The sequence below is a fragment of the Bdellovibrio sp. MYbb2 genome, assembly GCF_056175685.1.
The window spans coordinates 56080-171422 of sequence record NZ_JBJKJI010000001.1; the positions used below are offsets into that span (position 1 = coordinate 56080).

A 115343-nucleotide genomic window follows, 5' to 3' on the forward strand; every position below is an offset into this window, starting at 1 on the left:
GTTCAATCTCAAAGCCATCGACTTTGACCTTCGCGTTCTGCGCTTTGCGCGACTCTTCGAAGTACATGTCCTGATCCCCGTCCAAAAGATAAATTTTTGGAAAGGTCACCTGGCTGTCGTTACCCGTGGAAAGACCCGACACAAGAAGCTTGAACGGATTTTCCTGGTCCTTGCGGTCTTCCAGCACCTGGGCTTTCAAGCCCACGTTGGCAGCGTTGATTTGTTTCATCACGCCATCCAAAGTGGAGTTGGATCCGTTGATGTACACCTCTTTCGTCCCCTCGGGGGTTTGGAATTTGATGTAACCAACACCGATCTGAGTCTGATCCTTGTCCGGGAAACCGTTGGACATGGCCGCTGGCTTTTGCGCCAACTGCACCACTTCCAGCGAGTATTCCCCGGGAATGGCCATTTGCGGGTCGACTTGGCCTTCCACTACATTGGGATCGCCACTAAGAAACTTTTTGTCGACAAAACCGCTGGTGGAAGTCATCTCACCCAGATTCTTGGTGATATCATTCACCTTGGATTCCAGATCCTGCACCAGCTTGAGCTTGTCTTCCTGCTTGGCGCGACCGACTTCCATTTGTTTCACGGGAATTCGCTCAGCTTCCATCAGCTGCTCAACGATATTTGGTGGTAGCCCAGAGGCCATGCCGGTTATACGAATCCCTGCCATGAATTCATTGTGTCAAAATGATTCAATGACCGTGAGTCAATTAAATGTCTCTAGGAAAGGCCAGTGGAGAGGCTTTCAGGGCTCTAATGAAAATAAACCCACAGGGATTTTGACAGGGTCCTGATTTGCTGGACCTCCTGCCGGGAATCTTATGCACTTTTGAAATTAAAACTTATGCGGAACGCTTAAGCAGCTGTCCTCGAGGAGAGTTATCAGATGGCAAAGTCCATAATTCCAGTTCAGGAATTCGGCGGATAATCGTGCCCAGATTGTCTTTCACGACAACAAAGCGTCCATCGCCTTCGTCTTCAAGCTCTACGGTCCACTTGTGTTCTTTCATTGCTGGCAGACTGCGCAGGTGATCCATGGCTTTTTCAAGCTGCTCTTCAGTCATCGGCTCGCGCTGTTGCTGCTGATTCTGATATTGCTCTTGCCCGTTGGCATCACGATCGTGTGCAGAATCGGACTGAATCGTCTTTCCGATCGAATCAACATGGCGAACTTCATTGTTCGGTAGAATGTTGGAAATCAGTCCCTTGATATTCATGCCCAACATATCGGCACATTCCCCCCTCCCCAAAAGGTGCCTGGTTGTTTTTTCTGGCAATAGCGCATCATTCCCAGACAGAAGTCGTCCCAATATACGACTTCCCTCGACGAAGGAAAGAGGCCTAAACTATCCCTACGGACAGGAGTGGCCATGCAAAAACAGCTTGCGAAGGAACTGACATCACTTGTGAACTGGGCCGTAACAGAACTTGGGCACGTCATCGAGGCCGAGCTGGGGACCCGTGCCTTTCAGCGCATTGAAAACATCCGCCTCCATGTAAAATCCAAAGCCACGCGCGATATCAACGGACTGCTGAAACTTAAAACTGACATGGAGAAGCTTTCCAATCAGGAGCGCTTCGAGATCGCCCATTCCTTTGCTCTGATGCTGGAGCTTATCAATGCCTGCGAATCGGCGTACCGCACCCACCGGCTTCGTGAGGAAAGCAGCCTTGTTGTCAGTGAAGAAAAACATTCCTATGGACGCGTGATCCATGTCCTGACCGCGCACCCGACTGAATCGCGCAACAGCGACATGCTGGTTTATCTGCGCATGATTCACGAACTGCTTTTACAGCGCCTGCAATCCAGCCACAGCACACAAACGGCCCGGCTGCATTCCCTGATTCGCATGGCCTGGCACCTGCCCATGTCAAAGCAGCGAAAACCCACAGTGATGGACGAGGCTGAATATATCTATTCCCTGGTTTTGCAGGACAACGTCATTGATATTTATCTGCAGCAGCGGCAGGAGAAAAATCCGTTCTATATCCGCACGTGGGTTGGTGGCGACAAGGACGGACACCCGGGGGTGGATGAAAAGACCATGCTGGGAAGTCTGAACATGTCCTGTCAGCGTCTGCATCACTGGGTGGCGCGACAGTTTTCCGAATACATGACAGAGCTTGCCCCATTGGTGCGCTCGGGGCTTGACCAAAGAAAACCAACACAGAAGCTGCAGCAGCACGCCCGCGCCGTGAAAGCAAACCTGATCAAAATTCGCCGCATTTCTGCCGGTGATGCCGCCCGGGTGGATCGCCTGACCAAATCCCTGCAGAATCTTTCCCACGAACAGGGGCGGATCTTCGGGACCGAATCCGAAAAACTGAACCGCATCCGCTTTCTGCTGAAGATCTTCCCCGGTCTGGTGGTCCCACTGGAGCTTCGTGAAGATAGCACGTTGGTGCATGAGGCTTTGGCAAATCCTTCCAAGCCTCCGAACATCACACGCATGCTGATGGCTTTGTCACGCCTCTGCCCTGATCACAATCCCCGCGATTACGTCCGGGGATTTGTCCTAAGTCAGTGCGAGTCGGCGAAAGATATCACTGCTGGAGTTCGACTAAGTTCACTACACTTGAAGGGGCCCCGTCTGCCCGTGGTGCCGCTATTTGAAAGTTCACATTCCCTTAAGAGCTCTAAACAGATCATCTCTGAATTCCTTGGCACCCAGAAACATGTGCAATTGATAAAAAAGCACTGGTCCGGGCAACTGGAGGTCATGCTGGGGTATTCGGATTCCGCCAAAGAAAACGGATCCTTCCCATCGCGCTATATGATCCAATCCGCCATTGGCACTCTGGAAAAAGCCATTGAAGGCCGAGGCCTGACCCCGATCTTCTTCCATGGGTCCGGCGGCAGCATAGAACGCGGTGGAGGCTCCATCCAGGAACAGACCGAGTGGTGGCCTCTTTCTGCTTTGAAGACCGTCAAGATGACCGTGCAGGGCGAAATGATTTATCGCAACTACAATTCACCGGACATTCTGCAAAGACAGCTGAATCTGCTGGTGGAAAACCGTGATGTCCGAAAACAGAAACCCGCCTCGCGCGGCTCTGTCACCACGGAAAAAACCTTGAGCACTCTGGCCGGGGCCATTCAATCCAGCTATCAAAACATTCTGAAGCAGGAAGATTTCCTGGAGCTGATTGAAAAAGCCACGCCTTATTCTTTTATGAAAGACCTGCGCATGGGGTCCCGGCCGTCGAAACGCCAGGGACCTGTGCAGCTAAAAAGTCTGCGCGCAATACCCTGGGTGTTGTGCTGGACTCAGACCCGTGCGCTGTTCCCGACATGGTGGGGGCTGGGTTCTTTCTGGACAGGCCTGTCGGCGGCAGACAAAAACAAATACCGTCGGGCATTTAAGGAATCCTCGATGTTTAGAACCTACATCAAGGCCGTGGGCTTTACTTTGGAAAAGATCGAACTGGATGTGTTCTTTATGTATCTGCGATCCTCGAAGCTTTCACAAAGCACTGTCGCCAAATACGAAAAAAGCTTCCGCACGGAATATGCGAAAGCCGTCAAATGCATTCGGGAAATCACAGGTGAAAAAAGCCTGCTGTGGTACCGCCCGTGGCTTGAAACCAGCATCGGCCTGCGCTCGCCGCTGATTCATCCTTTGAATGTCCTGCAGCTTGTGGCCCTTGAAACCAAGGACATCAAGCTGCTCAGGGAAACAGTCACCGGCGTTGCCAGTGGAATGCTGACTACCGGTTAGTAATGGTGTCGCGAAGCCTGGTGACGTCGACCGCCTTCATAGCAAGGTCCATGGCTTCGGCATCAAGCTTGGCGGAGTTTTCCATCAAACCTTCTTTGACGACAACAAGCTCTTCAGGGGTCAGACCGAGCTGGTCGAATTTCCCTGCGGCAAGGGCTTCTTTGGCAAGCTTCTGGAAGAATTCAGGATCGGTGGCCGTAGGACTCAAGGTTTTCAGGTATGCCGTCAAGCCACCCATTTCCTTCAACTGCTCGTTGATTTCGGCGTCCCCGGTCGTGCTGCCATTGTTAAAGTCCTTCCCACTGTAACCCCAACGCATGTACGGAGAAATAAAGTCCTCCACCACATCGGCAATTGTCAGAAGAGGATTTTTCTTGTCGCTCTTATACAGGGACTCGGCAATTTCCAAAGACGGGCTGAAGGTGACTTGCACAAAGGCTTTGTGCTCGATCTTGTACCCGGCTTTTTTCATGTACTCCAGGGAATAGATAGTGCTGTTCAACGCATCTTTTGCGGCCCTTAGAACCTTTTCGCGTTCTGCAAAGAAGACATTGCGGTACATATCCTGACGATCACAGCCAATGATATTTCTTCCACCGGATCCTGCCTCCAGAATATGTTCATCCGAGCAATACATGCTTTTGCTTTTCGCGGACTCGATGCCTTTATAGGCCCAGTCGATGGCTTTCTGGTCATAAGGCATCACCTTGTCTTTAATGAAGGCGCCCGAAGCCAAGGAAGCAGCATTGTCCGTATAATCCATCACGGTGGTAACAACAGCCTTTTCAACGGCAAGATTTCCCCTCGCTCGCTGTTCGATCGTTTCTTTAATCTCTTTATCCGTGTATTCGGTGGAAGAACTGCCCGCAAAGTTATGACGAAGTCCCAGAACGTGACCCATTTCATGAGCGATCACAGCGCGCACATTGTCTTCCTGGTCCGGCTGGTTCATGTCGACTCTCATCCCGCACAGATCACCGTGCTTGAACGAAAACACATCGTTCTGTCCACCGGATGTCATGTCTTCCTTCTTGATGAAAGAGGACGTCATATAGACGAAGCCTCGGAAGGCTTCGCCCGTCAGGGGGTCCACCTGGGCATTGGCGTAAGCACCAAACCCGTTGTCCCAGTGAATCCAGCGAATCACAATTGACCGGTCCGTTTGCGGATCCGAATCCTTGTAACCAGTTTCAATTTTCAGAACGTCACGGCCCAGAACGCGGTTCCAGTAAGTCACACCCTCTTTCACTGCCGCTTCCATTTTTGCCGGAACATTGGCATCGATCAACACGCGAATGTCACCGGCTTTTTCGTCGGTGTTCCAGCGGATGATCTGGGTTTTCATGTTGTCTTCACCTTTTTTAAAGGTGTTGTTGATGAAGAATCCAAAACGGCTCTGCGCATCCATGGGTTTGGACTTGAATTCATCGTTCTGCACGTAAGGTTTGATTTCAAAAAACAGAGTTTTGCTGGTTTCAAACTTTTCAGGCTTTTTCATCCCGATCTGCTTCAGCTTTTCTTCAGCTTCTTTGTTGGCCTCGCCGGTTTCACGGGCTTTTTCCACGACACGGATCACCTGCTTCATGAAGATCGAGTTGTTACGCAGGGACAAAGAGCTGACATAGGAATCCTTGATATCCAGATGGGATTCCAACTTTCGTTCGCCCCGCTCAATCACGTCGGAATACGTATAGGGCAAAACGATATCCATGGAGTCCTGCAGATTCATAGACAGGAAGCCCTGGCCCATGTCGAACACCACCTGATCGGCGGTCTCATCGACGATGGCAAAACTTTGAATCAACTGATCGGCGGTGACCGTCTCGACCACGTCTTTGACAGTCTGATTGAAGATCGCGATGCGATCCCCGTTTCTTTCAAAAGACACCAACTGCGGGCGGAAGAAACTGGGCGCAGCTGAACGGGACGACTCGATAACGGTCGGCACCAGCATGAACAGCTTTCCTAATGAGGACTTTTCGAAGGTCACATGATTTTTACTGACCTTGGCGGAAGCTTCGATTTTTTCAGGAGGCAGAGAGTCTTTGACGATGACTTTTTCGGTCTCTTTACTACAGGCAACCAGCAGGGACGAGCAAAGAAGCATGGCAAATGTAGAACGGCTCCAGGACAGCATACGTACTCCCAAATCGATTTAAACCCCTTGCCGCCGTCTAAAAACGAGACAGCGAACCCAAAATTGGGTCTAAGCCGGACACCATATCCAACTTAACAGGCTTAAACTTTCAGGAATTACAGCAAAGCAAGAACTGCTCCACTGACAGGGATAATCAAACCAAACGCAAAAAACCCCGTGAACCGAGGCAACCGTATGATCCTAATTATGTTGCGAGGAATCCCAACCCCTTAAGTACCCCAGGAAGACCCATGTCTTCCTGGGTAGGTTGGTACCGAGAGGAAACGGAGGTATCCTCTCAGGTCAAATCCTTATAAAAAAATTCTAATATTAACCAATCAGTCTTAGTGCAGAGTTTGGCATTGCGTTGGCTTGAGACAACACAGATGTATTCGCCTGCAAAAGTACCTGGTTACGAGTCGTCTCTGCAGTTGCTGCTGCTACGTCTGTATCGCGGATACGAGAGTTAGCTGCGGAGATGTTCTCATGTTGCACACCCAAGTTATCAACTGTGGACTGCAATCTGTTCTGAAGGGCACCCAGATTTGCGCGGTAACCATTCACTTGAGATTGTGCAGAGTCCACTGCTGCCAGTGCCTCTTGTGCACCTTCTTTGGAAGAGAAGTCAAAGCTGTCAATTCCCAAAGAGGACGTGGATGCATTTGTTTCACCGGCGTTGAAGGAGATTCTATCTGCTTCAGGGTCATTGTTGATACCTACCTGGAAGTCGAACTTGTCGCCGGAACCATCCAGAAGTTTTGTTGTACCGAATCTGGTAGTCTGAGTGATACGTTGTGCCTCAGATTTAAGTTGCTGAACCTCTTTATCAAGGAAGCCGCGCTCTGTATCACCGATAGTGTCAGAAGAGGCTTGTACACCCAGTTCTCTCATACGAGTCAGGATGTTGGAGATCTCTGACAAACCACCCTCTGCAGTTTGAACCATGGAGATACCATCGTTCGCATTTCGGGAAGCCTGGCCCAGAGAGCGAATTTGCGATTTCAAGTTTTCACTGATCGCCAAACCTGCTGCGTCGTCCGCCGCTTTATTGATGCGGGAGCCGGATGCAAGTTGTGACATTGATTTACCGATTTCACGCTGAGAGTTAACCATTGTTCTCTGTGCGTTGATTGCGGATACGTTCGTAGAAATTCTCATTCCCATTTGGGACCTCCATTAAATCGGCCGCCTTATACCTACTTAGGCTAGCCAGTTTGTACACGTTGTTGACCCAAACTTTTGTCTGGCTCTCTCAAGCGAATCTTCGTAAGGCAATCACTCCTTGCGGGTTCCTCGAGAGCTTCGACTTGGTTTGCGTCGTTGCTTCTGACATACCTTTCGGCGAGGTCTTGAAAGGCTTTAGTCGCGTCCAGCACTTCTGGACCATGATCCAGTAAAAGCTGGACTAAGATCCTGAAAAACAGACCAAAACCCTGCACTTTTCAATACCAAGGTCCAGTCCCACCCAACGTCTACCCCGACTAAGAAAAGGTGCCTGGTTGTTTTTTCTGGCTACAAAGCAGTAAAATTCGACTGCCGGACCTAAGAACTAATAAGAAGAAGCGCAAACAGGGCGAAGATCTTGCTCTTCACTCTCTGATCTGCGCATTCATAACTTCGTATTGATGAGCAATCACTTTCACATGATAGTCCGATCACCACAGGCAAACTTAAGTGAAGCCATGCAGTACTTCATGCGCGCAACGGGTGATGATCTGCGGGAAATCAGCGGAAGAATAAATCAGACTTATGGCGGTCGCTTTCACCGTAGTTTGATCGCTCATCCACGGCATTACGATCACGCCTATAAATATGTATATAGAAATCCGGTGGAAGCAGGGCTCTGCGAAAGAGTTCAGGACTATCCGTATTCAACGATACAAGCATTGTTGGGAAGAAAGATGGTAGAGGTTCCCGTACTGGAAGACCCTCGTTGGAGCACCTGGGACAGCCGGGTGCAGACATTACGGTGGCTGAACGCCAAACCTAATGAGGAAAGTTGGGACTTGGTAAGAAGAGCACTTCGCAAGGGAGTGTTTGCCTTACCCAAATTAGACAGTCGTCTTTCTCCCCTCGAAAATTGTGCGTTGTAGCCAGAAAAAACAACCAGGCACCTTTTCGAAAATCCCCGGGGACGGGTGTCCCCGGGGTGGGCTTAAGACGAGGAGTATATGTGGGCGACCCCTCTTCCCGAGAGAAGCCTTATCCCAGAACAGGCTTCTCCCGACATTCCGTAATCGCGAATGTGAATCTTAAATATTTTACGCTGATATAATTAGACCAACTTCATTGCAACTTGAGGCAACTGGTTGGCTTGAGCCAGAACCGACACCGCTGTATTTTGCAGAATACTTGCAGATGTCATTTCGGCCGTTTCTTTCGCCACGTCGGTGTCGCGGATTCGAGAATTCGCCGCTGACAAGTTCTCATAGGACACGTCAAGGTTACTCACCGCGGACTCCATTCGCGATTGCATCGCACCGAAGTTCGCTCGCATACCCGAGACTTTTTCAATCGCCTGATCGACCTGCTCCAGAGACGCTCGCGCATCCCCTCTTTCCGCCATGGCAATCGAATCGATTCCCAGAGCCGAGGCCGTCGAGTCGGCATCAAATTCAAATTTAATAACGTTGTTCTCATCCGAGTAAGCACCCACCTGGAACTCCATGGCTCCGGCAGTACCATCCAGCATTTTCTTCGTACCGAAGACCGTGGTCTTGGCAATACGATCCGCCTCTTGGATAAGTTGTTGGGTTTCTTTATTTAGGAACTCCCTCTCTGTGTCACTCACAGTATCGGAAGCGGCCTGTACGCCCAGCTCTCGCAGACGCACCAGAATGTTGGAGACCTCATTCAAGCCCCCCTCACTGACCTGAACAAATGAGATGGCATTGTTGGCGTTGTTTCGCGCCTGACCGATACCTTTCAATTGTCCTTTGAAGTTCTCAGAAATCGCCAAGCCTGCGGCGTCGTCGGCCGCATTTACGATACGGCTACCAGAAGCCAGTGCCTGAGCGGCATGCTCTGCGCGTTTCTGTTGTTTGGATAGCACACGTTGTGCTGCGATAGATGCGGTGTTTGTTGCGATTCTTAAGCCCATAGAACCCCCCTTGGGATTAGAGATCCGGAGCCGCTGGTTTTTGATGGAATCTAAAATGAACTAAGGTAGCACCACTTACCTTTTGAACACCCGAAATCCGCCTACGTCCCGTGATCTGATTTTGTTTTTAGTAACTCTTAACTTTTAAAAAATTTATTTAAGGTTGGAGCCGCCCCTCTGAAGAAACGGTGATTGGACGTTTCTTGAGAGGAGCTTGAGCTTCGAGAGGAGGTATCCTGATTTGATCTGGAGATCCTTTTTAGCTTGCCCAACGTGTACAACAAACTCTTCGGACCTAGGTCCAGAAAACTTTAGCCCAAGGTCTAGGATTTTTTTTGGCGGATTTGCTAGTGCTTGATTTTACTGGATATTAAGGACTCAAAAATTTTTGACCAAGGTCCAGGCAAGGCTCGACCAAGGGCTAAAAAACGATGTTTTATCGAAGACTTATGTTACACGCAAAAAACTCTACGGTGTTTTACGAACTGCCAGGATGTTGATTCCAGCCGTCGTCGGCGAAGCCATCATCACGCGCTCCACATAGCCGTACAGAGACTCTTTCTTCACACGTTTATCGTCGTCACTGCCGTCACGAGATGCCCCGTTGCTGGCGTGAACCATGTAAAGCACACCCTTTTCACGAATCAAAAAGCCCATGTGTGAAACATCCAGGCGAGTCCCGATGGCTTTGCGCAAGTCCCAGTTCGGGCGCACCACATGGAAGATAGTCCCCGAGGGAATTTTATCCATCAGCTCGGGGTTTTTCAGCAAGTCCTCTTTGGCAATGTAAGGCAGCTGACCCAGTTCCGGTTTGAAATCACGGCTCATGCCCACGAAGGCCTCGCCCTTTTTTGCAAACCACAGATCTTTTTCAATCCATGTCTGGGACCACTTCGTTTTAGACCCGGCGATAGAACCGGTAATGTCTTTCACAAATCCGTTTGCAATATTATTGGGAATCCAATCCACACTGGGGAAATGATTGCGCGTCTCGTATGACACCACCGCTTTTTCATAGCGGATCTGATTCATGCGCTCACGGAACTGTTCCGGAGTCGACGACAGCGACAACGCCAGCACTGTTTCCACAAACGTTGTGCAGTCAAAACCATCAAAGCGATAAAGCGGTCCATGACTGATGTCACCTTGAGGGCCTTCACCCAGCGGATCCACAATGTACGGGCTTTTTTCAGAAAGAAACTGCAAAGCAAACATCGACACACGGTCTTTGCCCTGCCCCTGCTTCAATTGCGCTGTTGAGGTGTAAAGGTTTTGCAGGCGCTGGTCGGCCCCCGTTACTTCAGCCAACGCATAAACCGGCGCCATCCCCATAATCATGGAGGAAACAAGCAGTGATTGGAGCAAAGAACGTTTCATAGTCACCTCATGAAAATCCAGCATTCCCATACAAAGCAAAACGGGGGCTCAAAGAGCCCCCGTTTTATTCATTCTCACTGTAAAAAACTGTGTATCACTTTGACACAGCGACATTTAAAGCCGCTATTTCACAGCCTCGGTCATCCAGGCCTCCAGCGCCGAAGCCCCCTGCCATTGGGCCTTGCGCACATCCTGAGCCTTGCGCACCACCATGAAAGACACCGTCGCAGACACAGGCTCCTGCGCCAGCAACCCAATCGCCGCCGCATACACTGACGGAGATTCCGACGGCAGCACATGCCCTGCATTCGCCACCACAATCACACGGACCGGCTTGCCTGAGCGCAAATAATTTTTCAAAGCCTGAATCTGATTCTTCAGACGTTCGGAATTTTCTTCCCCCGCCAGAATAAAATCGCGAGTCACAGCGTCTGCTTTGTAATCCACCTTGGTCAGATCAAAGTCCTCGGCCGCGCGGGCGATCGTCACGTATCCGGTCTTGATATCTGCCGTGCGCGGCTTTGCGCCGTAGAATTCAGGATCACTGGCAAGATTCGCATCAACAGTCACCCCCCAGTGCTTGGTGTAAGCCTGATCACGGAACTGACGAATCCAGTACGGCGCCATTAGCGGATTCATGCCCAGCCAGCCTTCCCACAGCTCGGCGTTCTTGGCCGCTTCAGGATTTGTTTCGGTGGGGATACCCAGCGGAACTGTTTCAATCACATGCGGGAAAATTTTAGGATTTAAGAAAGCCCCTACGGTCGACGTGTAAGACAACGTCACCGGAACAGCGTCTTTGATTTTCAAAGCCGCAACCAGCTTTTCAATGTCAGAAGAAAAGTCCGCAGAACGAATTGTCGAGTCATACAGAAAGTACGGCGTTTCAGTGGCAGAAAGACCTTCAATGGAAAGAGGATGCGCCGGCAAGGAAGGCAGCAAAAGATTCCACCCTTGTTCTGCCAGCAGTTGCACGGAGCGATCCTCGGCGCCGAGGGCGCGATTCACCCCGGGAAGTAAAATCAATGTCGAAGAGGCTTTGTTGGTCTGGATGTATTCATAGGCAATCACTTTGCCGGATCCCAAACGAAGATACTGAACCTTTGCCGCGGCTGTCAGTGATACCAGAAGAACTGAAATGAACAGAGCGATTGTTTTCATGCAGCTGGAAGTAACAAAGGCTCTGGGCCTTGGCAACAGCTAAAAAATAGAGCTTTTATGCTAGTCTTGCTGTTCTTCCAGAATGGATTTTTTAAGTCCCGGGAATCCCCGGCGGTCTCGCGCACTGGCGGCTTCTTCGCCGCGGACCACACGATATTCAATGCGATTCTTGGGATCCCCAAAACCGAGGCGCGCCATGGTGTTTTTCTTATTACGATGATCCATGTAGCCTGTGAAGAAATCAAAACGACCAGCACCCTTGACTCCGCCGCCCGCATCGCGAATGACGATGTACCCATCATGAACTTCGCCATTTGGCATCTTCGCGCCCACCAAGCGTGGAATGTAAAGCACATCACCCAGCTTATAGATTTTCAAATCTGCGGCTGCCGAGAAATAAGGATCCAGACATGCGTTGCTGACACCATAACCGAAAGGGCAAACCTTGGTGTCCGTCACAATAAAACGAGCCACGCCGTCTTTGGTAGAATGATAATTGTAAGAGGTCGACACGCCGTCGTCCTCAATCAGGCAGGACCCCTGAAGCAAGCACTGAGCATAATCCGAATCACAAAGTGTCGTCAGCACGCGGCCCTCGGGCGAAAGCAGATCACGCAGTGATGCGGAAGAACACTTGTTCTTATCCAGTTGAATTGTGGGCTTAAAATAGATGGTGGGAATTAATCCGGAACCATCGCTGGACTTGGAAGCCGCGCAGGCGTTCAGCAACACCACCGCCGCAAGAAGAGCCAGAGTCTGACTGAAGATTTTCATAGTTTGGCCCTCCTTTGTTACTGCTATTTATAGCAAATTTCAGAGGGATTTTGCGGCCTTGCTGGAAAAATACAGACAGCGCGTGTAAGGCTTACACTGATGACCAAAGTTTAATCAAGGCGCAGAAGGTACTTCAGCAAATAGTCATCCACGATGCGCTGATAGTTGACCTTCTCCAGGGCTTTTTTAAGCTTAGCCGCCTTATCACGATTATGGGTGTTAAAGGCGAAATACAGCTCTTTATCTTCCAGGATCCTCTGATTGACAGAAACCTTGCCGGCATATTCGGGATGAGTTTTTGAAATCAGATACCGGGCGTTGTTGATATCCATCAGAGCACCATCAATCTGCCCCTGGGCCACCCGTCGCACGTTGGTGTCGTCGCTTATCACTGCTTCGACCGTCAGCACTCTATCCTTAACCAGGCGATTGAATTCAGTGGTGTTACTGTAGCCCTCGGTGATGCCCAGCTTTTTTCCTTTCAGATCCGGCAGTTTGGCCCAGACCAGAGGCTTGCTTCGTTGCTGAATAAAACCCAGTGGAGACTTAAACAATGATTCGGAACGTGTAAAACCGGGCAACACATCTTTCCATGAAGGAAAATAACCAACCACATCAGGCTGTTCAGCCTTTTTCTGAGTTTGAGTCCAAGGGTAAAACACAAATTCGACACTGATGCCGGCTTTGTTGAGAGTGTCTTTCAACGCCTTTGCCGCTGCTCCGTTTTCAGGACAGCGCGAACAGGTGAATGGAGGCCACTCCAGTGTCATCACCACCCAGCGTTCCGCATAGGACCGCGAGCTTGTGAGCAGCAGCACTGCCGTCAGAAAGAACGCCTTGATTACATTCATTTAACTCTACTCCCAAGCCTAGTTTCGCACTTGTATTTCACTCGCTGATTGAACTAGGAACACGTATACGATATCACTAAAAATGCATAGGCTAATCAATAAGCATGACATTACGTTTAAGAATTTTCTTATTCAATTTAATCTCCGTCTTTCTTGCGACGTTTGTCGTCGCGCTTATTGGCCTCAAGATTGTTGAATCCACCGTTATCGACAGCACCTATGAACGTCTGACTCAAATCCGTATCAGCAAGACCAGCTCCATCGAAAATTATTTCCGTGATCTGCAAACGGCGATCAATCTGATCTCTTCTCACGAACTGACGGACGATCTGCTGCATGAAAAGAAAGTCGACAGCCTGCCCGAGTTCCGCCGCCTGCTGGATAACTATGTCCTGGACTTCAATATCTACGACATGGCGCTGATCAACAATCAGGGCGTTGTGGTCTACACGACCCGCAAAGACATCGAAGACGGTTCATCCGTCTCTGTAGGTTCGATTCCGGGATCAAAGCTCAAGGACATCTACACTTGGGGCGTGAAGGCCCAAGAAGGCTCGACTCTGTTTCTGGACTTTGACAAGGACAGTTTGAATCCCAATTCAGCCACCGGCTTTGTTGCCTCCCCGATTTATCGCAACCTGCGCCCGGTCGGCGTTCTGGTTCTGAAAATTTCCATCTCGGAAATTGATCGCATCACCAGTGATAACTTTGCATGGCCGACCCACGGCATGGGCCAAACGGGCGAGACGCTGATTTACGGCGAAGACTGGAGTCTGCGTAACACCGGAAGATTCCGCGTTGAAGCCAGCCAAGCTGCTCAGGGAAGCCTTGAAGCCGAAGTCCTTTCATCCAACCGCGGCGATGAAGACATCAAAAAAATTGAGAACCTGAGCGAAGTGCGCGAGCTGGGCACTGACTATCGCGGGCAGAAAGTCATCCGCTCGATCGGAAAAATCTATCTGCCCAACGGTGAGCTTTGGTACATCCAGACCAAGATTGACGAAAGCGAAGCCTTTGCCGTCCTGGACCGTATCGCGATTGCCTCCAGTGCCGCGGCGGTTTTGATCTTTATCCTGTTCTTCTTTGCGACCTTTGCCGCCACCGGAAAAGTCGTGGAACCCATCCAGCTTCTGACCGACCGCCTGGAAAAACTGGGTACCAGCAACCTGACCCAGAAGATCAACTATAATTCCAAGGACGAAATCGGTTTGCTGGTGAGCAAGTACAATCAGCTGGCCGACCGTTTGGAAACCACCACCGTTTCCAAAGAGTTCCTGGACAGTGTCATTCAATCTATCAAGGCCTTCCTGTTCATCGTCAAAGTGAGCCATCACGACGACTGGAGACAGGCATCGTACATGATCTCACAGGCCAATGAATCCGCGCTGAAGTTCCTGGGTTATTCCACGAATCAGATTTCCCATGTGGACCTGAAACAACTGATCAGCACGCAGGAAGAATTCAACAACTACACCTGGCTGCTACAAACCCGTCACAGCATCGAGGCCGAGATCACAGCCCAGGACGGACGTCGTCTGCCGGTGCTGATGAACTGGGCGGCCCTTCCAAACCGCACCAGCAAAGACCTGACCTTCGTATTCGTCTGCACCGACATCACCGACCGTATCACCGCTGAAACCGCCCTGATCGAAGCGCGTGAACAGGCCGTAAAAGCATCCCAGGCGAAATCCGAATTCCTGGCTCGTATGAGCCACGAGATCCGCACCCCGTTAAATGCCATCATCGGTATCACCGACATTCTGGCGGAATCTGATCTGAAACCGGAACAATCCCAGCTGGTGCGCGTGTGCGCCAATGCCGGTGAAAATCTGCTGGCGCTGATCAATGATATTCTGGATATTTCCAAAATCGAAGCCCGCGAAGTGCGTCTGGAAAAAATCGCGTTTGATCTGGAATCCACGACCACGAATATCTGCGATATCCTGAAACAAAAAGCGTCTGAAAAAGATCTGAAGTTCTCGTTAAGTGTGAATTTACCAAAGAACCGTGCGCCGTTGGTCATCGGGGACCCGACCCGTCTGCGCCAGATCCTGTTCAACCTGATCGGAAACGCCATCAAATTCACTCAAGAAGGCGAAATCGCCGTGTCCCTGGACTTTGACGGGACTTCGCAAAAGTTTGTACGTTTCACAATCCGTGACACCGGTACCGGGATCCCTAAAGACAAACAGCACCTGCTGTTCCAGAGCTTTGTTCAGGCCGACAGTTCCATCACCCGCAAATTCGGCGGCAGTGGTTTGGGTCTGACGATTTCAAAAAATCTGGTTGAGCTGATGGGTGGACGCATCTGGTTCCAGAGCGAAGAAGGCACCGGAAGCTCGTTCTATTTTACAGTTCCTTACATTCCGACGGAAGCTCCGCGCGAACTGGTGGCACCTGAAAAAGCCCCGGTTGCCAATGCGACTCCACGTCCGCCAATGAATGAACTGACGGTCACCCGTTCGGCACGCATTCTGGTGGTGGATGACACTGAAGACAATCGCTTCCTGCTTTTGACTTATCTGAAAAAACTGCCATTTGAAGTTGTGCAGGCCGAAAACGGCAAAGAGGCCGTTGAAAAAGTTCTGGCTGAACCATTTGATTTGATTCTGATGGACATTCAGATGCCGGTGATGGATGGCTATGCGGCCACCCGCAAGATCCGTCAGTGGGAAAAAGATCAAGGCACCGAACCAATTCCAATCATCGCTGTCAGCGCCAACGCCATGGCTGAAGACATGCAAAAATCACTGGATGTCGGCTGCACTGAACACGTCACCAAGCCCATCAAAAAGTCAGCCCTGCTAGAAATGATTCAAAGATATCTAGGCTGAAAACCCCGCCAGAACTACAAAACTTCCTTCTAACGAGTTTAAAGGCTGGTCAAAAAGGGTCAGCCGCAAGGCGGAGTAGGCCCTCGCAGCGCAGGCGTGCTCCAAGCACGTCGAAGCGAGAAGGCCGCCCGACACAAAAATAGCAGGATGCTATTTTTGCGCGTCAGCCCGAAGGGTGGAGGGCAGGAGCCCTCCACACGCAGTCGGATGGCCCTTTTTCACCAGCCGACTAAGCAAGGCGGCCGTTGCGGATGGTGGTGACCTTGTTCCCAAGGATCTCCACGTCGCGCTGGTCGTGGGTTACAAGCAGGGTTGGAATTTTCTCGGTCTCAATCACACTTTTCACCAGTTTACGGCTTTCATCGCGCAGTTCCTGATCCAAAGCGGAAAAAGGTTCATCCAGCAAAAGCAAACGAGGCTCGCCCATCAAGGCGCGCGCAATGGCGACACGCTGCTTTTCCCCGCCCGACAGCACCGCCGCTGGCCTTTGCAGGAAAGACTCCATTTTCAGGATTGAAGAAAGTTCTTTCAAACGCGCACTGGATTTCGCTGGATTCACTTTGCGGGCGCGGGCTGCGAACATCATGTTTTCTTCAGCACTCAGGTGCGGGAAAAGATCCAAAGTCTGAAACACCACGCCCAAGTTTCGGTCCGGAGTTTTCAGCTTAGCCAGATCGGTCCCCTGATAAGTCCACTTGAATCCCGGGCAGCTTTCAAGGCCCAGCAAAATGCGAAACACCGATGTTTTCCCAGAGCCCGACGGGCCCCACAATACAGTGACGCCTTCATCGAGGATTTCCCAGGAATCGATATCTAATTTGAAGTCTCCGTAATCACGGTGCAAATTTTCGACCAAGGACACGGCTGCCTCCCACACACAAAGCAAAACAAATCAAACCGGCGACAATAATCAAACTGCTAAGAACAATGGCCTGATTCAAGCGATAACCCGACATCAAGGTTTCCGTCATCATCGCGATGCTCAGATCCCGGTGCGCCAGAATCCGCGATACGGCAAAGTCACCCGCTGCCCAGATCGACGCTATCCCCGCCAGTAATCCCGCACGACCAGAAAGCTGCGGGAACAGAATTTCTTTAAAAATCTGCGCTTTGGAAGCCCCCATGGAGTAAGCCACGGTCATCTGATTTTGCAAAGCGTGCAGTTCGCTGTCCCAACCCATACGGAACAGGCTGTTCAGACTGAGCAGCGTCAGCGCCACCGGAATTTTGATAAACGGATAAAAGCCTTCGTTCGGGCTTAAGATCAAAAGGCAAAAGCACGCCAGTGAAGTGGACGGCGCCACATAACCATTCAGGAATTTTTCAAACCACGTCTTCGGCCAACAGTAGGCAATCAGCATCAGCCCGGCATAGGACAAAATACCAACACTCATTCCCAAAGTCAGACTGCCAATAAAGTTCCAGATTAGCGCTGACTGCAATTCATAAAACGTGGAAATCTGCGAAAGCCCGGACAGGAACCCCTGCACGTACCCAAACAGATACAAGAAGGACAATCCTGCGATAACGAAAATGCCCGTCGGCGTTTTCAGCAGGCTCAAATTTGCAGAGCGGGTGCTGTGCACAGCTTTTCCGCGGCTGGCGACAAAGGACAGCGCAAAGATAAACACTGATTGCAGGAATGCCAGTAAAACTGCGTCCCCCCAGTTACTTGAAAGACGGATCTTTTCATAAATCAACACTTCCACCGTGGTGCCACGCCCGCCGCCGACAATCAGCGGAACCGCGAAGCTGCCAAAACAGATCACAAAGATGAATAACCCCAGCAGCCAGAAATCTTTTTTCAGCATCGGGAACAACCCGCGCATCAGGAACTGCCAGCGGCCCGCCCCTTCCACATAAGCAAGCTCGATCATGCCACCCAGTTTGTTTTCAATGGTCGACGCCAAAAGAACCGCCACCAGGCCAAAGTTCATCAAAGTGTGCACGATCACAATCCCGGGAATTCCCATCGGAAACGGATCAATGACGTTGAGTGTGGAAAGCAGGATAAAGATCGGCGGCATAAAATTGGGAAGCAGGCACAGAATCTCAAGGCCCCAGCGCACCTTGCGCCCGCGGGCCGAGTGCAGGGTCAACAAACCCAGCGCCACCCAAAAACCCATGATCAATGAAAAGACAGAAGAAAAGAAAGCCTGCAGGAAACTGTTCTTAAAGGCCCAGACCAGCTCGCCCATGTCGGGCCAGCCGGAAAAACCAAACTGAGTCAGCAGAAACAGAAATGGAAAAATCAGAAACAGCACCAGGCCAATTCTGAGGCACTGGCGCAGGTTCAATTGAGATCGCCCCGGCGGATCTCAGTCCAACGGCGAAGCAGGCGATCCACTTCGGTGGAAGAAAGGATCTCAACCTGTTGCATGGTTTTGACATTCATCAAAGGAGCAAAGGAAGTGTTTTCCATCACGCCCTTCATCACGGGGAACATATAGTTCTTTTCCATGATGATCTTCTGGCCTTCGTTGGAAAGCATCAGATTCACGAATTGCTCAGCCAGATCACAGTGGCGGCAGAATTCCGGGATGCCCACAAATTCAAACTGCACTGGCAGGGCTTCGTTGAACGGCAAAGCCACATAGTCTTTCTTTTTTTCTTCGATTTCATGATACAGCGGTGACGTCACATAGGAATAAACCAGCTTCGTCTGCTTGTTGGTGAAAAGACCATAAGCCGTGGACCATGTCGGGGAAAAGCTGTGAACCTGAGTCATCAGTTTTTGCAGATAACGGAAGCCCTCTTCCTCGCCCTTGGAACGAATCACCCAGTACAGGAACTGCATCCCCGGGGAACTGGTGCGCGGGTCTTGCAAGGCGATTTTCTTGACCAGCTCTGGCGCCAGTAAATCATCCAAAGACGATGGCATGCGCATCAATTCATTTTTGCGGGCCACGAAAGTCAAAGCCCCCCAGTCGTAAGGAACAAAGAAGCTGTTGGCCAAGGCTGGTTTCACGGCATCATAGACATCCAGCTGACCCAGGCTTAGTTTTCTCCAGCTTTGCTCAGACACCGCTTTGGAAAGATCAAACTGATCCAGGCCCACCACAACATCTGCACCCAGGCTTTCACCTTCGATTTTCAGACGTTGCAGCAAAATTCCAGAATCACTGCCTTCGATGAACTCCACTTTACACTTGCAGCTTTTTTCAAACAGGTCTTTCAATGCCGGTCCCGGTCCCCAGCGACCAGTGAAAGACGCATAACCAAAAACACGCACCGTGGGAAGTGAGCTGTTCGGTGCCGCCGTGTCCGTGCGGTTTAGGACCGCCAAGAACAGACCCAAAAATACAACAGTCAGGAAAAGAACAAAGTGCTTCACGCTCTACCACCAAAGTCCGCGACGGCGCTTGAAGAAATAATAGTCAAAGCCCAGACAGCGTCCCGCACCCACCCAAGCCAGGATCAGGTGAATCGCCAGGAAGGTTTTATACAAATCCTCCATCGCCGGACCCGAGATAAAGAGCATGGTCACGCACAACAGCACCCCAAGGAATGCCACAGGACGAACCACGTATCCGATGATGTAGGAAATAGCGACGGCAAATTCCAGGCCCAGAATAATAAAGGCCACGGTCTGCCAGTTGGGAATCATCGTGGAGCTGGCGAAGATTTTAAACCAGTTCGGAGCATGACTGGCCGGAAGCCATTCAGCCATTTGATCCGCAATGCGCGGACGGGTCAGGAAATCGCCACGATATTTCATCAGGGCATGTTCCAGATAATAGTAACCCAGGAAGATTCTTAAAAAAGAGATCGGAAGAAGATGACCTACGTATTTAACGCTCTCAAAGAATGAAACTAACATGAAGCCATTGTGAACTAGACACCCTTCTTAGGGCAAGTCTCCTCGAGAAAGCAATGACTGCACGCAGGTTTTCTCGCCTTACAGACAGCTCGACCATGAGAAATCAGCCAATGCGGCAACATGATCCAATCTTCAACGGGGACGAACTTTGACAGTTGACGCTCAATCATCACCGCGTTGTCGGTTTTCACCCATCCAAAACGGTTGGACAAGCGGGTCACGTGGGTGTCCACGACGATCCCACTGGGAATATTGAAGGCATTTCCCAGCACCACATTGGCGGTCTTGCGCCCCACGCCTCCCAGCTCGACCAAAGCCTCGAGATTTTGCGGGACTTCGCCACCGTGTTTTTCCACCAAAGTGGTCGCACAGGCTTTCAGATTTTTGGCTTTGTTTTTATAGAACCCGGTCGAACGGATCAGTTCTTCCAAGGATTCGACCGGAGCTTTCGCCATGGCCTTCGGAGTTGGGTATTTCTTAAACAACGCCGGGGTCACCATGTTGACTCTTTCATCCGTACACTGGGCTGAAAGAACGGTGGCCACCAGAAGCTCAAAAGGATTGGTGTAATTCAGGGCGCAATAAGCGTCAGGATAATATCTCTTGAGAAGTTCAATAGTTGCGAGAGCCGCCGCCTGTTTGGCAGTGGGCTTTTTACTGGTCGCCATCGTTTCCGATAGCTTCAACCGGGCAGCCTTCCATCGCCTCTTTGCACAGAGCTTCCTCTTCCGGAGTTTCCGGCTGTCTGGCTACGAACGCGTGACCGTCTTCCTCGTGCATGGAGAAGTTCTTAGGCGCCGTCAGCACACAGGCATCACAAGCAATGCAAGATTGATCCACGAACATCTTGCCGGGCTTATTATCTTTCCAAGACTGACTTTTCTCTGCCATTACGAATCTCCTTAGGGGGGCCAAGCCGCCTTAATATAAGGCTTTTGCCCTTGATGTCAAACCCCCTTCCCGACTTGGGTCGCATTTTTCAAGACCTCTCCTGTCCCCACTGGGTCCTCCCCCCGTCCCTCGTATAGTATCTATATATGAGCCCCAGAGGGCCTTTAGGAACAAACCGCAAGTTCCGCAGCAGTAGGTCCCGAAAGGGACCACGTCCGCGAGGATGTGTCCGAAGCGGTTTGGTCCTAAAGACCCTCTGGGGCGCTCTATGTAGATATAAGGAGAGTTCATGGAAGGACCTCGTTCCCCCCTGGAAGCTGAGCTTCCTCAGGTTTTGGATTTCCTCAATAAAAAGCTTCGCAATGATGCCGCTTGGTCCATTGCTGCGGAATATCCAACGGCCTTTTCCTCTAACAACTTGCATAATATGCGTATCATCGCCGATGAGGGTTCCGTACTATCGCACGCGGTTATGAAACCTCTTATCATTAAAAGCCCCCATGTGATCTTTAAGGTGGGAGCGATTGGTTCTGTCGTCACCGACGATCAGCACCAGGGTCAGGGTTACAGCACCCAGATCATCAACGACTGCCTGAAATCCGCGACCGAGCAATCCTGTGACATCGCGATTCTTTGGACGGACCTATTTGATTTCTACCGCCGCATGGGCTTTGAACTGGCGGGATCTGAAGTCAGCTTTGTGATCGAGGAAAACTTTGATGTTCCGCCGATCAACCTGCGCTTCTCTACCGACAACAAAGTGTCACCGGATGCGATTTACCGCCTTTATGCGGCTCATTCAGTAAATTCTGTGCGCACGATTGAGGAAACCAGAAAGTTCCTCTCAATCCCGCAAACAAAAGTATACACCGCCTGGGAACCGAACGGTCAGCTGGCAGCTTATGCGATCGAAGGCAAGGGTGCGGATCTGGGTGGCTATATCCATGAATGGGGCGGCTCGGTTTCAAAACTGATGGCGCTGTTTGCATTCATCCGTGCGCAAAAAGATCAGCCTTACACAATCATCTGCCCGCGCCACGCAACGAACCTGATCCAGGCTTTGCAAACCAAAGACGTGACAATGAATCACGGCTATCTGGGCATGATCAAGCTGGTGAACTTTGACCAGCTGGCCGCCAAGATCAAACGTGCGTTCCGCGCTGAAGGCATTGCCGACATCGTTCTGGAAAAACATCCGAATCACTTTGTCTTTGGAGTGGGTCAGGATCTTTACACGATCAACAACGAAACAGACATGGTGCGCCTGCTGTTTGGCCCGGTGGACTTCCGTGGCTTGGGCATCTTTAAAGAAGAAACCGCGATCAAACTTGAAAAAATTCTGCCACTGAATCTGTGGATCTGGGGATGGGACTCTATATGAACCGATTTTTAAAACCCCTGTTGCCGCTGCTTCTGGCGGCGACGGCCGTGTCATGTATTAAAACCCCGGAACTGGAAGAAGAAGAAAACCCGTCATCATTGGCGCAGGTTCAGGACTCTTTGTCTGAAGCCTGGGGTTCTGCGGACCCGATGACCATGACTCCGAACGATTTCCTGCTGCAGCAGACCTTCCGAAAAATTGAAACTGGCGAAGACCGCATGCTTTTGCAGGAAGGCATCACCATTTCCAAAAAAGAAGAGCGCACCAATGACTGGCTGTACACGTATCTGTACCAGACCGAGTCTTTGACCTCTGACGGCAACACCCAGCAGTCCACCCGCGAAGACCACCGCTCAGTCACCAAAGCTGAACCGGCGATGGAAGTCTTCGCCCGTGGTCCGAAACTGAAAGGTGAAATCTCTGCCAAAGCCGACGACCTGCAAATGTCCCTGGGTTTTGAGCGCCTGATTGGCTTGGCTTATGCCTGCCAGCTGACAAGTGACCAGATGAAAATCTGCACGGAAACTCTTGGCTATGACAGCTGCGAGGTGAAGTGTTCCAACCTGCAGGTGACGGAAGAAATGCGTCCGGCTCCGGATCTGATGAAAACTCAGGCCAACTGCGGTGGACTTGCCAACTGCACCATGAAAGTGAAAACCGTTTCATTTGACTGGGCTGCTTACTATAAAAAAGGTGAAACCACAGAGAAGCAGAAGGTCAATTACAGCATCTCCATTACTCCGGACCTGCCATTCTTTTCCCGTGTGACTGACTACTGCTATCGTGCGCTGGCGCAAGCCGGATCACAAAAAGCTCTCGTGACCGTCTGCACTCGATTGAAAAATTATAAACCGGGCGGCACCTAGTCCGCCCCGCGATTCGTTGCCAACACCTGGTGAATCTTGTAGGCTAAAACCTCCTGTGGAGGTTTTATGAAAAAAATTGCCGTTGTACTTTCCGGCTGCGGTCACCGCGACGGAAGTGAAATCACTGAATCCGTCAGTTTGTTGATCGGCCTTCACCAGGCTGGTGCCGAAGTTCACTGCTTCGCACCTGACATTCAGATTCCCATCACCAATCACATCAATGGCGAAGCCCAAAACGAAAAACGCAGTCTGCTGACTGAAGCGGCCCGCATCGCTCGCGGTGACATCCAAAGCCTGGATAAACTTCACGCCAAAGACTTTGATGCGGTTGTGTTCCCCGGTGGCTATGGCGCTGCGAAGAATCTGAGCAACTGGGCTGAAAAAGGCGCTCAGTGTGACGTGAATCCGGATGTAAAACGTGTGATTCTGGAGTTCCATTCGGCCAGCAAACCAATCGGAGCTCTTTGTATTGCTCCGGTTCTGGTGGCCAAAGTTCTGGGCGACAAAAAGGTCACTGTGACCATTGGTGATGACGCTGCCACCGCGGCAGAAATTCAGAAAACCGGTGCCATTCACGAAGAATGCCCGGTGAATGATTATATCACCGACCGCGAAAGCAAAGTTGTAACGACTCCGGCTTATATGTACGGAGATGCAAAACCAAATGAAGTCTTTGCCGGCATCTTTGGTTTGGCCCACGAAATCGTGGAATGGGCTTAGTGGATATTAGATATTGGGAATTGGCGTAGGAAACAGGTCGTAGGACGTTAGAGGATTTTGAGTATGAAAAAAATTGTGGCTTTGATTTTTGGTGGTAAATCTGCGGAGCATGAAGTTTCTTTGCGTTCAGCGAAGAATGTGGCTGATGCTTTGGATAAGGATCAGTTTACGCCCGTATTGATTGGCATCAGCAAAGAAGGCAGCTGGTATCGTTTCCCGGATATGGGTGTTTTCACTGAGGCGACCAAGATTGTTGACAGTGCCCTTCCATCCAAAGCAGAATCGGTGGCTTTGATGTCCTTGCAAGGCAAGCCGGTTCTTTATTCTTTGAAAGATCAGTCTAAAACGGCAGTGGATGTGGCGTTCCCTATTCTGCATGGAACCATGGGCGAAGACGGCACGATCCAGGGTCTGTTTAAGATGGTTCAGCTTCCATTTGTGGGTTGTGGCGTGTGGTCTTCAGCGGCCGGCATGGACAAAGAGATCATGAAGCGTCTTTTGGCGGTGGCAAAAATCCCGAATGCCCGCTATCTGCTGCTGACTCCGCATCAGAAAAATGATTACAACGAAATCGTGAAACAGCTGGGCTCCCCGTTCTTTATCAAACCGGCCAATGCGGGCTCTTCTGTCGGTGTTCATAAGATCAAAACGGCTGAAGACTTTGTGGTGAAACTGAAAGACGCCTTCCAGTTCGACACCAAAGTTCTGGCTGAAGAATTCATCCAGGGCCGCGAAGTGGAATGTTCCGTCATGGGTCACAACCATGCGCCGAAAGCCTCTTTGCCGGGTGAGGTGATCCCGCAGCACGAATTCTATTCTTATGAAGCCAAGTACATCGATGACAACGGAGCCCTGCTGAAAATCCCGGCCGAGCTTTCACCGGAAACCACCAAAGCCGTGCAGAAAATGGCAGAACAAACCTATCAGGCCATGGGCTGTGATGGTTTGACCCGTGTGGACTTCTTCATTCGCCCGAATGGGGATTTGTACATCAACGAAATCAACACCATTCCTGGTTTTACCAAGATTTCAATGTATCCAAAAATGTGGGAAGCGACGGGTTTGAGTTATAAAGATTTGATCTCTCAGCTAATCCAATTGGGCTTTGAAAAGTTCGAAGGCGAGCAAAGCCTCAAAACCAGCTACTTGGATTAACTTTCTGCAATGATCACGTTAAAGACCCTGAAATTTATCGGGGTCTTCCTTCTTATGTCCTGAAGCGCCGTCAAAAATTATTTTTGTTTATTTCATCGCCCATTTAGTCGATACACTACTCGCATGGGTATCAGACGTTTCTGGAAATATCTTTCGGTCGCAAAAAAGCTGTATATCGTTATCGGCGTCATGGCACTTCTTATTGCCCTGGAGCTTTTCACTTTGTATTTCGCCATGAATTCTTTGTCTTCCGTGCGCGCCTTCGTGGCCGGCGAAAGCATGTGGTCGAAGGGTCAAAAAGACGCCGTCATCACTTTACACAAATATGCGCGCACGCGTGATCCGAATTTCTACACCATCTTCCAGGAAAATGTGCGCGTGCCTTTGGGTGACAGCAAAGCCCGCAACGCTTTGGAACAAGTTCCACCCGACACCGCAAAAGCCAAAGAGGGTCTGCTGGAAGGAAAAGTCCATCCCGATGACATCCCCGGCGTCATTTCCCTGGTTTTAAGATTCCATAATTTCAAACACGTGAAAAAAGCCCTAGAGATCTGGCGCGAAGGTGACCAGATGACTCAAGAGCTGATTGTCATGGGTAAAAATCTGCACACCCTGATTCAAAGAAACGCGCCCGAATCTGAAATCTTCAAGGCTCTGAACAGTGTGGATGATCTGAATGATCGTCTCACAATTCTGGAAGCGTCCTTTTCTTACACTCTGGGGGAAGGCTCGCGCTGGCTGGAAAACATGCTGATGGTCACGCTGATCTTTGCCGTGCTGATTGTGGAAGGCACCGGTCTTTTCCTGACGATCAGCTTCAGCCGCAATCTTTCCAAAGGCCTTTCCGAACTGAACAATGCGGCCCACGAAGTCGGTGAAGGACGCTTTGATGTTCATGTACCGGTTCGTTCCGGTGATGAGCTGGGACAACTGGCCGAGTCCATCAATCTGATGGCCCACCATCTGAGCAGCAGTATCGGCGAACGACAGCAAGCCGAACAAGCCAGTCAGCTGAAAAGTCTGTTCCTGGCCAACATGTCCCACGAGATCCGCACACCTCTGGCGGCGATCATTGGTTTTTCAGATCTGCTGAAAGAATCCCACCTGGATGAAAGCGAACGCCTGCAGTACGTGAACATCATTCACCGCACCGGGGAACACCTGACCCGCATCATCAACGACATTCTGGATCTTTCGAAAGTGGAAGCCGGACATCTGGAAATGCAAAGCCACCCGGTGAATCTGAATTCCCTGCTGGAAGACCTGCATATTCTGATGGTGGCCCGCGTGGGCGACAAGCCTGTGCACGTTGAATTCAACCGCCGTGGGATCGTGCCGGACATGATCCGCACCGACCCTTTGCGCCTGCGCCAGATTCTGACTAACATCATCGGCAACGCCATCAAGTTCACCGAGCAGGGTTATGTGCGCATGACCTATGAAATCTCTGGCAGCAACCTGCTTTTCACCATCAAAGACACCGGTGTGGGGATTTCGCCGTCGCAAAGATCCAATCTGTTCCAGGCTTTTTCGCAGATCGACAACTCGGTTTCGCGCAAATACGAAGGCACCGGACTGGGGCTGGTGCTATCGCGCCGTCTGGCGCAGATGATGGGTGGCGATGTGGTTCTGGAAGAATCTGAGCCCGGCAAGGGCTGCACCTTCAGTGTTAAGATCGCTCTGGATATTCCAAAGATTCACACGGTGAAAGTCGCTCCACCCCCGCCCAAAGAAATTCACCTTGGAAAGCAGCTGTCTGCCACCTCGATCCTTTTGGTGGATGACGTTGAAGACAACCGTTTGTTAATTCAAAGAATGCTGGCGAAACGTGGAGCGAATCTGACCTTGGCCACCAACGGTCAGGAAGGTCTGACCAAAGCGCTTGAGAAAGAATTTGATATCATCCTGATGGACATTCAGATGCCCGTGATGGATGGCTATACGGCCACCCGAAAACTGCGTCAGGCCGGTTACTCCAAACCAATTATCGCCCTGACGGCGCATGCGATGAAAGACGATCGTGACCGCTGCCTTGAGGCGGGCTGCACGGACTATCTGACGAAACCCGTGCAGGTTGAGGCACTGATTCAGACCATTTTAAATTATTCAATGGAAACCATTTAGATACATTCGATGACCTGCTGACGGGTGATGCAGAGGGATTGCTCAGCGCCAGGATTGCCCGGCAGCCCGCTCGCACCCACACTGCCATCCAGGCCTTGCTTTCCTTCGCGAGCTTTGAATGCACAGGGCATAAATGTACCATCCGCCCCTCTCACCATGCCCATCGCCTTGCCGCCAGCGCCGCCAAGACCGCCTTTGCCCCCTGCCCCACCAGTACCACCAAGGCCTGCGCTGCGAAAGTGATTCAATTGAAACTCTTTGCCCGATTGAATCGTCACTTCCAAAGTGCCACTGTCACCACCTGAAGAACCATTACTGCCGGATTTCCCCTGATGGCCTTTACTGCCATCTTTTCCGCTAGCCCTTTCAAAGTGTTCGCCGGAATTCGCGCACAGACTGAATTTTCCATTTTCTCCAGCAAGTCCGCGCATGGATTCATCAGGTGCTGCGCCGGCTTTACCGGCGCCACCGTCCTGACCCAGCATTTGAATTCGCAAAGATCCCTTGGCCGTTCCCACATCCAAAAGAATATGTCCGCCGTGGCGTCCGGCTTGTCCAACACCAGCTTTGAACTCGGGCGATAGTGTTTGGATTCTTGCCCCGTCGGATTCAAGGCGATCGATATGCCAGCGCACGCGATGACCCATGGTATAGATGACGGCGTTCTTTTTCAGAATGACTTCTTTATAGTGAAACTCCAGTTCCTCCACCGGCCAGATTTTGGGGGCTTTTCGCAATTCAAGCTCCAGCTCCGGTCGGGTCAGGAAAGCGCCGTTAAACAAGTACATCTCGCCGTCCACGACCATGCGGCTGACTTTGTTAACCTGAACCATGGGCTTTACAGGGGTGGCATCTTCTTTGTCCCGCACTTCCACACAACCCGCAGTTAAAGCCAAGGCAGCCACTAAAATTCCATTCATTCCGTACTTCATATCGAACCCTTTCGAAGTTTGTAGATCGCAAAGGGGCCTTACAAGTTACGGCCCGGGGCCTGTTGGATATAACGGGTTGTCGTGAGCGGATTCCGGACCTTGGCCTGTGAACGGGTTTTGCAGTGGCACAGAGATGCTCTGGGAAAGAGACTTCGTCAGGATGACGATGAACTGCCAAGGATTAGAGGCGCATGAATTACAACAAGATCAACTACTTTGAAAAAGCGGACTCTCCACAACACCGTGAGTTCATCATTTCCCAAAACAATTGCATACTTTGCGGCACTGTACTGGAGCTAAAACACATTGCCGACCGTGAAGTTTCTGAAGTGAAGGAAGAGGCTTTCTGCCCTCATTGCGAAGTCAAAACCCGCAACCGCACCCATATTCTGAACTAGGGTCCGGTCAACTTTTCGACGGGGATTTCGTCACCTCTTTGACGTTACAGTGTCCCCGTCAAGATCTTAACATCCGAATAGAAGGTGCCTGACCAGGCCCGGTCTGGATTTCCGAAGCTGGATTGTTTGAATCCAAACACATTGCTTTCGGAATTGGGCTGCCATTGATTCAGCCACACTTGCGCGCAATCCAATTGCGAAACCACCTTAGCCAGTTTTTCCTGAGGACCCCAGACCACCGCGGACTGAGCCAGGTAAGACGTGTTCGCCCATTTCAGAATTTCATGCTGATATTTGACCGGAGTCATCAGGAACAAAGGCCCCTGCAATTCATCCTGTTGCAGAACCGAACAGTTTGGCAAATCCAGCATCATCACCGGCTTCATGTGAAAGCCCGTGCCCGGACCGCTGTCGCCACCGGAAAGAACTTTGCCGTGTTCGACTTTGCCTTCCTGAACTTTCTTCTGCAATTCTTCGCGCCGAGCTGACGTGATCAGTGGCGTCCATGGGGAATTGCCTTTCGGGTCCATCAAAGGTTCCAGCTTATCAAGATAAGCCTTCATCGCTTCAATAAATTCAGTCGACATGGATTCCAAAAGGAACAAACGAGAACTGTTCCAGCAAAGCTGTCCTTGCCCCAACAGGAAGGATTTCATGATCTCAGGCATTTGCGCCTGATAATCCGTCCCGGCCAACACCACGGAAGAATTCTTCACACTGCCGGCCAGTTGCATTTTCTTAAACTGCGAAAGACCCGCTTTGGCAATTTGTTCCATGGTGGAGGTCTTTCCCACCGCCGTCACCGCGTGAATGCTGGGGTGCCCTGCCACGATTTTTCCGACTTCGGCATCGCCTTGAAGCAAAGACACCGCACCTGCCGGAACCTCCGCTTTTTGCAAAGCCTCGCCCAGAATTTGTGCTGTGACCGGCGAAAGATCCGAGATCTTCACCACGCACACATTTCCCGCAGCCAAAGCCGGGGCCATTCGTTCAATAACCAAAAGCAAAGACAGATTCCACGAAGCGATGATGCCCACAAGGCCCACGGGCTGAGGCAGCACCTGAGCTGACAAAGGCTGATTCAAACTTGCCGCCACGTCTTTAAGAACTTTGACAGCCGGAAGCAGACTGTGCTGCAGAACAAAACTTTGCGGTAAGCCCTGATGAAGAGCTTCCTGATAGGCATAATCAGAGGATTTTTCTTCCAGCGCTGAAGCCAGCTTCAACAACAAAGAAGCACGGTCCGACAAAGAAAGTTCCTTCATCACGGGTGCGGCTTTTTTTGCGGACTGGATGGCTTTGATCACATCCATGGCGTCGGACGCAGTCACACGCGCCAGTTCCGTGCCATCAAAAGGAGAAATTTTTGCGAAGGTTTTCTGACTGTCGGAAGGGACAAACGCCCCTCCGATAAAGTTTTGCAGTTCCAACGAAGATCCTAGTATAAGTTTTGGTTTCGATACTGCATCAGATGATGCGCCAACATGTCGGCTTTAAGTATCTCATCCGCCACTCCCAGTTCAATCGCTTTTTGCGGAGCATAGGGAAATTGCGCTTCTTCCGGGTGCTGCACCACGCTGGCGCCACCGCGTTTTTGAACTTCGACAAGTCCATCAACCCCATCAGTGCCAAATCCACCCAGCAGCAAAGCGTAAACACCCTGAGCATAGGACTGCGCTGCAGACTGGAACAACACGTTGGCCGACGGCAATTGCGACGCCACCGGAGCCCCTTTGGTCAGATTCAGTACGGGACCCTGAGGACCTGTCACAATCTTTCCGTGATGTTCAGCCGGAACAAAATAAACATGTCCCATTCTTAGGAAATCACCGTCTTTACCAACCACCGGAGTCACTTTCGATCCGGCTTTGAGCTTGCTGATAAAAGCCGTCACAAAGTTCGCCACCGTACTGCACGCCACCACCACCGGAGGCGTGTCGGCCGCAAGGCCTTTGACAAACTTTTCCAGAGCATCTGCGCTGCCGGCATTTCCACCCAGCACCACCACTTTCAACTCGGCCGCACGACGGCGGGTTGGAGTCGCAAAGGTTGTGGTTTTGACTTCCTGAAGGGCCGGAGCCTCTTTGAGTTTTCTCAGAATATTCACAGAAGCAGCGGCGCGAACTTTTTCAACCAGCATGCCCGCCAGGTCTTTTAACACCGCCGGATCAAACTGCGAGGGTTTGTGCACAAACTCCACAGCTCCCAGCTCCAGAGCTTTCATCGCCGCTTCCCCGGTGCTGGCCAAAGAAGAAACCATCACCACCGGAATCGGATGATGCTTCATCAGCTTTTCCAAAAACATCACGCCGGACATTTTCGGCATCTCGATGTCCAATGTCAGAACATCCGGCTTTTTACTTAAAATCATTTCGCGGGCCTGATAAGCATCGGCGGCAGAGCCCACCACTTCCAGTCCGCTTTTGGTGAAAATATTCGTGAATAATGTGCGTACGGTTGCGGAATCATCCACCACCAGAACCTTCACGGTTTTAGCCACCGTCAAGGGTTTGAAGCCCGAGACATCCACAGGTTTATCAACACTGCCGCCCGAGGAGTTGTGTAATACATCAAAGGTCGCAGTGTTCATCTTGATCGTTCTGGCTGCTTCGCCAGCAACGTTTCTTTCGATGATGGGGATACCACAATCACGCAGCATCTTTTCTGCAAATTCAATATTGCGTTTGCCGATACCTTCACCGATCTGGGAAACACTGATGACGTTACCGCCACCATAGATTTTCGCCTGCAGTTTGCTGCGGTTTGCGCCCAGACGCACACATTCGTCTATCAGCAAAGGAATGGCGTGGGCCCCATAGCGGGTGTTTTCACGCTCATCAGGCATCCCGTCAGCCAGCAGATAGTGATTCAGGCCGCCAATGCGGGTTGTGGGATCATGCAAAGCCACCGCCACGCAGGAACCCAACAAAGTGGAAATCACGGTCTCTTCTTTAAAGGCCGCAAGTTTACCGGGAAATAGATAGTGAGTGTTCATCAAGCCACCAGTTTTTCAAGATCCAGAACCATAATACTGCGGCGGTCTTTGATGAAAAACTGGTGAACAAAGTTCGCAGACATCATAGTGGATTGGTTTTCAAAATTTTGCAGATCGGCTTCTTTGACGCTGATCATGTCTTCGGTGTCTGTGACCTGCAGACAAAAGCGAACCCCCTGCTCTTCACAGATCACATAGAAGAAATTATCAGCATCCATTCGGGCAAAGCCATGATCCTGAAGGTTCACCACCGGCACGGCCTCGCCGCGGAACGGAATGACCCCCAAGAGCCCCTCTTTTCTTTCAGGCAGATCAAACAACGGCAGCTTGCCGCTGATTTCGATCACACTTAAAATCGGCACCGCAAACTCCTGCGCGCCGGACCGGCAGTGCAGAAGCAGAATTTCACGCAGGTTCTGCGCATTCAGCGCAAAACGTGTCGCCAGATCGGCGGTGTCGGTCTTATCAACCCCCAGAGCTTCAATATAGCCCTTCAAAGTTTTCAAAGCTTTGATCAACTCCGCAGCCCCTTCCAGGTTGCGGCTTTTTTCATCAAAGCCTTCCAGCCATGCAGCCAGATGTAAAAACTCATTCGTCTTGGCATCCACAGCCCAGGCACGCGTTTGCTCGCTGACCTCAGACAGAATACGGCGCCACAGTTTTTCGTCGGTCAGATCGATGAACTTGTCGATCTCCTTGATCACGCTGTCCAGGAAGTACGCTTTGAGTTCCGCTGTAAAGTCATCACCGAAGAAATCACTCATGCGGCCTCCTCGTGTTTTTGCTGGTCATACATCATCAACGTCATCATTTTTTCCGGATCCACAATATAGGTCACTTTTTCATCCGCCAGGATGGAAATGCCCTTGAAGCCTTTTTGCTGGCCGATCATGTTACCAAAGGATTTCACAACCAGATCCGTCTGGGCCTCGATACGGTCCACCAGCAATGCAAACACCGCCTCTTTCTGACGAATAAAGACGGCCGAAGACTTGCGCACCATTTCTTCCGACACGGACGTGCGCATATTCAGAATCTCATGATAATTCAAAATTGGAACGGTCATCCCGCTGAACTGACAATAGCGCAGATGATCCACCGTGGTGATTTGCAACTCATCACAGGACGTGATGTGCGCCACCGACGTCAGCGGCACCGCCAGCTGGTAAGAGTTCCATGCGCACAACAGGGCACTTTCCACCATGATGTGCTGAGGAATTGGAATTTCCAGATGGAAGGTCGCCCCGGCACCCGGATTATTTTCTATGTGAATGCGGCCTTTGTATCTTTCCACAGTGGAAAGAACAATATCCATCCCAACGCCACGACCTGAAATCGTGGTGACTTTTTCTTTCGTCGAAAAACCGGCGCTGAAGATGAATTTATAGATCTGCTCATCACTCAAAGCCCTGGCGTCAGATTCAGTCACCAGGGCATTTTTAACCGCGCGCTGAAGAATGCGCTCACGGTCCAGTCCTTTTCCGTCATCTTTAAAGACCACGTGAACGGCGCCATTTTTTTCGTGCACATCGAGGTTTAACAAACCGATGGTGGGCTTCCCCTGCACAGCTCGTTCAAATTGGTCCTCGATCCCGTGATCGATGGAATTTCGCACCAGATGCACAAGACACTCGTAAAGGTCTTTTCCAAGTCCCTTGTCGATCGGAAGCTCGGCGCCAGTGAATTCCAAGTGGACACTTTTGTTAAGTTCGGTCGAAGCCTGGCGCACCAACAAAGGCAGTCCGGACAGACTTTCCCCGGCTTTTTCCTTGCGCACACTTTGCACCTGGCTTTGGAACTGGTCGCTGATTTTACCCAGGTTCTGGGCAAAGTCATTTTGGCGACGTTCAAAGACCTCGGGTTGAACCCGGAAGTTCACGGTCTGATTCATCATCTGGAAGAAGTTTTTCAACACCAGCAGTTCGCCGGACAGACGCAGGAATTCATTCAGTTGTTTTACTGACAGCCACACGCCTTCATCATCTGCAGTGGAAACCGCGCGGCCCGTATGGGGGCGCGGACTGCGAACAGCAGATTCCTCTCCGAAATCAAAGACTCCGTAGGCGGAAATAACCTCAATGGCTTCACTGAGCTCTTCCGGATAAACTTCACGCTTGTCGCGCAGGCTTTGCGCCAGAACTTTCAAGATGCGTGAGCTTTTCAGAAACAGATCAATGCAGTCTTTGGTGACCGGACGGGATTCGCGTTTGATTCGAGTTAGCAGAGCTTCAAATTCATGCGACAAAGAGCCCAGCAGCTGACCGCCGGGAACGGCGCCGACACTGCCTTTGATGGTGTGAATTTTCCGGAAAAGCACATTCACCTGATCCTGATCTTCCGGATTGTTTTCCAGTTTCAAGATCAGTGTGTCGAGGTCTTCCAGAATTTCTTTGGACTCTTCGAAAAACGCACGGGACACCTCTTCGACCTGTTCAAAGTCGATAAAGGCAGATAGATCCACCTCTTGGTTATCCTGGGGTTTGTTTTCGTCCGACATATAAGGGAATTTATCGGTATTTCAGGGATTTAAGTTAGAACGGAGGGCGGTTTATTTAGGCCAGATTTGAATTACAAGTGCTGCAAATAAGAAGAGCGACCTTACGGTCGCTCTTAGGTTTATGATTCTTTCGAACCCTAGGCGAAGGTCTTGGCGTCCTAAGAGGACGTCACCTCCGCCTTGGTTATGTCTACGTTTTTAACCATAAGCATCACCTCCTTACCAGCCCCAATAGAAGCTTAGATTAGATGATACTATGTTCGAACTGTGTTTTGCCACAATTCTGTGGTCCAGTTTTCACGCGACCAGTTCAGACTGAATCAAGTTATTACAACGACTTGATGAACTGAATCAAAGCGGAACGATCTGCTTTGGGAAGTCGTACGAATTTGTTTTTGGAGTGCTCAGCTTCACCACCATGCCACAGGATCGCTTCTTCCAGATTGCGTGCACGACCGTCATGCAGGAATCCCGCACGCGGATTGATGGTTTGAGTGTGACCCATCCCCCACAGAGGACGAGTTTTCCACTCGCGCCCGTCAGCATCGAAATCCTGACGACCGTCGGCCAGACCATCACCCATGTCATGCAATAGCATGTCGGTGTAGGGATAGATCTTCTGATTGGCAAACGCCTGGATCGGATGATCACCGGTTGTGAAGCTTGGCTGGTGGCAAGTTGTGCAGCTGACCTGATGGAAGATCCCCGCACCGCGGATCACCTCGGCTTCAGTCGCCCCACGACGAGCGGGTACCGCCAGTGTCTGGGAATAGAAAACGATATCGTTGGCCACCTGATCAGTTGCTTCCAAACCGGCGTGAGGTTCACGGCCCGCACGGTAAGCATCATACAGCGGAGTTCCCGCGATGCTTTCATCCGGGAAGGCATAGTTCGTCACGCCGATATCACCGCGCAAAGCACCCAAAGACTGGTGCAATACCGATGGTGTGTTGTTCTTCAAACCAAAACGACCCATGGAAACCGGATACGGATCACCCGCCATGCTTTTTTCGATATCAAACACCCAGTTGGCTTTTCCGGAAACACCTTCCGCAGAAAGATCACGCTGAGCCAATGCCAGAATGTCGGATTCTTTGATCGCCTCAAGCAAACCAAGACCAATCATCGGCGTTCCGATACGCGCGCCCATGCGAACGTCTTTTTCGTAAAGACGGCTTTTCATTTCGCCAGTCACAGAGTCGAAATATTCATCATAAGCGCCCATGACTTTAAAGACCGGCTTACGCAGCTCCACCACATCACCGTCAGGGTAAGTGAACTGAGTCTTGTCGTATTTCATCCAGACTTGCGCCTGACCTGTCCCTGGAAGATCCTCACGAACCCCCAAAGAACCCAGGTGGAACAATTGATCCGAGAAACCCGGAACCGGCACTGGAGCACCGAATTTATTTTCTTTTGTTTTTGGCTTCTTCACGCCGTCTTCGATGCTGATACGCAGGAAGACTGCTTCATTCTGGCGCAAAGGCACCCATTCTTTATTGAACGGAACTACCGGCAAAGCACCGCGGCCGTCTTTGGCGTGGCAGGCATTGCAGCTGGTATTGTTGTGGACCGGACCCAAACCGTATTCAAAGCGGTTCGGATCGTCAGAGAAATTTCTCTCAAAAAGAGCATCGCCCGTCAGGTGACGAGCGATCTCTTCTTCAGACAAATTTGCAGCCGGGTTTCGGAAGGCCCAGATGGACTGGCCTTTGAAAAACACTGTGGTCTCGCCACCGGATTTCTCCGTGTGAACATAGTCCATGTCAATTTGAGGAGCAGCCAAAGCCGCTCCTGCCATCAAATTCAAAACAGTCAGTACAATCCAAGCCTTCATATATTTCCCGATTACATGTCCAGAGTCGGAAGAACTTCAGACTCTAGTGTTGCGTGAAGGGCATTCAGAGCATCAATCGCAGTCTGAGTGCGAGCACGGCCGTCTTTTGTGAAGATAGCCTGACCGAAGTCACCACCGTTTGCCGGGCGGATTGCTTCAATCAAAGCCATGCAGTTCAGGATGTCAGCTTCAACACGAGCAGCCAAAGACGCGTCAACTTTTTCAACCAAAGCTTTTACGCCTGGGCCTTTGGAGTTTTTGTAATGGCCAGTGTAGATGCTGTAAACGGAACGGATGTTGTGCTGGAAGTCTTTCAAAGAGTTCCATGCAAATGGAGATTCAACCAACGCCATGTTAGCAGAACCGATGTCCGCGCCCATTGGGTCAGACATTTTACCGTTGGCAACTTCGTCAACGATACCCATCATGCCTTGAACGAATTCTTCCATTACGGCTCTTTCAGAAGAATAGAATTCATTATTCAAGCCCGGAGTGCTGATCACTTTTACGTAACCTGGAGCAGCTGGGTTTTCTGGGTCATAGTTTGTAGTCCAGGCGTGAGCCAGTTCAGCAGTGTGTTCTGCCAGCAATTGAGCAGATGCTTTCAAGTACTCAAGCTGTTTCGCAGTCAAAGAAGCTGCTGGTTTTGTGTTGGAAACTTTGCCGTCACCGAACAACAGATATTCCAAAGTGTGGAAACCCTGAAGGTTGGTACCCAATGCACGAACCAGATCAACTGTGATCTTGCGGTTGGAGGACATAACAGAGTCCAAGTCCAGCTTGTTCAAAGGCCAAGTGTCCAGCAAGGGGTCAATACCCAAAGAATCAACTGGACCGAACAGGAAAGATTCAGAGCTTTCCCAAGGGATACGAGCTGCACGCCAAGCGGCTTGAGCTTTATCCAGATTTTCCTGATTGGTGTTAGCTGCCAAAGCGTCAACTGCTGCAGATAATTCCGCAGTTTTAGCCGCCAGGTCGTTGTAAGTCGCAAGAATCACATTGTAAGAAACGTGATTGATGATTTCTTTGTTTGTTGCAGCTTGAGCCGTCGCACCTGCGAACGCTACTGCTGCCAACATCATTTTAAGAGCTTTCATTTTAAGTCTCCTTGGTTGTTAATAAAAAATTAAATTACTTTTCAAAAGCGGACAGATCGAAACCGAAGGCCACGTTGGCCTGGTAGGTTTCAGGCAAACCTTCCAGTTCGGTTTTGTCGCGGGCATACTGCACCTTCATGAAGGCCGCTGTATCCCACATCCACATGAAACCACCAGAACGGCGACTGACATCGTAACGTGGATTTTTAACGATGCTGCCCTGAACATCAGCAAAAGTGTTCACGTGCTCTGCTTTCAGGAAGAACACCAGGCCCGGAGTTTCCCAATCATAGGAAAGCTGCACGGATTCAAGTTTTGCCTTGTGACCCAATGGCGCAAACGCCTTTGGTTTCGCCAGACCGCCCAAAGTGGCGTTGGCCGCAGAAACTTTGTCTGAATTGTCCAAAGAACCTTCGATGTACTCAGCCGCGATACCGATGCCTTTCCATTTGTAGTTACCCATCACCGTGGTGATACGAACTTCAGCCGGAACTTTCAGTTTGTCGACCTTGTAGCGGTTGTCAGTGCTGTCACCCGCGTACTGGGCATAGGCGATGCCTGTGCCCTTGGAGATATTGCCCCACTCAAGACTGAAAACAGTCGCCAGATTGTCGGCGTTCATGCTTTCGAAGTGACGCTGGTAACCGCCCCCAACCCAGGAATAGGTACGGAAGAACTCAGAGTTCAAACCGTTCACCAATGCCGCGCGTGCCGTGAATCCGTATTTGATTTTCTGTTCAAGACCCACACCGGTTTCCGTCCAGCCCAGTGGCATCATGCGACCTTCAAGATCAGAAGCCAGGATGGTTGGATACTTGTGTGGTTTGGTCAGAACAGAACCCAAAGAGATGAACAAGGGGAACTTACCGATGCGAACTGCCGTGTCTGTTTTTTTGAAATCCTTTTTGTAGTAGATTTCATGAAGAACAACTTCACCGCCCTTTTCGATTTCCTGTTCGAATTCACCGAACTCTTCGAAGGGGTCGAATTCGATCGTCGTACCGACACCACCGTGTTCGATTTCAACTTCGAATTCAATTTTGGAGCTGTCAGTCAGTTTATATTCACCTTCAAACGCGAACTCTGCCAAATCCATGGAACGACGAACGATCGGATCAAGGTTCTGAACAGTTTTGAATGTCTCTGCTTGGCTGAAAGAGATATAACCGTAAGAAGTGAATTCAAATTGCGGGTATTCTTTTTTGACTTCAGTGACAGTCGCCACTTGAGTCAGTACCGGAGCTTCTTCCGCCTTGGTTTCAATCTTTGGCGTGTTCTCGGTGGTCGACGTGCTTTGAATCACAGTCGTGGTTGTGGTCGTGGTTTTCTCCTGTGCCTGGGCAGCAGAAGACATGGCAAAAATAAGTGCAAGGGCCCATTTCATTTATCAAGATCTCCAGTGAGGCCCGTTTGTAGGCCTGCCCCCGGAAACTGTAAAGACCCCCCACCTTATTTAGGGATAAGTGAGAAGGCCTTGAACGCCAACTGAAAACTTAATGATAAGACCACCCTAGGTGGCGGAAACTCCTGAATAATTTGAAAATTCTACCGGGTTAATGTGGCCATATATTCGGCCACAGCACAGGCCCGCAAAGCCCCCAAACCCTGACCCGCCCACAGGGACTGAAGTTCGGTATGACCACTTTCCTGAGCTTTCTTTCTAAGTGCCGCCGTCAACCAGTGTTGAATCGGATAATCGGGCGTGTCAGCTTCGTGAACCTTCATCTCGCTTGAGAATCGATTGCTCAATCCCCGGGCCCACCGTCCGCTGAAAACTTTAATCAGTTCTGTGTCCTCGGGTTTTCCTTTTAACAGAAGCTCGCGGTATTCCCGGGAAGCTCCACTTTCCTGACAAACCAGAAAAGCCGTTCCGATCTGGACCGCATTTGCTCCGCTGGAAAGCATGGTATGCATATCGGCCCTGGTCACGATGCCCCCGGCAGCGATGACCGGGATGTTCAACTTTGGCGCCATTTCCAGTACCAGTTGTTTTGCCGGCAACAACGGGAACTTTCCCTCCAGGAAAGAGCCGCGGTGTCCTCCGGCTTCAAGCCCCTGGGCAACAATGGCATCACACCCCTGCTCTTGCAGATACAAAGCTTCTTCCATACTGGTGGCAGTGCCCATGACAAAAACATTTTGCGCTTTCAGGGCCGCCATTTCAGCAGGCTTCAGGCATCCGAACGTAAAGCTGAATGCGGGGACTTTTTCTTCCAGCACAACGGAAAATTGCTTTTGAAAAAGATCCGGGTCATAGGAAAGTTCCGGCACTGAATCCATTCCCACCAGTCGGTAGTATGGTAACAGATGCTTTTTCATTCTTTCCAGCTGCGCTTGATCCATAACCGGCGATGTCGGAATAAACAGGTTTACTGCGAATGGATTTGCCGTCAGTGATTTTACTTTTTTAATAAGTGACCGCAAAGAATCCGGCGACATGTATCCGGCCCCGATAGAACCCAAGCCCCCGATATTGCTGACGGCTGAAACCAGTTCGGCTGTCGTGTACCCACCCGCCATCGGGCCTTGAATCACAGGGATACTTGTTAGCTTCCAGTGGGCTTCAGACATGATCAACCTCGTTACTTGAACAGGAATTTAAAGCGCGGCACCTTCTGCCCGTCGACTTCAACGGTTTCATTCCACATCGGTAAAGGCCGGCACCACAGACGTCCGACCGAGTTGTTGTACAAAGATTCGTAAAACACCATCTCATCCAGGCTTTCGCTGTGCCGACCCACGCCGATCACACGATACTGCTTTCCGGAATAATGCTGGTAGATGCCACCAGCAACGATGTCATGGGCGGTTTCTTTAATCATGATGACTTTCGGATTGTTTCAACAAATTGGTGCGCTCTTGTTTGTACAGATCAAAAGCCTCGTTAATGATCTTCAGGGTTTCCGGCAGATCGTGGAAGCCTTCGACTTCGACCTTTTTGTTTTCAAGACCCTTGTAGATTTCAAAGAAGTTGCGGATTTCTTTCAACTGGTGCGGAGCCAGGTCCTTGATGGAATGGATGTGCGCCATCTCGGGATCATCTTCGTGAACCGCAATGACCTTGTCGTCCATCTCGCCCTGATCCAGCATGCGCATGCAACCCACCGGACGGGCCCGCATGATACTGAGCGGATAAACTTGCGCCTGACCCAACACCAGAATGTCCAGCGGGTCATGGTCGCCACAATAAGTGCGCGGAATAAAGCCGTAGTTGGCGGGATAGTGAACCGAGCTGTAAAGCACACGGTCCACTTTCAGAAGGCCTGAAACCTTATCCAGCTCAAACTTGGTTTTGGATCCCGCGGGAATTTCAATCAGCGCGGTCACCACTTCCGGAGCTTTTTTTCCGGGACTCAAATCATGCCAGGGATTCATAGGGCCTCCGTTTTTATTTCATCGCTTCCAGGTGTTTGATGATTTCTGCCTGGATCTGCTTCATCTCAGCATCGGAACGGCGCTGAGCGCGTTTGAAATCCAGATCCGGAATAGACCATGCCGGGATCAGGTGCAGGTGATAGTGCGGAACTTCAAAGCCCGCGACAATCTGACCCACCCGCGGAGAACCAGACGCCTTCAAAATAGCTTTACCGATTTTCTGGGATACTTTGTGAAGATGAGCGTAGGTTTCTGGCGGCACTTCTGTCCAATGATTGATTTCTTCTTTGCTGATCACCAGCGTATGTCCCAAATTGACCTGATCCAGCGCCAGGAAGGACAGGATGCTGTCGTCCTCATAGATTTTGTAGCAGGGAAATTCGCCGTTGATAATTTTGGTGAAAACTGAAGCCATGAGGTCTCCTTACATTTACTGAAAAACTCTGGGAAATCATGCCTGAACCCAAAGGCTTTGACCAGCTTCAACACCCCGGGTCCCCGTTCCAAACCGGGACATTGGCCCAGCTTCCACAATTGCTCAATACTCGCCAGTAAGAATAAGACCTGAGATAACCACGTAGCCTATGGTAGGCTGGAGACTATATGAGCACTATTTTTCTGCTTGAAGATGACCCAGTAATTGGCAAAGCCGTCCAACTGCAGTTGGAACTTGAAAACTATAAAGTAGAGTGGGTGCAAACCCTTGCTGATGCCAAACGCCAAAGCGCGGAATGCAAAGCCGATTTGTTTCTGCTGGATATCAACCTTCCTGATGGCAGCGGGATGGAGTTCTGCAACTGGCTGCGCACCCAAGACCAGAAAAATCCCGTGATTTTCCTGACCGCACGCACTGACGAAGAAAGTGTTGTTCAGGGCTTTGACCAGGGTGCCAACGATTATGTTCGCAAACCTTTTAGCCAACGCGAACTGATCGCCCGCATCCGCAACCAGCTGGCTGACAACAAGGCCACTTTGGATCTGGTTCGCTTTGCCGGCCTGACTCTGATCAAAAATCAGCAGGTGCTTAAAAACGGCGAAGCTCTGATTAATCTGAACCGCCGTGAGTTTGAAATCCTCACGACATTCTTTGAACATCCCGAAACCATCGTGACTCGCGAACAACTGATTGAACGCCTGGCTTCAGGTGAGGAAATCTATGATCGCACCGTGGATTCCCATATCAGTCACATCCGTTCCAAGCTGACCAAAAACGGTGTCACCATGGTGAAAATCAATTCCGTTTATGGCCAGGGTTATCGCCTGGAAAAAGCCGTCTAATCCCCGCCCCTCCACAGGATCTCACTTTAAACCGTGAGGTCCTAACTCCACAATCGCTCAATACTTGCCCGCTATCCTGAATGTGTAAATAAGGCGGGACCATGTTACAAAAAATTCTTCTGACAATTTTACTTCTCGGACCGGTGATGGCCACGGCACAAACTTCAATGTGGGGCACTGGAATGTACGGCGGTATGCAAAGCTGCTCAACCGGAATGCGCGCCGGCAACGGTGCCACCAGCATCGACGACGGCACCAAAGAAATTCAGGCGGAACTGCAAGAAGCCCAGCAACAGCTGAAAACCAAAAAAGCGGAAAAGAAAAAGATCGACCGCACCCTGCAACGGACCCGCACCGATGTGGAAAAATCCATTTCCAGCGACTATGCCGATTTCATCTTTGAACACATGGAAAATTCACGCCGCTGCGAAGAATACAAAGGCCTGCAGGAGCAATCCGGGGAATTTGTTGCCCAGGGTGAAGAAGGTGGCGAAGCCGCAGCACCCAACGCCGACATGATTCCAGTGTATGGTTTTTCCACCGCAGAATGGAAACAGTACTGTGACCGTGGCAAAGCGGGTTCTGTCAGCGGTTCAGTTTGCTCTAATTCAAAGTACCGTGAAACTGACGGCGGCCGTGGCAGTGATGCCACCACTTGCAAAAAAGGGCTGTCTGATTATCGCAAGCAGTATTCCCAGTCCGAAAAACTGCAACGTGAAATCGAACGCATGGAAGGCCAGATCACCAACCTGAAACAAGATCTGAAAGACGCCAAAGCCGACGCGTTGGAAGACCGCCGCAACGGCCTTGCTTCCTCGGACACCGAGGGTGGCGTTTGTGTCGAGTGTATTGCTCAAGGAAATGGATCCCAGGCCTCCGCTCCGAAAACAGATTGGGCCAATGTGATCGCCAACGTGGGCACAGGATTGTTCGCTTCGTATATGGGTTACAAACAAAACCAGATGGTGGCAGAGTACAACTCCAACGCCGGCTGGCCGACGCAGTCTTACCCGGCTTTAAGTTATGGATACCCCTATCTGATGGCGGGTCTTTACGGCGCCGTCAGCGGGGGCACCGGTCAGGGCAGCTTCGGCTGCGGCAGTGGTATGAACGGCACGGGCAACATGAATGGTGCCATGGGCATGACGGGCGCCTATGGCATGGGTGGCATGTACGGAAATGCCGGCATGGGTGGAGCTTTCGGATACCCCGCAGGCATGATGGGCAACATGATGGGTGGCGGAATGTACGCCTCGGGCATGGGCCCGTGGGGCATGAATGGGATGAATATGGGCGGCATGATGGGTGGTTATGGCAACATGATGGGCTCCATGGCCGGTTACGGCTCGATGATGGGCGCTTATCCGGGATCGATGATGAGCAGTATGGTTGGTGGCCTTGCCGGCTACGGCGGTATGATGGGTTCTATGATGGGCAACTATGGTTCCATGATGGGGTCGACGGCCGGTTACGGCGGTTTGATGAGTGGGATGATGGGTTCCATGACCGGAAGTATGATGGGCTATGGTGGACTGATGGGAACATACACCGGAAGCATGATGGGCTCGATGACCGGATATGATTCTTCGTCGATGGCTTTGCAGCAGCAGATGATGCAAATGCAGATGCAACAATACCAAACAGCGATGCAGTATCAGCAGCAGTACCAGCAACAGATGGTGCAGAAATATCAGACTGTTTCTTCCCTGCAGCAAGAGATGTACAATCTAATGTACCGAATTCAGCAAGTCCAGTACGGCGGCACAAGTTATCTGGGTGGCACACTCAGCTCCAGCACTTCACTGGGCCCGACTCCGATTTACTCTACCGGCACCAGTTCCCTGGCACCGGTGCCGATCATCAATTCAACTACCACCACAACGATTCCTGCCGGGCGCTAGGTTTTCAGCCAACTACCAGGCACCCAGTCTTAACAAACGGGTGCCTTGTCTGTAAGAGTCCTCGGCAAAGCGCAGAATTCCATCAGAACTCAGCTGCGATGTCAGGAACACCATATAGACCGGTATCTGCTGTTTCAGTTGAACCTTGGTGTCTTTATCCAGCACTTCCCCCGGTTTTGCCATATAGCGTTCGATCGCGGCACGGTCCCACTCGGTTCCCTTCATCAGGTATTCTGCCAGATCCACGGGTTTTTCCACCCGCACACAACCGGAACTAAGCAGTCGATGAGGCTCGGCAAACAATTCCCGCTGATTCGTATCATGCAGATAGATCGCATAGGAATTGGTCATCATGAATTTCAGTGAACCCAGCGCATTCATGCGGTGCGGGCTTTGACGGATATAAATATTGGCATCCTGAGTGGGATCCATATTGTACCAGTCAATAGTGGCCGGATCGATTCTTTGAGTGAATGACTTGTTCCAGACCTGATAATGGCGGGAATCAAAGTATTGACGAATTTCCCATGGCCACAGGTTCTTGATCTCTTCAACCTTGTCTTCGCGGAAGATCGTCGGTGGCACCACCCAGAATGGGTTGATCACAATGTAAACGATTTTGTCTTTCATGGTCGGTGATTTTCTTTCAGGCCGGCCATTAATGGTGCGGAAGCTCATCGAATAGAAACCTCCGCCGCTTTTATCGACCAGACTGAAATAGGACATCGCCAGGTTCACAAAGATATAGCGTTCTTCCACGTATTGAGGGAACCAGCGCAGCTTTTCCATATCCAGGCGGATCTGTCGCATACGGTCCTGACAGGACACATTCAGATATTTCCAGGTTTTTCCTCCCGGAGAAATCTTGCTGTCGGGTTTAAACCGCAGGTTCCACTGAATATCATTCACCGCAGCCACCATCTGCTCATCATAAACGTTGTCAAAGCTGGCCATAGGATAGCCCAGTTGAGCGATACGGATCTTTATTGGAATCACAATCGGGTCTTTGCCACCCAGCTTCAAAGTTTTTTTAACTTTGGGCAGTGCGGGCCAAAGATTATTCACGCAGGCATTGTTCATTTTGCGAAGGCTGTCACGCAATGCCAGATACTGGGGCATTTGTGAAGACATGGACTCCAACAGGACGTTGGGGTTTTGCCCGGCGGCAGCCAAAGCTGTCTGCAGCTCAACAGGTGTCGGGAATTTTTTCTTGGTCAGTTTCACATCCACGCCCACCAGTGCCGGATCGACGATGCCGGTGGAAACATTCTGCAACAGGCGCAAATAATTAATACTCGCCTGATTTCGCAAAGCGGGATTTAACGGATCCACCAAAAAAGTTTGCTCCATTGAATCCGACCAGTAGCTCTTCGCATTGACTCCGTGATCCCCTGACTGTGTCATCACCCAGCGCAGTTCACTTACCGGAATTCTGTCCACAACGACCAAGTAGTCCTTTGAATTCTGCGCGTTCGCACTCAAAGCAAGGCTCAGAACAGTCAAGAAACCCATGAGACGCACCAACTCCATAACCCCTCCTCATGTCTTCTTTTAAATTAATTTTGTCTCCGTTCTTGCGGCATTGTTAGGCTGGGTCTGGTCGACGGACTTGAAGATTTCCAAAACAAAACAAACTGGATGTTTTGCCACAAAAAACTGGCTCCGACTTTGCTCCTTATCATTCTCAGTAACAACATCGTTCCCCGGCTGCAATCCAATGCGAGTTCATCGCATAAAAGATCTACAGCTGTTGAACTTTTTTGGGAGGTCTCAAAATGAGATGGTCAAAATCACTTCTGACTCTGGGTTTGGTTGCCGTCAGCGTAAATCTGGCTGCATGTAAAAAGCAGTCCAACAATCCCGTGCGCACTGCCAAGGCCACCAAAACCGCAGTTCCCCTGACTGAAAAACAAAAGGCGGAAAGAGCCGCAATGACCTCAGAACAACTGTGTTATCAGGATCTGTGCGCCTCTCAGTCGACAGAGATCTCCTACGCAAATTTGATGGCGAAGGCAGCCCAACCAAGTGACACTCAGAAGGCTTATTACCAGCAACATCTGGACGGCCGCTTAAAAGAAGTGATCAATGCCAAGGTGCAACTGCACACCACCACCCTGAATCAACTGCAGGCGAAAGAATCTGAATTTGCCAATGCAGAACTGAACGAAACGCAAATGCGTTTGATCAAAGTCATCTATATCCTGAGCGGAAAAGACATTTCAGAATCTGACCGAAAAGCGATCTTTGCCAAGATTGGCGAATATGACTTTGCAAAGGCCAACGGCCGGGCGCACCTGCAGGGACCTCAGGCCTATCTGTTGGCAATGCATCCGGAAAAAACTGTGATGGATGCAGCCCGTGCCGAAATCAACCTTGTCCTTGAAATGCAGGAGACTTTAAATAAGGCCATCGGCTTCCGATTTATCGACCTGGACCACGGGGTCATCGCCCGCTTGAAAGCCGGTGGCACTGCCGACGCAACTGAACTGAAGGATCTGATTCAAAGTTCTTACAGCGTGCGCTTGGTGCACACACTGACCTTGAAAGAGACGGCTATTGCCGATGCTCTGCCCCTGCAGGCCGAAACCATCCGCACCAATCTGGCGAAGTCCGATTTGAAAACCCGCCTGCAAAAGCGTCTTGCTGAAGCTCCCGGTCTGAAATCAGCCTGCGAAGTGCGCATGTACCAAGGGCTCAATCTGTATCCGGAAGTCAAAGACGTGACTGCCTTCCAGGAAAAAGTGGAAGTGGTGCGCGAACAGGTTTTGAAAAACCTGAACTCTCAGGATCCCGCATATGAAATCGTGAAAAAGATCAGCGTCTATATGCCTGAGTCCATCAATGATCTGTCCAAATCCCTGGCTCAATCACTGACCGACAGAGCCCGCACCGACAAATTGCAAGTGGAGATGCTTCTAAAAATGGACGCATCCACAACACTGATGCTGGGTGCTTTGCTGTCGCAGACCCTGGGTGAAAACGACATGCTTTGTGATGATCTGGTAAACCTGGGTATTTCTGATTTTGCCAGCCCGGGACTTATCGGTATCAAGGTCAGCTGGATGTCTGTGAAACTGCCGACTTATGGAATTTCCATTCTGGCGCACGAGTTCGCCCACCACGTGTTTGCGCATGCAAAACAGTTTGAAACCGCGAAAGCCTGCCTGACAGACAAGCAGGGATCCACCCAGTTCCTGAATGAAGATTTCTCGGACGTGCTGGCAGCTAAGGTTGTGTCACAACTGCAAAACGTTCTGCCTAAAAAACAATCGAACTATGGATGCTTCTTCGCTTCTGAAGAAAAAGATCCGTCTTTGAAAGTTCAAATTGTTGAAGGTGTCGAAGCTGTGCATTCCTCAGGTCTGTACCGCGCCTTGCAAATTGCGCAAGTTCGTAAAGAAACAATCCCAGACACTTGCAAAAAACTGGTGTCTGCGCAAAACTCCAAAGCCCTTAATTCCTGCGAGATATAATTTGTGAAGAAGTGCTTCCTGAGTTTTCTATTTTTACTGAGTGCCTGCGCGCCATCTGCACAAGAGACCGCGTTCGAGCACTCGTTGCCTGACGATGATGACTCTGCCATCGTCGGTGGCCGTCGTGTCACCAACACCGATCCCCGCGCCAACTGGGTCGTCATGATACGCGGGAGCAAAGGATCTTTTCTTTTCAAAAGCTCGGGCATCTGCACCGGCGCTTTCATTGCTGAAGATGTGATTCTGACTGCCGCCCACTGTGTGGATGAAAAAGGCGCCACTTATGATATTGCCTATGGCTTGAATCCCCTGGAGGAAAAAAGAAAAGTCCTTCGCATAGACAAAATCATCCCACACGAAAACTTTGTTCGGGACACATCGAAACTGGGAGCTGATGACATCGCCCTGATCAAGATCCGCGATCCCAAACCAACACGCCTGAAAATCCTGGGACTGCAGCCTGTAACAACTCTGGAACAACCAACCAACTATCTGGCCATCGGCTATGGCAAAACGTCTGACGGCGCCCGGGTCAAAGAACGGGGCATCCTGCATTCAACCCCGACCATCATTTCTGAGATCAATGAAACCCATCTGATCGGAAACCAGAAAAATGGCATCGGCATCTGCCAGGGTGATTCCGGCGGACCCTTGCTGAAGGCGGATGAAAACGGTGAGCCCGTGATCATCGGCATCACCCACGCCACTTTCAAATACAAAGCGGACCCGATCCCTTCGAATGACTGTTATGGCCGGGCGGCCTATGTCAACGTGGCCAATCAAATGGACTGGATCCATAAAAATCTGAAAATTCTGTCTGATCATTCCGACAAATAAAAAAAGGGAGCTTTGCAGCTCCCTTTTTCATTCGATCTTAAACCGAAATTCCTAGCGTTGGTTGGCCGGAGTCCATTTCAGACCCTCTTTGCCTGCCCATTTGCCACGAGGACGGTAGATACGGTTGTTTGCGTACTGCTCGAAAGCGTGTGCGCACCAGCCGGAAATACGGGAAGCCGCGAAGATCGGAGTGAACAAATCTGTCGGGATGCCCATAGAGAAGTATACAGTTGCAGAGTAGAAGTCCACGTTCGGCATCAAACCTTTTTCGTTGAACATGGTATCGTCGATCAAAGTGGACATTTCGTACATGTGGTGAATACCAGCATCTTTAGTCAACTTGTCGGACATGCTGCGCAGGATACGAGCGCGAGGGTCGCCGTTTTTGTAAACGCGGTGACCGATACCCATAACTTTTTCTTTTGCAGCCAAAGCGTCTTTAACGAACTGTTGGGCTTTTTCCATGTTGCCGATTTTTTGCAGCATCAGGATCACTTGTTCGTTCGCACCACCGTGCAAAGGACCTTTCAACGCGCCAATCGCAGACACGATCGCAGAGTGAAGGTCAGACAACGAAGAAGCCGTTACGCGAGTTGCGAACGCAGAGCAGTTCAGCTCGTGGTCAGCGTGAAGGATCAAGCAAGTGTCCATCACTTTTACGTGCTCAGCTTTTGGCTCAGCTCCGCCGCCCAGCATGTACATCATGTTCCAAGCCATGGATTTGTCAGTTTTAGGAGCCACAGGCTCTTTACCCTTGCGGATTGCATCGAATGCGCAAAGAAGAGTGCCCATTTTCGCTGTCAAACGAACAGACTTGCGCAAGTTTGCTTCAGCGCCGTTGTCGTTAGCATCAGAATCCCAGTGAGCCATCAAAGAAACAGCCGTACGCAACCAACCCATTGGGTGAACATTGGTAGGGATTGCTTTCAAAACTTTGATGAAATCAGGGCTCAAAGCCATTTCATTGCGAAGTTGAGTGGAGAATGCCGCCAGCTCTTGAGCATTTGGAAGTTTGTCGTTCCAAAGAAGATAAGTTACTTCCTCAAAAGTTGAATTCGCAGCAAGATCATCGATCGTGTAACCACGGAAATTTAGAGAATCACCGACGATAAAAGATACTTTCGTCGTACATGCAACAACGCCTTCCAAACCCTTGTCCAAGGCGCCTTCATAGATATTTACTTCAGCCATCGTAGTTTCCTTTCTGACTTATCAAATACTTCTTTTTTAAACATTGTAGACTTAACAGGAGTTTTCACAAGTTGTCACGCGGTTCCCGATCCTAGGTCTTACAAACCCCGCGACTGAAAACATAGTAACAATCAGTTTCTCGGAACCACCGGCATTCGGTCCAACGACCCTGCTTTACCGGCTGGCGAGCTTGATGACTCTGTCTTTAACTTCGGTGACGATCAGTGTCTGGTCCCGGACGGGATCCTGTTTACCTGAGTATCGCTCATTCGAGAGCAGAATCTCGTTGCGCAGTTCATGCACACCCTGCTTCGGGGCCCGAGAAATCGCCTCGGAAATCCCGTGTCCACCCCAGTTCACCCCCAGGGAATTTTGGGACAGCTTCAAACCTTCGGTCGCCATAATCAGACGATCCCGCGGATTGAGCTGGATCACCCGGCTTTGTGGCTCCGTGTTAAAGTCCTTGCCCAGACTTGGACCGGTCGGCAGAAGCTCCACCAGACTGTCCTGACCATAGACCTGCATGAAGCCGTCGATGTTCCCGACAGAGCAGTACTGCATTTCAAAATTGCGGCGATCCACGATCCCGTAGAACACGCTGGCTTTGTCTTCATTCTGGATGGACGGCACAACTTCCTTGGCCAGCAACGCCAGCACTTTGTGGGCCTCCAAGCCGCGACGGGCCTCGATCTGCGAAGAGATTTTAATGATCACGGACAACAACACCGAAGACAGCGAGTAACCGCTGGCACTGGAAATCAGAATGCCGAACTTGAGTTTGTCTTCGTGTTCAAAGATGTCGAAGTAGTCACCCCCCGAACGAGTGCCGGGAAGGAATTTGGTGCTGAACTCAAAACCCTGGACATTGGGAAGTTCAGTGGGCGAAAGAAACTTTTGCATGACCTGCGCCAGCTTCAGCTCCTGGCTGATCTGGGCAATCATCTTTTCCAGGGCGCCATTGGCCTTGGAAAGCTCAAGGCGGTAACGGTGAAGCTCTGCCTCTTTCACCGCCAGTTCATGTTCCAGTTCTGAAATTCGCTCTTTGAGTTCGTCTTGTTCTTTTGCCATGACGGCTTATATTAAATTCTTTTTCACGCCCAGTCGTGAAGGAACATATTGAGCTGTTCTTCTTCGGCCTTTAGTCGGGCTTGAATGTGCTCGGGCACCTGCCCTTCTTTCAAACTGCCCAGACCCTGCAGGTGATAGCGGATCTCGCTGTGTCGCTTGTGGACTTTTTCACGGGCCCAGGACATCACGGTGGCGGACAGAAGCTCCCAGCGTTTCCAGGTCGGACCAAAATAGCGGGACGCCTGCATTTCATCAACCTTCACGTTGCCGCCGAAATGACCCCAGATCATCTGCGCCACCCACTGCACACCCAAAATCAAAGCAAACAACAGAACAAACTGCAGGGTTTTATCCTGTGCCGCGGCCGTCCCGCTGGTGAAACCCAGATTCAGCAAAGTGCGGACTTCACCGGCGATCATCATACCCAGGAACGCCCCGCTGGCCGACACCATCGCAAACTGAGTCCCAATGCGACGGCATTCCTGATTCAACGAGCGGCTTTGCCACCAGAAGAAAAGCATGCGGCCCACACGCTCCCCCGCAACCAAGCCCAGGGCCGCGTTGAAAGAAATGGTGTTGGTCAACAGCAACCCCAAAGCCAATGCCAGGGACCAGAATTCCAGCTGCACAATCAAACTGATCAAAGACGCCAGACAGAACAATGCAATCACCGTCGGAAAACGGCCATCCGCCAGGAAGTAAGCCAGATCACTCTGCCCCAGGGTCGTCATCAACACACTGGCATTACGAAGCATGGTTTCACCACCCACCAGGAAAAGCCCCGTTCCCAGAACCCAGCCCAGAATGTTTTTAATCTGCACGGACAAAAAAACCGTCAGCAGACCCACGCCAGCAAGCCCCAGCAGGAAGTAACCGTTAAAGCTCATGAACAACAAACCCAGAATCAACACCCACCACGCACCCAGGGTGCTAAGACACATCAGCAAAGCACTGGGACGAGTTCCCAGAACACGCAAATTTAAAAGCGCCATTCCCGAGTACAAAGACTTTTGCGGGGATGCTTCCAGCACCACCACATCCAAAGCGCGGATGAACATTTTCCCCAGAGTTGTGTCCAACCCCTTTTCCAGAAAACTTTTTTGCAGGCCAGAGAAAACCACCGCCACGTACTTTTGTGACAGATAAAGCCCCAGCATCATCATGACAAAACTACCCAACCACATAAGTATCATAGCGAACCACCTTTCCCTCGTAAGAATGACGAACACCCGGAAGCAGCTCTTCAGCCTGCATCGGACGTTTCACCACCACGCGCTTCACCGGCCACGTCAGGGCCTCTTGCAGAACCAGACTGGCGTCATCGTCGTGACCAACCAGATCACGGAAGACCACCATTTCCTGCTTGGGAAGTGCGGATTTCTTTTTGTGCGGATACATCGGATCAAAATAAATGGCGTCCACTTCAAGCTGACCCTTGTTCTGTTTTAGAAACTGCAGGCTGTCGGCAAAGTGCAGTTCATAGGATTTCAGATAGTCCTTTTTGGTGCTGGCAAAGGCTTCCTTCAAAAGAGCGTACAACACCGGAGAACGCTCCACCCCGATCACCGAGAATCCCAGCTGGGTCAAAAACACACTGTCGATACCCATACCGACAGACAGATCCAGAATTCGGCGTGCGCCTTTGGCCACGCCCAGTGCCTTGGCGATCAGTTCATTTTTGCCGCGATGACCTTTGCGCTCGTAATCCAGATGGTTTTTATCAAAATCGATTTCAAGCAGGCGCTTTTCCTGATCGCGCACATACACGCCCTCGGGCTCGACAAAGAAATGAAAGAAGTATTGTTCAGGACTTTCAGGATTCAGTGGCGCCTTTAGAAAAGACGCCCACTCGACAGCCTTGTCATGGACTTCCTGAGCGGAAGCCCGAACACAAATGCGAAGGCCGCCGTCTAGCGAAGCAGATACCAAAGACACTCAAAAACCCACATGCCAATGGCGATCAGGAACAGATAGAAACCGGCGCGGAACACCTTGCGCATCTCGCTGCCCACAGGGCTTGAGATATTTTTCAGTTTATAGATGAAGCCCACGGATGCAAATGCCAGAACCACCGTCAGATAAACGCCCCAGTAAAAACCGGCGTAATTCAGATGGTAAGTCAGATTGAAAATCAGGAACAAAATCCACCAGCCGGCAATCAGGCGACGGGCCTTATCAAAACCCAGCCAGTTCACGGTATTGGTGAAACCCGCCTGACTGCTTGGGAAGATGTTCATGAAGTTTCTAAGGTGCACTACGAACAGCACCAACCAACCCCACACACAACCCAGCCAGAAAGCTTCGATATCCCCGGGAACACCCATCGCGATCTGAAAGCCCACCGTCAAAAGCGGCCCCAGCATCACAAACAGAGCAAACTCGCCCCCGATACGGTACTTGAAGGAATTTTGTTTTTTAAACTGAGCCCACAATCCCACCGTCAGACTGACAGCAAAGATCCCGGCCAGCTGCGGGAATGCAAACACCAATGGCACCGCACATACCAGTGCCATGAACAGGAAGAACGATGACAGATGCTTCACCTGGGCTGCCGTGATCCAGCCATTTTGAATGGCGCGACTGCCGGAACGTTCCAGCACGCGGTCGACACCCTTCATGTGGTCCATATAGTCGTTGCGCAGATTGATGGAAATAAACGCCAGCAACACTCCGATGGTCGCGATCGCGGTGGTCACCGGATCCTGCATGGTGTGATCGTCAATGTTCTTGGTCAAAATCAAAAACAGCGGCAGGAAAATCAGAAGGAACGTGCGCACCTTGTACACTTGAGCCAATTTGGCCCACAATGAAGGCTTCGCGATTTCACTCAAAGGAAGAACACGAAACGTCACCAGCTCGGAGGCAGAATTGACATTCAGGGTCTGCTGCGGCAAAGCCCGGTGAGTTTTGGAGAACGTCCCCAGCAAATAGGATTCGAACTGGGCGTCTTTTTTGGAAAGCGTGATCAGTTCACTCACGAAGGTTTCCTTCTCCAGTACAAAATCTCGGTTAGCGGGCGCAGTTGATCAATCAGCTTTTCTTCGCCCGGTTTCAACAGGGACTTCAGACGCTCCAGATGGTGATCATACATTTTGATCAGGCCGCGGTTGATTTCATCGAATTCCGCCAGCTTCTGGTCAAAGCGTGCCTTGCCGCCGACGTTTTCGTAGTATTGCTCCAAAGTTTTGGATTTCACGATATGGTCGATTTCATGGCGAGTTGCTCCGGCACACATGAACGCCCCGAAGGAATTCAAATAGCCGGATTTCAAATCACCCAGGATAGCTTTGCCTTCATCGTTGCGGATGTCGTAATCCAGAAGGTCATCACTGCGCTGGAACAACTGACCCAGCAGCGTGCCCATTTCAGAAAGAATGTTGTGCAGTTCCTCGTCGTAGCGTTCCTGCGCGATGAACGGCGCACGGATGCACCACTTGAACAGACTTGCGGTCTTCAGATTGTGAATACGATCCAGCTGTTCCATAGTGACGAAGAAATCACCCACCACAGAGTCCTGCAGCCATTCACCTTCCAGCAAATCAGAAATCACTTCCGCCGTGTATTGCACCAGCTTGATATTGCCGTGACCGGAAAGGTTCACCATCACACGCGCCAGCAGATAGTCGCCGGCCAGCACCGCGTATTCGGGCGTGTATTTCAGCCACGCAGCTGTTTTGCCACGGCGAAGGTGAGAACGATCGATCAGATCATCATGAAGCAAAGAAGCGTTGTGAATGAATTCAATTGTCTGGGACAAAAGCAGCTCTGTTTTGGGTTCAATACCCAGGTGAGCGGACATCATGCGAATCAATTTTGCGCGGAAGCCTTTGCCGCCGGAAAACAGGTCGTCGTAAAGCTTGTTCAGCTTTGGCAGGTACGCCGGAAAATCCTTTGGATCATAGACTTTAAGATCAATGACGCTGCGTTGCAATTTTAACTCCTGAAGAGGTCGAATAGTCCCGCTAACTTCGCGATTTATCTGCTTGCTGTCAAGGGCTTCAAGGCCGTAAAGTCCGAGACATTATGAATAAAGTCTTTCGCACGAAAAAGACCATCACCTTCAGGGATGCAGACCCTGCGGGAATCATGTTTTTCGGAAATATTTTTGGCTTTGCCCACGATGCATTTGAAGAATTCATCGTCGACGCCGGCTACACCTGGAACGAGTGGTTTGGCAGCCGGGATCTGTTGATTCCCCTGCGCCATACAGAATCCAACTTTCTGGCGCCGTTCATCCCGGGTGAAACCTATGAAGTGAGTGTCGCGGTCGCCAGCTTTGGCGAGACCTCATTTAAAATGAAGTACGTCTTCACCCAAAAAGATAAAACTCACGCTGTCGTCACCATGGTTCATGCATTGGTTGATGGAAAGACAAAACAAAAGGCGGCCCTGCCGTCCCTGATGAAATCCCGCCTGGAGCCTTATCTGGAATCCACCGGTCAAGGCTGCTAAAGGAGCGCACATGGAAGAATTTAAATTCACAGGAAAAGAATGGTGGCGCGAAGGCGTTCGTTTTGAATGCACGGGTTCCGGCAAATGTTGTACTTCCCACGGGGAATACGGTTTTGTGTACCTGAGCCTTGAAGACCGCCAGCGCTTTGCCAAACACCTGAAAATGCGCACCGGGGATTTCACCCGCAAATACTGCGATATGACCGGCGGCATCTGGCATCTGAAGGAAGACCCGAAAAACACCGACTGCATGTTCCTGAAAGGCAAAGGCTGCAGCGTCTATGAGGCCCGCCCGACCCAATGCCGTACCTGGCCGTTCTGGCCCGAGGTTATGAACGCCAAATCCTGGGCCAAGGACGTCAAAGCCTTCTGCCCGGGCGTGGGTAAAGGTGCTGTGATCCCTGCCGAACGTATCGAGCAGCAAATCCGCGAACAAATCAAAAGCGAACAGGGCTGGGGGCGCTAGCCGGCAGAGCTGGAGGCCCGGCAGGGCCGCAAGCTGAAGCAGCGACTGTCTAACCATTAGACGGTCAGGCATTTCTTACCGTTATACAGCAAATTCCATCATTGCAATTCTTAGAAATGAGGCCCCTTGTGTTACAAAGGACCTCATGAAAAAACTCATCTTCCCCCTTATTGCTTTGACGCTTGTTTCCCTGCAGTCTTTCGCCGGTTCCAAAGCCTCGGACCGTTCTTACAAGTACTGCGATGACATGACCCAAATCGACAAGTTGCTGGATCGCAGCCGCGAATCGGTTGAGCGTATTCAACGTGAAGGTCTGAAGATCGAACGTATTGTGGTTTCCAAAGACAAACGCCAGCTGTATCTGGTTTCCGGCGACACTTTGCTAAGAACCTACACGGTGGCATTCGGCTGGAACTTCATCGGCCACAAGCAGTTCCAGGGTGACGGCAAAACTCCCGAAGGCATCTATTCCATCGATTATAAAAACCCAAAGAGCCAGTTCACCAAGTCCCTGCATGTGGACTATCCGAACAAAGCGGATATCGCTTATGCAAAGTCCCAGGGTAAAGACCCAGGTGGCGACATCATGATTCACGGTCTGCCATCCAACCCGCAGAAATACGAGCGCATCAGCAAAATCCACCCGTATGACTGGACACTGGGTTGCATCGCCGTGACCAACGCCGAGATCGAAGAAATTTATTCCCTGGTAAAAGAAAGAACCCTGGTCGAAGTCTGTAAAATCAGCCCAACCAAATAGGACCAAGCAACTGAAGGCCGTTCAAAAAGGCACAGCTGCAAGGCGGAGGGGTCCCTTTGAAGCACAGGCGTGCTCCTAGCACGTCGGAGCGAAAAAGGTCCCCCGACAACGCAGTCAGGTGGGCCTTTTTCAACGGCCGCCCGGGCGCAACTGATACTTGCGCTGCACTCCTTGAAGACACGACAGCTTCCCGCCATCATCAAAGACCCGGTCACACATCAGCACTTCCTCGCGCACAATAAACTTGTTACGAAGTCTTCCCAGACACTGAATCTTTTCATCATCACTAAAACGATCCGCACAAAAAACCACCGCTTCCGCCGTGAACAATTCCGCGGCTGACATTTCGTTCAGACAACGGCGTTTGTCTTCATCATGAAAGAAGGACTGGCACAAACGGCTTGCCGTCTGCAAGCCCGGGCGAGGGTCCACCTTCAGGCGGGTGCGGTACGGGAAAGGTCTTTGAATGTCGGCCAGACAGCGGGCCTTTTCATCATCAAATGTCAGGGACTCGCACACGGCCACTTCTTCCGGACGGATGTCGCGATTCACGATGCCTGCCAGACAACTTACCCGGTCGGAATCAAAGTTCTGATTGCGGCAGATATGCAGAGCTTCTTTGGTCACCCAGTTTGCGCCACTTTCCAGACGCACGCATTGTGAAATTTCATTTTCATCTTCAATGGTCGTACAAAACTGCACCGCCGCCTGCAGTCCCGGGACTGGATCAGGAATCGGGATCGAATAGGCTGGAGCCGAAACCAATATCAGAGCGAAAAGTACCAAATGTTTCATAGCGAGACCTCGTCTCTACTATGTCCGTTTATACGAGGGGACTCAAGGATTGTAAGCTCAGAATGATGCGGCAATCTTACATCCGACAAAAGTTGGTTAAGATTCTCAGTTTGAATCTTTAGGGGGCCACTGGACCTGTCGATGAGTAAGGTCATGATGTACGTAACTGGCAAGAATCTCATAGTTTTTATCCTGACAGTGTTTGCGCTGACTGGGTGTAAAGAGCCCGAGATGCAGCTTTCAACCCTGGGCAAGAAGCTTCCAGCTCCTTCCCTGAAAGGCGGAAGTCCTTTTGATCAGGACTTCGATGCCCAGAACTATGCGCGTGTGCAGGGAAGCTGCGACACCCGCGTGGGCACAATCCTGGTCAGCTTTGATAAAAGCGTGTGGCATCAGCCGCCGTCCTCACCAGATTTGACCGACACCGCCTTGTCAGCAGGCCTTGCCAATGATTCAGACTGTTCTGATGGCAGCTTTGATATTTATCTGACCAAAAATGACCTGCAAAATATCTGGGGCATCACCACCGGTTCTTCCGGCACCAACGTGGACTATATCTATATCAAAGGTTCTTCCATGATCGGTGACACCGAAACACTGACCCTGGTGGATGGCGATGCCAGCAGCCCTGGAAACGGATCAGGCTCGGGTGCCGCTGCCATTGTGGTTCTTGAAAAAAACTGGCCACGGGGCTTTGCTGGTTCAAACCAGTGCGGATCTTTCTCGGCTTTCTTTAACACGGCAAACGGGCAGCGTGCGTCCCACACTGCAGACGTGACCTTCCAGCTTAGCAAAACAGCAGCGGGCGCCACCTACCGCGGAATCACCGGCTACAAAACCTGGAACGACTGCCAAAGCGACACAAACACCACCGACACATTCACCATCCCGGCAGCAGCGGGCTATACGGAAATCTATTATCGTTTCCCAGCCACGCCGATTGGCGCGATGCTGAGCTTTAAAGTCATCAACACCTCTGCCCTGAGTGCCAGCACCACGGCGGCAGATGTGACGCTTAGAAATTCAGAGGCCTCATCGAACTATCGCTGGTTGTCACTGGATGAACACAGTTCCCAGATCTATAAGAACATCTGCTATCCGTTCCGCTTAAGATCCCACAACTATAACAACAGCAGCGCCTACGATCAGTTCGGCGGCACGCTGGATGTGACGGCCAGCGATGCGCGACTGAAGTTTTATTCGGATGCCTCTTGCGGCACGGTGGCTTCCAGCTATACCTTCAGCAGTTATGATCCGGTCGTTGTGGGCTATATTAAGTTTTCTGAAGCCACGGCCTCTGACACGCCTGTCTTGGTTGACTTGAATGTAACCGGGGCCACTGGCAACAGCTATATCTATGACACCCTTCCTTTGAATTTCCGGGTGGATATCAGCAGCAAGTCGATCGCGGCGAAGCTGGACTTGTGGGGACCGCGAGATATCGCCAACGGCTATTGCAATGCCTATAACGTCGTGACCATGAACGCCAACGGCACCATGCTGCCGGTCAACGGAAACCTAACGGTGAATCTTGCCACCAAGGAAAGCAACCTGGGGTCTTTCTTTGAAGATGAAGCCTGCGCGACACCAATCACAACGGCGGTCGTGGCTAAAAACACGGCGCTTAAGAAAGTGTACTTCCGTGCGGCTGTCGCCAATGCCGGGTCTTATCACTTCAATGTGAATGCGGCGGGACTGACGAACCATACTCCGATTGTGAATATCAGTACTCCGATCACGCAATTTAAAATTGTACCTATAGATATGATCGCCGGAGCATGTAAAGCGATCTCTATTGGAGTAGCTGATGGAGCCGGGATCTTCCGTATCGCCGCCCAGACCTACAGTGCACCACTTTCAGTTTCCATCACACCCGCGCCAGGCACCAACGTGATCTTTGCTGATCCGGACTGTAGCGTGGCGGCTTCGTCAAACTACATCACAGTGGGATCAGGCATGGGAGCGGCTGTTCTGTATATACAAACTGCCGGCCTGAATGGCAAGATGCTGGACCTCACCGTTTCCTCAGTCGCCGGAGTGTCAGGCTCAGCCTTCAACGGCACTTTCCAATAATAGTTACTTAATCTTTTCATGCAGGTGCTTCAGAAGCTTTTCGCGGTCCTTTTCAGGATGGATCGCAAAAGTTTCTGTTTCACCTTTGGTCGAAGCAAACGTCACGGCCTGAGTGTCGTCGATACAAAGATCCAGACAGCTGGTTGTCACCACGCGGATCTTGGAACCATCACCGCTTTCTTTAAATGACTTTTTCAGGAACATTTTCAGATTGTCGGCACTGTTGCCATCTTCTTCCAGCAACTTGGGGCTGATGGACTTGTGGCATTTCGTGCAGATCAGAACGATGCCTTTGGACCAGGGATTTTCTTCGTGCTTCATAATTTTCTCCTCAGCTCTGCCCACAGGATCTTTCCCAGATCGCTGCGCGGGATCTCGTTCATGTAATAAATTTTACGTGCTTTTTCAAAGGGAAGCACTTTTTCTGAATACAGCTTCAGGACTTTGTCCGTGTCGGCTTCCGATAAAAGACTGACCAGATGAATTTCAGCGCCCAGTCTGTCAGAAGGCACGTCCAACAATGTCACTTGCGTGGGCCAATGTGGATTCAAGTGCAAGGCACAGGATTCAAGCACCGAACGAAGTCTTGCCACATTGGTCGCTTCGCCACCGATCTTGACGTAGTCTTTGCTGCGGCCTTCAATCAGCAGACTGTCATTCACGACCGAGCCCTTGTCTTCCGTCGTAAACCATCCGTCCGCCGTTTTTGGATCCCATAGGCGCGAACCCGTTTCGGTATTCTGTGCATAACAAGTGAATAAAGATTCCGCCCATACTTCAAGATAACCGCCATCATTCTGGCGGGCCTTCGCATGAGTCAACAAACCCACGGGTGGAAACTCATCTTGTTTCAGACTGTCCAAAGACGCCGTGGCGATCTGGGAGGCGGTTTCGCTCATGCCATAACTAGGCAGCACCGGCCACCCCAGTGCGCGCGCTTTTTTGTATAGGTCCGCTTCAAAGGCTCCGCCACCAACGACGATCGCTCGCAAAGTCGCTGGCGCCTTCAAACCATGGGAAACCAGATCATAAACTTGCGTCGGCACCAAAGCCGACAAAGTGCAGCCTTCAGAAACCAGCACATCGTAAAAGTGCTGAACGTCCCAGCGCCCGTCCTTCAGGGCGTTGACAACCTTAGCCCCGCTTAGGTGCGCGCGGATTTCAATACCCAACCCACCCACATGAAAATGCGGCAGTACCTGAGTCCACACATCTTTGGCAGAACTTTGCAAATGAAGATTCACTGCCCGCGCCGACGCCATCAGGGCCGGTTTCGACAAGGCCACAAGCTTGGTCGCCGAAATAGAATTGGCGGTGGAACCGGATGTTGCGATCCACACATGACTTTTCAGATTTTTCTCGCTCTGACTTTTTTCCGCAAGACGGTACAAAGCCTGATAGTCCGTTTCAGGCCAGCGTGGATTCAGCAGGATTTCGTTGGATTCAGAATGAAGATCTATCGGACTTTGAGCTGATACCACGTCAGGTCCTTTAGCAATTTATCAAAGCCCACACCAGTGCCTTTGTTTTTCAAAAGATACGGTCCCTGGGTGGAAAGCTCGGCCGCAAAAGAATCCATCTGATACAGACGATGAGTCAGACAGCCGGACTCAAGAATCATGTCCCCGTACTTGTCTTTAAGTTCCATCGCCACACCCACAGCATGCACCACCCCAACCGGATGATCCATATAACTGGTCACTGCCAGTTTCAAATTCCATTTCTGGCATTGGGCCACGGCTTTGTCGACGTCGGTCTTGGCGGGCTTCACCACGATCACATCAAAAGGCGCGGAAGCAATCTTACCCCAAGGCACTTTGTCGTACTGATTGTCCAAAGCGATTTTCGCCAGCTTGCGGGCTTCGCCCCACGCGTGGAAATCAAACGGGAATGGGTCTTCCACGTATTCGATCAGCGGGCGCACAGTCAGCGGCAGATTCACCATGAACTTTTCAAAAGTCTGCCAGCTTCCCAGCGCATTGAAATCCAGGCGCATGCGCATGCCGGAAGCTGCGATATGGGTCAGCATGTCTGCTTCTTTTTGCAGATCACGTCCCATTTTGACTTTGATGGTGGTATAGCCCTCGTTTTTCAATCCATCCAGAAATCCGGGTTTCAGATCCTGATAGTGCGAAAGCAGATAGTTGTTTTTGATTTTTTCGCCGTCATCAAAGACGTGCTTCTTGTCTTTGCGAAGAAGCGCGTCCCGACGGGCCAACCAGATGCTTTGCTCAATTTGCGTGGTCATGCGACCCATGCGCAGATCAGAAAGCTGCTCTTCCAGGGACAGATCCCCCAGCTCAGGCCACGGATGCAGATCCGCAAAGCCATACAGCCCGTCATTCCACTCGACCTTCAGCAAAATCCCTTCACGCGCGGTGGCCACTGTTGTGGCATTCAGGGACTGAACAGGTTTCAGAGTGTAGGGGCTGTAGCTGATCTTGATCAAAAGGCAAATCCAATCGCAATAAGAAGTCCAAAGAGCAGATGCAGTCCCGCTGCCTGCCCCAGGAATTTATTGTATGCCGGACTTGGTTCAGTGGCGAAAACATTTTTTGTGATCTTCACTGCCAATGGCAATGCAAACATCGAAACAATCGCCGCGATCTTGTAACCTTCAAACCACCAGTAAAGGTTGAGAACAAACGGCAGGAAGCTTAAGACCGCAATTTCCCAGCGAGAGAACTTCACCCCAAAGCGAACTGCCAGGGTTTTTTTGTTCACCAGACGATCCCCAGCGTGATCGCGCAAGTTGTTGATCGCAATCAGCACGGTGGCATGCAAACCGATCTGCAGACCCAATACAAACGCTTCAGACAGCCATTCACCGGTATTCAGGAACACAATCCCCGTCACCGCCAACAAACCAAAGAAGATGATCACAAACAGATCGCCCAATCCAAGGTAAGCCAACGGAAATGGGCCCGCCGTATAGGAATAACCCATCAGCACCGACGCCACCCCAATGGCCACGATCACCCAGCCGCCTTTCAGCACCAACGGGATCCCGCACATCACGGCCAAGGCGAAACACAGCGAGCCCAGAAGCATCACTTGGTTCGCCGTCAAAATGCCGGCTTGGGTGATACGCTGAGGACCGATGCGTTTTTCGGTATCCGCGCCTTTTTTAAAGTCCACGGCGTCGTTCACCAGATTGGTCCCGATCTGAATCAGGAAAGAAGCCATCAATGCGTAAAACAAAACCCAGCCATCCCAGGAAAGACCAATGGCCTTTACCAGAGCCGTCCCCGCCACACAGGGCACCAGGGCAGCGGTCAAAGTTTTAGGGCGAAAAGCGAGAAGAATACTTTTAATCTGGGTCGCAGAGGTCATTTTGCATCGCATTGTTAAGGGTTAAAATCCAACCTCTTTGTATCAGATTCTTTTCGCGTGACCAAAAGAATTTCTAAGGGCAAAAGAAGGAGGTTTTCCGAATGAAGGGGGTTTTTATGAATGGCATGACTTTGATGGCTTTTGCTGCCGGCGCGGTGATTTCCGGACTGCTGGTGTATTTCAAGCTGAAAGCGCAGTTTGCCTCTGAAAAATCCCAACTGGAAGCCGACCTGTCCACGGCCCAGATGAAAACTGATCTTCTTTCACAAAGCCTGTCAGAACAAAAAAGCCTGATGGTGGACGCCCGTAAACAACAGGAAGAGCTTTCCCAGCGCATGAACACCCAGTTTGAGGTGATGGCGCAAAAGATCTTTGAAGAAAAGTCCGCCAAATTCACCGACCAGAATCACAAAAACATCTCTTCTGTGCTGGAGCCGCTGAAAGAACGCATCAAGGACTTCGAAAAGAAAGTGGAAGAAACTTATTCCACCGAACGTTCCGAGCGCGGCGTTTTGCGTGGCGAGCTGACGAAGCTGATGGAACTGAACAAAGTCATGTCCGCTGAAACCCAGAATCTGACAAAAGCCCTTAAGGGCGAAGTGAAAACCCAGGGCAACTGGGGCGAGCTGATTCTGGAAAACATTCTGGAAAGATCCGGCCTGCGCAAAGGCGAAGAATACGTGATCCAGGGCACTGACATGGATCTGCGTGGCGAAGACGGTCAGATCCTGCGCCCGGATGTGATCGTGAACCTGCCGGATGAAAAACATCTGATCGTCGATTCCAAAATGACGTTGATCGCTTACGAGCAGTATTCTTCCGCCGAAACCGCTGAAGAACAGGAACGTCTGGGAAAACTGCACATTGAATCCCTGAAAAAACACATCGACGGTCTTTCTGAAAAGAAATACCACGCGGCTGACAAACTGATTTCCCCGGACTTTGTGATTCTGTTCATGCCTTTGGAGCCGGCATTTGCTTTGGCCTTCAAGCTGAAGCCTGAAATCTTCCAGTACGCGTGGGAAAGAAACATCGCCATCGTCAGCCCGACGACTTTGCTGGCAACCCTAAGAACTGTGGCAGCTTTGTGGAAACAGGATCGTCAGGAAAAGAACGCTTTGGAAATCGCCAAACGCGGTGGACTGCTTTATGAAAAATTCGCAGGTCTGCTGAAGGACCTTCAGCACCTGGGCGAAAAACTGGGCGCCGCCCAGAAAGCCCATGAAGATGTTTTGAAGAAAGTTTCTGAAGGACGCGGCAATCTGATCGATCAGGTCGAAGACCTGAAACGTCTGGGGGCCAAGACTGAAAAATCCCTGCCCCAGCTGGAACAGGCCTAAAGGCCGCGGGCTCTGTGTTCGCGCAAAGCCCCCACTTGTTCCACCGCAAATATCACTGCATTTGATTGAGCCTGATCCCCTGGAAACTTAGCCTGTTCAAGGGGCCTCATGACACGAAAGAACTTTTTCCTGCTGGGTCTGGCCGTGATTATCGGCGCATCCATCTGGCTCTATTTTTCCTATAAGGGAATTAAAACCACCCAAGATGCCTTGGTTGAACAAGCCGAGCTGACCCGGGCACGTCGTCCCGCCTCGATCCCCGTTGTTGTGTCCCCCCCGCCTGAAAATCGCACTGTCACCGCAACCAAGGCCCGTCTGCAGCAAGAAGCTCTGACCCTGCAGCAGCAGCTGATAGAAGCCAACGCAAGCCTGCAGCAATCCCAGCAGTCGCTGGAAAGCCTGCGGGCACGACAGCAGGAAGAAAGCCAGGCCCCGACTGCTGACACCTTTTCCTCGGAGCTTCAAAGCAGCAGTCTGGAACTGCAAAACTTCGTCAGCGAGTTAAATTCCTATGACCGCCTGGCCGAAGACATCAACCGCCGAGCCGATGAAGCCCTGCGCCTGCAAAGCAGTCAGGCCCAGGTGGCGCGCAATCAGATTGATGAAAACATTCGCTCGCAAGAAAACTACATTCGCCAGACTCAGGATGAAATCATCTATTGGCAGCAGAACACCAACGACCTGACAGCACGACAGGCGCGTCTGGATGATCTGAATAACCTGCTGTTGCAACAACAACAGCAATTGGAACTTATGCAAAACGAAAAGCTGCTGCTTTCCTCGCAAGCTCTGCAAGGCCCACAAAGCGTGCAGCAAGCCCGCGAACAGGCCCTGTCGGATCTGAATCAGGACCGCAGCAACCTGCAGGAGGAAATCGCCATCCGCCGTTCCCAGATCCAGTCCCTGCAAGAGAACATCTATGAAACCACCACCAACGACTTTTCCCTGCGCCGCCAGTTGCTGCAAACCCAACGTGCCGTCGAACAACAGCGACAGCAGATCCGTCGCCTGGAATCCTCTTTGATTGAAAAAAACGCCGAACTCAGCGCTTTGGAATAGATGACTTGCGCACAAATAAAAAAAGGAGCCCTTGGGGCTCCTTTTCATTTTCTGAATCTTTAAAGATTAAAGTTCAGCGTCGCGAACAACATGCAGCTTGGTCGCCACATCAATCCCGGTGGATTGATTTTTGATTGCGACAGCCGGATTCTGCACCACACGCTGTTGCAGCTTGGTGAAGATAGGCTCGCGGATAGCCAGGTTGTTATCCTGAAGAACACACTGACGAGCCGTACGGGCTTCAATGTTCACAACGACTGGAGCTTTCAGGTTCGCAGTCATCAAAGTAGGATCATCCGGAATAGTCACGATAGAGAAGTAGCGAGCTTTGTCCTGAGCCGTCAGTTTCAAAGCTTCCATATCACCTTTGGTCAGGGTTGCTTTGTACTGAGGAGCAAACAATTCAGGCTCAAGTACCGGAAATGCAATTGCAGGGGCTTCACAGCTTTGCAACCACGCGAAGATTTCATCATTCGGATCGTCAAGAAGGACGAACTTGCGCAAATCAGCGAAGCCCAACAGGCCTTCGGTGAAAGTCAGAACATCTTCTTGTTTCAGCTCAACTTGGCCGAATCTCGATGTTGAAATGATCATTCATCCTCCCAAAAGGTACTCAGGATTCACCCTTATTTTAGACACACCAAGGCGCTATGATGGTGAATACATCTATAAATCTGGACCTAAATCTAGGGAGACTCAATTAAAATCTAGTAGACGTGACTGGGCGCTTCAGGCTGACAGCGGCCACTGCAAAGAGAAAGACGTCCCTACCGAGGACAACACACCCACGTCGTTAGAAACGAAAAAAGGCCCGGCATCTCTGCCACAGGCCTTTTTGCTCACAAGTATTCAAAACCTACTATGGTTTCAACAACTTAGCGATATTGCGTGTTTTATCGGCATCTGTGGTAGCAGATTGCTGATTCTGGTCCTGGATCGCAACGTAAACTTCTTCACGGTGGATTTTGGTATCTTTGGGCGCTTCGATGCCTAGACGGACCTGTTTACCTTTAATTTGAACTACTCTGATTTTGATGTGGTCATCGATAGCGATGCTTTCACCCAACTTCCGTGTGAGAACCAGCATGACAACTCCTTTTGCTGCAGTCGTTATCGGTAGTTTTAAGCGGAACTGTAGGTATTATTTTTATCTTAGAAAGTCAAGAAGGCTTGGCTGAATAAGCTTACCGGACGTTTCGAGAGTCGCTTTGAGGGTGCTATCGGTCTTATTGATGTCGGAAATAACCTGGAAAGCATCAGCATCTTCCAGCTGGGAAGCCGTTACTTTATTGTCCACCACGGCCTTTTGCAGGGAATCGTTGGTGCTATTGACGGCCATAATTCTGGACCCAACTTCGGAACGAGCCAAAACCACCTGGGAAATAGCCTGATCCAGGGTATCCAAAGCCTCCTGAACCCCCGATTTATCGTTGGTTTTCAGGGAAATCTCCAGATTCTTAAGCGTCGAGAACAAATTCACGCCCACAGAGCCCGTCACCGGATCCTGCCTGTCAGCGCGGCTTTGGCGGCCCGACTCTGACGCAGGACCACGTGTTGTCAGGAAGTTGGAGTCCACTTCCTCATTGATCTGTTGACGCTCGATTTCCTGATTTTGGAAGTCCTTCAGGGACTCTACATCCGTAGGAGTCTCGTACTGGGCACGAACGATCCCGTCCCCGCCCAAACCACGGCCCAAGAACACTTTGCTGCCCGGAAGGTTCATCGCCACGAAGGAATCCTTCTGGGTCTGAATCTTCATGTCCGAGTCGTTACCAAAGTACTCGCCGGTCTGATTGAATGGCGTATTCTGGGTCTTCTGACCCCCGAAGATATATCTTTCACCCAGCTTGCGGTTACCGATCTGGATGGACTGATTGTAGATCTGCTCGATCTCGCTGGCAGTGACCATTCGGCTTTCTTCGTTACCGCTGGCATCATTCGACTGGCTGACTGCCAGTTCTTTTGCGCGCACCAGGATCTCGGTCAGTTCGCTCAGGGACTGATCCGAAAACTCCAGGAAACTTCGGGCGTTATTGATGTTTTTAATGAACTGAGTGTTGCCGCGTTCTTCGGTTCGCGCCGTCAGAACACGCGCCGAAGCCAAAGGGTCATCCGACGGCTTGTTGATACGCTTTTGAGTCGCAGCCTGATTCTGCAAATCAGCCATCTCTGACCGGTTCTTGGTCAGATTCTGGTTTACCTGATTGAAAGACATCTTATCCGCGATTCTCATCTATTACATTCTCTTCAAGTTAAGGACTGTATCAAACATTTCGTCGGCGGTTTTGATCAAACGCGCAGACGCATCGTAAGTCTTTTGGAATTCGATCATCTTCGTGGTTTCTTCATCAAGGCTGACGCCACTGATGCTTTCACGAATATTGGTCAGCTGGGAAATCACATTCTTCTGTGACTCCTGAGCTTTCACCGCACGCTGGGCCACCGCACCGATCTGCCCCACCTGCGTGCTGTAGTAATCATCCAATGTGGAGGTGCCACCATCCATCACCTGACGATATTGCAAAGCCGAGATCACATTGGCCACGGTGTTGTCACCAGCAGCACCCGGCTGGGCTCCGGTCGCGATTCTTCCCACATCGTTAAAGACAGTCTTATTCAGACCGATAACCGATGCGGCGCCTTTTACCTGATCAGGCATATCAAAGAACAAAACACCATTACGGCCGCTTTTATCAAACCCCTCGATATGAGCGGTGTTGACCTCTTTAGCCAAAGTGTAGGCCATGTTATCAACATGCCCCAAAAGATCCTCGATCACCTTGTCACGCACATCCAGGGCACCACCAATGCGGCCCCCGGTGATTTGTTCGGTGATGTTCGCAGATGTGGAACTGCTGCCTTCAAAGAAGACTTCCACACGGTCACGGGCATCCGTCTGACGGGCTTTCAATTCAGAAGAACCGATACCGGAAACCAGAATCGCCGTGCGACCCGCAGTCACCGTCACCATGCCGTCTCTGCCTTCAGCCCAGGAAATGTCGATTTTTTCACCCAGTTTTTTCAACAAAAGATCACGGCGGTCACGCTCGTCATTGGCAGGGGTTCCCTGCACCTCAACCATCTGAACCTTTTCATTCAGGGAGGCGATCTCTTTGGACAACTGGTTGACCTCTTCGACGGTCGTTTTGATCTGACCATCAAGGTCTTCCTGAACCGCCTTCAACTGACCCACCACGCGACCGAAATCTTTGGTCAGCGCCACAGAGGATTCACGCACCATCGTACGGGAAGCCAAACTTTCAGGGTTGTTGGAAAGTTCACGGAAAGAGTTGAAGAAATCAGTCATGTACTGATTCAAACCCTTGTTGTTTTGTTCATTGTAAATCTGTTCAACACGGCCCAGAGCATCCGCACGGGAATCCTGGAAGCCCATGCTCATGCCTTCGCGCTGGATTTGCTTTTCAAGCCATGGATTGTTAACGCGGGTAACGACACCTGCCCGGGCACCCATACCAATCTGAAGATTGCCTTCAGTGATAGGCGTGTTCGTCTGAAGCTCCACTCTTTGACGAGAGAAACCTTCAGTCGATTTGTTGGCGATGTTATGACCGACCGTTTGCAAGGCTGTCTGAGAGTTCATCAGAGAGCGTTTGCCCGTATCCATCATAGCCGAGATTTTAGACATCCTATCCTCATCTCCGGTGGTTTCCGTTTATCCGCCTTCGGGGCTCCGCCCCTTCGGCGGACTACGCTTCTTTCGAAACGAAGTTGCCTGCGACTTGTGGGCCTTGTTTTACCTGGCCTTTGCCTCCGTAAGTTTTCTTGCCGGAAAGCGTGTCTTTGATATTATTCAAAGCGCCGTTCAATGTCGACAGAGCGGACTTTGTGTATTCTTCGTTGTCTTTGTTAATTTCAGTGATGCGTTTGATCAGAATATCCAGCGCCGCGTGCTGCGTGCGCAGACGGTCGGCAGCCGGAGTGCCTGCAAGTTTTTGTGCAAGCTCCAGCAAACGTGGATTTTCAACATCTGCACCCACCAGGGTCGCCAGTTCCATCGCATAGCGGGAACGCAGGGAATCCTGAGCGCGCAGCTTGAACAGCAACTCTTCTTTCAGTTTGTTGCTTTCATCCAATGCTTCACGATCCGCCTTCAAAAGAATTTCTTTTTCTTTGCGAACGATATCCAGCAGTGAACGGTAGATTTTGGTAAGTTCTTCGAGATTTGATTCTAACTTGTGAAACGCTCTTTCGATTGTTGCATCCATCATCTTCATCATCCTTGATGCCGCCGTGGGCGGTTAAGATTTATGTTCTGGCAGCTTTTTTACTCCGGCTTTGCCGGAGCGGAGCTGCTTCAGCTTCAGGCCCTACCGGGCCTTCAGCTCTGCCCGCTGGGGCGGCGACTAAAATTCCAAATGTTCGTCGACCATTTTGTCGGCGATGGCTTTGGCGTCAACTTTGTATTTGCCTTCGTCGATCAGTGCACGGAATTTTGCAACTTTAGCTTCATCAACATCCGGAGTTGCCAAGGCAAGTTCCTTGATGCGTTTTGCTTCTTGTGCACGAGGAGAAAGTTCCACACGTGAAGATTCGCCAAGATTGGAGGAAGTCAGAACGTCAGCTTTCGCCGCGCCGATATTATCCGCTTTGCCTTTGATACCAGCGGCGTTGTCAGCTCTGGAAGAATCAGTAAGATTCAAATTTTGACCGACTTTATTGTGCGTGATCTTCATCGAGATCCTCCTCCGTCGAAAGAGTGTAAAAACACACTCTTCTGTTCATTCAATAGTATCACAATGGGACAATTACACCAAATCATTCTGAGACAGTTTCTGGTCTAGGTTCGCTCTGTGCTTCGATGGTCCAGTAGAGCGATTTCGCCTCTGGACTTAAAAAGCCAAGGGTGTCGCCAGCTTGCAGTTTTTCCCCTGTCGAAACTTTTGACAGTCCGCCTTTGAAAACCATCTGGCTCTTTAGACCATTGTCGTGACCGATCTCGACCAGGGTCTGGTCATCAGCCAGACTGCGTTTGCCAAGAAGCACTCCATCCCAAGGGGCCTTCACCTCGGAAGCCGCTCCAGGGGCTGATTCAGTGTCGATACGGTAAGACAGGGCCTGCTTCTTTCCTGGATGCTGGAATGGCTTCAAAGCCAGGTTGCTTTTTTCATCCATAGCCAAAGGTCCTACAGGCTTTGTGACAGGTGCACGGACACCCATGGCCACACCGAATTTATTCATCAGCTGATCATAGATCATGTTGGACAAACCGATACCACCGCGTTCGCCCCACTTTTCAACATACTGATCATCAAGTTGCTCTTTGAAAATTTTTTCAGCCTGATTGGACTGAATGAAGCCGCCTTCTTTGACGGTGGAACGCATGGCTTTCATCATCTCCCGCAGGAAATGTTTTTCGTACATGTCAGAAACTTCGCGCAGCTTCTGCTCAGGCGCCTTTTGTTCAGGCCGCCCCATCATACGATTGCCAATGGGTTTAAAACCGCCGGATCCCACATCGCTCATTGCGAGACTCCTAGATCAAAAAAGAAAAAGGTACGGATGTACCTTTTTTGAAAGAGAAAAAAAGGGGAGTTAGAGTCGGAGAATCATGTGCATCCTGCACTCGATTCTGAGAGTGTAGCTTCGGCTCGTGTTGATCACTCCGTGATCTCTGCTGACCTATTGCTCCTGTTTCCTGCGAGAAACTTTTGACTCTTGACCTTCCATGGTTCGCGATCTCTTTCTCACCCTCCCCGCGTTTCAAACACGTCCATGTGTCTGAAACTATAACTTTGATTGTATTAAATGCTGTGTCATTCTGAAACAGAAATCTCATAAAACTTCGAGTTCCCCGTGCAAAGCTCCAGCTGATTTTATGGACTGAAGTATTGTAATCAGGTCCTTAGGCGAGACTCCCAGCTTGTTAAGTGCCTGGACCAGTTCACCGACGCTGACACCACTGTCGAGAACCGCCACTTTTTCTTCCGCACCTTTTTTGCCATCGCCCACTTTCACTGACAGTGCTCCGTGTGAGATAGCAACGCGTGAGATCTTCACTTTGTCACCGATAACAATCGTTCCTGTTTTTTCATTCACAACAACACGGGCTTTCATGTCGGGATTGATCTCAATGGATTCAATCGTCGCCAGCAACTCCACACCGCGATTTTCATAAGCAAACGGTGTGATGATATCAATCGTGCCGGAATCCTTTGCCGAAGCATAGTGACCACCCAGCTCTTTATTGATCGTCAGAATAGAGCGCGCCGCTGTGGTGAAATCCGGATTGATCAACGTCAGACGGTACATTTTTCTGGAGGAAAAATCCGCTGTCATATCACGCTCAATCGTTGCACCATTCGGGATACGGCCCGCAGTGGTGTGCGAATCTTTGCCATCGCCACCGATCACGATACTTCCCTGAGCCACCGCAAACACCTGTTCATTGGCAGCACGCAGAGGCGTCTGCAACAATGTGCCCCCCTGCAAGGAAGACGCCTCACCGATCGCACTGACTGTGATGTCGATCGGGTTGCCCGCTTTGCCGAACGCCGGCATGGTCGCTGTCACGATCACCGCCGCCACGTTTTTGCTGGAGAAATCCACGTTGTCCAGTTTCATTCCCAGCTTGTCCAGCATGCGCACCATGCTCTTGCTCATAAATTCATTCTTACCGTCGCCGGTGCCTTTTAGGCCGACCACGATACCGTAACCAATCAACTGATTTTCGCGCACGCCACGAATGCTGGCGATGTCCTTCAGGCGAGCGGCATTGGCTGACTCGATCAAAGAGAAAAACAAGACAGCGGAAAGAATCAGAAAGTTTGTGATTTTATTCATTGCTCTTTGTCTTTCTTAAAGAAACCACATCGTACTGTGGATCCAGAAGTTTATCCGAGTTGATGCCCGCATCATTAAAGTCTTCCGGACGGATCAAACCCGTCACGATGACTTTGTATTCACGCTTGCCGATCATGAACGGCTGCTGACCTTTGATGCGATAGTTGCCATCGGCCATTTTTTCAACGATACGAGTTGGGATGTTCGCCACATCGGCGGCCCCGTCATCCTTTTCTTCCACCTTCGCAGGTTCCGGCTTTTTGGCTTCAACTGACGCCGGAGCACGGGATGCCTCATCCCCATTTTGCGCCAAAGAGTTATTCAGCTGCTGTTGCTGCTGCTCTTCAAGCTGCTTCAAAAGTTTTTTGATCACAGACACCTTGGTGTCGACCTGTTTTTTGGCCGGGCCATCCAAAGTCACATTCAACAGGTCACCTTCTTTGCGCATTTTATTTTGCGCAAACAGATAAGCCCCCTGGCCTTCCATCACCCATGTGGAACCGGCATTGGCCCCCAGGTCGGATTCTTCTTCCATGCGGTTTTTCGTCATGCGCTTGTACTGACGGTCGGTCGGCACACCCATGTTCTGGTTGTCAGAGTATCTTGGCGCCGTGTTGATATCCTTCAGCGCCGGTGCTTCTTTCGGGCCGTCCAGGGATGCCATGAAATCCTGCATGGTTGCGCAACCTGCAGTGAACACCATCAAAACCAAAACTGAGAAAGAAGAAATCATCTTCATCATTGCAACTTCACCACACCTTTTTCAGTGACCAGACCAGACAGAACTTTTTGGGTTTCCAGATTTTTTACTTTGATAAGATCCCCAACAAAGCCACTGTCCTCCGCCATCATGTTGACGGAGATCTCGAAACTGTCATCGCCAAGCAAAGCTTTAACGATCTGTCCCTTCTTAGCTGCCGGTTCACGTTTGAGATCAGAAGCCCATACGGTGCTTCCAACGGGAAGTGAGCGAGCTGCCATCTGACCCTGGATATCCTCCATGCGCAAACTGCCATCCTTGGCAAAAGTCACGTCCGTCATGGACATGCGCAGGTCATCTGCTTGAACTCTCTCTCCTTGTAAGATCAAACGGGTCGTTACAGGGGTTAATTTTGAAACGCGAATTGTGCCGGAAATCCATTTGATCTGGCGCTGATCCCCGTCGCGCAGTGGCAGCAGGAAGCCGCCTTTGGCTGAAAACTGAGTGAAATCAAGATCCCAAAGCTTTGACGCCGGACGTGGCGTGCTCTGAATGCTGATCTGATATTCACACTCATTGCAGCGTGCTTTTAGAATATTATGAACTTTTCTCTCAACTTCCTGGCGTGACACCGGGGTGGCAGCAAAGCTCACCTGCACCTGGGAAGGAACTTTGAATTGAGGATTCAAACGACGCAGATTTTCCTGGCTGTTCAAAGCCGCACGCATCTTCACCAGAATTTCGCTGGAATTCAGATGCTGGCTTAACAACAATTCCCGGCAGTCTTCGCGCAGAACCACGGCATCCAGAGCATTCACCAGCTCTTCGGTGCCGCCAGTGACCGTAGCGATATCACCCAGGCGCAAAAGCTCACGCTGGGAAATCTCCACACTGGAAGGAATGGAGATCTCAGGCCTTGCGAAGGCCTGCAGACTTACCAGAAATGCAAACACGAAAATCTTCTTCATCAATTATCTCAGATTGTTAATGGCTTGAAGCATCTGATCGGAAGCCTGCATCACTTTGGAGTTGGTTTCCATCGCACGCTGGGCGGTGATCATATTGACCATTTCATCCACGATGTTCACGTTGCTGGATTCCAGCTGACCCTGCGCCAGATAACCAGTGCCGTTCAGACCCGGACGGGAGGCAATCGCCTGACCGCTGGACGGAGTCTGCGTGAACAGATTTTTACCCATGGCCTTCAAGCCCGCCGGATTCACAAAGTTCACCACATCAATTTGACCAATTGTCTGAGGCACATCATTCAGGCCCGTGATCACACGCACTTCACCAGTGGGTGCGACTTCGATACCGGAAACGTTGCCAGGCACGGTGATTTCCGGCTGCAAAGCATTTCCGTTTTTGTCGACCAGACGGCCGTTAGGATCTTTTTTGAAGGCGCCATCACGGGTATAGGCTGTTTCACCATCCGCCGTCAGCACCTGGAAGAAACCGGAACCTTCAATTTGAAGATCCAGAGGATTCTTAGTGACCTGCGCCTGACCACCGGCAAAATCCTTTTGCACGCCCGCCGTACGCACACCCAAACCGACCTGAACCCCATTCGGGGAATAAGCATTCAGACCCGAAGCCGTCCCTGGCTCCTTTTGGGTCTGGTACATGAGGTCTTCAAACTCAGCGCGGGATCTTTTAAAGCCAGCCGTCGAAACGTTGGCGATATTATTGGCGATAACATCCATGTTGGTCTGTTGTGCCGCCATCCCTGTAGCTGCTGTGTTCAAACTCTTAAGCATTCACGAATCCTTCCGTTGGCTTAATAAAAAATTTCAAAAACCGGCTGCAAATCCTAAGCAGCTAATTTGTTTTTCCCACCACATTGATCATTTTGTCGGCCATCTGATCGTAAGCACTGATGGCCTTCTGCGTGCTTTCAAAGACACGATTGGTGGAAATCATGTCCGTCATCTCCTGAACGATATTCACGTTCGAGGTTTCCAGGAAACCCTGTTTCAAACTTGGGTTTGCAATGTTCTGCATGTCGGGAGCGATATTTGGTTTGAATGTATAAAGAGAGCTGCCGGTCTTTTGCAGTGAATCGGGATTATTCACGTTCACCAAAGACAGTTTGCCCAGGTTTTCAGTGCCTTCGTACACATCGCCATTGTCGGCAATAGCCACGGCACCAGTCCCCGTGAAACGAATCACGCGGCCCGCAGGATCAGAACCCGCTTCACCCTGACGAAGAACAGGATAACCTTCTTTGGTTACCAGCTGTCCGTTGCCATCCAATGTAAAATTACCGGAACGGGTCAGCTTCACGCCGCCCGGAGTGGCGATTTCAAAAAAACCTTTGCCATCAATGGCCACATCCAGACTGTTGCCAGTCGGTTTCAAACCACCTTGGGAAAAGTCAGTGAAGGTGCCTTTGGTGTCGACGTAGGATTTGTCGCCACCTTGCATGTTATAGAAGCTTTCAATCGCCGCCACATCGCGCGGGATCTGTGTGGTCTCTGGCATCTTTTCGTTGGCGGTCAGATATTCCTGGAAGAGCTGCTGGTCACGTTTGAACGCAGGTGTGTTCACGTTCGCCAAATTATTGGCGATTGTATCCAGCTTTGTACTTTGAGCCATCGCCCCACTGAGTGCTGTATAGACCCCTTTTATCGCCATGAAAACCCCTCCACAGTGTTGAGCAGCAAGGCGTGTGCCATCTTTTGACAGGACGGATCTTGGTCTGGGAAAAAGGTTCCAAGCCGGACTTTTGTTCAGGAAAAAAAATCTGGGCTCAAGTTTTTTTCGATTTGGCCGCTGCATTGACCTTCGTCGATGGTGCCAGGGAATTGTCAGATCTTTGTCGACAGTGTCAAAGAATCGGCTTCATAATTGATTCTATGAGTACGTGGGTTGCATTCATTTTTATTGGCATCATTCAACTGAGCACCGGAGCTGGCGCGGCTTCCGTGGTATCAGCAACCCCGGCCAAAGCAGCGACTGCCGTCACCCCGCCGGTGAATCAGGCCCTCAGCCTGAAAGAAAAGCTGAAAGCCCTCACCGCCAAGTCCACACACGTTCAATCCGACAATCTGATCTTTGATCTTCCCGTCACCTACAACAAAAAAGTCAGTCAGTGGGTGGCTTACTTCCAGGGAGGCGGCAACAAGTGGTTCCGGACCTGGATGCAGCGCTCATACAAGTACATGCCGTTCATTCAGGAAGAACTAAAGCGTGCGGGTCTGCCTTCGGATCTGGCCTATATGGTGATGATCGAAAGTGGTTTTGCACCGAACGCCATCAGTACGGCTGATGCCGTGGGCCCCTGGCAGTTTATCGAATCCACGGGAACCCGATATGGCCTGAGCAAAAGCTGGTGGTTGGATGAGCGCCGTGATTTGAAGAAATCCACCCTGGCAGCCATTCGCTATCTGAAGGATCTGCATTCAGAATTTGGTTCCTGGTATCTGGTGGCGGCAAGCTACAACATGGGTGAAAATGGTCTGCGCCGTCGCATCAAAAAATACGGCACCAAAGATTACTGGGCACTCATCAAATTGGATGCTCTTCCTCAAGAAACCCAGGACTACGTTCCCAAGATCCTGGCCGCCATGCTGATTGCCAAAGCGCCGAACCTATATGGTTTCCGCGATCTGGAAAAAATGGACCCATTGGAATATGACGTCGTTCTTGTGCCTGGTGGCACCGACCTGGAGCCTTTGGCGGATCATTTGGGAGTCACCAGAAAAGCATTAAAAGATTTGAACGCCGAGCTGTATCTGGGATACATTCCTCGTCAGATTGAGAAACACTTCATTCGCGTTCCGAAAGGAGCTGGAAGAATGGTTTCCACTTACGTCTATCAGCACTCTCGGAAAGTTGCTTTGGAATGAAACCTCTGATTGTTCAGAAATACGGCGGCGCCACTTTAGCGGATCCTGAAAAGATCAAATCTGTTTCTTCCCGCATTGCCGCCCAGTCGAAAGAAAACTCTCTGATCGTGGTGGTCAGTGCCATGGGCAAAACCACCAATTCCCTGATCGATCTTGCCAACCAGGTATCTGGTCATCCTCAACGCCGCGAAATGGACATGCTGCTGACCGTAGGAGAGCGCATCAGTATGTCCCTTGTCAGCATGGCCTTGAATGATCTGGGTTGTCCCGCGATCAGCTTCACCGGAAGCCAGGCAGGAATTTTCACGGATGATTCTCACGTCAATGCTTTCATCAAAGACGTCAAACCCATGCGCCTGGATGAGGCCTTGAAAAACAACCGCGTGGTGATTCTGGCAGGTTTCCAGGGCGTGTCCCCGGTCACCAAAGAAATCACCACCCTGGGACGTGGCGGTTCTGACACCTCGGCTGTTGCCATGGCGGCGGCCTTCAATGCCGAACGCTGCGAGATTTTGAAAGACGTTCCGGCGGTCTTCACTGCCGATCCGAACATCGTGAAATCCGCACGCCCTTTAAGTGAACTTAATTACGACCAATTGATGGAGATGACGTTCTGGGGCGCCAAAGTTCTGCACTATCGCTCGGTGGAACTTGCGAAAATGCGTGATGTGACCCTTTACATCGGCCCGGCCTCCAGCAAAACCTCTGACGGAACCATCGTCAAAAAAGGATTGAATATGTTTGAATCCTGCAAAGCTCTTTCTTTGAACTCTCACGAACTGGTTCTGGGCATTCACTGCCGCGAAAAGAATCCAGCCAAAGCCCTTCAGGGTCTGCAAAACTTGTTGGATAAAAACCAGATTGCCTTCCCACAACTGCTCAGCTGCGAAACCAGTCTGGATAAAACCGAAATCTTTTTGACTGGCCCGCAAGAGATCATGTTTGCCGTGAAAAAAGAGCTGGAAAAGCATACAGACTTCACCCTGCTGCCAACAGATTATTCCACAGTCACTCTGACTTGCACGGGTGCGACTTCTCCGGAAATGACCCAGAAGGTTCTGGACACTTTGACCGGCAAGAATCTGGAAACACAAAAGATTCTGATCAGCGCCATGAGCCTGACCGTTCTTGTTGAGGCACCCCTGCGCAAGCAGGTTATCGAGTGCCTTCATCCATTGATTTAATTATTTGCTGATTTACGGCAGAAGAGTCGGACTCATCACGCGATAGCGGTTTTGAATCTTCTGCCAGATATTGGAATGCGGTCCGGTGATTCCATCCGGGCCTCCACTGCCAGCCAGCCCACGCAACTTCGGATCATACTGTCCACCGGGAAGGAACTTGCTTAAGTCAGGTCCGCCTTTAGCTTTTGTTCCAGCCATACCTGCCATGCCCGCAGCGCCGCGGTCTCCGCCGCCACCACTGCCACCAGAACCACCAAAGGATCCGCCACCGCCATAGAACCCGGCATTCACCTGAACACCGTCTTCAAGGCCTTCTTCGCCTGCGCCACCACCGGCAGCACCTCCGCCGCCTCCGCCACCCGAACTGGAAATACCCGCGCCGCCGCCCTGTTTTCCGTCCACGGCTTCACCAGCACCACCAGAACCTGGTTTGCCCGGAAGGATGGAAGGAAGACTTGGCAGATCACCGCCGGAAAGTTCTGCACCTGATGTCGACAGACGCGAGCCCGGATTTGTGCTGCTGATGAATGTTGAACCAGCCGCACTGTTTTCGTTCATGCAAATAGGATCTGTTGGATTTTTTGAACACACACAGACTTTACTGCCCGCGTTTGCCGGATTCGTACAATCCGCAGCGGCAATCGCCGCGCACCCCGGAAGAGTGGGATTGGTTTTACAAAGCTCAGGCAAAGCCGTGCTGTCACCTGCGGTTTGTTCCGCACACTGAGCGGCGTTTTGCATTGTGCCTGCAAAGTTATTGATCGCCTGATTGGCTTCCTGAACTTTGGAGTCAAAGTCACTGCAGCGTTTTGCCGAGCTTTCAGCCGAAGCCACCGCCTGGCGACTGACGCCTGTGCCACCAGCCGCTGCATCCAAACAAGCGGCATTCTGCTGGGCAAATTCAACAGCTCTGTCACAAGCAGAATGACAGCTGCCAATGGAAGACTGGCAATTCATGCGATATGCCGCCACAGCCGCATTGGCTGCCGAACTGAAAGACGCCATCTTGGAACACGCAGCTTGAATACTGCCCGCAGTCTGTTGACCGAACATCAAACTAAGTTGTGAGGCCGTATTGGCTACACCACTCATGCCCGAGTCATTCTTTTCATCACAGGAATAAGAAGTTTCAGAGATCGCCGTGCGGCACTCCTCCATGATCACTTGCAACTGAGAGCTGCAGCTGACCATCGCATTGCGAGTAGGTTCTGGAGGACCGACAAAGGCGTCGTTGGGCGTACATTGCTGCTGTCCTTCAGGACTGACAAAACAACTGGAGCCAGCCGGACACTGGATATTACAGGCCGGCGTCGCAACAGCCTCGTTCGCGACTAAGAATAGCGAAATTGTGAATAGCGTTTTCAACGCGAACAAAGTACTCATTCCCATGGTATGTCTGATCGGCATTCCAACATGGGAACTTTACCAAGGTACTGGGCACTGTCTTAGAATGAGACTATGGCATCAGCGTTGGGCTTAAAACCTGATATCTATTTTGAATTTTCTGCCAGATATTTGAATGAGGCCCCGTAATTCCATCTGGCCCGGCATTGCCCGCCAGACCGCGGGTTTTCGGATCAAACTTTCCACCAGGCAGGAACTGACGCAGATCCGGAGCCCCTTTGCCTTTGCCCGCTCCAGCCTGACCTGCCATGCCGGCGACACCGCGCTCGCCTCCTCCACCGCCCATACCGGAACCACCGAAGGATCCGCCACCGCCATAGAAGCCGGCATTCACTTGCAGGCCGTCTTCAAGACCTTCTTCGCCTCCGGCGCCACCACCGGATCCACCGCCGCCGCCACCACCAGAACTGGAAATGCCCGCGCCACCGCCCTGTTTGCCATCCACCGCTTCACCAGCACCACCAGAACCTGGTTTGCCTGGAAGAATGGAAGGAAGATCTGGCAAATCGCCACCGGACAAACTTGCACCGGATGTCGACAGACGTGAACCCGGATTTGTGCTGCTGATAAAGGTGGAACCTGCAGCGCTGTTTTCACTCATACAAACCGGATCTGTCGGATTCTTGGAACAGACACAGATTTTGCTGCCGGCATTTGCTGGATTCGTGCAATCAGCTGCTGCCACTGCGGCACAGCCGGGCAGCGTTGGATTGGTTTTACAAAGTTCTTCCAATGCCGTTGTGTCACCCGCCGTCAACGATGCACACTGAGCGGCGTTTTGCATGGTTCCGGCAAAGTTATTGATTGCCTGGTTGGCTTCCGCCACTTTGGCATCGAAGTCATTGCAACGTTGGGCAGCGCTTTCGGCAGAAGATCTCATCTGAGCCGAAGATCCCACACCGCCAGCGGCATCCAAACAAGCGGCATTGCTGTTGGCAAAGTCGACAACCTGATCACAAGCCGAATGACAGCTGGTAATGGATGATTGACAGGTCAAACGATACGCGGCCACTGCCGCATTCGCTGCGGAACTGAAAGAGGCCATCTTTGAACAGGCCGCCTGGATACTTCCCGCCGTCTGTTGACCGAACATCAAACTAAGCTGTGAAGCCGAATTAGCGATGCCGCTCATGCCTGAATCATTTTTTTCATCGCAAGTATAGGAAGTGTCGGTGACCTGAGCACTACACTGCTCACGCAGCTGGTTGTATTGAGAAAGACAATCGGTATTGTTGACCTGATTTGCGGCCACACACATGTCGTTGCGACCACTGGCATCCGTCGGATCCGGCATAAAACAGGTGAAACCTTCAGCGCACTGAGCCCGGCAGCGGCGTGCCTCTGCATCCACAGGGATGAGAATCACTGAAAGCGCGAGCAACATAGTCACTGATAAAAATGATCTCATTCCCATGACAAACTGTTCGGCATTTCAGAGGGGAACTTTACCAAAGTATAAGGAATCTCAGAGTGAGATTATGGAATTAAGGTCGGTGTCAGAACCTGATAACGATTCTGAATTTTCTTCCAGATATTTGAATGGGGACCCGTAATACCATCAGGTCCTCCGGTCCCCGCAACACCCCGGGCTTTCGGATCATATTTTCCACCCGGCAGGAACTGACGCAAATCCGGGGCACCGTTTTTACCGGCAACACCGGCTTGACCTGGCTGACCTTGAGCAGCTCGGCCTTCACCACTGCCGCCTCCGTATCCCCCGAAGGATCCACCGCCGCCATAGAATCCGGCATTCACCGAGTGACCACCGTCTTCGCCTTCCGCACCACCACCTTCACCGGCACCAGCGACACCGCCGCCGCTACCACCACCTGAACTGGAGATACCCGCACCGCCGCCCATTTTTCCATCGACAGCTTCACCGGCCCCGCCAGAGCCTCGTTTGCCATGTTCGATACCCGGCAAAGAAGGCAAATCACCACCGGACAGTTCAACACCGGAAGTATTTAAGCGCGCCCCAGGATTGGTGCTGCTGAGGAATGTGGATCCACCACTGTTATTTTCAGACATACAAATAGGATCCGTCGGATTCTTTGAACAGACGCAGACTTTGGTGCCCGCAAGCTCAGGCTTAGTGCAATCCACCGGGCCCGTGGCCACACACCCCGGAAGATTTGGATTGGTTTTACAAATCTCCGGAACCGGCGCACCGGATCCGGAAGTGGCTGCCGCACAACTGGCTGCATTTCGCATGGTGCCCGCCACGTTATTTATAGCCTGAGTGGCTTCCTGCACCTTGCTTTCAAACTGATCGCAGCGCTCGGCCTTGGATTCGGCATTTTGCAAAAGCATCGCATTGGTTCCCGCAGTTCCCTGGAAACCCTGAACTGTACAGGTTGGATTGTTCTGCACGAAATCAACAAGCTTACTGCAGGTGGAACGACAAGTTCCCAGCGAGCTGTTGCAATTCATGCGATAGGCCGCAACAGCCGCATTGGCTGCCGCCGAAAAACTGGCCATCTGTGAACACGCTGACCGGATACTTCCAGAGGTCTGCTGCCCCAGCATCAACCCCAGTTGCGAAGCCGTATTGGCAACTCCCGACATGCCAGAATCATTTTTTTCATCACAAGTGTGAGATGTTTCCTGAACCGCATTGGAGCATTCATTAAGAAGTTCCGTGTACTGTGACGTACAGTCATTCGCACTGGGCTGAGCCGTGCCGTTAATGATGTCGATGCGGCACTGATAGTCCCGCCCACTGCCATTCACATCCACGCATTCTGAGATTGGACAACGTCCGCCACAAGGAACTGATCCCGGTTCGGGATTATAGCCGGAAGATTGATCTGGTTCCTGCTGACGCTGTGTCGGTCGACTCGTGCCCGAGGAACGAGGTGCGCCTCCGCAACGTCCTTCGTTCTGGGTCTGCACCACGCACATGTCATATTTTCTCATTTGAGATTGGTCAGCCTGGCCCGACTTGGGTAAGAATCTGGCAGCACACCATTCAGCACAGCCTAAAAAAGTATCGGCCGTCGCCGGTGCGCCGAAAAGAAGTGCCGAAAGTAAGAGGGATATACACCCAAAGTACCAGTTCCCCATGGTTTTCTCTTCGGCCCCTCCATACAGTTCCTACAGTACCTCACAATATATTCTCATGTTTTAATGTTCCCTGTTCTCAAATTAATTTAACAAATCATAATCTTGATTAGAGGCCCTCTTCTGTCTCAGAATGAGATCAGCAGTCTATACACGCAGCCCCTCTGAGGAGGTTTTCTATGAAAAAGCACCTTTATGACTTCACCGTCAAAGCCGCCAATGGCCAGCCGGTGTCCCTGGATCAATACCGCGACAAAGTGGTGTTGGTGGTAAATGTGGCCAGCAAGTGTGGTTACACTCCTCAATACAAAGGCCTTGAAGAACTGTATCAACAAAACAAAGACAAGGGTCTGGTCATTCTGGGATTCCCCTGCAACCAGTTCGGTTCGCAAGAGCCCGGCAGCAATGAAGAGATCCAGCAGTTCTGTGAACTGAACTATGGCGTGTCCTTCCCGGTCATGGGCAAAGTCGATGTAAACGGCAGCAATGCCGATCCTCTGTATCAGTGGATGAAAGAGGAAGCTCCGGGTCTATTGGGAACCGAAATGATCAAATGGAATTTCACGAAATTCCTGATTGGAAAAAATGGCACAGTGCTAAAGCGTTTTGCTCCAAAGGATGAACCCAAAGACATCGCAGACGACGTCAAAAAAGCTCTGTCTTAGATCGTCGCGGAACATACAAATAAACGTCACCGGACTGTCTGTGGCTTAAACACAGCCACAGCAGCCAGATCCCCCACTTTCACCGCCACCTTCTGGCACCCTCGTTGCTATCTCTTCCTCATATACAAGGAAGGGATCCATGATGATTTTCCGCCCGCTGCTGAAAGCTTTGCTGTTTTGTCTCATTCTGGGACAATCGACTGCTTTTGCCGCCCTTAAAGTGGAAAAAGAAAAGTTCGACAACGGAGTTGTCTCCCGCGAGTCGTACTATCAGGACACCCGCCTGGTCGAACGCCGTTACTTTAACATTGATGGCGTCTTTACCGGCTGGACACGCTTTACTTATCCGGTTGCAGGCCAGGTGATAGTCACCGACCTTTCCGTTGAAAAAGAAAGCTATGGACTTGTTCAAACCCGTGAGGAATGGACCGGCCTTGATGCCAACAACTCCCAAAATGAAAAATCCCGCCTGATCCGCAAGTGGCACTTTACCAAAGAAGCCCCTTTCAATCTTGAATACGTGGGCTGGAACGAACAAACTGAACCTTTCCGCGAAATACAAAAAGACTATCTGGATAAAAACGAAAACGTCACCAGCTCGGTTTACCTATACTACAAAGGCACGGATGAAAAACCCTATGCTTTTGTCGAAAAGAACCCGGCAGGCATAACGGTGGCTGAATTCAGCCTTTATGAAAAGTATGACCTGGAAAAATCCCTGAAAAAGGCCGGCAAATCCGCGGCCGAAACCAAAGTGCTGAAAGCCCAGCGCGAAGACCCGGACAAATTTGTTATCGCCATCATCGATTCCGGCTTTGATTATAATCACAGCGAACTGGTGACGAAATGGTGGAACAACCCTGATGAGCCCGTCGATGGCATTGATAACGACGGCAACGGCTGGGTGGATGACAACTTCGGATGGGATCAGGTTCGTGATATCGGCCTGCCGACGGAATCCACCAGCGGACTGAATAAAGATCACCGTCCTCTTTCTCATGGAACTCACGTGGCGCACATCGCAACCAAAGGGCTGAACAATGTAACTCTTGTGGGCTTTGCCGGGGACTACACCCGTGCGGAATACATCAAAAAGATGTCCGCCTTCATTAAAAAACATAAAATCCGTATGGTGAACATGAGCCTGGGTTTCCCTTCCGACAACAAGGACATGCTGGGTCTGCGCGATGGAATCCGTGCCTATAAAACCATGATCGAAGAAAATCCAGAGACCCTGTTCGTCGTGGCGTCGGGCAACGCCGGCCAGGACCTCGATATCAGCAAAAACCGTCAGTACCCGGCAAGCTTCAATCATCCCAACGTGATGAAAGTGGGTGCTTTGAATGCAGCCACGATCGAAGAAGTCACCCCGGAAAATGCGACAATGGCTGATTTCAGCAACTTCGGTCAGGACAACGTCGACATTCTGGCTCCGGGAGTAAAAGTCAACGCGGCCTCTTTAGGTGGTGGACTGATTGAACACTCGGGCACTTCGATGGCGACACCTTATATGGTGAATCTGATTGCGCAGCTGTGGACTGAACTTCCGCATCTGACGGCGACGGAGGTTCGTCAGCTCTTTATTGAAACGGCGCAGGTCACTAAAACTCCGGCACCGATCAAGTCCCGTGGTTATGTGGATTTGAAAGCGGCTTTGCTAAAAGGAAAGATAAAGAAACTGGAAGGGCGTTCCGCGATTCTTGAAGGACCGAACTGCTGGAATTCATCCACTTATCTGGCGGGAATTTCCAAAGGTATTCACCACACGGTCGCCAGTGAATTTGCCAACGTGCTTGAATCCCCGCTGTGCACCCGGATTTCCCGCGCGGAAGCGCAAGCCGGAGACATCATCGCCCTTCGCCGTTTGAACCGCAATGGCCGTGTGTTGCCAGCGGCATTTGCTTCAGAAGTGCATGGTTATACTCAACTAAGTTCTGGCATCGGTTTCACCAAAAACGGCGTGATGCCGCAAGCGCCTTACGAAGTTCAAAACAGCGAACACATCTTCAATAAATATCGCTCTGCCGATGGCCGTGAATGCAAAAAGCTGGGCATCGAACGCCAGGACTGCCGTCTGACTGAAATGGCCTATCGCTGCCAGACTCTGGAATCGTACATGAACGCCCGCGGCGGCCTGAGTGTGTTTGAGCAGGAGATTCAACTGGCACTGGATAAGGCGGAAAAGACCCTGGAAGAACGGTTCCTGAATGGAAAACAGCTCAACCCGGATTTTTCCCTGCAGGCTATCGCAACCAAGATTGACGGCTTGAAAGCCCACGGCAGCACTCAGATGGTCATCGACTATTTTGAGTCCCGCCTGGATTCACTGGAATATAGAAATTAGAGATTAGAAATTGAAAGTTTTAAAAAGAGAGGTTTTTATGAAAAAGGTTTTGATGGTTGCATTATTGATGGCTGGTGTTCAGGCGCAAGCGGACACGGAGATGCGTGTGTATACGAATGCGGATGGTTGCTCGGTGATTCAGGAAACGCGCACCAACGGCACCACTTACGACATTGAGATCGCTGGTCAGCGCGCGTTTGTGGGCATTTTGCACGATAAGTCCACGGGTGACATTGCGGCTTTCTGCGACGACGTACAAATCACCAACACGTCCAAAGGTTTGAAAATGGAGTGCGCGAAGAACCAAAACGGCGGCCTGACAACTCGCGGAGCTGCGGAACTGGGTCTTTTGAAAGACGGCACTTTGACCTCCATAAGCGTGATCGGTCAGGTTAAAAAACTGATGGGCTGGCAGACAGACACCGAGATTTCCTGCGCTAATCTGGAAGAGGACATCGGTCCCTAGTTATCTTCGTGGTGGAATAATGATGATATTGCGCGTGCCGGGATACCCGGTGCGCGCTCTGGCCGCTTCGGCCTCTTCCGAGGTCGCCATGCGGAATGGAAAGCTGTTTTTGATATTGGCAAAACCCATCCGATTGAAAGTATTTTCCTTGGCATAAGGTTTCGTGAATCCGGTATAGAAATCAAATCGTCCCGGCCCCTTGATTGCTCCCCCCGCATCCCGCACAACAAAGAACCCATCATGAGTCACACCGTTAGGCATGACGGCCCCATCCAGCCTGGGTACATAAATCACATCGCCGATTTTATAAATACTTAAATCCGCTGCCACCGTATAGTACGGATCCAGACACACATTGCGCATGCCATAGCCGTAAGGACACTTGCGCATGTCGACTTCCTTAAAGCGCGGAATACCATCTGCTCCTCTGGCGAAGTAATTGAAAGAACGGAAGCGTCCGTCCTCATCATGGACATAACAAGCCCCCTGCATGACACAGTTGTTGAAATCCGCAGAACAAAGACGGGTCAGCACTTTGTCATCCGGGGACAGCATTTCAACCCGGGTTTCATGCTGACACTTGTCCACGTCAAATTTGATGATGGGCTTATAATAAATGGTCGGGTTCAGGTACAGAGGTTCCTGCGGTTCCGGCAATGGCGGAGGCATCGGCACCTCCGAATAATCATCGGCACGTGCCTTAAAAGAAGTGGCCAGAACTAAAGTCAGTAACACTTTCAACATGGCCCCATACTAACAAACTCAAAGGGCCAGCTGGTCTTTTCGGGTAAAAGACATAAACCGGTGCGACAAAAGGTACCAGGTACCTTTTTCCGAAGCGCTGCAACACTTACAATTCTATCATTAACGGGCCAATTGAGGGCAAGAGTGATCCTGAATCTCTTCGACAGAGCCATAATTGTTCGTGCCACGCTCAAAGCGACTTGTGAGCAAAATCAAACTGTGGCCCTTCTTTTTATCCTTCACTGCCACCAGGCCCAATCCAAACTCACCGCTATGGTCTTTGGCACCTGGCACTCCGTCTGCGAGCATCTGGAAGGCGTTGCCTTTTTCCAGCTCTTTTTCGCTGATCTTGCGAGCATAGTATTTATGACCCAGCAATGGCTGCGGCAACGGGGTCCACCCGTTTTTCAGTTTTGCAGATTGTTCCTGTAGCTGCTGCTGCACTTGAGGCTTCACACAAGACACATGAATATGCAGCTGATTCTGACTGCGCCCGAACTGGGAGTTGATCGCCAACGACACCACCTCTGCCGGAATGGCTGAGCCGTGCTTTTTATCCATATAACTGCGAGCCTTCCAGGCCAGATCAAAATAATTGGTTGCATCCGCAGCGCGGGTTTCCGGGCTTTCCATGCCGGTGATCTTTTCGGTCGGCATCAGCAGATACTGCAAGTCACCAACACGGTCCTTAAAGACGACATAACCTTTTTCCTCACCTTGTGCGATGTTCACTTCGATGCACGGGTTTTTTTCCTCACCGATTTTATGCAACGGCAAACACTGCGTGCTGATGATATTCCACAGGGCGTCCGAACGCGGAACTTCAACGACAGGTTTTGATTTGCAGGAGCCAAGTCCCAGAACAGCAACAGCGGCAAAAACGAAAGACAGGTTTTTCACAAACGACCTCCGTTTAGAAATTTATCCAAACGGAGGCACCAAATCACGAAGTCAGTGATGAACCCTCACTTCGTCCAGTCGGCTACGCCGGCAGAGCTGCAGCGGCACTACTCCGGCGAAGCCGGAGTGAGAACAGCCGTGAAAGCTGAAGCAGCTTACTTCATTTTCTTCAACAGACGCGAGTATGCATCGGCATCCAGAGGCTTCGCCCAGTCGCGACCGACTTTAAGCAGATCCTCGTCGGTCACTTCAAGCCCCAGCCACTGAATGAAATTATCATCACAGATGAAGAAGTCCTTCTGATAAGGCAGCAGATAGCCCCCGTCAGAATCCAGATGAGCCCGGGCTTCGTCATAGGACGCATACCAGACTTTCCAGTAAGCGCTGTGACCCTTCTTGCAAAAGTCCACCTGGTTTTCCAGCGTGGCCTTCAGATCATTCCACGAGGCAAAACCAGCAGTCTTGGCAATAAGGGCAAAAGCATCCTTTAACTGAAAATCCTGACCGGATTTCTGTTTGGCTTTTTGCAAAAGCTTGGCTTTTATTTTGTACGATTCAAGACGTGATACTGACATAGAACATCCTTTGGTCTTGTCGCCGTCCCCGCCCATGGCAACCAAAAGAATTAATTTTGATTTTTTGAAGACACGATTTAGATCGTATCACGAAATGAGATTCTCTTTTGCGGGTGCAGGCTTTTTCGCGAAGCCTTGAACCCAATATAATCGAAAACCGCAATTCCCGAAAGAGGAAATCTTACCCCCACTTCCTGACGAGAAAAACCAAAATCAAATCAGCAGCTTAAAGCTTATCCAGAACTTCCTTTAAAACGACAGCATGGTTGGTTTTTTCATCGCGGGCGGCATAAAGCAAAGTTACATTCCCGTCTTGAGCCCGCTCGGCCAGTTCAGCCAGCTTGTCATGGGCCTCGGCGGATTTAAGTTCCTTTTTATATTCTGTGCGAAACTCCCCGAACTTTTCGGGCTTGTGTCCGAACTCTTTGCGAAGCTCGGTGCTGGGGCAGATTTCTTTCGGCCATTCGCTGAATTTCAAATCCTCTTTTTTGATTCCCCGGGGCCACAACCGGTCCACCAAAACACGGTAACCATCATCCCTGCTGGGCTTTTCATAAACGCGTTTGATTTTGATCATAGTACAGAAATTTTACGCGAAGCTTCTGCAAAAGTAAGCAGGTACCTTTTGGGGATGGGGAAAAACAAAAGCCCCGTCCTTTCGGAACGGGGCTTTGAGATTTAATCAGCTGCTTCAGCCGGCGGGGCCGGACTAGTGCTTGCCCTTTTTACCTTTTTTCGGAGCAGCATCTTCTGCTTCGATTTCAACTGGCTCTGTACCTTCGTGGTCTTCGCCGTTGTTGCCGTTGGTATCAACCAAAAGTTTGCCGATACCGTTTGCCGCAAGGATCTTTTTACGAAGTTCAACCATGTATTCCGGGTGTTCTTTCAGGAAGTTTTTCGCAGCATCACGGCCTTGGCCCATACGCTCACCGTTGATAGAGAACCACGCACCGGATTTTTCAACCATGTTCGCAGTCACTGCCAAATCCAGAAGATCGCCTTCTTCAGAGATACCTTCGCCGTACATCAAGTCGAATTCAACTTTGGTGAACGGAGGCGCCATTTTATTCTTAACAACTTTCACCGCAGTACGGTTACCAGTCACGTCCTCACCGTTTTTGATCGCGCCAACACGGCGTACATCCAAACGAACAGAAGAATAGAATTTCAAAGCGTTACCGCCCGTAGTTGTTTCAGGGTTACCGAACATAACACCGATTTTCATACGAATTTGGTTAATAAAGATAACAAGAGTGTTGGAACGGTTGATCGCCGCAGTCAGCTTACGCAAAGCCTGGGACATCAAACGAGCCTGCAAACCAACGTGGGAATCACCCATGTCACCTTCGATCTCTGCACGAGGAACCAAGGCTGCTACGGAGTCGACAACCAATACGTCAATCGCGCCGGAACGAACAAGTGTTTCAGTGATTTCCAAAGCTTGTTCACCAGTGTCCGGCTGAGAGATCAAAAGATCTTCCGTGTTCACACCCAGTTTACGGGCATAGTTGATATCCAAAGCGTGTTCGGCATCAACGAATGCGACAACGCCGCCTTTCTTCTGAGCTTGAGCGATAACAGACAAGCACAGAGTTGTTTTACCAGAAGACTCTGGTCCATAGATTTCACAGATACGACCTTTAGGAAGACCGCCGATACCCAAAGCGATATCCAAGCTCAATGCACCAGTGCTGATCGCTTCAACGTCTTTAACCAAAGATTCGTTCGCGCCCAAACGCATGATGGAGCCTTTGCCGAATTGCTTTTCGATAGTCGAAACAGCCAATTCAAGGGCTTTGATTTTTTCTGAGTTCGCTTTGTTGTCTACAGTAGCGTTTGCCATCTGTTTCCCTCTCTCGTGGCAACTGCCACGACGCTTTTTTACACTCCGACTCTGTCGGAGTACAAATTATGTTTAAAAATCAGGCCGGGGGCCTTTTACTATTTCTTGTCGAGAACTGAACTCAGCCAAGCCACTGCGTAGTCCACCGAAGTCATCTGGATGGATTTGCGATCACCTGAAAAGAGTTCTTTTCGGGAATCTTCAAAACCCGGTCCAGCGATGGCAATGCATACAGTGCCCACTGGCTTTGACGGTGTTCCACCTGTCGGACCAGCGATACCTGTGATTGCCACAGACCAATCAGTTTTAAGCTGACGACGCACTCCGTGCGCCATTTGACGAGCGACTGTCTCGCTCACCGCACCCTCTTGCATGAGAGTGTCTCGACGAACCCCCAGAAGATCCACCTTCGCCTCGTTAGAGTAAGAAACCACAGAGCCTAGAAATATGTCGGACACGCCTGGCTGCTCTGTTAAAAAAGCCGAAAGTGCACCTCCAGTACAACTTTCCGCAAAACCCACTGTGAGTTTTTGGTCGCGAAGGGATCGAATGAGTTCTTGAAGCTTCTGATCGTTTGGCATCATTGACTGATCACCACGATCTGAGAGCCCAACCAGTTGGTTTGAGTGTAGATCACTTGCATGATGAGGCTCGCAATTATCCCCGCGGCCACGTCATCGATCATCACTCCAAGTCCTCCTTGGATCTTCTTATCTAAATATCCTATGAATAAAGGCTTTGTGATGTCCAGCACTCTGAACAGGGCAAAACCGATTAAAATGGCTTGCCATGTCATTGGCATCCAAACCATCGTGATTAGAAAACCCAAAACCTCATCAATTACGATCTCTTTGTGATCATGACCACCCTTGGAACGCTCGTAAGCCTCGCAGGCCGCAATTCCGACTGGGAGCAGCAAAATCACCGCCCCCATGTAAACCAAAGGGCCCATTTTGCTTAAAAGAATGACAATTGGAATGGTCGCCAGGGTGCCGGCAGTGCCCGGTCCTTTTGGAAAACGGCCCACACCAAACAGAGTCGCAAGTTGTATCAGAAAGTTTGTCACCATACCGATGAGGTACGCCGGACCCGTAGGCCTTGCAACGCAGAATGAGAAGCGTCAGAGCATTAAAGAAGGTTCAGAAACCGGCACCGATTCCCGGACTGCAGAGGTCCACAATTTCCCCGGTTTGGCCGAGTATTTGGCGAAGAAATTCTCGCGACGACAGACCATCACCGCAGAAGCGCGTTCGGGCATTTCCACAATCCCCTGCATTTCAAAACAGGTCTCTTCGGCATAACGAAGCACCTTGCGGTTGCGGATATCAGGTTCGCCAAAAACACGCTGGGTGCGGGTTTCCTCAAACTGAAGCTTTAAGAACGCGGCAATCATTGAAGGAGTGTAAGTGCGCCCCAGATAAGCGGTTTCTCCGATCAGAAAGTGCAAACCCTGATCAAATGGCAGGGTTTCAACGTACTTGCCAAGGATGTCCTCCTGAAGCCAGTAACGCTCCCAATAGCTGACCGGGCGACCATCCACAAAGCCGATGAAAAGATCCTGATGTTTGTCGGAAAGTTCGCTGATCAGATGAGCTTCAAGTTCAGGGCGGGTTTTCGCCAGATTCCACCACTGCGAAACGTACTTCTGATGCATCCACTTGTAGTACACATCAAAATCACGATCGATGGAAAAGGGGCGAAACGAATAGTAGCACCCGTTCTGACTGTTATAGATCTCAGCGCCTTGAGAATTCATACCCGACTACTAAAGCCACCCACCCGCAAGCCAGGCAAGGTCAAAGCCAAGAAGTTCACAGGATCAAAATAAACAACGAACCACTATCCAATTGGTTTTCAGCTTGGACGCATTCGCTTTATGTCTCAGTGCGAAAAACTTATGGATTCCATCAAAATTAGCGATTCGACTTATGGGTGGCCTTTTCGCATACTGCCCTCACGGAGGCCCCATGATTCGTTGGATGATTCTGCTGGCTAGCTTGGTCTACTTTGTAGACACCTTGGTAGCCATCCAGTTGTAGATCAAACGCCGGAAACTAAAATGTTTGGTTTCACCTCTAAGACTCTCGGGGCCGACCTATTTTCTTTCTTTTCTGCTGTTCCCACCCACTTCCGTTAATGCTATAGAAAATATATGAAACCAATCATTCTTACGGGCGACCGCCCAACAGGTCCCCTCCATCTTGGTCATTACGTTGGATCTCTTAAAAACCGCGTGGATCTTCAGGATTCTCACGATCAATACATCATCATCGCTGACGTTCAGGCTTTGACCGACAACTATGATGACACCACAAAAGTTCGCGATAACATCTTACAAGTGACGTTGGATTATCTGGCGGCCGGCATTGATCCTGCGAAAAGCACGATCTTTGTTCAGTCCGAATTGCCGGAACTGTTTGAGATGACCACTTACTTCATGAATCTGGTGACCGTCGCACGTTTGGAAAGAAATCCAACCGTGAAAACCGAAATCCAGCAGAAGAATCTGGAAAAATCCCTGCCTGCAGGTTTCCTGACTTACCCAGTAAGCCAGGCAGCCGATATTCTGGGCTTCAAAGCGAATCTGGTTCCTGCCGGTGAAGATCAAAATCCGATGATCGAGCAGACCAATGAAATCGCCCAGCGTTTCAACCACATCTACAAAACTGATTTCTTCAAGCCGGTGAAGGGCATGGCTGGTGTTGCCGGTCGTCTGCCAGGCATCGATGGCAAAGCGAAGATGAGCAAATCCCTGGGGAATGCCATCTATCTTTCTGACACGGCTGACGTGATCAAAAAGAAAGTTCAGAAGATGTACACCGACCCAGGTCATCTGAAAATCGAGGATCCGGGCAAAGTCGAAGGCAACGTGGTCTTCAGCTTCCTGGATGTTTTCGATCCAAGAAAAGACGAAGTCGCAGCATTGAAAGAACACTATCAGCGCGGCGGCCTGGGTGATGGCACCTTGAAAGTGCGCCTGACTGAAGTTCTGAACACGATCATCGCGCCCATGCGTGAACGCCGTGAACAGTACGCTCAGGATCCGCAAGCGGTTCTGAAAATCTGCAAAGAGGGTTCCCTGAAAGCTCAGGAAAAAACCCGTCAGACGTTGAAAGAAATGAAAGCGATCATGGGAGTGGGGATCTAAATCCCCTTTCCGTTAAAGGGACGGAGTTCTGCCGCCATCCACCGGAAGATTGATTCCGGTGATGTAAGCGGCGGCGGGACTGGCTAAAAAGGCAATCGCCTCGGCCATTTCCTGAGGCTCCCCGATTCGTCCTGCCGGGATTGTTTTCTTCCACGCCTCTTCCACTTCATCCACATTTGAATTTGTACTTTTCGCCGAAGCATCCACCAGACCTTTGAATCGGTCCGTGCGGATGTATCCCGGAAGCACGTTGTTCACGGTCACACCAAAGCCCGCCAGTTCACCGGCCAAAGTTTTTGACCAGTTCGCCATTGCGCCACGAACGGTGTTGGAAACACCCAGATTCGGGATTGGTGTTTTCACGGATGTCGAGATCACGTTGATGATACGGCCATAGTGACTTTTCTGCATGGAAGGCAGCACGGTCTGCACCAGCAGATGCGCGGCTTTCAGATGAGCACGCAAGGGCTGATCAAATTCTTCAATCGAAGCCTTGTGAAGCGGCCCGCCTTTGGGGCCACCGGTGTTATTTAAAAGAATGTGCACAGTTTCAGATGCCAGGGGCGCCAGAACATTGGCTTTCAAGGATTCTGTGTCACCCAGATCCGCCAGCAAATAACGGTGACCCGATCCCGGCAGCGACGACAGCAGTTTTTGCAGTTTTTCTTCTGTGCGGGCCACAGCAATAATGCGAGCTCCGCGCTTTGCCAGCAGCAGGGCCGCAGCTTCGCCAATGCCACCGGAAGCTCCGCACACGACAGCGGTTTTGCCATTTAGATCCAAAGAGGAATATGCAGAAAGATTCATCGTGGTTCTCCAGTTAACTTCAGTTAATACGAGAACCAATTCGCGGGCAACCTAAAGGTCTTTATAATAAACCATATCTTCAGCAGCGGCGTATTTTGCGACGATCCGGCGAAGAGTGCCGTCTTTTCTCATGTCACTGATGGCCTTTTTGATTTGCTCTGCCTCGGACTTCGAAATTCTTCTTAAAGAAAGATAAATTCCGCCTTCCATTGCATAGTTGGGATCCGGGACGGCCACGACGTTTTGATTAAAATCAGGAATCGCCTTTTGGTAATAGTTGTACACAGCCGGCGAAGTAAACATCGCCTGCACCCGGCCCGAGCTGACCTGACGATAGCCCGTGGCAGGGCTTGGATACTCGACAATGCGACCGGCGCCGAAAAGCTCTTTCTTTTCTTCCGGCTTTAAAAAGAATCTGGTCCCGATCTGATCACCGAATTTGATACGGGCATCTTTGATATAATCACCGATGCTGCGTGCAGGATCATAAAACGCTTTGTTTACCAGAAGCTTGCGAACGGTCGAATACACCGGAACATATTCACCTGAAGAACGGAATTTTTCAGAAGGAATCACCAACCCCACAATGTCCGCGCGCCAGTTTTTAAAGTCATCATGCATGCGAGGAGCATCCATCGGCGCTTGCGAAACAACACAACCCAAACGAAGCGACAGTTCATTCATGAACTCGAATGTCAAACCATGGATGTGACCTTCATTGTTCACATCAAACAGCGGCGCATAGTTATTCACAATAATGCGGAAGCGACGTCCGCAGTCTTTTGCTGACGCCATTGTAGAGAAACAAAGAATCAAGATTGGTAAAATAAATAACCGTGTTTTCACACTGTAATCATAACAGCGATTCAACAAAGAACGAACAAGAAGGCCTCACCCTTTCAGTCTTGTAACAAGACTAAACTCAAGGCAGTTCTTGCGCCCACGTGTCAGGGATGACGATCTTTGCATCCTCTTCCCAGAATTCATAAGGCGCTTTGTCGCCACGTTTTCTTTTTTCACGCTCCAAATTCACCAAATCGGAGCGGAGCACTTCACCGGAAGTGTTCTTGGGAATTTCCATGAACTCCACCCTGCGTATACGTTTGAACGGAGACAGACGCATGCGTGCAAAGTTCATAATGTCCAAAGCCAGCTCTTTGCTGGGTTCAACACCCTTACTGACCGTGATCAGCGCTTTCGGAACATTTTCGCGAATCGGGTCCGGACTCGGAATCACCACCGCCTCGCGAATGGCAGGAAATTCTTTCAAGACAAATTCAATTTCAAAAGGACTGATCCGATAATCCGAGGACTTAAACAAACCATCTATACGGTCGCAATAGGTAAAGTTCCCCATGTTGTCCAGGTACGCGGAATCTCCGGTGTGATAGTACTTTTGTGAAGAATCCAGTCCTGACATTAACCCCCAGGGGTTGTCCGAGATATCCACACAGATTTCCCCGCTGTCGGTCTCTTCACCCTTATCGTTAAGCAGCGCGATTTTGAATCCTGGCAAGGCTTTCCCGGAAGTTCCAAAGCTGTCTTTTTCTTCCGGCGGCACCCCAATCAAAGTGGCCGATTCGGTCTGACCATAACCATCGCGAATGAAAAGACCCCACGCCTGATGCACTTTCGAAATCAGATCCGCGGTCAAAGGCTCCCCGGTGCTTAAAGCTTCCCGTAAATGAACGTCATAGGATTTCAGATCCTCCTGACATAACAAACGCCACACCGTCGGCGGAGCACAGAATGACGTGATCGGATATTCATCCAGCACATCCAGAATCAAACTGGCGTTGAAGCGTTTTTCCTTAAAGACAAAGATGGTGGCCTCGGCATTCCAAGGCGCGATAAATGAATTCCAGTCATGCATGGCCCAGCCTGCCGAATTGATTCCCAGATGCACATCACCGGGATGCAAACCCATCCAGTACATGGTGGACAGATGCCCAACGGTAAAACCGGCATGACTGTGTTCCACCAGCTTGGGCTTCACACTGCTGGAAGATGTGAAATAGCGAAACAGCGGATCGATGGCTTTGGTGCGTTCAGTGACTTCGAACTCGGCGCTTTCTTTATAAACTTCCGGATAAAAGAGCCAGCCTTCCATCTCGGCATCCACCACGACCGAAATCACTCCGGAAGATGTCACATCAAATTTTTCCGTATGGGATTTGGTCGTGGCAATCATCTTGATCTTTTCACGGTTCAAACGATCCGTAAGCTCCTGCTGGGACAGTAGGGGATTGTTCGGAACGATCACCGCGCCGATTTTCATGGCGGCAAGCATGATCTCCCACAGGGCCACGTCGTTTTCTATCAAAAGAAAAACCGAATCGCCCTTTTGTAATCCCCGGGCCCGCATAAAGTTTGCGACCTGGTTTGAGCGTTTGGAAATTTCGCTGAAACTGAACTTCTTTTCATGTCCCACTTCGTCGACCAGCCACAAACCGATCTTGGAATTGCCCTCGGCCATGGGATCGAAATAATCCAGGGCCCAGTTGAAATCATCAAAGCGGGGCCAGCGGAATTGGCTGTAGGCGTGTTTATAGTCTGAACGGTGCAGAATCAGAAAGTCCCTCGCCTGCTCAAATTCATTACGAAAACTCATACAAACCTCCCGCGACTTTCCAAGATTAGCATTTGTTCCTCGACTCGCCGATCTGTGTTTCTACATTGGACTGTGCAAGCACAAGCCAACCATGATAAAAAAATGCATGGGAATTTTTCGTACTGTTGCCAGCACACTCATTCTTGCGATCTTCGTCTATGTCTCTCATCAGTTGACCCGCTTTACGGATTTTTCGTGGCAGGGAACAACTTTGATTGTTAGCCTCCTCGCATTCCTATTTGCTTTGGTGATTGGAACATTCCTGTTCTTCTGGAAAGAAAAAAAGCTGGACGTCAATCCATGGCGGGATCGTCTTTTGAACGGTTCCCTCACCGTCATGGCTTATATCAATTTTCTGATCACGCTGGTGATTTTGCGGGACCTGCTGGCTTTTACGGATAAGGTGACCGGCACTTGGATTTCTCTGGACGTGCTTTACAGCTCACAAGCCACTGCGGCCCTGATGGGACTGCCGGTGGTGATGGTTGCTGTGGGTAACGCCATTGTCCGCCGTGGAGCCCGCGCCAAAGTCATGCCGATCAGTTTTGCCAACCTGCCGTATGAATTGGAAGGTCTGCGTATCGTCCACATCACTGACTTGCACATCAGCCCCAGCCTGCCTCTGCGTCTGGTGCAAAAGCTGGTCGATCAGGTCAATGCAATGAAACCGGATATGGTCGTCTTTACCGGCGACATTCTGGACAGCTTCGTTGAAAAACATCAGCGCGAATTTGAAATCCTGAAACAGATGCGCGCCACCCATGGGATCTTTTATGTCCCCGGAAATCACGAATACTATTGGGATGCCCCAAAAGGGCTTCAGGCTTTCCGGTCCCTGGGGTTCCAGGTGCTGATCAACCAGACCGCCACCCTGAACTTTGGCAAAGCCGAACTGCAGATCGCCGGCATTCCCGACCCCGCCGCCCTGCACTTCCGCCAGGAAGGTCCGGAACTGGAAAAGGTCGCCCACCAGCTGCGCCCGGGGGCTTTCAAGATTCTGCTGTCCCACCAGCCTTCACTGGCCCCGCATGTGGAAAAGCTGGGGGTGGACTTGCAGCTTTCCGGGCACACCCATGGCGGACAGTTCTTCCCGTGGAACTGGCTGATTGTGTTCTTTGAACGCTATGCCAAGGGGTTGTACCGCCTGGGAAATATGCAGCTCTATGTCAATCAGGGAACCGGTTACTGGGGGCCGCAACTGCGTCTGGGAACTTATTGCGAACTGACTGAAATTATCCTTCGCAAGGCTTAAAAAACGGGGTATTAATTTCCCCTATGTCCCGAGAGAAAGATCCCCTCAAAACCCGTCAGTACGCCAAGAAAAAGGTCATGGACATGATCGCGCGGCGGGACCATTCCGAAAAAGAACTTCGCACCAAACTGAAAGAGAAGTTCTCGGACGAAGAGGACGTGGGGGATATCATCGAGGAGGCGATTGAGTTTGCCAAAGACAACCGCTGGCTGGGCGACCCCGTCGACCTGGCCCATCGCTTGGCTGACATGCTTCATCGCCGCAACAAGGGCATCTATTACATCAACAACTACCTGAAGGAAAAAGGTCTTCCCGCTGTTGAGACAGATCGTGCTTTGGAGCTTGAAAAGGCGCTGGCGATTGTCAAAAATAAGTACGACGAAGACCACAAGTTTTCCCGAGATGAAAAAGCCCGAGTGGGCCGGTTGCTGGCTTCCCGTGGATTCGATTCTGAGACCGTAAGAAAGGTTATTTATGAAAAGCTCTGAGATCAGAAACGCCTTTATCAAATACTTTGAGAAGAACGGACACAAAGCGGTTCCGTCCTCTTCCCTGATTCCTGAAAATGATCCCACGTTGCTTTTCGCCAACGCCGGCATGAATCAGTTCAAGAACACGTTCCTGGGTCTTGAGAAGCGTGACTATACCCGTGCAGTCAGCTCCCAAAAGTGCGTGCGCGCTGGTGGCAAGCATAATGACCTTGAAAACGTGGGCTTCACAGCCCGTCACCACACTTTCTTTGAGATGGTGGGGAATTTCTCTTTCGGTGACTATTTCAAAAAAGACGCCATTCACTTTGCATGGGAATTCCTGACAAAGGAACTGGCGATTCCAAAAGAAAAGCTTTATGTGACCGTGCACATCTCTGACGATGAGGCCGCCGACATCTGGCACAACCAGGAAGGCGTTCCGCGCGATCGCATCTTCCGTTTCGACAAAGACAACTTCTGGAAAATGGGCGACACCGGTCCTTGCGGCCCTTGCACCGAGATCTTCTATGATCACGGCCCGAAAGCCGGCACCATTTCTGATCCATTCAAAGGCATCGAAGCCGGTGAAGACCGCTTCGTGGAAATCTGGAATCTGGTGTTCATGCAGTACTTCGAAAATCCTCCGGGCACTTTGACTCCGTTGCCAAAGCCATCTGTCGACACCGGTGGTGGTCTGGAGCGTATGTCCGCAGCCATGCAGGGCGTGTTCAACAACTACGACACGGATCTGTTCCAGCCGATGATTCAGCTGGCGTGCAAGATCGGCAATATCGAATACATCTCTGACAAAGAAGTTCTGGCGAAAAATCCGGCGGCAGCTGAAATCACTTCTGCTCTTCGCGTACTTGCGGATCACTGCCGCTCCACTTCCTTCCTGATTGCAGACGGCGCGTTGCCGTCCAATGAAGGCCGTGGTTACGTTCTTCGCCGTATCATGCGACGTGCGATCCGTTACGGTCGCAAGCTTTCTGCCGACAAATCCTTCCTGCCCGGCATGGCGGAAGCTTTGATCGAAAGCATGGGCTCTATTTATCCGGAACTTAAGACCCGCCGCGATCATATCCTGAACACCATCCGTGACGAAGAAGACCGCTTCATCGCCACTTTGGACAAAGGCACCACGATCCTCGAAGACGAGCTGAAAAAAGCGAAATCCAAAGGCATCAAAGAGCTTTCGGGCGAAGTTGTCTTCCGCATGTATGACACTTACGGCTTCCCTGCGGACTTGACCCGCGTGATCGCCAACGAACAAGGCATCGAAGTGAACGAGGCCGCGTTTGAAAAGGAAATGGAAGACAACCGCGCAAAATCCAAAGCCAGCTGGAAAGGCAAATCCATGGGTGCTGATGAAGCGCACATGATCAAATTTGCGAAAGACTATCTTCAGTCCGGCAAATCTGTGACCTTCCTGGGCTATGAAGGAACAATCGGCGACGGTAAAGTCATGGGTCTTTCAAATGGTCAGGCCGAAGTTCAGGAACTGAAAACCGGCGACACCGGTCTGATGATTCTGAATGCGACCACTTTCTATGGTGAAGGCGGCGGCCAGTCCGGCGACGTGGGTTACATCATGCAGGACACCAACCGTGCCCGCGTGATCAACACCACTAAAATCGACGATATCGTCCTTCACCACGTTGAAATCGAACACGGTTCCTTCAAGGTGGGCACGGCGGTTGTCACGGGTGTGGATCCAGTCGAAAGACGCAACACTGCGGCCAACCACTCTGCAACTCACTTGTTGCACGCGGCTTTGCGCAAGGTTCTGGGCACTCACGTGACTCAGGCCGGTTCTTTGGTTGATTCCCAGAAAACCCGTTTCGACTTTACTCACAACAAACCGGTTTCTTCTGAAGAAATCAAAAAAATTGAAGACCTGGTGAACGAACAGATCGCCCGCGGCAATCCGGTGCAAACCGAGATGATGTCCCACAAGGCAGCCCTTGAAAAAGGCGCGATGGCATTGTTCGGTGAAAAATATGCGAGCGACGTGCGTGTACTGACCATGGGTGATTTCTCTTGCGAGCTTTGCGGCGGTACTCACGTGAAGAACACTTCTGAAATCCGTCTGTTCAAAGTCGTTTCAGAAGCGGGCGTCAGCTCGGGTGTTCGCCGTATCGAGGCCATTACGGCTGACAACGCTGTTTCTTACATGATGAGCGCTGTGAGCCATCTGGATGATGCTTTGGCTGCTGCCGGCTTCCAAAAAAGCCCGCACTACATCAAGCATCTGGAAACCACCGGTGAAAATGCCACTTTGGCAAATCGTGTGGAGTCCCTGAAAGATCAGGTGAAGCAGCTTGAAAAGGAAATGAAGAAGCTTCAGGGCGGTCAGGTGAATGTGGATGACCTGGCAGCCAACGCACTGACCTTCAAAACCAAGGCCGGCGCTTCTGCGAAACTGGTTCTGGCGGATGTTCCATTGGATGACCGTCAGGTTCTGGCGGAAGTCACTGATCACTTAAAAAATAAAATCCAGTCCGGCATCGTGGTTGTTGTCGGCCAGGGTGACGGCAGTCATCCAATCATCGTCAGCGTATCGAAAGAAATTTCCGGCGAAACAAAAGCCGGTGATCTTCTGAAGGAAGTTGCTGGTGTTATGGGTGGCAAAGGTGGCGGTCGTCCGGACTTTGCTCAAGGGGCGGCACCAAACCGTGCGCAACTGAACGAAGCCTTCGGCAAAGTGAAATCCATGCTGGGTCTTTAAGACCAAAAAAAAGGGCCCTTGGGGCCCTTTTTCTTTATCTACTTATTCGCAGTTCATCGCTGTCCAGTTGTTACGAACGTGGGAAACATAGGCCTGGAACACATCTGCCAGGCCTCCACACAGATCCTTCAGGCCTGTCCCGCAGGAATCCTTTTCTTCACCCAGATTCACACGGGTTTCATTGGCATACAAAGACGCATACGCCGGCTTGTATCTCATCGCGCACATGTCTGCTGATTTCACCGGTGCCGCGCACACGGAAGAACCGCTCAGGATTGTTTTCAGTTCCGACAGACTGCCCGCAGACAGGCAGCGTTCCTGAATCACCGTGTTCACTTCATCCACCAGCTGAATGCGGCCTGAATCGGTCGCAATCACCAGTCGATACTGACCCAGCTCACTGGCTTTGGCAGCAACGCCTTCAACCACGGTGTCAGACACATTGGGAATTTCAACATAAGTGACTTTGGCGGGAGTGTTTGCGGAATCACCACCACCGGATGGAGGAAGCGCCACAGAAACATCATTCAATGATGCCATTTCAGATGTCTGAAGCGAGTTCTGACTGCAGTTCTGGAATCCCAGAATGAGACACACAGTCCCGGTCAGCAGTGCCAAACGTTTAGTCATGAATTCCCCCTGTTTGCCCGTTTCATAATGAATAGAGGCAAGATCCGTTCCGCGCTCGGACCTTCGTAATATCGGGATAAGCTGTTAGAAACTTAACGCTGTCTTAAGAGTTTGCAGGGGCTGTTTTGATGTCTTCAGCGCAGTATTTTTGAACGATTTCCAGAACGGTCTGTTTGCGCACGGGCTTGCCACAGTGCTGGTCCGCCCCGGCCATAAGGCTTTTTTCAATGTCTTCAGTAAAGCTGTTGGCGGAAATCACCACCACCGGCGTACGGCGCAGGCCCCGGGCCCGCTCGATTTCACGCAGCTTTCGGATCGTGTCCAGACCCGACATCTTCGGCATCTGCACATCCATAAAGATCATATCGTAATGACCCACCTCCCACAGCTCCAGGCACTCATAGCCGTTGTAAGCTGAATCAGTGGTCACATAATCCAGGCGCTTGATATAAGCCTTCAACAGCGTGTGATTTTCTTCCATGTCATCCACAATCAGGATGCTTTTTCGACCGGCGTCGGTCCCCTGGCGCACGACCTGTGGTGGCGGCGTCATTTCCAGATTAAAGCGCGTGCTCCACAGCTCGGCCCGGCTCGAAGTCACTTGCACCGAGAAATGAAAACGTGATCCCACGAACTGGCGGCTTTCACAGTAAAGCTCTCCACCCATCAACTGCACAATCTTTTGTGAAATGCTTAACCCCAGTCCGGTGCCCCCGAAGCGACGGGTGACCGATGAATCCTCCTGCCCGAATTCATCAAAGACTTTTTTCAGGTTTTCTTTGGCGATACCGATGCCGGTGTCCTTCACCTCAAAGAAGATGGTTTCTTTACCCGGCTCTTTTCCCGGATAAGGCTGCACCGTCAATTCAATCCCACCCCGATCGGTGAACTTGACCGCATTCCCCAGAAGATTCATCAACACCTGCTTCAGGCGCAAAGAATCCCCGACAATCAAACGGTCATGTTCGGGAGGATGAAAAGTGAACTGCAGATTTTTGCGCAGGATGGATGTGCTGATCAAAGCCTGCACTTCGCGCACCAGATCACTCAGCAGGAATTCCCGGCTTTCAAGCTGCATACGGCCTGATTCAAACTTCGAGAAGTCCAGGATATTGTTAAGCATGCTCAGCAGGGTATCCCCCGCACTTTGCAAGGAAATCAGAAGTTCTTTTTGTTCGAAATTCAAATGCGTTTCATTCAAAAGTTCCGCCGAACCCAGCATCGCATTCAGCGGCGTGCGGATTTCATGACTCATGGTTGAAAGGAACAGGGACTTGGCACGTGTTGCGGCTTCGGCGCGGTCACGTGAATCCTGCAGGCGGGCCAACGCCTCTTTATCCTGCGCGATCACGTACTTTCCGGTCATCCACACCATCAGGGTGAAAACCACATAGGCCACCAAGGCCACAAAACCAAAGAAGAACAAACGGAAGTACAAGCCGGAATAAGCTTCGGACTTTTCCTGATAGATCACCAGATGCCATGGCTTGCCTTTGATCGAACGGGAATACGTCAGATAAGTCTTGCCGTCCGAACCGGGGAAATCCTGAAGCTGGCGCTGATTCTGAATATTAAAAACTTTTTGCGAAATCTTGGGCATCGCCTTGAATTCATCCTGATTCATGGCACGCAGATATTTAAAGCCCAGCACCGGCGTGTCTTTGGCGATCAACGGCAGCACCGGGCGACCGTGTTCATCCACGATCAAAGCACCCCCGGTTTCACCTAGCTTGAAGATCCCCAGGCGATGGGCGATGTCCCCGGCCAGGGTGTCGATTCCCACCACGGCTTCAAGTTTTCCGGCATTGTTAAAAATTCCGGTGGAGGTGCTGAACATGATCTTTTCCATGTAGCCCTTGTCGAAATAGAAATCCGAATAGTTCACCCCGGAATTCTTTTCGTTCATCCACCACCACTGAACATCCGGATCCTTGTCGTAACCGGGTTCGGTAAACACTTCCGCCACGAAGGTGGAGGGTTCATTGTATTTGGGATTGGCAAACAGGGAATAATCGCGGTGAACAACATAGACATAGGATTCACGTCCCATGTATTCCCGCGCCAGACGGGGCCCTAAAGCGACCCAGGCGTTAAACTGTGTACTGTGACTGGCGATAGTCGCCGAAGCGAACTGGCGGAACTTTTCAACCCGCGTGCCCTTGGGCATCACATCGAAAAGTTCAACCATGCTTTTCAAGCGCTGAACGTTGGCTTCCAGCGTGGCAAAGTCATTGTTGATCCGGTCCACTTCGCGGGCCGAAGCCGGCTCCATGCGCTCCCGGATCGCGCGCTGCTCTTGAATGAAAAGATGCGTGCCATAGACCCCCAGTACCGTTAAAAGCACCAGGGTTGTCACCAGCTGATTCAGCAGGAATAAATGGACAAAGGTCAGCTTCTTTTTCATTCTTCCCGCAGATTAGAAGTTCACACCCAATCCAACAGTTCCATAGAAAGTGGTTAGCTTTGCGCCGGAACCGTCAGAGTTCTTTTCATAGTAATAGTTCTTCAAACCAAATCCGGCTTCACCGAAGAAGCGCGGAGTCCACAACACCTTCCCGTGGAAGTTCAGCACATAGTCATCACCCAAAGTGATATCGCTGTCAGTGGAAGAGAAATACTTGATAAATTCCATGTCCACCCATTTTGGATAGTTCATGAACGGGATTTTCGAGAACCAGTAATCAATCGCGCGCGGCATGGAGCGCGCCCAGAACAAACCCGCACCGATCTTCGGCACATTGTTGTCCCCCAAAGTCATCGCCTCGTATGCCACAATCAGACCCACGGTTTCATCTTTTTCCCACAGGCCCGGAGTAAAGCGATAGCGCAGATCCGCATCCATCACGGCCAGCTTCACGTCTTCAGAATTTCCGCCCGCAGTGGATGCTGGCAGATTCGTCAGGGACGTGAAGTATTTCGCACTGACACCCCAGCGCTGTTTGGACAGCCAGTAGTTCTGCCAGCCAAACAAATCATTAAACCACCAGGAAACGTGACCTTCACCCAGAACCACATAGTCAGATTCACTGGTCACAACGCCAGTCAGACGCAAGCTGGCTTCGCCGGCACCAGCGCGATAGATTTCAAAATAAGATTTGTGCGTGGCTTTTTCACCTGGCACATCCAAAGTCGCCGTGTTCATGGCAAACTTCTGAGGAGTTTCAAAATTCCAGACCGTCACGTTGTCTTCAACATCACGAACCGGCATCTGATCCTTTGAAAGATAAGTGCCCTTCAGCGCACGGGTTGAAATAAAGCGGCGGTCCTTCTGTCGAGGCGGTTCAGAGATCTCCAGATTATAGACAAACACCCCGCCGGATTTCCCCGGCAACACCAGACGGGCATTTTTCTGAGTCACATCAGCCTGCCACATATCCGCGCGGGCCCCGATCGTGCTTTCAAAGCCCAGCATCCTGGTCACAGAACCATAGTCTTCACCAAGCACGTTTTCAGATTCCAGCTTCAAAGGCTTGGGCAGATCACCAGTCAGGGTCACATCACCGGCTTTCTTTTCAGATTCGATCATGTCACGAATCACCGGAGCCACCGGTTCAGAAACGAATTCATAAGTCGCATCAGAATCCAGTGTCGCCAGGAACTGCACCGGAGTTCCCACCGCAACTTCTTCGGCCCCTTGCAGTTTCTTTTCTTCATTTTGGAAGATCACACGCGGGCTGGCTTCAGATTTGGTCACACCAATTTGTACGTTGCCTTCTTTGATTTCCACCCCGTACCACTGGGAACAGATGCTGGAATAACCTTTGCCGGCTTCAGCACGCAGACAGAAACGGAAACGTTCGCCGTCTTTCCATTGAGGGCCTTTGCTTTCATTGATTCCGGCATAGGACCAGGTGCCTGTTCCTTTTACCGGCTGTTTCCACAGCTCTTTCCCCTGCTGGCTGATCACCGACACTTCACCGCCGGGAACCAGTTCATGATTCCATGTCAGATTCAGGGTGTTCGTTTCAACCTTCGCAGCAAGGGATTGGTTGTCGAAAACTAGGCCGCCCACATCAAGCTGTTTTCCCTTGGACTTTTTCAGGTCATATTCGACCACTGGATTTTTTATTTTCAGCTCTTGATCCATCACTGAGAAGAACAGAGGCCGTGTGAACTCCGTCTCTTTTTTCTCAGCTTTTTCAGGAGTCTCCGCGGAAGCCGCGGCTGGAGCCGCTTCGGGAGTGGTGGGTTTTGCTGCCTCTTGTGCAAAAACAGTTTGGCAACCTAAGATGACGACCAAAGATGAAATCAAGCTCTTCACAGATGTTCCTTATGCAAAATTTCGTTAACACTAAGAATAATCTAATAAATACGAATAAGTCCTTTAAATCAGAGCACTTAAGACTTAGTACTAGGACCAGCTTGCGTCCAATGTGGAACTTTGCCCGCAGAGCCTAGACAAATAGTGCGATGCATTTGCATTGCATGGTCTAGGACACTGAAATAGCCTCCCCCCGTTCACCTTATAGGAGGTTTTAATGAAAAAGCTTGTTATGGCTGCGATGATTCTGATGGGTTCTTCCGCGATGGCAGACTCAAGAATCATGACTTGTGTTGTTCCTTCCGAAACTAACGCTGTTACTTTGGCAGTTGATTTGGCTGATGATCAGTCCGCTGACTTCGTAATGGTTAACCTGAATGAGCGCACTAAATCTGCTGTGTTCTTCTCTCAGATGGACAAAGGCACGATTGCTCAACAACTTCAGAACGGTTTCCTGAACCTGTTGGCTTTGACTGAAAAGTCCTCTCAAGTTGACGGTGTTATCACTAACACTGGTTTCTTGGGTCTGAGCCTTGAGTCTGATGGCACTTTCGGTGGCTTCCTGGCTGCTAACGGTAACATCTACCCATTGTCTTGCACGAAGTAATCTGTTCTTAACAGAGCTTTCAAGATGAAATGAAAAGCGCCTCGCAAGAGGCGTTTTTTTTATCGTCCGATGACGGCACCGGCGTTGGACTTCAGACACTTGACCTGACAGCTGTCGTACACGGTCACTTTCGTTCCCGGCACACACGTCAGATACAACGGACGAATCAAAGACAGCGCTTCTTCATAGCTGATCTTTTTCTTGCACTCCTGGACAATGACTTCCTGAATGGACTCGACCTTGCCGGCATAGGCCGACGCAGGCCCCAGAACCACGAATGTCATCACAAGCATTGAAAAGAAAATCATAACCCCACTCATCAGAAGTCCGTTCTTAGACTGAGGTAATAAGTTTTCAAAACACGATCCGTGCTTTGCACCGGACCAAACCCGATCGGAATCGCCGAATAGTTCTGCTGACGATAGCCCGCACGCACAGTCACAAGACTCATCCACTTGGTGGTGACATACAGATGTTCGCTGTTACCCGGGGTTGAATAGAATCTTGTCAGGTCCTCGGGCGCGGCCGAAAAATAAAACGGCACACCGGAACTGGTCAGCCATTCCAAACCCACCGCCCAATTTGAAAAACGATAGCGCGTGGAAACCAACGTCAGGCTGCCGTAGTTCGTTCCATAATCCTGATCTGTTCCAAAGCCCAAACCCGGAGCCAGCAATCCATCACTGATCGTGTTGGTGTAAGTGTGACTGAGCGAAACATCCACAGCGGTCTGAGCAATGCTGTTAAGCTCAAGCAGTGCTGTCAGGCCATCTCCCTGCATATTCAGATCAGAAGACCCCGTTCCCGTGAAGAAAGGCAGGCGTCCACTTTTATAGTACTGAAGAATTGCGCCCAGCTCGTCCGTCCATGACTGATTCTTCAAAGTGTAATCCAACTGGACCGAACCCATGTTAATCAAAGTTTCGGTGTCGTCGCCCACTTGAATACTGCCGTTGCTATCATCCGTTGGAGGACGCAGGAATTTTCGGTTTCCACCCCACACGACATCGGTGAATGGCGTGTACAGCACACGCACCGCCAGCTCATGATTTAAGGGCAAATAAGGATCCGCGCGGAAGGTGACAGCAACCCCGTCCAACGGCGCATCGAAGGTCAGCAGCGGATAAGTCCCCTGCCTTGGAAGCATGTCCCAGAAATGCTCCGGGCTGCCGTTCACAGTCGGCAATCGCCCCACGGACAAAGTCCAAACGGATTCAGGGCAGGACAAATCGACATAGGCTTTTTCCAGATATATCAAAGAACCGGAATTGGAATACACACCCTCCACATCGTGGATGTATGTGGGGTCTCCGCCCTGGGAACGCCAGTTGTTCATAAACTTCGTGGCGGTCAGTCGTGTATAGACGCGAATCTGCGGATTGATCTCGGCATCCGCATTCAACGAAAGACGCAGACGCAGATACTGCAAATCCGGATTATCAAAAGTTTCGGGATATTTTTCTTCAGCAGAAATATGATCGTAAGTGGAAATCAGAAAGCCCGACAGATTGAAGTATCGAAGGTTTTGATTGGCTTCCAGTTCGGCCAGACGCTCTTCCACAGTTTTCGGAGTCGCCACATACATGGAAGCCTGATGAGCATGCCCCACACATCCCAAGAACAACAACAATCCGACAACAGCATTTTTCATGCAGCGCCCTCCCCCATATAGAGGACTAGCACCCGCATGACAGCGTTGCAATGAGAGTAAAATTACAATTCTACGAGACTTATAAACAGGCAGTATTTAGAAAGATCAAAGAAACTTGAAAGAGACAGATTTTGAATAAAAAAAAGGGAGCTCGAAAGCTCCCTTTTTTCTTCCATTCGCAATTCTCGAAAGAATGCGTCCGAGCAAATTAACGCTTGGAGTATTGGAATCTACGGCGTGCACCTGCTTTACCGTATTTTTTACGCTCAACCATACGAGGATCACGTGTAACGAATCCAGCTTTCTTCAAGATCCCTTTGAATTCAGGATTGAAAGCGATCAAAGCACGAGTGATACCCAAACGGATCGCACCAGCTTGTCCAGACTCACCACCACCTGCTACAGTGATTTTTGCGTCGAATTTGCCGATTTGGTTCAAAAGATCAAGAGGCTGTACAATCACCATGCGGGATTGCATACGAGTCAAATAATCTTCAGATTTTTTACCGTTGATTGTGATAGTGCCTTTACCAGGCTTAAGGAAAACACGCGCTGCGCTTGTTTTTCTTCTTCCAGTTGCATAATAGAATTTATCAGCTGCTGCCATTTTCTATCTCCGATTATTTCTTAGATGGAAGGGTGAAAAGAGCCGGCTTTTGAGCAGCATGAGGATGCTCAGCACCAGTGTATGTCTTCATTTTCATGATAACATGACGGGATAGCTTGTTTGTTGGAAGCATACCGCGAACAGCTTCGTGAATGATGAAAGTAGAATCTTTCTCTTTCGCTTGAGCTGCTGTCATCTCTTTCATAGAACCGAAGAAGCGAGTGTGAGAATAGTACTTCTTATCCTGCCACTTAGTTCCAGAAAGCTCCATCTTGTCCGTGTTGATAACGATTACGAAATCGCCAGTATCAACGTTCGGAGTGTAGATAGCTTTGTTTTTACCACGAAGGATAGTCGCAACATGAGTAGCTACACGACCAACTTTTTGGCCAGCGGCATCGACAATCCACCATTTTCTTTCAACTTCATCTGCCTTAGCATTGAAAGTCTTCATTAGAGTCTCCAGTTTCATTTTGAACAGCCGGTTTTACCGTCCGTCTGCTCGGCAAAAATATGTTTGAGTTTAACAACGGGCTCTTACACTATTTTGCGGGAAGGGATGTTTTAAAGTTCTAGGCACCTAATGTCAAGGTCCTGAGGATAATAAACCTTCATCAAGTACAGGCCCTGCGCGGGGGCCGGCGGACCGGCTTTCATGCGGTCTTGAGCCGCAATAATGTCCTTCATCGTGGACGGAGCCAGGCCTTTGCGTTCCAAAAACATTGAGGTCCCCACAATATTTCGCACCATCTGCTTTAAAAAGCCGCTGCCGGTGATCGTGAACTGCATGACACCGGGCTTACGCCACTCCCAGTCCGCTCTGTAAATCTCGCGAACCGTATCCGGAACCGGGGTTCCGACCGATTGAAAGCTCTTAAAGTCTTGATTTCCCAAGAGATATTTAGAACTTTCCTGCAAATGTTCGATATTAATGGGCAGGCGCACCCAGTCCGCATAGCGATTCAAATGAGCGCTGGGACGGGGTTTATTCACTATTAGATAGCGATACGTTTTATGGGTCGCCGACAAAGTCGCATGGAAATCATCCGGGGCAATCCAGGCTTTTTTAGCCACGATGCTCGGGGGCAAGTGGGAATTCAAAGCCCAGCACAGGTCCCATTTCTTATTCGGATCAATCTTGCGATGCGTAGAAAAGTGGCAAACTTGGTTCAGAGCATGAACCCCGGCGTCTGTGCGCCCGGAAGCAAACAGGGTGATTTTTTCATTGAAGACCTTGGACAAGGCCTCTTCGATCACCTGAGCGACCGAAATCTGGTCCTCGGGTTTTTGTTTCTGCCAGCCGCAGAATCCTGTTCCGTCATAAGCAACGGTAAAACGCACTTTCGTCATCATGGGCGGGAACCTATCAGGTTCCCCTTAAGGCCGCAAGATGGCGGGAACTTTTAACAGCCTAGAGCAAAGCTCCCTGACAGGTCACGACTTTGCCGCCGAAGTAAGCATAGTTTCTTAAGGCCGAGATAATACCGTCTTTAAATCCTTTCAAGGCCGGCAAAGACGCTCTCAGGCCCTCCATACGGAAAAGATAATATCGGGTCGCATGATCCTGATAAACGAGGAAAATACCAATCCCCGGAGGCATGGACATTCCCGTCGAAGCCGCCCAACCGAACTGACTCGGCCCCTGGCGAAAGACACCCGTCGCGCCCCCATACATGGTGGTGTTTTTCTGATGAGTGAAAGCACCGTCACGTTTTTCAAACACAAGGCCATAAGTACCCGCCGCAGAAATCTCGGCCACACCGGTCAGGGTTTTCTTCAGGCGTTCAACGTCCATGAAAATTTCAAAGACCATTTTGGATTTGCCGTCTGCGCCCACTTGGCGGGAAACCCCTGCACCCAGGCCCAGCATATAAAAGAATCCACCGGATTCAGGAATGAAGCGGCCAATGCTTCTGCCACGAAGCGCTTCCATCACCTTCTGCGGCAGTGCCAAGCCGGCCCCCACAGAAACCATCATCGTCCCGCCTTTCACATTACTGCGGGAAACGACATGAGAACTTTCATAGAAACGATTGTTCAGTTCATTCAAAGCCTTGTTGATCTTGCCTGGTTTCAAACGGAAGAAAGACAGCACGCGCGCGAACTTACCCAGAAACGCTGACTTCTTCGCCAGGAACTTGGCGATGTCGGCATCAGAAAGTTCCAGCAGTTTTTCCAGCTCCGCTTCAGTGCGCGGGCCTTCAAATTCATAAAGCTTGTCAGCGGGAATTTCAGCCGTCATCGCAGCACGGGCTCTTTCCACAAAGGCCTTGCGGTTGAAGTCCTTGTCAGCTTCCACCACTTCAGACAAATCCAGCTTTATCACCGCTTCATCAGGCATGTCGGTGCGCGGGGCTTTCTGGGATTCAGCTTGGTTGGGAGCAGATTCAAAAAGCAGGAGATTGGCGTCGTCTTCGGCATAGGCATGAGCCCCGGTCAAAGAAACGGCAGCGATCAAAAGCAGGCTTTTGAAAAGGGTACGAATGGCCATGGGATCTCCTGTTCCCCTTTAAAAGAGCAACGAGCATACCAGCTGCCAAATAAGAGAAAAGCCCTTAAACGTCCATTATCTCTGCTAAATTGCTTATAAGGCACGGCCAGGTGATGGCCCCAGTCAGCCCTGTGACAGGAAACCCAAAATAGGCACCTGGGGGATCTATCGGAAGTTTTCCAGAGGGATGTCTTTTCCCAGCCAGCGCAGCATGATGCGGGCATAGTCGTCGGAGGCTTTCAGCTTTCTTAAACCCCGATCCAGCTTTTCACGCAGCTCGCGGCTTTGCGGATGAGAGCGGGAAAAGTGAACATAGATAGGCTCATTGCTCAGCTCTAAAACTGTCGCCACTTTGCCGCGGAACTGCGGGTTTCTTTCCAGGTAATAGTACAAAACCATCTCATCAATGGCAGCGTAATTTATCCGGCCAGTCACCACCAACTTCAAAGAAGTCATGTCGTTGGCGGTGAAGTGTTTCAGGATCTTTTTGTTGTCGTCGAATTCCTTCCCGAACGGAAAGCCACTGGGCAGAGCCACAGTTTCGCCTTCAAGATCGCGAACGGTCCTGATTGTCCTGGTCTTTTTTACATGGCGGTTGGTGACAATCAGTCCACGGCTGCGGAACAGGTGCTCGTCAGGGAACGAATACTTTTCAACCAGCTCCTGATTTTTGGCCGAGTTAAAACAGGCCGGTTCTTTCCCGATGGCGGTCAAAGCCAGACAGCGCAGATAAGGCACCTGCAACAGCTCTATTTCAGAAGACTCAAGCTCAAGCGCCGCACGCACCAGATCCACCGACACCCCCTGCAGACGTCCGCCTTCCACATAGGAAAACGGCGGCCAGTTGTCCTCGGCAAGGACACGATAGCTCTTGGCCTGCGCACAAGCGCAAACCAGCAGGATTGATAGAATCCACCACAGACGGGTCAAACAAAGCTCCTCTGAATTAAATAAGTAAATACAAAATAGTTTTAAAAACCCCTAGTTACTTGTTGGAAATCAAAGCCCAGCGGGTGGATCTGTGTTCCGCCAAATTTCCGTCCGTAATGATTGAAATCTGGTAATTACCCTTTTTTCACAAGATTCACGGGGAATTGACGGCCCCCGGTGAAAGGCGTATTCCCTGTCCCACTTTTTTAAATCAAAAAATAAGGAGTTATTCCATGAAAGCTATTTTCGCAGTTTTGATGCTTGTTTCCGGTTCCGCATTCGCAGCCCCATCTGAAGTTGTTTCTTCCCGTATTTCTGACGAGTACTATGTAGACTTCATCAGCTGGTGTGATTCCAACAACGTAATGGGCCAGGACAGCCAAGGCCAAACTTACGTAAAATACAACTGCTCTGAGTACGCTCAAACTTGCCGCCAGACAGTTACTCACCGTCACAACAGAACTCTTTACTTCGCAGCTTGCTCTGACAAATAGTTCTGATTCTTCAAAATTGAAGACAAAAAAAAGGTGCTCTCCGAAGGAGGCACCTTTTTTATTTCCCCGATCCCAACCCTCAAACCGAGCGCCAGCGGCTGGTCAAAAGGGTCCATATGCAAGGCGGAGGTGGGCCCTCGCAGCGCAGGCGTGCTCCAAGCACGTCGAAGCGAGAAGGCCCGCCGACAACGCAGTCAGATGGGCCCTTTTCACCAGCCGCTAGTAGTCGACGGTTACGCCGGCGCCGATGATTCCGCCTGAAAAATCGACGTCTTCGCTGAACGTCTGCAACTGGCGGTATTCCAAAGACAGCCACAGGTTGTTGATTCCGTATTCAGAGCTCAGGGTGAAAGCGGTGTCGTCGCTCATCGCCGCGATATTAAACAGCATGCCACCCGCGCCGTACACACCCGGCGTTCCCACCAGGGACGGCGACTTTCCGTCGTCACGAATTTCAGCCACACCGATATAAGTGCCACCGGCAGAAACATACGGCGCAATCCACTGACGATCACTCCACTCCAGACGATACACCCCACCCACATTGATCGGAATCGCCAGGAAAGAATATTCTTCCTTCGCTTCCTGATTCGGGAACTGTGGATCCGGGGTGATAAAGCGTCCCTGGCCCGTGGCATACATCAATCCAAGACCGACTTGAACACCCAGACTGCCATAGCCGTTGAACGGCTTCCATTCATAATCAAACATGAACATCGCCTGAGACGATCCACCGTACATGGAATCATAGTTCGTCACGCCATCGGCCGAATCAATCTTCGGAGGATCCATCATCCCCACACGGAAAGTGCCGGACTCTTTGGATGCCGAAGGCGGCTTCACACGATAAACGTAGGCGCCATCTTTGGTGATGGTCATCAGACCCTTGGCTGCCTGCGGATGCTGGATGTATTCCACCCCGCCGCTCTTGGACTTGCGAACCACTTCGACCTGCGGAGTTTTCTTCACCGGAGCCACTTGTTGAGTTGGTTCTTCCGGGATAACAACCGGAGCCGCTTCTTCAACCACTGCCGGGGTTTCTTCCTCAAGCATCAGATCTTCTTCGATATTGGAATCACTGGGGGTCTGTTCGTTCAGATTCACGGTGCCGGATTCTTTGGTTGGAGCGGCACTTTGAATCTCGTCCTCGATTTGCAGGTCTTCACCTTCAAATTCGGTTTCTTCCTGAACGAACGGCGGTTCTTGCGGAGGACCCTGTTCCTGGGCCTTGGCAGCCTGGAAAGACACAACCGCCAGCAGAACTACAAAATATTTATGCCAGGCATTCACGCTTCACCCCGTGTTCTGCGACCGACGACAAAACGACGGTACATTTCATAAACGGACACACCTGTCAGAACTGCAAACAGCAAAGTCGCCCATAAACCGAAAGTCACACTCAGGCGGGCAAAGAACAGCAACGGCCACAAAGCTGTGCGCACCGCCGATTTTGCGAATTCATTTTCAGCGATCAAATTGGCATAGAACGGACTGTGCTTGTAATAAAGTTTAACAAACTTGGTACCGACACTGTTGCTCAGAAGGTATTTGTTGCGGAAGTCACGGAAGCTTTGAACTTCCGGGGCCATGTCGCTGCCAAAAGCTGCGGTGGCGATAAAGCAGCTTTTGTCATCCAGAAGGCCGACAACTTTAGAAGGTGTCGCACACAGGCTGATTGCATCCACTCCACCGGTTGTTCCTGGCAGTGGGGAATAATAAGAGACAATTCCGGTCTTGTCCTGATTGGCCATGACCATGCAATAGCGGATGTCATTTGTTAAACCATCGATGCGGTTGTCTCTTTCCGGATCGACCAGCTGAATATAACCAGAGGCATTTGAGATGCGCGCGATGGTGGTGTTGTCGTCTTCACCATCCAGCTGTTGTTCATAGAAGAACACCGGACCTGCGTATTCAATTCCCGGAGCCGTCGTTGCTGGATAATCCGGAGATCTGCGCAACTGATCGGCGTAAATCTTTTCATCCCCACGATAAGAACTGAAATAGCAATAACCCGATCCTGCCAAAGCCGTGTCGTCGTCCGTCGGACAGTTGGCGTAAACCCAGTCTGACCCATCGGTTTTCGCCACACGACCCATCACTTTGAAAGTCATCAGGTCATTGGTGGTCGTTGAATCGGTCGTGGTTTTAAAGCCCACAGAAAGTTCACCACTGAAATCCGCAACACATCCACCGCTTTGACCCAGCTTCTGGCACAGCTCACCCCAGGTGACCTGCACATTCAAAATACCATCAGCCAGAGTTGGATTGATGGAAGGGGTCAGCGTGTCTTCACCCACTTTAACAATCGCATCGGCCAGTACGGCTGACGTGTTGCTGGATTGAACGCGGATCGTGATACGAAGATTGTTATAGGCATTTTTCTTATTGCACGGCCATAGCTTGGAACTGGAAACCGTTTCACCGCTGCAGCTGTCACAAGTCGCGGCCGAGTTCGCATCGGCAGTACAAGTTCCGGCAAAACCCGCATACAGCGTGGTCTTGGTTTCAGTTGTTGCCAGGTCAATGCGAGAGGCTCCATCCACAGAAACAAGTGTGATCGTGGCTAAAGCCGGCGCGGAAAGCAGCATTCCCCCCAACAAGGTGGAAAGTGCAAAAGTTCTAAGGTGATGCTGATATCCCGTCCATGGAAGTCTCATCCTTTAATCGAACCATGCTAAGGTCCGGAAGTCAAAAACTGCCCCCCGCCCCGACCTAAGTCGGCACAGCCGGGCAGAGCTGGAGCGCCGGCAGGCGCGCAAGCTGAAGCAGCTTCAAATTAAAAAGGCCATCGTCAGATGGCCTTTTTATCAGCTAAAGAAGATCTTTTCCGCGATCTGGATGCCGTTCAAGGCAGCTCCTTTGCGGATGTTGTCAGAAACGACCCACATCAGCCACATCTTGGGATTTTCCGGATCACGGTGAACACGGCCCACATAGACCGGGTCCTTGCCAGAAACATCGCGGGCTAAAGGATAAACGCTTTTCTTGGGTTCATCCTGAACGACGATGCCTTCTTGCCCGGACAATGCCGCCAGAACTTCATCACGGCTGACGGATTTGTTCAAAGTCACCCAAACGGATTCACTGTGAGCATTCAAAGCAGGGATACGCACGGCGAATGCGGACACTTTAAGATCTTTTTGACCCAAAATCTTACGGGTCTCTTTCATGATCTTTACTTCTTCGCTGCTGTAGCCTTCGTCGTTGAAGGAACCAATTTGCGGGATGCAGTTGAACAAAATCGTGTGCGGGAAAGTTTTTGGATCCGTTGGTTTTGGATGATTGGACGTCTGTTCGATCAATTCATCATGACCGCCCTGACCTGCTCCGCTCACCGCCTGGTACGTGCTGACACGCACTTCTTCCAGACCGAATTTTTCAAGCAGAGGTTTCAATGCCACCACCAACTGAATTGTGGAGCAGTTTGGATTGGCAATGATCTGAGGTTTGGAATCCTTGTTCACCAGATCGCCGTTCACTTCAGGAACGATCAACACGGTGTTGGGATCCATGCGAAAGGCTGCCGAGTTGTCCACGGCAAAAGCCCCTGCTGCCACGGCCTTTGGGGCCCATTCAGCAGAGATGTCGTCTCCGGATGAAAAGAAAACCAGATCCAGCCCGTCAAAGCAGCCGTCCTTCAAAACCTGGCAAGGCCATTGCTGACCTTGCAATTCAATTTTCTTACCCAGGGAGTTTTCTGAAGCAAAGGGGCGCAGTTCTTCAATGGGGAAGCTGCGCTCTGACAGGATGTTCATGAAGGTTTGGCCGACCATTCCGGTCGCGCCCACCACACCGACTTTAAGTTTTCTTTTCATCTTTCTTCGCCTCTTCTTCCTCGTCTTCGAGGACCAGATCGCTTTCATGCACAGATGCAGGAGCGTACACGCTTGGCTTGATCTTACGGATGTTTTTTCCAAGTTTGAAGACACCGAATACAGCGCCCAAAACCGCGTAAGCCATGAAGAGAACGAACAGCATTACTTCCGGACGAAGTGCCACGACAACCAGAACACCGACACCCAGAATCAGGTAACGGAACGGCA

General features: G+C 50.8%; 108 protein-coding genes (2 of these 108 only partly in view). 29 read left to right on the forward strand and 79 right to left on the reverse strand.

The window, feature by feature from the left end; translation table 11 throughout:
* A protein-coding gene (fliD, locus tag AC04MQ_RS00305) for a flagellar filament capping protein FliD (RefSeq protein ID WP_041576923.1) crosses the window boundary here: on the reverse strand, positions 1 to 679 show its 5' portion. It extends 686 nt beyond the left edge of the window; only the first 679 of its 1365 coding nucleotides appear in the window; it begins with the start codon at positions 677 to 679; its stop codon lies beyond the left edge, outside the window.
* A 172-nt stretch (positions 680 to 851) separates the two neighbouring features.
* Positions 852 to 1235: a flagellar protein FlaG gene (locus AC04MQ_RS00310; RefSeq protein WP_475390502.1), complete on the reverse strand. Its 384-nt coding sequence runs from the start codon at positions 1233 to 1235 to the stop codon at positions 852 to 854.
* A 144-nt stretch (positions 1236 to 1379) separates the two neighbouring features.
* Between AC04MQ_RS00310 and AC04MQ_RS00315 the strand changes: the two genes are divergently transcribed.
* On the forward strand, positions 1380 to 3728 hold the full coding sequence (locus AC04MQ_RS00315) for a phosphoenolpyruvate carboxylase (RefSeq protein WP_475390504.1): 2349 nt from the start codon (positions 1380 to 1382) through the stop codon (positions 3726 to 3728).
* Here AC04MQ_RS00315 and AC04MQ_RS00320 read toward each other — a convergent pair.
* The 7 genes from AC04MQ_RS00320 to AC04MQ_RS00350 form a co-directional block, all read right to left on the reverse strand.
* On the reverse strand, positions 3718 to 5865 hold the full coding sequence (locus AC04MQ_RS00320; RefSeq protein WP_475390506.1) for a zinc-dependent metalloprotease: 2148 nt from the start codon (positions 5863 to 5865) through the stop codon (positions 3718 to 3720). The genes AC04MQ_RS00315 and AC04MQ_RS00320 overlap by 11 nt on opposite strands.
* Before the next feature lie 330 nt (positions 5866 to 6195).
* Positions 6196 to 7029, reverse strand: a complete 834-nt coding sequence (locus tag AC04MQ_RS00325) for a flagellin N-terminal helical domain-containing protein (RefSeq protein WP_041576920.1) — start codon at positions 7027 to 7029, stop codon at positions 6196 to 6198.
* Between the two features lie 1111 nt (positions 7030 to 8140).
* Positions 8141 to 8965, reverse strand: coding sequence for a flagellin N-terminal helical domain-containing protein (locus AC04MQ_RS00330; RefSeq protein WP_015089762.1), 825 nt, complete (start codon positions 8963 to 8965; stop codon positions 8141 to 8143).
* 468 nt (positions 8966 to 9433) lie between these two features.
* A complete protein-coding gene (locus tag AC04MQ_RS00335) occupies positions 9434 to 10342 on the reverse strand; it encodes an N-acetylmuramoyl-L-alanine amidase-like domain-containing protein (protein WP_475390508.1) in 909 nt (302 codons plus the stop codon).
* Positions 10343 to 10465: 123 nt separating this feature from the next.
* The gene (locus AC04MQ_RS00340; protein WP_475390510.1) at positions 10466 to 11503 is read right to left on the reverse strand and encodes an alpha/beta fold hydrolase; all 1038 of its coding nucleotides are present in this window, start codon (positions 11501 to 11503) and stop codon (positions 10466 to 10468) included.
* A 60-nt stretch (positions 11504 to 11563) separates the two neighbouring features.
* On the reverse strand, positions 11564 to 12277 hold the full coding sequence (locus AC04MQ_RS00345; protein ID WP_015089759.1) for a 3D domain-containing protein: 714 nt from the start codon (positions 12275 to 12277) through the stop codon (positions 11564 to 11566).
* A gap of 110 nt (positions 12278 to 12387) precedes the next feature.
* Entirely contained in the window at positions 12388 to 13128 is a 741-nt protein-coding gene (locus AC04MQ_RS00350) for a substrate-binding periplasmic protein (protein ID WP_475390512.1), read from the reverse strand.
* A 104-nt stretch (positions 13129 to 13232) separates the two neighbouring features.
* Between AC04MQ_RS00350 and AC04MQ_RS00355 the strand changes: the two genes are divergently transcribed.
* The gene (locus tag AC04MQ_RS00355) at positions 13233 to 15962 is read left to right on the forward strand and encodes an ATP-binding protein (RefSeq protein ID WP_015089757.1); all 2730 of its coding nucleotides are present in this window, start codon (positions 13233 to 13235) and stop codon (positions 15960 to 15962) included.
* 229 nt (positions 15963 to 16191) lie between these two features.
* On the opposite strand, the gene AC04MQ_RS00360 is transcribed toward AC04MQ_RS00355, so the two are convergent.
* Genes AC04MQ_RS00360 through AC04MQ_RS00385 form a run of 6 tightly spaced genes read right to left on the reverse strand, consistent with a single transcriptional unit; the run spans position 16192 to position 20673 of the window.
* Complete coding sequence (locus AC04MQ_RS00360; RefSeq protein WP_235046239.1) at positions 16192 to 16824, reverse strand: ATP-binding cassette domain-containing protein; 633 nt, start codon at positions 16822 to 16824, stop codon at positions 16192 to 16194.
* Complete coding sequence (locus tag AC04MQ_RS00365) at positions 16796 to 18226, reverse strand: ABC transporter permease (protein WP_475390515.1); 1431 nt, start codon at positions 18224 to 18226, stop codon at positions 16796 to 16798. Before AC04MQ_RS00365 ends, AC04MQ_RS00360 begins: the two co-directional genes overlap by 29 nt.
* A gap of 29 nt (positions 18227 to 18255) precedes the next feature.
* Positions 18256 to 19296 (reverse strand): thiamine ABC transporter substrate-binding protein, encoded by a 1041-nt coding sequence (locus AC04MQ_RS00370; RefSeq protein WP_475390517.1) that lies wholly within the window; start codon positions 19294 to 19296, stop codon positions 18256 to 18258.
* A gap of 3 nt (positions 19297 to 19299) precedes the next feature.
* The gene (locus AC04MQ_RS00375) at positions 19300 to 19782 is read right to left on the reverse strand and encodes a DoxX family membrane protein (protein WP_015089753.1); all 483 of its coding nucleotides are present in this window, start codon (positions 19780 to 19782) and stop codon (positions 19300 to 19302) included.
* 14 nt (positions 19783 to 19796) lie between these two features.
* Positions 19797 to 20450 (reverse strand): endonuclease III, encoded by a 654-nt coding sequence (gene nth, locus AC04MQ_RS00380; RefSeq protein ID WP_475390520.1) that lies wholly within the window; start codon positions 20448 to 20450, stop codon positions 19797 to 19799.
* Positions 20437 to 20673, reverse strand: a complete 237-nt coding sequence (locus tag AC04MQ_RS00385) for a ferredoxin (RefSeq protein WP_041576914.1) — start codon at positions 20671 to 20673, stop codon at positions 20437 to 20439. The genes nth and AC04MQ_RS00385 overlap by 14 nt, the downstream gene beginning before the upstream one ends.
* A gap of 289 nt (positions 20674 to 20962) precedes the next feature.
* On the opposite strand from AC04MQ_RS00385, the gene AC04MQ_RS00390 reads away from it, so the two are divergent.
* The 5 genes from AC04MQ_RS00390 to AC04MQ_RS00410 all read left to right on the forward strand — a co-directional run bounded on the left by AC04MQ_RS00390 (position 20963) and on the right by AC04MQ_RS00410 (position 26919).
* Positions 20963 to 22054 (forward strand): GNAT family N-acetyltransferase, encoded by a 1092-nt coding sequence (locus AC04MQ_RS00390; RefSeq protein ID WP_015089750.1) that lies wholly within the window; start codon positions 20963 to 20965, stop codon positions 22052 to 22054.
* On the forward strand, positions 22051 to 22920 hold the full coding sequence (locus AC04MQ_RS00395; protein ID WP_015089749.1) for a hypothetical protein: 870 nt from the start codon (positions 22051 to 22053) through the stop codon (positions 22918 to 22920). Before AC04MQ_RS00390 ends, AC04MQ_RS00395 begins: the two co-directional genes overlap by 4 nt.
* 66 nt (positions 22921 to 22986) lie before the next feature.
* Entirely contained in the window at positions 22987 to 23640 is a 654-nt protein-coding gene (gene elbB, locus AC04MQ_RS00400) for an isoprenoid biosynthesis glyoxalase ElbB (protein WP_475390524.1), read from the forward strand.
* Positions 23641 to 23703: 63 nt separating this feature from the next.
* A complete protein-coding gene (locus AC04MQ_RS00405) occupies positions 23704 to 24795 on the forward strand; it encodes a D-alanine--D-alanine ligase family protein (RefSeq protein WP_015089747.1) in 1092 nt (363 codons plus the stop codon).
* A 123-nt stretch (positions 24796 to 24918) separates the two neighbouring features.
* Positions 24919 to 26919, forward strand: coding sequence for a response regulator (locus AC04MQ_RS00410; RefSeq protein WP_475390526.1), 2001 nt, complete (start codon positions 24919 to 24921; stop codon positions 26917 to 26919).
* Here AC04MQ_RS00410 and AC04MQ_RS00415 read toward each other — a convergent pair.
* Entirely contained in the window at positions 26916 to 27839 is a 924-nt protein-coding gene (locus AC04MQ_RS00415; protein WP_148278679.1) for a hypothetical protein, read from the reverse strand. The two genes, AC04MQ_RS00410 and AC04MQ_RS00415, sit on opposite strands and share 4 nt — an antisense overlap.
* A 203-nt stretch (positions 27840 to 28042) precedes the next feature.
* Between AC04MQ_RS00415 and AC04MQ_RS00420 the strand changes: the two genes are divergently transcribed.
* A complete protein-coding gene (locus AC04MQ_RS00420) occupies positions 28043 to 28249 on the forward strand; it encodes a hypothetical protein (RefSeq protein WP_015089744.1) in 207 nt (68 codons plus the stop codon).
* Positions 28250 to 28293: 44 nt separating this feature from the next.
* Here the strand turns inward: AC04MQ_RS00420 and AC04MQ_RS00425 are convergent, their stop codons facing one another.
* From AC04MQ_RS00425 to AC04MQ_RS00475, 11 genes are all read right to left on the reverse strand, one after another.
* On the reverse strand, positions 28294 to 29679 hold the full coding sequence (locus AC04MQ_RS00425; RefSeq protein WP_015089743.1) for an aldehyde dehydrogenase family protein: 1386 nt from the start codon (positions 29677 to 29679) through the stop codon (positions 28294 to 28296).
* A gap of 8 nt (positions 29680 to 29687) precedes the next feature.
* Positions 29688 to 31244 (reverse strand): chemotaxis protein CheB, encoded by a 1557-nt coding sequence (locus tag AC04MQ_RS00430; RefSeq protein WP_475392007.1) that lies wholly within the window; start codon positions 31242 to 31244, stop codon positions 29688 to 29690.
* Entirely contained in the window at positions 31244 to 32008 is a 765-nt protein-coding gene (locus tag AC04MQ_RS00435) for a chemotaxis protein CheW (protein ID WP_015089741.1), read from the reverse strand. Before AC04MQ_RS00435 ends, AC04MQ_RS00430 begins: the two co-directional genes overlap by 1 nt.
* Positions 32005 to 33741 carry a chemotaxis protein CheA gene (locus tag AC04MQ_RS00440; RefSeq protein WP_475390529.1) on the reverse strand — a complete coding sequence of 579 codons (1737 nt, stop codon included), beginning with the start codon at positions 33739 to 33741 and terminating at the stop codon, positions 32005 to 32007. The genes AC04MQ_RS00435 and AC04MQ_RS00440 overlap by 4 nt, the downstream gene beginning before the upstream one ends.
* 328 nt (positions 33742 to 34069) lie before the next feature.
* Positions 34070 to 35578, reverse strand: coding sequence for a di-heme oxidoredictase family protein (locus AC04MQ_RS00445; RefSeq protein WP_475390531.1), 1509 nt, complete (start codon positions 35576 to 35578; stop codon positions 34070 to 34072).
* An 11-nt stretch (positions 35579 to 35589) separates the two neighbouring features.
* The gene (locus tag AC04MQ_RS00450; protein ID WP_475390533.1) at positions 35590 to 36675 is read right to left on the reverse strand and encodes an imelysin family protein; all 1086 of its coding nucleotides are present in this window, start codon (positions 36673 to 36675) and stop codon (positions 35590 to 35592) included.
* A 34-nt stretch (positions 36676 to 36709) separates the two neighbouring features.
* Positions 36710 to 38059 (reverse strand): hypothetical protein, encoded by a 1350-nt coding sequence (locus AC04MQ_RS00455; protein ID WP_015089737.1) that lies wholly within the window; start codon positions 38057 to 38059, stop codon positions 36710 to 36712.
* 161 nt (positions 38060 to 38220) lie between these two features.
* Positions 38221 to 39246 (reverse strand): NAD(P)H-dependent flavin oxidoreductase, encoded by a 1026-nt coding sequence (locus AC04MQ_RS00460; RefSeq protein WP_015089736.1) that lies wholly within the window; start codon positions 39244 to 39246, stop codon positions 38221 to 38223.
* An 11-nt stretch (positions 39247 to 39257) separates the two neighbouring features.
* On the reverse strand, positions 39258 to 39497 hold the full coding sequence (locus tag AC04MQ_RS00465) for a DUF1653 domain-containing protein (protein WP_015089735.1): 240 nt from the start codon (positions 39495 to 39497) through the stop codon (positions 39258 to 39260).
* Positions 39490 to 40050 (reverse strand): inorganic diphosphatase, encoded by a 561-nt coding sequence (locus AC04MQ_RS00470; RefSeq protein ID WP_015089734.1) that lies wholly within the window; start codon positions 40048 to 40050, stop codon positions 39490 to 39492. The genes AC04MQ_RS00465 and AC04MQ_RS00470 overlap by 8 nt, the downstream gene beginning before the upstream one ends.
* Before the next feature lie 13 nt (positions 40051 to 40063).
* Positions 40064 to 40465 carry an HIT family protein gene (locus tag AC04MQ_RS00475; RefSeq protein ID WP_015089733.1) on the reverse strand — a complete coding sequence of 134 codons (402 nt, stop codon included), beginning with the start codon at positions 40463 to 40465 and terminating at the stop codon, positions 40064 to 40066.
* A gap of 188 nt (positions 40466 to 40653) precedes the next feature.
* On the opposite strand from AC04MQ_RS00475, the gene AC04MQ_RS00480 reads away from it, so the two are divergent.
* Together AC04MQ_RS00480 and AC04MQ_RS00485 are read left to right on the forward strand one after the other, a co-directional pair.
* Positions 40654 to 41328 carry a response regulator transcription factor gene (locus AC04MQ_RS00480; protein ID WP_015089732.1) on the forward strand — a complete coding sequence of 225 codons (675 nt, stop codon included), beginning with the start codon at positions 40654 to 40656 and terminating at the stop codon, positions 41326 to 41328.
* A gap of 101 nt (positions 41329 to 41429) precedes the next feature.
* Positions 41430 to 43229 carry a hypothetical protein gene (locus AC04MQ_RS00485; RefSeq protein WP_475390537.1) on the forward strand — a complete coding sequence of 600 codons (1800 nt, stop codon included), beginning with the start codon at positions 41430 to 41432 and terminating at the stop codon, positions 43227 to 43229.
* 12 nt (positions 43230 to 43241) lie between these two features.
* Here AC04MQ_RS00485 and AC04MQ_RS00490 read toward each other — a convergent pair whose 3' ends face one another.
* Entirely contained in the window at positions 43242 to 44759 is a 1518-nt protein-coding gene (locus AC04MQ_RS00490) for a L,D-transpeptidase family protein (RefSeq protein ID WP_475390539.1), read from the reverse strand.
* 245 nt (positions 44760 to 45004) lie between these two features.
* Between AC04MQ_RS00490 and AC04MQ_RS00495 the strand changes: the two genes are divergently transcribed.
* The gene (locus AC04MQ_RS00495; protein ID WP_475390541.1) at positions 45005 to 46702 is read left to right on the forward strand and encodes a hypothetical protein; all 1698 of its coding nucleotides are present in this window, start codon (positions 45005 to 45007) and stop codon (positions 46700 to 46702) included.
* Between the two features lie 3 nt (positions 46703 to 46705).
* A complete protein-coding gene (locus tag AC04MQ_RS00500; RefSeq protein WP_015089728.1) occupies positions 46706 to 47539 on the forward strand; it encodes a S1 family peptidase in 834 nt (277 codons plus the stop codon).
* A 51-nt stretch (positions 47540 to 47590) separates the two neighbouring features.
* On the opposite strand, the gene AC04MQ_RS00505 is transcribed toward AC04MQ_RS00500, so the two are convergent.
* The 6 genes from AC04MQ_RS00505 to AC04MQ_RS00530 all read right to left on the reverse strand — a co-directional run bounded on the left by AC04MQ_RS00505 (position 47591) and on the right by AC04MQ_RS00530 (position 53729).
* Positions 47591 to 48730 carry a citrate synthase gene (locus AC04MQ_RS00505; protein WP_015089727.1) on the reverse strand — a complete coding sequence of 380 codons (1140 nt, stop codon included), beginning with the start codon at positions 48728 to 48730 and terminating at the stop codon, positions 47591 to 47593.
* A 174-nt stretch (positions 48731 to 48904) separates the two neighbouring features.
* Complete coding sequence (locus tag AC04MQ_RS00510) at positions 48905 to 49798, reverse strand: PP2C family protein-serine/threonine phosphatase (protein ID WP_015089726.1); 894 nt, start codon at positions 49796 to 49798, stop codon at positions 48905 to 48907.
* 23 nt (positions 49799 to 49821) lie between these two features.
* Positions 49822 to 50991 (reverse strand): hypothetical protein, encoded by a 1170-nt coding sequence (locus AC04MQ_RS00515; protein ID WP_475390543.1) that lies wholly within the window; start codon positions 50989 to 50991, stop codon positions 49822 to 49824.
* Positions 50969 to 51733, reverse strand: coding sequence for a class I SAM-dependent methyltransferase (locus AC04MQ_RS00520; RefSeq protein ID WP_475390545.1), 765 nt, complete (start codon positions 51731 to 51733; stop codon positions 50969 to 50971). The genes AC04MQ_RS00515 and AC04MQ_RS00520 overlap by 23 nt, the downstream gene beginning before the upstream one ends.
* Complete coding sequence (locus tag AC04MQ_RS00525) at positions 51709 to 52776, reverse strand: prenyltransferase (RefSeq protein WP_475390547.1); 1068 nt, start codon at positions 52774 to 52776, stop codon at positions 51709 to 51711. The genes AC04MQ_RS00520 and AC04MQ_RS00525 overlap by 25 nt, the downstream gene beginning before the upstream one ends.
* Positions 52773 to 53729 carry a polyprenyl synthetase family protein gene (locus AC04MQ_RS00530; protein WP_088566315.1) on the reverse strand — a complete coding sequence of 319 codons (957 nt, stop codon included), beginning with the start codon at positions 53727 to 53729 and terminating at the stop codon, positions 52773 to 52775. Before AC04MQ_RS00530 ends, AC04MQ_RS00525 begins: the two co-directional genes overlap by 4 nt.
* 92 nt (positions 53730 to 53821) lie before the next feature.
* On the opposite strand from AC04MQ_RS00530, the gene AC04MQ_RS00535 reads away from it, so the two are divergent.
* From AC04MQ_RS00535 to AC04MQ_RS00545, 3 genes are all read left to right on the forward strand, one after another.
* Positions 53822 to 54250 carry an acyl-CoA thioesterase gene (locus tag AC04MQ_RS00535; protein WP_475390549.1) on the forward strand — a complete coding sequence of 143 codons (429 nt, stop codon included), beginning with the start codon at positions 53822 to 53824 and terminating at the stop codon, positions 54248 to 54250.
* 10 nt (positions 54251 to 54260) lie between these two features.
* Entirely contained in the window at positions 54261 to 54716 is a 456-nt protein-coding gene (locus tag AC04MQ_RS00540) for a YkgJ family cysteine cluster protein (RefSeq protein WP_475390550.1), read from the forward strand.
* Positions 54717 to 54861: 145 nt separating this feature from the next.
* Positions 54862 to 55476 (forward strand): L,D-transpeptidase family protein, encoded by a 615-nt coding sequence (locus AC04MQ_RS00545; protein ID WP_475390552.1) that lies wholly within the window; start codon positions 54862 to 54864, stop codon positions 55474 to 55476.
* Between the two features lie 129 nt (positions 55477 to 55605).
* Here AC04MQ_RS00545 and AC04MQ_RS00550 read toward each other — a convergent pair whose 3' ends face one another.
* Entirely contained in the window at positions 55606 to 56271 is a 666-nt protein-coding gene (locus tag AC04MQ_RS00550; protein ID WP_475390554.1) for a hypothetical protein, read from the reverse strand.
* A gap of 153 nt (positions 56272 to 56424) precedes the next feature.
* On the opposite strand from AC04MQ_RS00550, the gene AC04MQ_RS00555 reads away from it, so the two are divergent.
* On the forward strand, positions 56425 to 58344 hold the full coding sequence (locus AC04MQ_RS00555; protein ID WP_475390556.1) for a hypothetical protein: 1920 nt from the start codon (positions 56425 to 56427) through the stop codon (positions 58342 to 58344).
* A gap of 3 nt (positions 58345 to 58347) precedes the next feature.
* On the opposite strand, the gene AC04MQ_RS00560 is transcribed toward AC04MQ_RS00555, so the two are convergent.
* From AC04MQ_RS00560 to menA, 4 genes are read right to left on the reverse strand one after another with little or no spacing between them, the layout of a single operon-like run.
* Positions 58348 to 58665 (reverse strand): (2Fe-2S) ferredoxin domain-containing protein, encoded by a 318-nt coding sequence (locus AC04MQ_RS00560; RefSeq protein ID WP_475390558.1) that lies wholly within the window; start codon positions 58663 to 58665, stop codon positions 58348 to 58350.
* Entirely contained in the window at positions 58662 to 59825 is a 1164-nt protein-coding gene (locus AC04MQ_RS00565; RefSeq protein ID WP_475390560.1) for an AMP-binding protein, read from the reverse strand. The genes AC04MQ_RS00560 and AC04MQ_RS00565 overlap by 4 nt, the downstream gene beginning before the upstream one ends.
* On the reverse strand, positions 59801 to 60793 hold the full coding sequence (gene menC, locus AC04MQ_RS00570) for an o-succinylbenzoate synthase MenC (protein ID WP_475390562.1): 993 nt from the start codon (positions 60791 to 60793) through the stop codon (positions 59801 to 59803). The genes AC04MQ_RS00565 and menC overlap by 25 nt, the downstream gene beginning before the upstream one ends.
* Complete coding sequence (menA, locus tag AC04MQ_RS00575; RefSeq protein ID WP_475390564.1) at positions 60790 to 61689, reverse strand: 1,4-dihydroxy-2-naphthoate octaprenyltransferase; 900 nt, start codon at positions 61687 to 61689, stop codon at positions 60790 to 60792. The genes menC and menA overlap by 4 nt, the downstream gene beginning before the upstream one ends.
* 89 nt (positions 61690 to 61778) lie before the next feature.
* Between menA and AC04MQ_RS00580 the strand changes: the two genes are divergently transcribed.
* Positions 61779 to 63017 (forward strand): DNA recombination protein RmuC, encoded by a 1239-nt coding sequence (locus tag AC04MQ_RS00580; protein ID WP_475390566.1) that lies wholly within the window; start codon positions 61779 to 61781, stop codon positions 63015 to 63017.
* Between the two features lie 108 nt (positions 63018 to 63125).
* Positions 63126 to 64076: a hypothetical protein gene (locus tag AC04MQ_RS00585; RefSeq protein WP_475390567.1), complete on the forward strand. Its 951-nt coding sequence runs from the start codon at positions 63126 to 63128 to the stop codon at positions 64074 to 64076.
* Between the two features lie 66 nt (positions 64077 to 64142).
* On the opposite strand, the gene fliW is transcribed toward AC04MQ_RS00585, so the two are convergent.
* The 12 genes from fliW to flgF all read right to left on the reverse strand — a co-directional run bounded on the left by fliW (position 64143) and on the right by flgF (position 74211).
* The gene (gene fliW / locus AC04MQ_RS00590) at positions 64143 to 64670 is read right to left on the reverse strand and encodes a flagellar assembly protein FliW (RefSeq protein WP_011163118.1); all 528 of its coding nucleotides are present in this window, start codon (positions 64668 to 64670) and stop codon (positions 64143 to 64145) included.
* Positions 64671 to 64935: 265 nt separating this feature from the next.
* On the reverse strand, positions 64936 to 65163 hold the full coding sequence (gene csrA / locus AC04MQ_RS00595; RefSeq protein WP_038451346.1) for a carbon storage regulator CsrA: 228 nt from the start codon (positions 65161 to 65163) through the stop codon (positions 64936 to 64938).
* Between the two features lie 60 nt (positions 65164 to 65223).
* Entirely contained in the window at positions 65224 to 66309 is a 1086-nt protein-coding gene (gene flgL, locus AC04MQ_RS00600; protein ID WP_148278676.1) for a flagellar hook-associated protein FlgL, read from the reverse strand.
* Positions 66310 to 66312: 3 nt separating this feature from the next.
* Entirely contained in the window at positions 66313 to 67722 is a 1410-nt protein-coding gene (flgK, locus tag AC04MQ_RS00605) for a flagellar hook-associated protein FlgK (RefSeq protein ID WP_015089709.1), read from the reverse strand.
* A gap of 61 nt (positions 67723 to 67783) precedes the next feature.
* The gene (locus tag AC04MQ_RS00610; RefSeq protein WP_158320220.1) at positions 67784 to 68305 is read right to left on the reverse strand and encodes a flagellar protein FlgN; all 522 of its coding nucleotides are present in this window, start codon (positions 68303 to 68305) and stop codon (positions 67784 to 67786) included.
* A 135-nt stretch (positions 68306 to 68440) separates the two neighbouring features.
* A complete protein-coding gene (flgM, locus tag AC04MQ_RS00615) occupies positions 68441 to 68770 on the reverse strand; it encodes a flagellar biosynthesis anti-sigma factor FlgM (RefSeq protein ID WP_011163114.1) in 330 nt (109 codons plus the stop codon).
* An 82-nt stretch (positions 68771 to 68852) separates the two neighbouring features.
* Entirely contained in the window at positions 68853 to 69560 is a 708-nt protein-coding gene (locus tag AC04MQ_RS00620; RefSeq protein ID WP_475390570.1) for a rod-binding protein, read from the reverse strand.
* A 309-nt stretch (positions 69561 to 69869) separates the two neighbouring features.
* Positions 69870 to 70877, reverse strand: a complete 1008-nt coding sequence (locus tag AC04MQ_RS00625; RefSeq protein ID WP_015089706.1) for a flagellar basal body P-ring protein FlgI — start codon at positions 70875 to 70877, stop codon at positions 69870 to 69872.
* Entirely contained in the window at positions 70870 to 71619 is a 750-nt protein-coding gene (locus AC04MQ_RS00630; protein WP_015089705.1) for a flagellar basal body L-ring protein FlgH, read from the reverse strand. The genes AC04MQ_RS00625 and AC04MQ_RS00630 overlap by 8 nt, the downstream gene beginning before the upstream one ends.
* Positions 71616 to 72545, reverse strand: a complete 930-nt coding sequence (gene flgA, locus AC04MQ_RS00635; RefSeq protein WP_475390573.1) for a flagellar basal body P-ring formation chaperone FlgA — start codon at positions 72543 to 72545, stop codon at positions 71616 to 71618. The genes AC04MQ_RS00630 and flgA overlap by 4 nt, the downstream gene beginning before the upstream one ends.
* A 3-nt stretch (positions 72546 to 72548) precedes the next feature.
* Positions 72549 to 73334, reverse strand: coding sequence for a flagellar basal-body rod protein FlgG (gene flgG / locus AC04MQ_RS00640; protein WP_475390575.1), 786 nt, complete (start codon positions 73332 to 73334; stop codon positions 72549 to 72551).
* A 61-nt stretch (positions 73335 to 73395) separates the two neighbouring features.
* Entirely contained in the window at positions 73396 to 74211 is an 816-nt protein-coding gene (gene flgF / locus AC04MQ_RS00645) for a flagellar basal-body rod protein FlgF (protein WP_475390577.1), read from the reverse strand.
* 221 nt (positions 74212 to 74432) lie between these two features.
* Between flgF and AC04MQ_RS00650 the strand changes: the two genes are divergently transcribed.
* Entirely contained in the window at positions 74433 to 75425 is a 993-nt protein-coding gene (locus AC04MQ_RS00650) for a transglycosylase SLT domain-containing protein (RefSeq protein ID WP_475390579.1), read from the forward strand.
* The gene (locus AC04MQ_RS00655) at positions 75422 to 76609 is read left to right on the forward strand and encodes an aspartate kinase (protein ID WP_015089700.1); all 1188 of its coding nucleotides are present in this window, start codon (positions 75422 to 75424) and stop codon (positions 76607 to 76609) included. The genes AC04MQ_RS00650 and AC04MQ_RS00655 overlap by 4 nt, the downstream gene beginning before the upstream one ends.
* 12 nt (positions 76610 to 76621) lie before the next feature.
* Here the strand turns inward: AC04MQ_RS00655 and AC04MQ_RS00660 are convergent, their stop codons facing one another.
* The 3 genes from AC04MQ_RS00660 to AC04MQ_RS00670 form a co-directional block, all read right to left on the reverse strand.
* Positions 76622 to 77992, reverse strand: coding sequence for a hypothetical protein (locus tag AC04MQ_RS00660; protein WP_475390581.1), 1371 nt, complete (start codon positions 77990 to 77992; stop codon positions 76622 to 76624).
* Positions 77993 to 78065: 73 nt separating this feature from the next.
* Positions 78066 to 79397 (reverse strand): hypothetical protein, encoded by a 1332-nt coding sequence (locus AC04MQ_RS00665; protein ID WP_475392008.1) that lies wholly within the window; start codon positions 79395 to 79397, stop codon positions 78066 to 78068.
* Between the two features lie 92 nt (positions 79398 to 79489).
* Positions 79490 to 80929 carry a hypothetical protein gene (locus AC04MQ_RS00670; RefSeq protein ID WP_475390583.1) on the reverse strand — a complete coding sequence of 480 codons (1440 nt, stop codon included), beginning with the start codon at positions 80927 to 80929 and terminating at the stop codon, positions 79490 to 79492.
* A 323-nt stretch (positions 80930 to 81252) separates the two neighbouring features.
* On the opposite strand from AC04MQ_RS00670, the gene AC04MQ_RS00675 reads away from it, so the two are divergent.
* From AC04MQ_RS00675 to AC04MQ_RS00685, 3 genes are all read left to right on the forward strand, one after another.
* A complete protein-coding gene (locus AC04MQ_RS00675) occupies positions 81253 to 81738 on the forward strand; it encodes a glutathione peroxidase (protein WP_475390585.1) in 486 nt (161 codons plus the stop codon).
* 139 nt (positions 81739 to 81877) lie between these two features.
* Positions 81878 to 84082 (forward strand): S8 family serine peptidase, encoded by a 2205-nt coding sequence (locus AC04MQ_RS00680; RefSeq protein ID WP_475390587.1) that lies wholly within the window; start codon positions 81878 to 81880, stop codon positions 84080 to 84082.
* A 37-nt stretch (positions 84083 to 84119) separates the two neighbouring features.
* Entirely contained in the window at positions 84120 to 84548 is a 429-nt protein-coding gene (locus AC04MQ_RS00685; protein WP_417862410.1) for a hypothetical protein, read from the forward strand.
* On the opposite strand, the gene AC04MQ_RS00690 is transcribed toward AC04MQ_RS00685, so the two are convergent.
* From AC04MQ_RS00690 to AC04MQ_RS00725, 8 genes are all read right to left on the reverse strand, one after another.
* Entirely contained in the window at positions 84549 to 85292 is a 744-nt protein-coding gene (locus AC04MQ_RS00690) for a 3D domain-containing protein (protein ID WP_475390589.1), read from the reverse strand.
* Positions 85293 to 85412: 120 nt separating this feature from the next.
* On the reverse strand, positions 85413 to 86192 hold the full coding sequence (locus AC04MQ_RS00695) for a CDP-diacylglycerol diphosphatase (RefSeq protein WP_475390590.1): 780 nt from the start codon (positions 86190 to 86192) through the stop codon (positions 85413 to 85415).
* A 155-nt stretch (positions 86193 to 86347) separates the two neighbouring features.
* Positions 86348 to 86767 carry a glyoxalase superfamily protein gene (locus tag AC04MQ_RS00700; RefSeq protein ID WP_475390591.1) on the reverse strand — a complete coding sequence of 140 codons (420 nt, stop codon included), beginning with the start codon at positions 86765 to 86767 and terminating at the stop codon, positions 86348 to 86350.
* Positions 86768 to 86993: 226 nt separating this feature from the next.
* Positions 86994 to 87344 (reverse strand): DUF488 domain-containing protein, encoded by a 351-nt coding sequence (locus AC04MQ_RS00705; RefSeq protein WP_475390593.1) that lies wholly within the window; start codon positions 87342 to 87344, stop codon positions 86994 to 86996.
* A gap of 132 nt (positions 87345 to 87476) precedes the next feature.
* Complete coding sequence (gene recA, locus AC04MQ_RS00710; RefSeq protein WP_011163092.1) at positions 87477 to 88610, reverse strand: recombinase RecA; 1134 nt, start codon at positions 88608 to 88610, stop codon at positions 87477 to 87479.
* A 98-nt stretch (positions 88611 to 88708) separates the two neighbouring features.
* Positions 88709 to 89194, reverse strand: coding sequence for a CinA family protein (locus tag AC04MQ_RS00715; RefSeq protein ID WP_015089689.1), 486 nt, complete (start codon positions 89192 to 89194; stop codon positions 88709 to 88711).
* Entirely contained in the window at positions 89191 to 89679 is a 489-nt protein-coding gene (locus AC04MQ_RS00720; protein WP_475390596.1) for a phosphatidylglycerophosphatase A family protein, read from the reverse strand. The genes AC04MQ_RS00715 and AC04MQ_RS00720 overlap by 4 nt, the downstream gene beginning before the upstream one ends.
* 51 nt (positions 89680 to 89730) lie before the next feature.
* Positions 89731 to 90366 carry a GNAT family N-acetyltransferase gene (locus tag AC04MQ_RS00725; RefSeq protein ID WP_475390598.1) on the reverse strand — a complete coding sequence of 212 codons (636 nt, stop codon included), beginning with the start codon at positions 90364 to 90366 and terminating at the stop codon, positions 89731 to 89733.
* Between the two features lie 396 nt (positions 90367 to 90762).
* Here AC04MQ_RS00725 and trpS point away from each other — a divergent pair, with 396 nt between their 5' ends.
* Positions 90763 to 91758 (forward strand): tryptophan--tRNA ligase, encoded by a 996-nt coding sequence (gene trpS / locus AC04MQ_RS00730; protein WP_475390600.1) that lies wholly within the window; start codon positions 90763 to 90765, stop codon positions 91756 to 91758.
* A 12-nt stretch (positions 91759 to 91770) separates the two neighbouring features.
* Here trpS and AC04MQ_RS00735 read toward each other — a convergent pair whose 3' ends face one another.
* From AC04MQ_RS00735 to AC04MQ_RS00745, 3 genes are all read right to left on the reverse strand, one after another.
* On the reverse strand, positions 91771 to 92565 hold the full coding sequence (locus AC04MQ_RS00735) for an SDR family oxidoreductase (RefSeq protein ID WP_015089685.1): 795 nt from the start codon (positions 92563 to 92565) through the stop codon (positions 91771 to 91773).
* Between the two features lie 51 nt (positions 92566 to 92616).
* Positions 92617 to 93411, reverse strand: coding sequence for a substrate-binding periplasmic protein (locus tag AC04MQ_RS00740; protein ID WP_475390602.1), 795 nt, complete (start codon positions 93409 to 93411; stop codon positions 92617 to 92619).
* Between the two features lie 76 nt (positions 93412 to 93487).
* On the reverse strand, positions 93488 to 95176 hold the full coding sequence (locus AC04MQ_RS00745) for an AMP-binding protein (protein ID WP_015089683.1): 1689 nt from the start codon (positions 95174 to 95176) through the stop codon (positions 93488 to 93490).
* 106 nt (positions 95177 to 95282) lie between these two features.
* Here AC04MQ_RS00745 and AC04MQ_RS00750 point away from each other — a divergent pair, with 106 nt between their 5' ends.
* From AC04MQ_RS00750 to alaS, 3 genes are read left to right on the forward strand one after another with little or no spacing between them, the layout of a single operon-like run.
* Entirely contained in the window at positions 95283 to 96428 is a 1146-nt protein-coding gene (locus AC04MQ_RS00750; RefSeq protein WP_015089682.1) for a metallophosphoesterase, read from the forward strand.
* Positions 96429 to 96451: 23 nt separating this feature from the next.
* Positions 96452 to 96916, forward strand: a complete 465-nt coding sequence (locus AC04MQ_RS00755) for a regulatory protein RecX (protein ID WP_475390605.1) — start codon at positions 96452 to 96454, stop codon at positions 96914 to 96916.
* Positions 96903 to 99626, forward strand: coding sequence for an alanine--tRNA ligase (alaS, locus tag AC04MQ_RS00760; protein ID WP_015089680.1), 2724 nt, complete (start codon positions 96903 to 96905; stop codon positions 99624 to 99626). Before AC04MQ_RS00755 ends, alaS begins: the two co-directional genes overlap by 14 nt.
* A 42-nt stretch (positions 99627 to 99668) precedes the next feature.
* Here alaS and AC04MQ_RS00765 read toward each other — a convergent pair whose 3' ends face one another.
* The 3 genes from AC04MQ_RS00765 to AC04MQ_RS00775 all read right to left on the reverse strand — a co-directional run bounded on the left by AC04MQ_RS00765 (position 99669) and on the right by AC04MQ_RS00775 (position 104517).
* A complete protein-coding gene (locus AC04MQ_RS00765) occupies positions 99669 to 100256 on the reverse strand; it encodes a hypothetical protein (RefSeq protein ID WP_015089679.1) in 588 nt (195 codons plus the stop codon).
* A gap of 103 nt (positions 100257 to 100359) precedes the next feature.
* A complete protein-coding gene (locus AC04MQ_RS00770) occupies positions 100360 to 102660 on the reverse strand; it encodes a hybrid sensor histidine kinase/response regulator (RefSeq protein ID WP_015089678.1) in 2301 nt (766 codons plus the stop codon).
* A 12-nt stretch (positions 102661 to 102672) separates the two neighbouring features.
* Entirely contained in the window at positions 102673 to 104517 is a 1845-nt protein-coding gene (locus AC04MQ_RS00775; RefSeq protein ID WP_015089677.1) for a hypothetical protein, read from the reverse strand.
* Positions 104518 to 104734: 217 nt separating this feature from the next.
* On the opposite strand from AC04MQ_RS00775, the gene AC04MQ_RS00780 reads away from it, so the two are divergent.
* Positions 104735 to 105124, forward strand: a complete 390-nt coding sequence (locus AC04MQ_RS00780) for a hypothetical protein (protein ID WP_015089676.1) — start codon at positions 104735 to 104737, stop codon at positions 105122 to 105124.
* Between the two features lie 59 nt (positions 105125 to 105183).
* On the opposite strand, the gene AC04MQ_RS00785 is transcribed toward AC04MQ_RS00780, so the two are convergent.
* From AC04MQ_RS00785 to AC04MQ_RS00815, 7 genes are all read right to left on the reverse strand, one after another.
* On the reverse strand, positions 105184 to 105432 hold the full coding sequence (locus AC04MQ_RS00785; RefSeq protein WP_235046232.1) for a hypothetical protein: 249 nt from the start codon (positions 105430 to 105432) through the stop codon (positions 105184 to 105186).
* Between the two features lie 11 nt (positions 105433 to 105443).
* On the reverse strand, positions 105444 to 106775 hold the full coding sequence (locus AC04MQ_RS00790) for a DUF3373 family protein (protein ID WP_015089674.1): 1332 nt from the start codon (positions 106773 to 106775) through the stop codon (positions 105444 to 105446).
* A gap of 208 nt (positions 106776 to 106983) precedes the next feature.
* Positions 106984 to 107382: a 30S ribosomal protein S9 gene (rpsI, locus tag AC04MQ_RS00795; RefSeq protein ID WP_011163075.1), complete on the reverse strand. Its 399-nt coding sequence runs from the start codon at positions 107380 to 107382 to the stop codon at positions 106984 to 106986.
* Between the two features lie 13 nt (positions 107383 to 107395).
* Positions 107396 to 107836, reverse strand: a complete 441-nt coding sequence (rplM, locus tag AC04MQ_RS00800) for a 50S ribosomal protein L13 (protein WP_015089671.1) — start codon at positions 107834 to 107836, stop codon at positions 107396 to 107398.
* Positions 107837 to 107946: 110 nt separating this feature from the next.
* Positions 107947 to 108735, reverse strand: a complete 789-nt coding sequence (gene truA / locus AC04MQ_RS00805; protein WP_475390610.1) for a tRNA pseudouridine(38-40) synthase TruA — start codon at positions 108733 to 108735, stop codon at positions 107947 to 107949.
* Between the two features lie 58 nt (positions 108736 to 108793).
* The gene (locus AC04MQ_RS00810; RefSeq protein ID WP_015089669.1) at positions 108794 to 109873 is read right to left on the reverse strand and encodes a hypothetical protein; all 1080 of its coding nucleotides are present in this window, start codon (positions 109871 to 109873) and stop codon (positions 108794 to 108796) included.
* 165 nt (positions 109874 to 110038) lie between these two features.
* Complete coding sequence (locus tag AC04MQ_RS00815; protein ID WP_015089668.1) at positions 110039 to 110803, reverse strand: substrate-binding periplasmic protein; 765 nt, start codon at positions 110801 to 110803, stop codon at positions 110039 to 110041.
* Between the two features lie 233 nt (positions 110804 to 111036).
* Here AC04MQ_RS00815 and AC04MQ_RS00820 point away from each other — a divergent pair, with 233 nt between their 5' ends.
* Complete coding sequence (locus AC04MQ_RS00820) at positions 111037 to 111297, forward strand: hypothetical protein (protein WP_015089667.1); 261 nt, start codon at positions 111037 to 111039, stop codon at positions 111295 to 111297.
* Positions 111298 to 111516: 219 nt separating this feature from the next.
* Here AC04MQ_RS00820 and AC04MQ_RS00825 read toward each other — a convergent pair whose 3' ends face one another.
* From AC04MQ_RS00825 to pssA, 4 genes are all read right to left on the reverse strand, one after another.
* Positions 111517 to 112587, reverse strand: a complete 1071-nt coding sequence (locus tag AC04MQ_RS00825) for a hypothetical protein (protein WP_015089666.1) — start codon at positions 112585 to 112587, stop codon at positions 111517 to 111519.
* Positions 112584 to 113957, reverse strand: coding sequence for a CFI-box-CTERM domain-containing protein (locus AC04MQ_RS00830; protein WP_148278674.1), 1374 nt, complete (start codon positions 113955 to 113957; stop codon positions 112584 to 112586). Before AC04MQ_RS00830 ends, AC04MQ_RS00825 begins: the two co-directional genes overlap by 4 nt.
* Before the next feature lie 150 nt (positions 113958 to 114107).
* Entirely contained in the window at positions 114108 to 115115 is a 1008-nt protein-coding gene (locus tag AC04MQ_RS00835) for an aspartate-semialdehyde dehydrogenase (RefSeq protein ID WP_015089664.1), read from the reverse strand.
* On the reverse strand, positions 115099 to 115343 hold the final stretch of the coding sequence (gene pssA / locus AC04MQ_RS00840; RefSeq protein WP_015089663.1) for a CDP-diacylglycerol--serine O-phosphatidyltransferase. It continues 613 nt past the right edge of the window; 245 of the gene's 858 nt are visible here — the last part of the coding sequence; its start codon lies off the right edge, out of view; its stop codon occupies positions 115099 to 115101. Before pssA ends, AC04MQ_RS00835 begins: the two co-directional genes overlap by 17 nt.

Bases quoted from the DNA above. Each gene is read 5' to 3' on its own strand.
- AC04MQ_RS00790 (WP_015089674.1), bottom strand. From the start codon at position 106,775: ATGAAAAATGCTGTTGTCGGATTGTTGTTGTTCTTGGGATGTGTGGGG.
- AC04MQ_RS00585 (WP_475390567.1), top strand. From the start codon at position 63,126: ATGACACGAAAGAACTTTTTCCTGCTGGGTCTGGCCGTGATTATCGGC.
- AC04MQ_RS00560 (WP_475390558.1), bottom strand. From the start codon at position 58,665: ATGAAGCACGAAGAAAATCCCTGGTCCAAAGGCATCGTTCTGATCTGC.
- AC04MQ_RS00835 (WP_015089664.1), bottom strand. From the start codon at position 115,115: ATGAAAAGAAAACTTAAAGTCGGTGTGGTGGGCGCGACCGGAATGGTC.
- AC04MQ_RS00720 (WP_475390596.1), bottom strand. From the start codon at position 89,679: ATGGTGACAAACTTTCTGATACAACTTGCGACTCTGTTTGGTGTGGGC.
- AC04MQ_RS00405 (WP_015089747.1), top strand. From the start codon at position 23,704: ATGAAAAAAATTGTGGCTTTGATTTTTGGTGGTAAATCTGCGGAGCAT.
- AC04MQ_RS00445 (WP_475390531.1), bottom strand. From the start codon at position 35,578: ATGAAGGCTTGGATTGTACTGACTGTTTTGAATTTGATGGCAGGAGCG.
- AC04MQ_RS00705 (WP_475390593.1), bottom strand. From the start codon at position 87,344: ATGATCAAAATCAAACGCGTTTATGAAAAGCCCAGCAGGGATGATGGT.
- rpsI (WP_011163075.1), bottom strand. From the start codon at position 107,382: ATGGCAGCAGCTGATAAATTCTATTATGCAACTGGAAGAAGAAAAACA.
- rplM (WP_015089671.1), bottom strand. From the start codon at position 107,836: ATGAAGACTTTCAATGCTAAGGCAGATGAAGTTGAAAGAAAATGGTGG.
- AC04MQ_RS00320 (WP_475390506.1), bottom strand. From the start codon at position 5,865: ATGCTGTCCTGGAGCCGTTCTACATTTGCCATGCTTCTTTGCTCGTCC.
- AC04MQ_RS00415 (WP_148278679.1), bottom strand. From the start codon at position 27,839: ATGAATGGAATTTTAGTGGCTGCCTTGGCTTTAACTGCGGGTTGTGTG.
- AC04MQ_RS00330 (WP_015089762.1), bottom strand. From the start codon at position 8,965: ATGGGCTTAAGAATCGCAACAAACACCGCATCTATCGCAGCACAACGT.
- recA (WP_011163092.1), bottom strand. From the start codon at position 88,610: ATGGCAAACGCTACTGTAGACAACAAAGCGAACTCAGAAAAAATCAAA.
- AC04MQ_RS00670 (WP_475390583.1), bottom strand. From the start codon at position 80,929: ATGAGAAAATATGACATGTGCGTGGTGCAGACCCAGAACGAAGGACGT.
- AC04MQ_RS00650 (WP_475390579.1), top strand. From the start codon at position 74,433: ATGAGTACGTGGGTTGCATTCATTTTTATTGGCATCATTCAACTGAGC.
- AC04MQ_RS00340 (WP_475390510.1), bottom strand. From the start codon at position 11,503: ATGAAAACAATCGCTCTGTTCATTTCAGTTCTTCTGGTATCACTGACA.
- AC04MQ_RS00830 (WP_148278674.1), bottom strand. From the start codon at position 113,957: ATGAGACTTCCATGGACGGGATATCAGCATCACCTTAGAACTTTTGCA.
- AC04MQ_RS00460 (WP_015089736.1), bottom strand. From the start codon at position 39,246: ATGTCTGAAGCCCACTGGAAGCTAACAAGTATCCCTGTGATTCAAGGC.
- flgA (WP_475390573.1), bottom strand. From the start codon at position 72,545: ATGAAGAAGATTTTCGTGTTTGCATTTCTGGTAAGTCTGCAGGCCTTC.
- AC04MQ_RS00660 (WP_475390581.1), bottom strand. From the start codon at position 77,992: ATGAGTACTTTGTTCGCGTTGAAAACGCTATTCACAATTTCGCTATTC.
- AC04MQ_RS00780 (WP_015089676.1), top strand. From the start codon at position 104,735: ATGAAAAAGCTTGTTATGGCTGCGATGATTCTGATGGGTTCTTCCGCG.
- nth (WP_475390520.1), bottom strand. From the start codon at position 20,450: ATGGCGACCAGTAAAAAGCCCACTGCCAAACAGGCGGCGGCTCTCGCA.
- AC04MQ_RS00435 (WP_015089741.1), bottom strand. From the start codon at position 32,008: ATGAGTGATTTCTTCGGTGATGACTTTACAGCGGAACTCAAAGCGTAC.
- flgG (WP_475390575.1), bottom strand. From the start codon at position 73,334: ATGCTTAAGAGTTTGAACACAGCAGCTACAGGGATGGCGGCACAACAG.
- AC04MQ_RS00540 (WP_475390550.1), top strand. From the start codon at position 54,261: ATGGAAGAATTTAAATTCACAGGAAAAGAATGGTGGCGCGAAGGCGTT.
- AC04MQ_RS00820 (WP_015089667.1), top strand. From the start codon at position 111,037: ATGAAAGCTATTTTCGCAGTTTTGATGCTTGTTTCCGGTTCCGCATTC.
- AC04MQ_RS00675 (WP_475390585.1), top strand. From the start codon at position 81,253: ATGAAAAAGCACCTTTATGACTTCACCGTCAAAGCCGCCAATGGCCAG.
- AC04MQ_RS00810 (WP_015089669.1), bottom strand. From the start codon at position 109,873: ATGGCCATTCGTACCCTTTTCAAAAGCCTGCTTTTGATCGCTGCCGTT.
- AC04MQ_RS00535 (WP_475390549.1), top strand. From the start codon at position 53,822: ATGAATAAAGTCTTTCGCACGAAAAAGACCATCACCTTCAGGGATGCA.
- flgF (WP_475390577.1), bottom strand. From the start codon at position 74,211: ATGGCGATAAAAGGGGTCTATACAGCACTCAGTGGGGCGATGGCTCAA.
- AC04MQ_RS00630 (WP_015089705.1), bottom strand. From the start codon at position 71,619: ATGATGAAGATGATTTCTTCTTTCTCAGTTTTGGTTTTGATGGTGTTC.
- AC04MQ_RS00515 (WP_475390543.1), bottom strand. From the start codon at position 50,991: ATGATACTTATGTGGTTGGGTAGTTTTGTCATGATGATGCTGGGGCTT.
- AC04MQ_RS00310 (WP_475390502.1), bottom strand. From the start codon at position 1,235: ATGTTGGGCATGAATATCAAGGGACTGATTTCCAACATTCTACCGAAC.
- trpS (WP_475390600.1), top strand. From the start codon at position 90,763: ATGAAACCAATCATTCTTACGGGCGACCGCCCAACAGGTCCCCTCCAT.
- menA (WP_475390564.1), bottom strand. From the start codon at position 61,689: ATGCGATGCAAAATGACCTCTGCGACCCAGATTAAAAGTATTCTTCTC.
- AC04MQ_RS00750 (WP_015089682.1), top strand. From the start codon at position 95,283: ATGGGAATTTTTCGTACTGTTGCCAGCACACTCATTCTTGCGATCTTC.
- fliW (WP_011163118.1), bottom strand. From the start codon at position 64,670: ATGATCATTTCAACATCGAGATTCGGCCAAGTTGAGCTGAAACAAGAA.
- AC04MQ_RS00475 (WP_015089733.1), bottom strand. From the start codon at position 40,465: ATGGCTTCAGTTTTCACCAAAATTATCAACGGCGAATTTCCCTGCTAC.
- flgM (WP_011163114.1), bottom strand. From the start codon at position 68,770: ATGAAGATCACGCACAATAAAGTCGGTCAAAATTTGAATCTTACTGAT.
- AC04MQ_RS00685 (WP_417862410.1), top strand. From the start codon at position 84,120: ATGAAAAAGGTTTTGATGGTTGCATTATTGATGGCTGGTGTTCAGGCG.
- AC04MQ_RS00620 (WP_475390570.1), bottom strand. From the start codon at position 69,560: ATGAGCGATGTGGGATCCGGCGGTTTTAAACCCATTGGCAATCGTATG.
- AC04MQ_RS00345 (WP_015089759.1), bottom strand. From the start codon at position 12,277: ATGAAAATCTTCAGTCAGACTCTGGCTCTTCTTGCGGCGGTGGTGTTG.
- elbB (WP_475390524.1), top strand. From the start codon at position 22,987: ATGAAAAAAATTGCCGTTGTACTTTCCGGCTGCGGTCACCGCGACGGA.
- AC04MQ_RS00375 (WP_015089753.1), bottom strand. From the start codon at position 19,782: ATGTTAGTTTCATTCTTTGAGAGCGTTAAATACGTAGGTCATCTTCTT.
- AC04MQ_RS00625 (WP_015089706.1), bottom strand. From the start codon at position 70,877: ATGAATAAAATCACAAACTTTCTGATTCTTTCCGCTGTCTTGTTTTTC.
- truA (WP_475390610.1), bottom strand. From the start codon at position 108,735: ATGATGACGAAAGTGCGTTTTACCGTTGCTTATGACGGAACAGGATTC.
- AC04MQ_RS00765 (WP_015089679.1), bottom strand. From the start codon at position 100,256: ATGACTAAACGTTTGGCACTGCTGACCGGGACTGTGTGTCTCATTCTG.
- AC04MQ_RS00755 (WP_475390605.1), top strand. From the start codon at position 96,452: ATGTCCCGAGAGAAAGATCCCCTCAAAACCCGTCAGTACGCCAAGAAA.
- AC04MQ_RS00610 (WP_158320220.1), bottom strand. From the start codon at position 68,305: ATGATGGATGCAACAATCGAAAGAGCGTTTCACAAGTTAGAATCAAAT.
- AC04MQ_RS00325 (WP_041576920.1), bottom strand. From the start codon at position 7,029: ATGGGAATGAGAATTTCTACGAACGTATCCGCAATCAACGCACAGAGA.
- AC04MQ_RS00505 (WP_015089727.1), bottom strand. From the start codon at position 48,730: ATGGCTGAAGTAAATATCTATGAAGGCGCCTTGGACAAGGGTTTGGAA.
- AC04MQ_RS00315 (WP_475390504.1), top strand. From the start codon at position 1,380: ATGCAAAAACAGCTTGCGAAGGAACTGACATCACTTGTGAACTGGGCC.
- flgK (WP_015089709.1), bottom strand. From the start codon at position 67,722: ATGTCTAAAATCTCGGCTATGATGGATACGGGCAAACGCTCTCTGATG.
- AC04MQ_RS00350 (WP_475390512.1), bottom strand. From the start codon at position 13,128: ATGAATGTAATCAAGGCGTTCTTTCTGACGGCAGTGCTGCTGCTCACA.
- AC04MQ_RS00745 (WP_015089683.1), bottom strand. From the start codon at position 95,176: ATGAGTTTTCGTAATGAATTTGAGCAGGCGAGGGACTTTCTGATTCTG.
- AC04MQ_RS00455 (WP_015089737.1), bottom strand. From the start codon at position 38,059: ATGAAATGGGCCCTTGCACTTATTTTTGCCATGTCTTCTGCTGCCCAG.
- AC04MQ_RS00550 (WP_475390554.1), bottom strand. From the start codon at position 56,271: ATGAAACATTTGGTACTTTTCGCTCTGATATTGGTTTCGGCTCCAGCC.
- AC04MQ_RS00335 (WP_475390508.1), bottom strand. From the start codon at position 10,342: ATGAAACGTTCTTTGCTCCAATCACTGCTTGTTTCCTCCATGATTATG.
- AC04MQ_RS00430 (WP_475392007.1), bottom strand. From the start codon at position 31,244: ATGAACACTCACTATCTATTTCCCGGTAAACTTGCGGCCTTTAAAGAA.
- AC04MQ_RS00490 (WP_475390539.1), bottom strand. From the start codon at position 44,759: ATGGAGTTGGTGCGTCTCATGGGTTTCTTGACTGTTCTGAGCCTTGCT.
- AC04MQ_RS00440 (WP_475390529.1), bottom strand. From the start codon at position 33,741: ATGTCGGACGAAAACAAACCCCAGGATAACCAAGAGGTGGATCTATCT.
- AC04MQ_RS00665 (WP_475392008.1), bottom strand. From the start codon at position 79,397: ATGTTGCTCGCGCTTTCAGTGATTCTCATCCCTGTGGATGCAGAGGCA.
- AC04MQ_RS00485 (WP_475390537.1), top strand. From the start codon at position 41,430: ATGTTACAAAAAATTCTTCTGACAATTTTACTTCTCGGACCGGTGATG.
- AC04MQ_RS00420 (WP_015089744.1), top strand. From the start codon at position 28,043: ATGAATTACAACAAGATCAACTACTTTGAAAAAGCGGACTCTCCACAA.
- AC04MQ_RS00555 (WP_475390556.1), top strand. From the start codon at position 56,425: ATGATGTACGTAACTGGCAAGAATCTCATAGTTTTTATCCTGACAGTG.
- AC04MQ_RS00385 (WP_041576914.1), bottom strand. From the start codon at position 20,673: ATGGCAGAGAAAAGTCAGTCTTGGAAAGATAATAAGCCCGGCAAGATG.
- AC04MQ_RS00390 (WP_015089750.1), top strand. From the start codon at position 20,963: ATGGAAGGACCTCGTTCCCCCCTGGAAGCTGAGCTTCCTCAGGTTTTG.
- AC04MQ_RS00735 (WP_015089685.1), bottom strand. From the start codon at position 92,565: ATGAATCTTTCTGCATATTCCTCTTTGGATCTAAATGGCAAAACCGCT.
- AC04MQ_RS00715 (WP_015089689.1), bottom strand. From the start codon at position 89,194: ATGATGCCAAACGATCAGAAGCTTCAAGAACTCATTCGATCCCTTCGC.
- AC04MQ_RS00655 (WP_015089700.1), top strand. From the start codon at position 75,422: ATGAAACCTCTGATTGTTCAGAAATACGGCGGCGCCACTTTAGCGGAT.
- flgL (WP_148278676.1), bottom strand. From the start codon at position 66,309: ATGAGAATCGCGGATAAGATGTCTTTCAATCAGGTAAACCAGAATCTG.
- AC04MQ_RS00480 (WP_015089732.1), top strand. From the start codon at position 40,654: ATGAGCACTATTTTTCTGCTTGAAGATGACCCAGTAATTGGCAAAGCC.
- AC04MQ_RS00680 (WP_475390587.1), top strand. From the start codon at position 81,878: ATGATGATTTTCCGCCCGCTGCTGAAAGCTTTGCTGTTTTGTCTCATT.
- AC04MQ_RS00465 (WP_015089735.1), bottom strand. From the start codon at position 39,497: ATGATTAAAGAAACCGCCCATGACATCGTTGCTGGTGGCATCTACCAG.
- AC04MQ_RS00785 (WP_235046232.1), bottom strand. From the start codon at position 105,432: ATGATTTTCTTTTCAATGCTTGTGATGACATTCGTGGTTCTGGGGCCT.
- AC04MQ_RS00410 (WP_475390526.1), top strand. From the start codon at position 24,919: ATGGGTATCAGACGTTTCTGGAAATATCTTTCGGTCGCAAAAAAGCTG.
- AC04MQ_RS00545 (WP_475390552.1), top strand. From the start codon at position 54,862: ATGAAAAAACTCATCTTCCCCCTTATTGCTTTGACGCTTGTTTCCCTG.
- AC04MQ_RS00700 (WP_475390591.1), bottom strand. From the start codon at position 86,767: ATGTCAGTATCACGTCTTGAATCGTACAAAATAAAAGCCAAGCTTTTG.
- AC04MQ_RS00470 (WP_015089734.1), bottom strand. From the start codon at position 40,050: ATGAATCCCTGGCATGATTTGAGTCCCGGAAAAAAAGCTCCGGAAGTG.
- AC04MQ_RS00395 (WP_015089749.1), top strand. From the start codon at position 22,051: ATGAACCGATTTTTAAAACCCCTGTTGCCGCTGCTTCTGGCGGCGACG.
- AC04MQ_RS00770 (WP_015089678.1), bottom strand. From the start codon at position 102,660: ATGAAAAAGAAGCTGACCTTTGTCCATTTATTCCTGCTGAATCAGCTG.
- alaS (WP_015089680.1), top strand. From the start codon at position 96,903: ATGAAAAGCTCTGAGATCAGAAACGCCTTTATCAAATACTTTGAGAAG.
- AC04MQ_RS00580 (WP_475390566.1), top strand. From the start codon at position 61,779: ATGAAGGGGGTTTTTATGAATGGCATGACTTTGATGGCTTTTGCTGCC.
- csrA (WP_038451346.1), bottom strand. From the start codon at position 65,163: ATGCTGGTTCTCACACGGAAGTTGGGTGAAAGCATCGCTATCGATGAC.
- AC04MQ_RS00495 (WP_475390541.1), top strand. From the start codon at position 45,005: ATGAGATGGTCAAAATCACTTCTGACTCTGGGTTTGGTTGCCGTCAGC.
- AC04MQ_RS00510 (WP_015089726.1), bottom strand. From the start codon at position 49,798: ATGGCAAAAGAACAAGACGAACTCAAAGAGCGAATTTCAGAACTGGAA.
- AC04MQ_RS00355 (WP_015089757.1), top strand. From the start codon at position 13,233: ATGACATTACGTTTAAGAATTTTCTTATTCAATTTAATCTCCGTCTTT.
- AC04MQ_RS00690 (WP_475390589.1), bottom strand. From the start codon at position 85,292: ATGTTGAAAGTGTTACTGACTTTAGTTCTGGCCACTTCTTTTAAGGCA.
- AC04MQ_RS00450 (WP_475390533.1), bottom strand. From the start codon at position 36,675: ATGAAAGCTCTTAAAATGATGTTGGCAGCAGTAGCGTTCGCAGGTGCG.
- AC04MQ_RS00725 (WP_475390598.1), bottom strand. From the start codon at position 90,366: ATGAATTCTCAAGGCGCTGAGATCTATAACAGTCAGAACGGGTGCTAC.